Genomic DNA, 115,343 nt, shown 5'->3' with positions numbered 1-115,343 from the left:
CATTCCATTCAAAAGCTCTACTTTTGTCGCCCGAATCAGAGATGATAAAACATGAACAACATTAATCATTTCCCTTGCATACCTTTAACCGTTCCTCCATGGAGGAAATATTGTTCCACCGTGGAGAAAATATCATTCCACCACGAGGGAAATATCGTTCCACCATAGTGGAACGATTAAGGATTAGTTAACATTGGGCTTAATCGTAGCAACGGAAATGATTGGTTTTCACATATTAAAGAAATAAATAAGATGAGTATGGAAAAAATGAGAGACAGTATCGACTTCAAGAACACGGACATCAAGACATTGTTCCGCAAACTATTGCTCCCTACTGTACTGGGGATGATTTTCTCCGCACTATTCGTTATCACCGACGGCATCTTTGTCGGAAAAGGAATCGGCAGTGATGCTTTGGCGGCGGTCAACATTGTGGCACCGCTATGGTTGTTTTCTACGGGTGTGGGACTTATGTTCGGCGTCGGCGCCTCTGTGGTAGCCTCCATTCATCTGTCACACGGAAAGGTCAAGGTGGCACGCATCAATATCACGCAGTCGGTAGTCATATCTTCCTTGTTGCTGATGTGCACCTCCACCCTATTCTGTTCATTTGCCCCGCAGGTGGTAAAGCTGCTCGGAGGGTCCGAACGGCTCACGCCATTGGCTGTGGAATACATGCTTTGGTTTGTGCCTTTCTCTCTGTTCACGGCATTGCTCAATTCGGGTATGTTTTTTCTGAGGCTGGACGGTTCGCCCAACTTCGCCATGATGTGCAATGTGGTGGCTGCCGTTCTGAACATCCTATTGGATTATCTGTTCATCTTCCCCTTTGGCTGGGGAATGTTCGGTGCCGCACTGGCAAGTGCCATAGGTACCACGGTAGGTGCATTGATGATAGTATTCTATCTGATGCGCCGCCGGTGCGCACTGCGCTTTCACCCCATTAAGATGAGCCGGAAAAGCATGCAACTGATGCGCCGCAACATTGGCTATATGTGCCGATTGGGTTCCTCCGCCTTCTTGTGCGAGGTGGCGATTGCCTGCATGATGTTTGTCGGCAACCAGGTGTTCATCCATTATTTGAAGGAAGACGGAGTGGCGGCATTCAGCATTGCCTGCTATTTCTTTCCTATTATATTTATGGTATATAATGCCATTGCGCAGTCGGCGCAGCCGATTATCAGTTATAACTACGGCCTGAACGAGAGCCAACGTGTCCGCCGCGCCTACTTGCTGGCACTGAAAACGGCCATAGGCTGCGGGGTATGTTTTGCCCTGGCCACAATATTCTGCAGCCCTGAAATTGTCGGCATGTTCATAGACCGCAGTTATCCGGCTTATGACATAGCGGTAAAAGGGTTGCCTTTGTATGCCACCGGCTTCGTGTTCTTTGCCGTCAACATCGTATCCATCGGCTATTTCCAGAGTGTGGAGCGTGCCAAGTATGCCACAGTTATCACCCTGCTGCGTGGTTTTATCCTGCTGACAGCCTGCTTTTTCGGACTGCCCCTGCTATTGGGAGACCGGGGAATCTGGCTTGCCACTCCTCTTGCAGAAATGCTGACAACCCTATTTATCCTCGTGATTTACATATCCGGGAAAAAGGAACATAAAGAAAAATCCGTATCTTTAGACAAGATGGGCTGCACCCCAACATAACTTTTTCATGCAAGCATAAAAGTCCTGTCTTCGGTTTACACTATCTTTGCAGCATGGAAACTATGATAAAGAAATTCTGCAAGAAGTATAAACTACCGGAAAACACTTTGCACGAACTTCTGTCACACATGGCAGAAGTTCGTTTCAGCAAGGGAGAACGCATTATCAGCGAAGGGGAAAGGAACAGCAACTTCTATCTTTTGAAGAAAGGCATCTGGCGCGCCTACTACCTGACAGACGGCACGGAAAACTCCCTTTGGTTCGCCGCACCGGGCGACACAGCTTTCTCATCGTGGGGATATGTGGACAGCGAGGTTTCCCTCATCAACATCGAATCAGTGAATGAAAGCATCGCCTATTGTATCAGTAAGCCTGAGCTGGAAGCCCTTTTTTCGCATTCCATAGACATGGCCAACTTCGGCAGAAGAATCTTTGAACGGGAAATTCTGTCGGTAGACAGTTCCACAGTAGCCTACGGCACCCCTCCCACTGCCAAAGAAAGGTACATGACACTGATGGAAGAGAATCCGGAACTGCTGCAGGATGTACCGCTCAAGTATCTGGCTTCTTATCTCTACATCACTCCGCAATCCCTGAGCCGGATACGCGCAGGATTAAAGAAAAAGTAAAAGACCTTTTTATGTCAAGATGCAAAAAAGGCTCTTAGCAGATTATTTCTGTAAGAGCCTTTATTATTTCAACCTATCTTGTCAGTTCTTCACCAACACCATCACCAGGTTATTGTCAGCATCGTACAGCCCGATGCCTCCGCCTGCCAGCTTGCCAAAAGACTGAACGGAATTCAAGGCTTTCAGCACACGGCTTTCCACCTCCATATCAGGGCATGCCATCATGGTACTGATAACTTGCGGGAAAGAGATTGCCGACGGATTTTCATCATCAACCTGGAAAGCGCCGTTAATCAGATTGCAACCCGCATTGCCGTGCAAGCGCTTTTCTGCAATATTAAATTCAATGAACGGCTGCTTCTCCATTCCGTCGGGAATAGCCTCGCCCGCAGCCTCACTAATTATCCACCTTCCTTCCAAATCAGACAACTTGGAAACGGACTCTTTCTTCTGCAACACGACTATGGGACGATTGGAAGCACCGCATAAAGCTATATTTTCCTTTCCCAGCTTCTTATACTTTTTCACTTTGTTCAAAGCCGACAACACATTATTTTCTACAGTCATATCCGGACAAGCCATACGGGTACTTGCCAAAGCGCCAAGGTCAATCGTGCCGGGTTTGGCATTCACGTCAAACGAACCCATCATACGGTTGCAACCACTGTTGCCAAATACTTTTCCAGTCTTTGTGTCAAAACCGATATAGGGAAATTCCTGACCCGGAGCAGGGACTACGGCAGTACCATTCACTTCAATAATATTCCACTCACCGCTGATGGAAGAAAGAGTTGCGGCATTTTTGGTTGATGCACAAGAAGACAAGCCCATCAACACGCTTGCCATGCATAGGGAAACAAATACTTTTTTCATTGTTATTCGTTGTTTAAGTTAATTTATTCAAGGGGCAAATATATAGAAAATAACCCAAATGCAAGTAATTTGTTTAATATTTGAAGCATTTACCTCAAAGTATTTAGCAGGATTTTAATGTTTATCTAAGAATTAACCCTTATATTTGCTCTCCGTATTTTTTATAAACCTAATATAATAATATAGTACAAAGAAATGGGTAAAGTTCTTATTATCGGTGCAGGCGGTGTAGGTACCGTTGTTGCGCACAAAGTGGCTCAAAATCCTGATGTGTTTACAGAAATCATGATAGCCAGCCGCACCAAGTCCAAATGTGACGCTGTTGTCAAGGCAATCGGTAACCCGAACATCAAAACCGCCCAGGTAGATGCCGACAGCGTGGACGAACTGGTAGCACTCTTCAATAGTTTCAAACCCGAAATCGTCATCAACGTAGCCCTCCCCTACCAAGACCTCACCATCATGGAGGCTTGTCTGCAAAGTGGAGTCAACTATCTGGATACCGCCAATTATGAGCCGAAAGATGTTGCCCACTTTGAATACAGTTGGCAATGGGCCTATAAGAAACGCTTCGAAGATGCCGGACTGACCGCCATCCTCGGTTGCGGTTTCGACCCGGGAGTGAGCGGCATCTATACTGCATACGCCGCCAAACATCATTTTGACGAAATACAATATCTGGACATCGTAGACTGCAATGCCGGAAATCATCATAAAGCATTCGCCACCAACTTCAATCCGGAAATCAATATCCGTGAGATTACACAGAACGGCCGCTATTATGAAAACGGAGAATGGGTGACAACCAAGCCGCTGGAAATCCACAAAGACCTGACTTATCCGAACATCGGTCCGCGCGACTCCTACCTGCTTTATCACGAAGAACTGGAGTCTCTGGTGAAGAATTTCCCCACCATCAAGCGTGCACGCTTCTGGATGACGTTTGGACAAGAGTATCTAACCCACCTGCGCGTTATCCAGAACATCGGCATGGCACGCATAGACGAAGTGGAATATAACGGCATGAAGATTGTTCCGCTGCAATTCCTGAAAGCCGTCCTCCCCAACCCGCAAGACCTGGGCGAAAACTACGAAGGCGAAACATCCATCGGTTGCCGCATCCGCGGACTAAAGGATGGCAAAGAGCGTACCTACTATGTATATAACAACTGTAGCCACCAGGAGGCCTACAAGGAAACCGGTATGCAGGGCGTAAGCTATACCACCGGTGTGCCCGCCATGATTGGTGCCATGATGTTCCTCAAGGGATTGTGGAAAAAACCGGGTGTATGGAATGTTGAAGAATTCAATCCGGACCCGTTCATGGAACAGCTCAACAAACAAGGCCTGCCTTGGCATGAGATTATCGACGGAGACTTGGAAGTTTGAAATTAATGATTAAACATTAATCATTATCCACTAATCATTAAACATTAACAAAGTGAATATAGGAGATAAAGCACCCGAAGTATTGGGTATCAACGAAAAAGGTGTAGAAATCCGCTTGAGCGACTATAAGGGAAAGAAGATTGTACTTTACTTCTACCCCAAAGACATGACATCCGGCTGCACGGCACAAGCCTGCAACCTGCGGGATAATTATGCCGACCTGCGCAAAGCCGGTTATGAAGTCATCGGCGTCAGTGTGGACAGCGAAAAGTCACACCAGAAATTTATTGAGAAAAACAATCTGCCTTTTACCCTGATTGCAGACACCGACAAGAAGCTGGTAGAACAATTCGGAGTATGGGGCGAAAAAAGCATGTATGGCCGCAAATATATGGGAACGTTCCGCACAACTTTCATCATTAATGAAGAAGGTATTGTAGAGCGCATCATCACTCCGAAAGAAGTGAAGACCAAAGACCATGCGGCACAAATTTTATAATCATTAAACATTAACAACGTGGCAAAAAAAGACGAACTGAATTTTGAAAATGGCAGCAATCTGGCATCGGGCGAAAAACTGAAAGCCTTGCAGGCTGCCATGGACAAGATAGAAAAGAGCTTTGGTAAAGGCTCTATCATGAAAATGGGCGACGAAAGCGTCGAACAAGTAGAAGTTATTCCCACAGGTTCCATCGGCCTCAATGTGGCTCTTGGCGTGGGAGGATATCCCCGCGGACGTATCATCGAAATTTACGGCCCGGAATCTTCCGGTAAGACAACCCTTGCCATTCATGCCATCGCTGAAGCGCAAAAGGCAGGAGGCATTGCCGCATTCATTGATGCAGAACATGCTTTCGACCGCTTCTATGCAGCAAAACTGGGTGTGGATGTGGACAATCTGCTGATATCACAGCCGGACAATGGCGAACAAGCACTGGAAATCGCAGAGCAACTGATCCGTTCCTCCGCTATTGACATCATTGTAGTGGACTCTGTGGCTGCATTGACCCCGAAAGCTGAAATTGAAGGCGATATGGGTGACAACAAAGTAGGTCTGCAAGCCCGGCTCATGTCACAAGCCTTGCGTAAACTGACGGCAGCTGTCAGCAAAACACGCACCACTTGTATCTTCATCAACCAGTTGCGCGAAAAAATCGGTGTCATGTTCGGCAATCCCGAAACAACTACCGGCGGTAATGCACTGAAGTTCTATGCCTCCGTACGTCTTGACATCCGTGGAAGCCAAGCCATCAAGAACGGCGATGAAGTAATCGGCAAGCAGACCAAAGTGAAAGTTGTGAAGAACAAGGTAGCTCCTCCTTTCCGTAGAGCGGAATTCGACATCATGTTCGGTGAAGGCATCTCCCGTGCAGGCGAAATCATTGACTTGGGTGCAGAGCTTGGCATCATCAAGAAAAGCGGCTCATGGTTCAGCTATAACGAGACGAAAATTGCCCAGGGACGCGACGCCGCCAAGCAGGTAATCCTTGACAATCCGGAACTGGCAGAAGAGCTGGAAGGGCTTATCTTTGCAGAATTGAGAAAAGACAAATAACAAAAAAACTTGCCAATAGAAAAACAAAACATTCTATTGGCAAGTTTCCCTAAAAGGTTACCGCTTCCTATTCCATCTTTTCCAAACGTTCTTCCAAAGCCTCCATGCTTTTTTCAAAACGTTTCCATGTATCGGTATCCATTTGTTCTTTCAGATACTTGTTGTCTTTCAGCTTGGCTACATTTTCCAGCCCTTTCAATGCCAGTTCTTGCGAATGCTTCAATTCTCCAAGCCAATCGCGGTTCTTCAACTTCTCTATCTCCGCCCAGTTTATATCCGGAAGCTGTATATTCACATTGTTCCCATTCCAGCTGGTATTCTGATACATCATGATATTCTGTATATCCTTCAAAGTCATATCACCTTCCAGATAAACAAATTTCAGAGTGGCTGCACCATCTACAATCATAATCAGCTCCTTCACCTTTTCCCCTTTACGGCTCATGTAGAATTCAGAACTGGAGACTGTTCCCTTCTGCTTCATCAGCAATTCATATCTGGAAGACTGCACCAAAGAACGAAGATCCTTACGCATTTCTTTCTTTACATTATTATCCATTGTAGAAAGTACCTGCACAGAGTTCAACTGTCCGGACACTTTCCCAATATAAACATCTTTAGTAAACAAGTTGGGATTCGTTTCTATCATTGCCTTGGATATGTAGACGGATGACACGCCTTTCATATCTCCATACTTGTTGAATAGGTTCTTCTGTGCCTGGCAAAGCAAAGGCAACATCAGCAGTACACCTGCCAAAATCATTTTCATTGTTTTCATATCAGATTATTGTTGAATTTCTTTTCTTACTTCCTGGTTCACCTTCGTTACGTCTATCCGCGTTTCCTCTATCTGTTCAATTCCCTTGTTCAGATTCGCAGACACCTCGATTAAAGTGGCCTGCAATGCCTTATAAGCAGCTTCCGGATCAGAGAAAGTGTCCTGAGGTGTAGGAGGACGCATATCCTCTCCCATGTTCGTAATGCCATAACCTACACCTACAAGAACCAGAATGGTGGCAGCAATACCTCCTATCCAGCGCCAATTACGTTTGGCCTTGTTCCGGTGGAAAAAACGTTGTTCCTCTTCAGCCTTTTCATCAATCATCCGGCTCAGTTTATCCTCCAATCCGGCGGGAACATTATCCACCACTTCCCCGGGAAAAAAGCTGAGAAAGAGTTTCTTGTCCTTCTGCAAGTGCTCGGGCACTTCTTCGGTTCTGAAAGCTTCCTTCAACAACTCTTCTTCCTGCTCGTTGGTATTCCCTTCATAAAATTCGGCGAGCAGCCTTTCAATTTCCTCGACTTTCATAGTTACTCCATTTATTAAATTCCTCACGTATCTTTTTTCTTGCCCGGGACAACAGTACACGGACATTGGTAGCATTCAATCCCGTGACCTGCTCTATCTCTTCATAAGAACATCCCTTGACATCACGCAACGTTACTATTTTCTGCTGTTGCACCGGCAGATGGGCAATGATGTGCCTTACCTGCTGCACTTCATCCCTCACTTCAAAGTTATCTGCTTGAGACATATTATGCACTTCGGCCAACTCCACACTCTGTCTGCTCAAAGTATACTTTCCCGAACGAAGCAAATCAAAGCACATATTTTTCACCAGAGTAACGCTGAATGCTTCCGGATTACTGATAATGGCCAGTCCTTCCCGCTTGTCCCACAACTTCAGATAAGCTTCCTGCACCAAATCTTCAGCATCGGCAGCATTCTCCAACAGCCTATAAGCTATGCAGTACAATTTGCGATGATATGGCAGAAACTCTTTTTTAAAACTTTCAGCGTCCATGGGCTATTTATCAATAGTAGATTCCTGTTTATACCCTTCAGACGTAGGGGGAAAGGATTTTGTTACACGACCAGGAAGAAAAAATGGAAAAAAAATGAAAACACCAATAGCACCAGCCCAAGAGTGCGTTTATTTCAAGACATCAGCAATCCGCTTTTTAAGATTCAATTTTGCAATGTCTTCAGGCTTCAGCTCAAGCTCCACCAACACCTTCGCTGTGGAGAGTCTGTATTCCTGCTCTAACGTATCATAATTTATCTGTTCCTTATGAATGGAATACAACAAAGCAAAATCGTAGTTCAAGGCACGTGAGACATTATACAACGTATCCGTATCAACACTTTTTCTCGTAAGCATATAGTCTACACTTTGAGGCTTAACTTTCAGTCTTCGTGCAAGTTCCGCCTTGGTAACCTGCTGTTCAAGCATCACGTTCTTGATTATCTCTCCGATGTATATATTACTTTTTTCCATTTATATGAAGGTACAAATTAATCATTCATATTATAAGGAACACCAATACCAATTTGTCTGTATGTATCGTTCTTTTTATTCATAATTCGTTTGTTTTATCAAATATTTTATGATACTTTTGCAACATATTCATATAAACAAACAAATAATATCTGCTATCATGAATTTACTGACATGTATTCTCATAGCCATCCCTATCGGCATTATTTTTATTATGCTATGGATATACAATGACTACCGGAAATATAAGAAGAAAAATAAGCTGGCCATTTTGCTGTTTCTCCTATTTCCAACCACTTTATCTGCACAATACGTTGATGCGGGATGCCAAGTATCCTTTAAATGGCTGGAGAACCAAAAAGGGAAATTAGAGTATACAAAAGATGGGGTTACTTATAAGTTTATTCCAAACGACTCCCAATGGGAAATTATAATTCGCAACAACTCTTCAGAAGATATCCGAATAAACTGGGAAAATATGCAATTCATTGTGGACGGAAGAACCTCAGAAGTCAAATACCCCATACTGGCAGAAGCGGAAACTCCCTTTGCAATTATAAAAAGTCAAGCAGAAACAAGCCAAAAGATTGGCGTGACAACTTATACGGCAAATAAAGCAAACTCTCGAATATACAACAAGAAAGAGATTAGGAAAGGGAGGAATTCCTCCATTACCATTATTCTTCCCATATCTATCGGTAAGCACCCTCAATTCTTCACCTCTTTCGACTTTATCATCAAAAAAGTGAACTAACTATGACTTCTCAAGATATAAAAAAACAGCTGAAAGAACCACATTTCTGGAACATTGTATTAACTGGTCAGCACGCCGAACCGAGGACAAAAGCAATGCTGGAAGCAAAAGGTATCATAACTTGGCTTCCACTTGCTCCGGTCCGGCGTCAATGGGGAAGGATATTAAAAGAGATACACACCCCGGTTATCCCGAGATGTGTATTCGTCTATATATCCAATGAGGAAAGAAATACGTTGCAAAAATCCTACCGACTTCTTCAACCAGAAATTATACTTCAAGAACTGCCGGACCTATGCAATCAGAACAAGTAGATATATGCCAACGTGCTCACACTAATCACTATCCACAACAAAGTGCCTTGTATCAAGGGCTTGATACCTACTGCCTTCAGTACATCACGTGACAGAGAGGCACCGATAAAGAACAGAGTGATAGTCAGCGTCTTGCGAGCCAAAGAATTGATTCCCTCCCCAATCATGGCACCCGTTTCGGTAGTGCCCAGCACATAAGTATTGAAAATCATAGCCAGCACAAAGAAGAAGATGAACCAAGGAATACTGATTTTCTGTCCCTTACTCTTAAAGATGAACGAAGTTACCAGAGCCAAAGGAATAATCCATAAGGCACGTGTCAGCTTTATAGTCGTTGCCACCTTCAGGGCCTCCTCGCCATATGCGGCACCTGCTCCCACTACCGAACTCGTATCATGTATGGCAATGGCCGCCCATGTGCCGAACTCATGCTGGCTCATGTTCAAAGCGTGGCCTATCATCGGAAAAACAAACAATGCAATGGCATTCAATATAAAGATGGTGCCCAATGCCACAGACATCTCGCTATCCTTTGCCTTCAATACCGGACCCACAGCCGCAATGGCACTGCCTCCGCAGATAGCCGTACCGGAGCTGATAAGATAAGAAGTGTCACGGTCCACTTTCAGGAACTTACGTCCTATGAGCCAGCCTATGAGCAATGTCCCTACTACAGAAATAATCGTGAACTCCATTCCCTCCTTGCCCGAAGCCAGGGAAGCCTGCAGATTCATTCCAAATCCTAACCCTACAACAGAGTATTGCAATAGATACTTTGAAGTCTTCTTATTGAACTTCGGATGTGCCTGCCCACACAACAATGCAAAGGCCAACCCCAAGAACAACGCCAACGGTGGAGTGACCCACGCCGAATAGGCATGCATACCGGGCACATAATCCAGCAGCAGAAAGAAGGAGAGGACAACCAGAAGAGATACATAAATAAATTTATTATTACTTTGAAGAAAAGGCATATTAATGCTTTTAGCCAAAACTCGATTTGAAGCCATACTGTTTATTTTACTATTATTACTAATGTTTATTCCTTAATTTTCCGGGTGCAAAGGTAGTTCTATTTTAGTACACCCGCCAATCGTTTCTACTTATAGACTATAACTTATTGTTATCGGGACATAAACATATAGTTCATAAAGGCTTGTGACAATCCTCCTTCCTGCCCTTGCAATTGGACAAAGCAGAAGTCGCGAAGCATGGGCATATCCTTTATCTCGACCACGCGGAAAGTGCCTGCCGCCAGTTCCTTGCAGATGGAACGGATAGACACGATTCCCATGCAATCGGAGTTTTCAAGAAAGAGCTTGATGCTTTCGGTACTACCCAGGTACATCAGTACATGGAGTGAGGAAAGCTTGACGCCGTGCTTCTGGAGTGAGCGTTCTATCACGTCCAGCGTACCCGAACCGCGCTCACGGAGCACTAAAGGAATAGCGGGCAAATCCTGGGGAGTAATCTCTTCGGGCAACTGCAAACGGCTTTTGGAATGGACTACCGCTACCAGTTCATCCTCAAGAAAAGTAGTGTACTTCAGATTGGGAAGGCGGAAAACCCCTTCCACCAATCCCAAGTCAATGCGGTGTTCCTGCAAAGCGGCTTCTATTTCCCGGGAGTTTCCATTGAGCAAGGACAAGTTGACCTGCGGAAACTTGCCGATAAAACTGCCTAGCAACGGAGGAAGCACATACTGCGCAATGGTAGTGCTGGCTCCCAACTTGAGTTCTCCAATATATTCGTTATGTAACAAGTGCATTTCATATTCCAGCCGTTTATACTCCTCCAATATTCGTTCGCAATGCTCCAAGAGCAGCCGGCCTGACTCGGTCAAACTGATTTTACTTCCCTGCCGGTCGAAAAGCCTCGTCTGATAAGTGGCCTCCAGCTCCTGGATATGCTTGGTTATAGCCGGCTGACTTACAAACAACTCTTGCGAAGCCTTTGTAAAACTCAAGTTCTTGGCAACAGACTGAAACACTTTTAAACGGAAATCACTCATATACTTCTTATATCTTATAACTCGTCAGACTTGATGCCGAAAGCATGCGCCAAAGAATAAAACACCGGCTCCAGGCGGCAATACACCGGGCTCAGAGGTTCCTCCGTAATGAAGTACACAGCTTTGCCCCGTTCTTCCTCATTCTTGTCTTTGAAGAAACCCGCCAGCTTCTCCTCCACTCCATTACCATATACCTGATGGAAAGGCAACAGCATCAAACACTTCACATCTGCAGAATCAAGTGCCAGGTTCATCAGGTCAAGAAACAACTCTTCGGTCGAGACTAAACCGGAAGAGGTGACGGAAGAAAATGTAAATTCGCCCAGCGGCGTACGGCATGCCTGGTGATTCAGTTTATTCACATCGGATGGTTCACAACACTTCAGCACGTCCGCTGCCGGAGTATGCACCAGCAACACTTCCACCTCATTTTCTTGTTCTCTCAAGCCGGCGTCCAATGCCAGATAGCTCAACCATGCCGGCAGGTCAACATCGGGTAGCTTCCGTCCCAACTTACCTTCCAAAAAGTTCTTTGCACCATATACCACTTCATTCAGAAATGCAACATCTATCAATATCACATTTGCCGGAAACTTTATCTTATCCTCCATTATCTCCTATCTTAATACATAATTATACATAATGCTCCTCTGCAAGCGGAGCTCCGAAAACCTACCACACAGAAAGCACAAAACTTTGAAGCAGTAAAAGTACGACAAATTTATCAATAACTTGTATCATCCCAAGCAATTAATCTATATCTCCGAAGCGGAAAGAGAATATCCTTCCCCCGCAACACGGAAACCTTGGAGCTGGAACACGAAGACTTAGCTACTAAAACATATAGGCCCTCACTACATAAGATGTGCATCTCGTACTACATGAGATGTACACCTCGTACTACATGAGATGCACATCTCATGCATGACATCCTTATTTGCCCTTCTCTTTAACCAATAGAGTTTAATACGAAAAGGAACTTTGCTCCAACTTCTTATCTAAAGAAGTAGAAAGAAACAAAACGACTGATTTACAGACAATTTGTCATTTTACATATTTTATATGCAGACAATTTGTCCGAAATGTGCCAATGGCAAATCTTTTGCGCCTTCCCAAGTGTTATGAAACTGATAAAATAGAAAGGAGAACAAAATATGAACTTTAACAACTTTACCATTAAAGCGCAAGAAGCGGTGCAGGAGGCTGTGAACCTGGTACAAAGCCGTGGACAGCAAGCCATCGAGCCCGTGCATGTGCTTCAAAGCGTGATGAAAGTGGGTGAAAATGTCACCAACTTCATCTTCCAGAAGCTGGGCATGAACGGTCAGCAGATAGCACTTGTACTGGACAAGCAAATTGATTCTCTGCCCAAGGTATCCGGCGGAGAGCCATACCTGAGCCGTGAAACGAACGAAGTGTTCCAGAAGGCCACCCAATATTCCAAGGAAATGGGTGATGAATTCGTCTCCCTGGAACCGGTACTGCTGGCTTTGCTGAATGTGAAAAGCACTGCATCCACCATTCTGAAAGATGCCGGGATGACGGAACGCGAACTGCGGGAAGCCATCAACGAACTGCGAAAAGGAGAAAAAGTAACTTCACAATCCAGCGAAGACACTTACCAGTCATTGGAAAAGTATGCCATCAATCTGAACGAAGCAGCCCGCAGCGGCAAACTGGATCCCGTCATCGGCCGTGACGAAGAGATACGGCGTGTCCTGCAGATTCTGAGTCGGCGTACCAAGAACAACCCGATTCTTATCGGTGAACCGGGTACCGGTAAAACAGCTATCGTAGAGGGACTTGCCCACCGTATCTTGCGTGGAGACGTCCCCGAGAACTTGAAGAACAAACAAGTCTACTCCCTGGATATGGGTGCACTGGTGGCTGGCGCCAAGTACAAAGGCGAATTTGAAGAACGTCTGAAGGCCGTTATCAACGAAGTGAAGAAGTCGGAAGGAGACATTATCCTCTTCATTGATGAAATCCACACCCTGGTGGGTGCCGGCAAGGGCGAAGGTGCCATGGATGCCGCCAACATCTTGAAACCCGCCTTGGCACGCGGTGAACTGAGGAGCATCGGGGCCACTACCCTCGATGAATATCAGAAGTATTTCGAAAAGGACAAAGCGTTGGAGCGCCGCTTCCAGATTGTCATGGTGAACGAACCGGATACACTGAGCACCATCTCCATTCTGCGTGGTCTGAAGGAACGTTATGAGAACCATCACCACGTACGGATTAAGGACGATGCCATCATCGCCGCCGTAGAGTTGAGCAACCGTTACATCACCGACCGTTTCTTGCCGGACAAGGCTATCGACCTGATGGACGAAGCCGCCGCCAAGCTGCGTATGGAGGTCGATTCCGTACCGGAAGAGCTGGACGAGATTTCGCGTAAGATAAAGCAGCTGGAGATTGAACGTGAAGCCATCAAGCGCGAAAACGACAAGCCCAAACTGGAACAAATCGGCAAAGAACTTGCCGAGCTGAAAGAGCAGGAAAACTCGTACAAGGCGAAATGGCAAAGTGAAAAGACCCTTGTCAACAAAATCCAGCAGAATAAGGTGGAAATAGAGAACCTGAAGTTCGAGGCCGACAAGGCTGAACGGGAAGGCGACTATGGCCGGGTGGCCGAAATACGCTACGGCAAACTGCAAGCGCTGAACCAGGAGATTGAAGAAACGCAGCAAAAACTGCACGAGATGCAGGGCGACAAGGCCATGATTAAAGAGGAAGTGGACGCTGAAGACATCGCCGACGTAGTATCCCGCTGGACCGGCATACCGGTAAGCAAGATGCTGCAAAGCGAAAAGGACAAACTGTTGCATCTGGAGGCGGAACTGCACCAGCGGGTTATCGGGCAGGACGAAGCCATCGAGGCCGTATCCGATGCCGTACGACGCAGCCGTGCCGGACTGCAAGACCCGAAACGTCCTATCGGCTCATTCCTTTTCCTGGGAACCACCGGTGTAGGTAAGACGGAATTGGCAAAGGCGCTGGCGGAGTTCCTCTTTGACGACGAGACAATGATGACCCGTATCGACATGAGCGAGTATCAGGAGAAACACAGCGTTTCCCGTCTGGTTGGAGCGCCTCCGGGATATGTGGGCTACGATGAAGGTGGACAACTGACAGAAGCCGTAAGGCGGAAACCGTATTCTGTCGTCCTATTCGACGAAATCGAGAAAGCGCATCCGGACGTATTCAACATCTTGCTGCAAGTGCTGGATGACGGACGTCTGACGGACAACAAAGGGCGTACGGTCAACTTCAAAAATACGATTATCATCATGACCTCCAACATGGGCAGCGGCTATATCCAAAGCCAGATGGAGAAGCTCAACAGTAGCAATAAGGAGCAAATCGTAGAGGAAACCAAAAAGGAAGTGATGAATATGCTGAAAAAGACCATCCGCCCGGAATTCCTGAACCGTATCGACGAAACCATCATGTTCCTGCCACTGACAGAGCCCGAAATCAAGCAAATTGTGGTGCTCCAAATCAAGAGTGTGCAGAAGATGCTTTCCGGTAACGGTGTGGAACTGGTTCTGACAAATGCCGCCATAGACTTCCTTGCCAATGCAGGGTATGACCCTGAATTCGGTGCCCGTCCGGTGAAACGTGCCATACAGCACTATTTGCTGAACGATTTGTCGAAGAAGCTGCTGGCTCAGGAAGTAGACCGCAGCAAGCCTATTACAGTGGATGCCAGTACCACTGACGACGGACTGGTTTTCAGAAATTAAAAGCAATCCGTATCCCCCCAATAAAAGAGGCGATTCCCAATAGTCGGGAATCGCCTCTTTTATTTTGTATTTCAATCCTTCTCCGGTTACTCGGCCTTGCTTTCCTCCTTCGTTTCTCCCGCAGGAGTTTCTTCAAAATCCGTCATACCGCTTGCCACCAGCAAATTATACCAAACAATCAATTTCTTGATGTCGGACGGATATACGCGGTCGCGATCGAAAGTAGGCAATACCTCTGCCAGGTAAGCACGCAAATCGTCGGCAGTAGCTTTCTTCAAATCCATCACTACGGCAGCACCATTTTCCTTTTTCTTCATGGAAAGAAACACTTCCTTCAAAGGAACATCTTCCGTATCTGTATACATGGCGATATCGCCCAAAGAAATAATCTTCTCATTACCATAGGCAGGGAAACGCTTCTTGTCTGCAAGCGACTCTACAATCAACATATTTTTTCCCTGGGAAACAAGCTTATATAATCCCGGTTTACCGGAAATGGACAAAATAGTCTTCAACATAATATATTCTGTTTTGATGATTAGTAGTTATTTTTTCGGGGGGCAAAGATAATGTAAGCCGAAGACAATACAAAATAAGCTTGCTTATTTTTATTGTTAAGGAGATGCCTATTTTTTAAAGATAGTACATTTTTTCAGATAGCGAACCGATTAGTTCTAAAACCTGGGGTATTAATGGAGTTTCGTCGTCATTTACAATGACAAAATCTGCATATTTACGCTTTTCTTCGTCATTCATCTGGCTACGAATACGCTTTTCTATCAATTCGCGCGAGGAAGCATCCCGCCGGACGGCACGTAAAATGCGCACCTCTTCGGGCGCATAGACCATAACAATAGCATCCACTTCACCCGCAAACCCCGCTTCGACCAGAATGGCCGATTCTATACCGACAATGGGAAAAGCGGTGCGGCATTGTGTCCACCGCCTGAAATCCTCCTTTACACGAGGATGCACAATACAGTTGATTTCTTTGGCATGCTCCGGACTACCGAAAAGATAAGACGCCAACAAAGGCTTGTTCAGCGTGCCACCGGCATACACTTCCGCACCAAGCAAAGCTGACAATTCCTCGCGGATCAATGAATCGGATGCCATCAACCTTTTCGTTTCCAAGTCCGAGATATAGACGGGAACACCCAGCACTTCCAACAGCCGGGATACCATACTCTTTCCGCTACCGATACCACCGGTTATACCTATCTTAATCGCCATAATCAGGAGAAACTTGCTCTATCAGAAAATCCACTTGTGCCGGATTGAAGCGTACCTGGCTCACCCCTTTCGGCAGATTCTTAATCTTTACCGTATACTTGTCGGAACCCAGACGGAGCAGTTCCTCATAGGACACGTAAATATGAAAATCATCAGCGTTAATCTGCCTGAAATGACTCAGACCAACCTGAAACGTGACCTGCACCTTGGAAGGGAAAGCGCGCAGCACCTTGTCGGCAGGAAAGTTAACGCCACGCAACGGCACCTCCACTGTCTTTTCCGTATAAATATCCACCGGAAGCATCATCTCAATGGAAGAAGGCACAAACTTCACACCTTTCTGGATACGCAGGGGGACTTGCTGCCTCAAGGTATCCGATATATCTTCCAGCTTCACCGGTTGCGTATAGGCAACAGCAATCGTATCCAGCACGCCTTGCGGCGCATACACCAATACGGAATCGGGACTGAATATCGTATCCGAAAGATAATACTCACGTCCGGCACTCAGCGTGCCGCGCAGCTTCACCGGCACCAGTTTGGAGGCTCCCGTCGAATAGATGTACTCCAATGTATCCGGCTTCATGGAAAGCAGGCGGGTAGAGGCATTCAGCTGGTTCAGCACTTTCTTTTCAAACTGCGAGGGATATATCCTTACTTGATTATCCACGCCCTTATAATCGGCATAATCGAGAATAACGGGATAAAAGCTCTTTCCCAACATATAGTTGAGCAGTACCGTTCCCTTATCCTTTACCTTGATACGGAGTTCTGAAGCAGGTTCAGAGGTAATCACCACATTATTGGGCACTCCCTTCAGCCGCACCGGTATAGAAAAGTCCGCCTCATAGTCGTTGTTCAAGGTCTGCAAGAGCCAGAAGCCACCAGCCACAAAGAAGAAAAACAAAAAAATGAAGAACTCTCTGCTTTTATCGCTAAGCAGAAAGTCCTTCACTTCTCTTGATATCTTCAGATATGTACGTTGTATGTTCCTACGTTCAAACATAGGCTCACATTTCTATTATTTAGATGCCTGACTGCTATTCGCATCAGCAGCTGCAGCAAAAATAGAATTCTTGTCTATACGAATCTTAACGTTGGAAGCGATTTCAAGCACCACATCATTGTCGTTGATTTCCTTGATAACACCATGGATGCCACCGGCTGTGATTACTTTCTGATTCACTTGAAGCGATTTACGGAAGTTTGCGATTTCCTTTTGCTTCTTGTTTTGAGGACGAATCATAAAGAAATACATAATAACGAACATGGCTATCAGCATAATCCACATCATGCTACCACCACCAGCAGGGCCTGCAACAGGAGCTTGCAGGAAGAATACAGTCATTAAGTTCATAAATACTCAGTTTTGGTTTCTATTATTAAACAAAGGTATTAGTTTTTCGTTAACTTACCTTCTTTTTTTAATTGATTAACTATTCCATCCAATGTACCGTTCACGAAGCTGCCACTTTTGGCCGTGCTGTAAACTTTGGCAATATCGACATATTCGTTCAACGAAACACTCACCGGAATGTTCGGGAAACTCAAGATTTCGGCCAAGGCACACTGCATGATAACAACATCCATAAAGGCTACACGGTCCAAGTCCCAATTACGCGTATTCTCGCTGATGAGGTGACGGTAATAGTCGCAGTTCAAGATGGCACGGCGGAACAAACGGCGTGCAAATTCCTGGTCTTCCTCATCCTTGAACTCTGGTAGAAGTTCCTGATTGGCACCATTCTTCTCTTCAAAGCGCTTGATGGTTTTCAGTACGAAAGTATCCACAATCTCCTTGTCGTCATTCCAGTAGAGGCTCTGGTCTTCGAGCACATTGTCCAAGGCTTCGTTGTTGAAGACAAAAGTCTTATACAGCTTTCTCCACAATTCACGGTCGTATTCGTAAGAATTGTCCGAAGAAGCCATATATTCCTTATATATATCTGATTCCACAATTTTCTCATACAATCCCTTGACAAAGTCTTCATCATTGGCCCACGTGCGCTTTTGGTTGGCAATGAATTCCGTCAATTGTTTGTTCACTTCCAACTGGGCTATGAACTTGTTTTCCACAAATTTCATGTTGGGATACAGCTCCTCGGCAGTGGGAGCCAGCTTAGCTTTTGCCGCATCAATACGTTTTTGTGCGTAGTTCGTCAAAGCTATCATCAGCATCAGCAGGTAGTTGTAGAGGTCGTATGCCTTTGAAAGGCTAAAGAACAATTCTTTCTCCGCTGAGTCTAAATTTTTACTGCCATTCTGATAATAAGCATATACAATCTGTATAATCTTAAGACGAATAAGAACTCTGTTGATCATAATTCTAAAGTAAATACTAGTGTTTTAACAAGGCGCAAAAGTAGGCATTTTTAATGAGTTTACATAAATAAATCACATTTTTTAATGCAGATATTGATTATCCGGTCTTTTTCTTTTGACAGTTTAAAAAAAATCGTCAATTTTGAGCCCGATAAAGAGCTAAAAGCTACGAGATACAAGTTTTAAGGTGATAATATCAAAATTGAGACCTATTATAATATGGAAGACTTTAAGAAGAAAAACGCAGCGGACATGAACGACAAGGAGATTGTATTCTCCCAATCCATCAAAGCAGGTAAGCGCATCTACTATTTAGACGTCAAGAAAAACAGAAAAGACGAAATGTTTCTCGCCATCACGGAAAGCAAGAAGATTGTGATGGGCGAAGGAGACGACTCGCAGGTAAGTTTCGAAAAGCACAAAATCTTTCTATACAAAGAGGATTTTGAAAAGTTCATGAACGGACTTCAGCAAGCCATCGGCTTCATCCAGGAACAGCAAGGCTGCTATACAAGACATACCACTGACGAAGAGGCTGAAAGTCCCGAAACGGGAAAAGAAGAACTGCCGAAAGAGGAAAAAGCGTCTTCATTGGAAGGAGAAATCAAGATAGACATTGAATTTTAAGTTATAACCTTTTGATAATTCAAAAAGAAGCTGTACTTTTGCACCGCTTTTTTGCAACATCGTGTGGCAAGCCACATCGTGTGATGGTGAATTAAGCAAAAAATTTACTTAATTTAGAGTAACACAAAATTTTTTAAAATGAAATCAATTGAAGTAAAAGGAACTGCAAGAACTATTGCAGAACGTTCTTCGGAACAAGCAAGAGCTTTGAAAGCTATTCGTAAAAACAACGGTGTACCTTGCGTACTTTATGGTGCAGGTGAAAATGTTCACTTCACTGTACCTGCAGAGGGTCTGCGTAACTTGGTTTACACTCCGCACATCTACGTAGTTGACTTGGTGATTGATGGCAAGAAAGTAAACGCTATCATGAAAGATATCCAATTCCACCCCGTAAAGGATACTATCCTGCACGTTGACTTCTATCAAATCGACGAGGCTAAGCCTATCGTTATGGAAGTTCCGGTACAGATGGAAGGTTTGGCAGAAGGTGTTAAGGCCGGTGGTAAGCTGGTACTCCAGATGCGTAAGCTGAAAGTAAGAGCTTTGTATAACGTAATTCCTGAAAGACTGATTATCAACGTTGCCCACTTGGGACTTGGTAAGACTGTTAAAGTTGGCGAATTGCAATACGAAGGATTGGAATTGCTGAATGCCAAAGAAGCTGTTGTATGCGCCGTTAAGCTGACTCGTGCTGCAAGAGGTGCCGCTGCTGCTGCAGGCAACTAATCGATTCTTTCCAAGAAAGACTAAATATTCGGGAACGCGGATTAACGCAGCCAACGCAGATTTCATACTGATTTCCGCGGAAAGTTGCGATAATCCGCGTTCTTTTTACGGCTCACGAGAGTGTATAATTCACCACAGATTACACAGATTAACACAGAATGAATTTAATGTACCGATAATCAAAGATGTCTATCTGTGCAAATCTGTGTAATCTGTGGTGAATACTAGTTTTAACACCCTCATAAACAGGAAGCACTGACTATGAAATATTTAATTGTAGGATTGGGCAATATCGGCCCCGAATATCACGAAACCCGCCATAACATCGGATTCATGGCAGTAGATGCTCTGGCCAAAGCAGCGGGTGCCACTTTTACCGACGGACGTTATGGTTTCACCACAACACTGTCAGTCAAGGGACGCCAACTGTTACTGCTGAAGCCTTCCACCTTTATGAACCTCAGCGGCAACGCCGTACGCTACTGGATGCAAAAGGAAAACATTCCATTGGAGAATGTGTTGGTAGTGGTAGATGACCTGGCACTGCCTTTCGGCACACTGCGCCTGAAAGGTAAGGGAAGCGATGCGGGACATAACGGCCTTAAGCATATTGCATCAACGCTGGGCACCCAGAATTATGCACGCCTGCGTTTCGGCATCGGCAATGACTTTCCCCGTGGTGGGCAGATTGACTATGTGCTGGGACATTTTACCGATGAAGATTGGAAAACAATGGGCGAGAGATTGGAAACAGCCGGAGAAATCATCAAAAGTTTCTGCCTGGCGGGAATAGATATCACCATGAATCAATATAACAAGAAATGAACGAAGCCAGAATTGACAAATGGATGTGGGCCGTGCGCATCTTCAAGACGCGTACCATAGCCGCCGAAGCCTGCAAAAAAGGGCGCATCAGCATCAACGGCGCACTGGCAAAGGCTGCCCGTACGGTGAAGCCGGGAGATGTCATCCAGGTGCGCAAGCCCCCCGTCACCTATTCCTTCAAAGTACTGCAAACCATCGAAAAGCGTGTCGGCGCAAAGCTTGTTGCCGAAATGATGGAGAATGTAACGACTCCGGAACAGTATGAACTGCTGGAGATGAGCCGTATTAGCGGTTTCGTCAACCGTGCCAAAGGTACCGGAAGACCAACGAAAAAAGACCGCCGGAGTCTGGAAGAATTTACAGAACCGGAATTTCTGGATGATTTCGACTTTGAATTCGATTTTGAGGAAGAGTAAAAATAAGGGAAAGATTATGAGCGAGAGAATAATTAAATGGGGATTCATCGGTTGCGGAGAAGTGACCAAATACAAAAGCGGACCGGCATTCCAGAAAATAGAGAACTCCGAAGTAGTGGCCGTCATGAGCCGAAATGGCGACAAGGCCAAAACCTACGCCAAGGAAAGAGGGATTCCTAAATGGTACGACGATGCCCAGGAGCTGATTGACGACGAAGAGGTGAACGCCGTGTACATTGCCACTCCTCCTTCTTCACATGCTACGTACGCCATCATGTCCATGAAGGCAGGTAAACCGGTCTACATAGAGAAGCCGATGGCTGTTACCTACGAAGAGTGCTGCCGCATCAACCGCATTTCCAAAGAAACGGGTGTTCCATGTTTTGTTGCGTACTACCGCCGCTATCTGCCCTACTTCCTGAAGGTAAAGTCACTGGTAGAGGAGGGACATATTGGCAACATCATCAACATTCAAATCCGCTTCGCCCAGCCTCCCCGCGACCTCGACCATAACAAGGAAAACCTGCCGTGGCGCGTGCAGCCGGACATTGCCGGCGGAGGATACTTCTATGACCTTGCGCCCCACCAGATAGACTTGCTGCAGGAAATCTTCGGATGTATCCTCGAAGCTAGCGGCTACAAGAGCAACCGTGGCAGACTATATCCTGCCGAAGACACCCTAAGCGCATGTTTCCAGTTTGACAGCGGACTAGTAGGCAGCGGCTCCTGGTGTTTCGTCGCCCACGAATCCGCCCGCGAAGACCGTATAGAAATCATTGGAGACAAAGGCATGATTTGTTTCTCCGTATTCACCTATGACCCCATTGCGCTGCACACAGAAAGAGGGCGTGAGGAAATCATTGTCGAAAATCCCACCTACGTCCAGCAACCGCTTATACAGGCAGTGGTAGACCACCTGCTGGGCAAGTCAGTCTGCGGCTGTGACGGTGAAAGCGCCACTCTGACTAACTGGGTAATGGACAAAATACTAAACAAGCTCTGATTAACGACTATGAAGGTGTGCCTAAAAACTATCAAGAAGTAAGATGCTTTTTTGTTTTGTCACACCTCCATGTCGAAACCTTCGCCTTTCTGACTGACTAATTCGTACACATCGGCACTCTCGCCTACAACCCATACCACATCGCCTTCTACAAAAGGTTCATGCGGGTCGGGAGCATGCAGGGTCTCCCCTCCCCGCTCCACACCGGCAATCAGGCAGTGATACTTCTCGCGTATCCCTGCTTCCTTCAGGGTCTTGTTCAGGAAAGGAGACTGCCCGTCCACACAGAACTGGCGTAGAATCATCTCGCTCTTCTCTATCACATCCGTATTCATGGCAGACACCTTATCCATCTCCTTGCCGAAGATGTTCAGTTCCTCGTCCGTGGCAATCACTTGTATCTTGTCCTGCGGGAAAAGGCGGACAGACGCTCCGGGAATATTAATCCGTTTCTTGCCCCGAAGGATGGAGACCACATGGATGCCGTATTTCTTTCCGAAATTCAGCTCCGCCAATGTCCTGCCCACCCATGCCGACTCGCCGGGGATTTCAAAATCCGTCAGGTGCAGGTCGCGCGACAGCAGACGCCCCGCATACTCCGGTTTCTTCTCTCCCATATACTCGGCACGCATGTCGCGGTACCGCAGATTCTGGAAGAATGTCCTCTCTATCATGATGGACTGCTTCTTCAACTGGCGGGAGAGTATCATTAAAGTCACCAGCAACACCGCCACTCCAAATACCAGTCCCACAGACATCTTGAATAAACCGGCTATAACGAACATGACAAACGAAACACCCAGCAGCAGACGCAGTACAATGGTAGCCACCAACGGCGCCCGGTTTCCACGGTTATCTTTCCATAAAGTCACGAACTCCTCCGAATGATTCTTTTTAATCATGATAGCACGCAGAAACGGAGCTATACACAGAATGATGATAAAGGCAGCCAACAAAGAGCCCCATACCCCGGGCAGACTGTCGTGCACGAAAGGCACCAGAAAACGGAACGCCAAAGCTATCACCGCCACGCAAATGATAGAATATACAACCGTAATCCTGACTAGTGCAAATATCAGTTTCTTCCACAGACTTTCATGGTTCATCGTCTGCGAACCTGAAGCATAACGGGTCAAGAACTTTCTCCATTTTTCCGGCAAATGCGTATCCACAAGATTGGAAGCGGGGTCTGCCAAACGAATCATATAAGGAGTGAGGAAAGTGGTGATGACAGACACCGCCACCACAATAGGATATAAGAAATGGCTGGTGACATGCAGCGACACGCCCAGCGAAGCTATGATAAAGGCAAACTCACCGATTTGCGTCAAGCTGAAACCGCACTGCATGGCTGTCTTTAGCGGTTGCCCCGCCAGCAGCACACCCAGCGTCCCGAAAAGGGATTGCCCGAGGATAACCGCTAAAGTAATCACGACAATAGGTCCCGCATACTCCACAATCATGGCTGGGTCTACCATCATGCCGACCGATACGAAGAAGATGGCGCCAAACAAGTCCTTGACCGGCTTCACCAGCCGTTCTATGCTCTCTGCCTCTACCGTTTCGGCAAGAATGGAACCCATGATGAAGGCACCGAAAGCAGCCGAGAACCCCGTATGTGCAGCCATCACCACCATGCCGAAACAGAGTCCGAGAGAGACTATCAGCAAGGTTTCCTCGCTCATCAGCTTCCGGCACCGCTTCAACAATCCGGGGATGAGGTAAATACCCACCACGAACCAAAGTATCAAGAAGAACAGCAGTTTGGCAATGCTCCCCAGCATCTCCGTACCCTCGAAGTTATGGCTGACTGCCATCGTGGAGAGCATCACCATCAATACGATGGCAAGAATATCCTCCAGAATAAGCACACTGAGTACCAGCCCCGTGAACTGTTTCTTGCGCATCCCCAAATCATCAAACGCCTTATAGATAATAGTGGTGGATGACATGGCAATCATACCGCCCAGAAAGATACAGTCCATCCGTTTCCAGCCGAAACCGGTACCTACCGTCACACCCAACAATATCATACAAAAGATGATGGTACACGCAGCAATAATCGCCGCGCCTCCCACCTTCACAATCTTCTTGAAGCTGAATTCCAATCCCAGTGCAAACAGCAGGAAGATAACGCCTATATCCGCCCAGGTCTGTATATTAGCCGTGTCCATCACCGACGGTGTATAGGCCATGTGAGGGCTGGCAAGGAATCCTGCAACTACATATCCTAATACCAGCGGTTGCTTCAACTTCTTAAAAAGCAGGGTCATAATCCCCGCACAAATCAATATCAGAGCTAAATCAGCTATCAAAGGGGCTAAATGTGACATAACACTACTTATCTATTAATCAGAGACATACAACTGCAAAACTCTGCAATACATTTGCAGTAGCTCTGCAATACATCTGCAGTGGCTCTGCAAAAGCCTTGCAGCGTCACTGCAACTGCTTTGCAGCAGCACTGCAAAAGGTATGCAGTAACTTTGCAGCAGTTGTCTGCACGATTCTACAACACTCCTTTCGAGCTTGGCAGTTCAAAGTGATAAATATCCCTCTTCACCGCCATCTTCAGCGCACGTGCCAACGCCTTGAAGATGCCCTCTATCTTATGATGTTCGTTCTGTCCTTCGGCTTTTACATTAAGATTCATCCGGGCAGCATCGCTCAAGGACTTGAAGAAATGCAGGAACATTTCCGTCGGCATATCTCCCACCTTCTCGCGCTTGAACTCGGCATCCCATACCAGCCACGGGCGTCCGCCAAAGTCAAGGCACACTTGGCAAAGACAATCGTCCATAGGAAGGGCATAGCCATAGCGTTCAATGCCCCGCTTGCTTCCTAAGGCCTGATAAAGGCAGTCGCCCAGAGCAAGGGCGGTATCTTCGATGGTGTGATGCTCGTCCACTTCAAGGTCACCTTTCACACGGATGGTGAGGTCCATGCCGCCGTGCTTGCCTATCTGTTCCAACATGTGGTCGAAGAAGCCCAGTCCGGTCGCGATGTCACAATGCCCGTCACCATCCAGATTCAAGGATACGTATATATCTGTCTCCTTGGTAGTGCGACGTACTTCCGCCGTACGCTCACCGGCAAAGAGGAATTCGGCAACCTTATCCCAATCCCTGGTGGCGAGGGCGCAGTAATCTTCAAGTCCGTCACAAGCGGCACCGCCACCTTCGGAAACGGGTTTCAATGACGCCGTGTCATCTTGCAGAAGAATGGCGCGGCAGCCCAGATTCTTTGCCAGTTCCACATCCGTAGGCCGGTCGCCAATGACGAAACTGTGGGACAAATCGTAGTCCGGGTTATCGAGGTATTTGGTAAGCATTCCGGTACGCGGCTTGCGAGTCGGTGCATTGTCGTCGGGCATGCTGCGGTCTATGCAGATGTCGTCGAAGGTGATGCCTTCGCCTTCCAATGTCTTCATCATCAGGTTGTGTGCCGGCCAAAAGGTCTCTTCCGGAAAGGAAGTTGTGCCGAGCCCATCCTGATTGGTCACCATTACAAAATCAAAATCCAGCTTGCTGCGGATGAAGCCAAGATTGCGCATCACTTTCGGATAGAACTCCAGCTTCTCCAGGGAGTCCAGCTGATAATCAATGGGCGGCTCAATGACTAAAGTCCCGTCACGGTCTATAAAAAGTAGTTTCTTCATTTTAAAGGATATTTTTTTGAGGGAATAAAGGGAGTTATCGGGAGTTAGAAGGAGGCAGAAGGAGTTAGAGGAGTTAGAGGCCGGTAGTTTTGCTTGCATAAGCATTACTTGTATAGAACAGCAGTATCGGCCTTTAACTCCCTTTTAATCCCTTTACCCCCCTTTTACTCCCTTTAACTCCTTCTACATATATTCCTTCAGCGCTTCAATCAATTTTTCATTCTCTCCTCTCGTTCCCACCGTCACCCGCAGGCAATTTCCGCAGAGTGACACGGAGTTACGGTTGCGGACAATGATACCCTTGCCTACCAGATAATTGTAAATCTTCACGGCATCCGTCACACGGGCCAGGAAGAAATTGGCATGGGAAGGGAACATCTTCACCGTACATGGCAGTGCGGCGAACTCGGCTTCCAGATTCTCCCGTTCTTCTTTCAAGGTCTTCACCCAACGTTCTATTTCATAATAGCGGTGAAGCATTTCCACTGCCTGCTTCTGTGTCAGCTGGTTCACGTTATAGGGATATTTTATCTTACTGAGGATGCCGATAATCTCCGGTGAGGCAAATGCCATGCCCAGACGGATGGCAGCACATCCCCATGCTTTGGAGAAGGTTTGCAGTACAATGAGATTCGGATACCGATTCAAATTTTCGAGGAAGGAAGGTGCTTCGGAGAAGTCATTGTATGCCTCATCCAGTATCACCAACCCATCAAACTGGCGAATCAGCGTTTCAATCTCGCTACGGAGCAGGTCATTGCCGGTAGGATTGTTGGGAGAGCAGATAAAAATCAGTTTGGTATGCTCATCCGCAGCAGCCAAAAGCTTGTCGGCAGAGAACTGGAAATCCTCATCGAGCAGCACCTTGCGGTACTCCACATCATTAACGTCGGCACAGACTTGATACATGCCGTAGGTAGGGTCGATAGCCACTACATTGTCCACACGGGGTTCACAAAAAGCACGGAACACCAAATCGATAGCTTCGTCACTGCCATTCCCTAAGAAGATGGAATCGGGACTCACCTTTTTAATTTTAGACAATTCTGTCTTTAACTCCCGCTGCATGGGGTCGGGATAACGGTTGTGCGGCATGTTATAAGGATTCTCGTTTGCATCGAGAAAAACGGATGCCGCAGCACCATTATATTCATCACGTGCTGAAGAATAAGGCTTCAGACGCCAGATATTCGGACGGGTAAGTTCTTGTAATGTTTTCACCATGTTATTTATGATTTGACAATTTACGATTAAAATTACTTTAAGCCATCAGCTCTCAATTTTCAACTTTCAATTTCCATTTCCATTTTCCAACTGCCCCAGTCTCACACTCACAGCATTCTTATGCGCATCCAGCTGTTCATTGGCAGCCATCAGCTCGATGGCAGGGCCGATGATATTTAATCCTTCCGGCTTTATCTCCTGAAAAGTTATCTTGCGGATAAAGCTGTCGAGGCTGACACCGCTGTATGCTTTGGCATAGCCGTTTGTCGGCAGGGTATGGTTTGTGCCCGAAGCATAATCTCCCGCACTCTCCGGAGTAAGAGAACCCAGGAATACGGAACCGGCATTCACGATACGTTCTGCCACGGAAAGATAATCCTCGGTTTCTATGATAAGATGTTCGGGAGCATACGCGTTGGTCAATTCAATGGCTTCTGTCATGCTGTCCACTACAATCAGTTTGCTATTGGCAAGAGACTTTTCGGCAATCTCTTTACGTGGCAGTAAGGCCAGTTGGCGTTCCACTTCCACCTTTACAGCTTGTTGCAATTCGACAGAGGTCGTAATTAATATAGCCTGACTGTCCACTCCGTGTTCTGCCTGGCTCAACAAGTCGGCGGCGACAAAAATCGGATTAGCTGTTTCGTCAGCCAAAACTTCTACTTCCGAAGGTCCTGCCGGCATATCTATCGCCACATCACGCAAGCTCACAAGCTGTTTGGCAGCCGTGACATACTGATTTCCCGGACCGAATATCTTGTAAACCTTAGGCACACTTTCCGTTCCGTATGCCATAGCGGCAATGGCTTGTATGCCGCCAGCTTTGAAAATCCGGTTGACACCTGCCACTTTTGCGGCAAACAGCACAGCGGGATGTACCTTTCCGTCACGTCCCGGAGGGGTGCAGAGAACAATCTCCTTGCATCCGGCAATCCTGGCGGGAACGGCCAGCATCAGTACCGTAGAAAACAGCGGAGCCGTTCCTCCGGGGATATACAATCCCACCTTTTCTATGGCAACCGCTTTCTGCCAGCAGGTCACCCCCGGCTGAGTCTGCACTTTCTTGCCCTCAAAGCGTTGTGCGGCGTGGAAAGTCTCGATGTTCTGCTTTGCCAGGCGAATAGCTGCTTTCAAGTCTTCACTCACCAGGTTTTCCGCTTCCTGCTGTTCCTCTTCCGACACTGCCAGCGAGGCCAACACCACTTTATCAAACTTTTCTTCATAATCCAGCACAGCAGGGTCTCCCTCCTCCTTCACACGGTCAATAACACTCCGCACCGTATCAAACAGATTCTCCGTATTCATCACCGGACGTTTCAGAATCTCTTGCCACTGGGATTTATCGGGATTACTAATCAATATCATAATGACATGTTTTTAAAGATTTATGCATAAACCATGATATTATTGGAGGTGTGTCAAAACTCTCTGAAGACTTTCTTTTAGGCGCTGATTACGCGGATTTCACGGATTTATTTTACCGATTCCGCGCTATTTCGCGTAATTCGTACCTAATGTCGTAACATAAAGAAAGCGTTTATATACTTTTGACACATCCTCGAGGCTTTAAATTATCATTTTCTCAATCGGCAGCACCAGAATGCCTTCTGCCCCCAGCGCTTTCAGCTTTCCGATAATCTCCCAGAAACACTTCTCGTCGAGTACCGTATGTACCGAGCACCAGCCTTCTTGTGCCAAAGGCATTACCGTGGGGCTCTTCATGCCCGGAAGTACAGAGACAATCTCATCCAGTTTCTCTTTCGGGGCATTCATCAGCACATATTTCTTATCTTCGGCAGTCTTCACGGCATCCATACGGAACAACAGCTCCCTCAATATCCCTTGCTTTTCCTCGCTCAGGTTCCTGTTACCAATCAGCAGGGCTTCGGACTTCATCACAACCTCCACTTCCTTCAGGCGGTTGCTCACCAGCGTAGAACCGGAACTTACAATATCGAAAATGGCATCTGCCAGACCGATGCCCGGCGCCACTTCTACCGACCCCGTAATGACGTGTATCTCCGCATTCACCCCATTCTCTTTCAAAAAGCCGGAAAGGATACCCGGATAAGATGTCGCAATCTTCTTTCCGTGAAACCACTTCACCCCCGGATACTCAATATCCTTCGGCATGGCAAGAGACAGACGGCATTTGCTGAATCCCAGACGCTTGATTATCTCTGCATCCTCATTCTTCTCAACAAATTCATTCTCACCCACAATTCCTATATCAGCCACTCCGGTAGCCACAGACTGCGGAATGTCGTCATCCCTCAGAAACAACACTTCAAGAGGAAAGTTTGACGACTGCACCAACAACGAGCGCTTCATGGCACTCAACTTTATATCCGATTCTCCCAAAAACGACATGGTCTCGTCATACAGACGACCCTTAGCTTGTACTGCAATTCTTAACATAAGGTTATTTACTATTTTACGATTTACTATTTACTATTTTGAATGAGATGACAGAAAACAAAACGAGGCTTACCAATATTCGGCAAGCCTCGTCTGTTATGTCATCTGTTGTACATATACACTCATACGCCCACCGAGTTATTCGTTAGGATGATGATGGTGATGATGTGCAACGATATTCTTCATATTTTTTGGATTTTAATGCGACAAAAGTAAACTAAAAGTTTGAAACTCCAAAAGATTTATCACAAAAAGTTTATTTTTTCTTTCAAATTCATCTTAGTTCACCACAGATTACACAGATTTGCACAGATTATTTTTATTCCAATCTATGCAAATCTGTGTAATCTGTGGTGAAACAATTAAATCAACGGCAATATTTCCTCCTGCTCTACTTCGCAGCTATGGAAATGCATTTCCGCTTCCGCCTTCTCCTTCGGAAAGGTAAAGTAGGTGCAAGTGGCTTCTGTGCAAAGTTCGCCCATGCTATTATACAGGCGTGCTTCTATGATAGCAATATTCCGCTTCTGCTCGCGAAGCGAAGCCCGCAGCACCACATGCGTGTCGTTGGTCGATATGGATTTGCGGAAGCGGGTTTCCATTTTCGATGTCACCCCGCCGGTCTGCAGCTTGCGGAACACGACCCAGCCGCAGATTTCATCCAGCAATACGGACTGGATGCCTCCATGCAACGTATTCAGCCACCCTTGATACTCCGGACGCGGCTTCCAGATGCTCACCACCTCGTCACCGTCCTCATAAAACTCCATTCTCACACCGGCTTCATTGTCGGGAGAGCAACCGAAACAGTTGTAGCCCTCCATATCTTTCCACGGATTGATAATCTTCTTCATATCGTATTCTTCTTTATCTGGTTTTGATTCATAAAGTCTCTCAATAAGACGTTCAATATTAGTCATTCCGATTGAGAACTACAAATTATTGATGCCTTTTTCAGAGAAAAATTAGCGGGATACTGTTCAAAAACCGGTTATTTTATTTAGCTTTGTATAAATGAGAGAGAACAACAAGATGCAAAGAGGGGCCTTTTTCTGCTTATGGATATTATTTACATTCTCATTGTTTGCGCAAAACAAGGAGAACGGTTCTGTCGCATGCGACAGCATCGTATATAAAAACACCTTCGGAAAAGCATTGAAGAAATTCCTCAACTTCAGCGACTTCGACACTACCTATATCAGTCCCAACCGATACAATTACGCCCTGATGCTCGACCATTTCACCAATTACGAGTATTACTCCGTGGGCAATGACGACCAGCGGCTCCGTTTCTCGCCCAACCCTCACAACAAGATAGGCGCTTACTTCGGATGGCGTTGGATATTCCTGGGATGGGCTGTCGATACGGACTGGCTCTACGGAAAGAAAAGCAAGAAAAAGCGCGGTACGGAGTTTGATCTCAGTCTTTACAGTTCCAAACTGGGAGTCGACATTTTCTATCGCAGCACCGGAAACGACTATAAGATACACAAGGTATCCGGCTTTTCCGACGAGATTCCCTCCAATTATTCCGAAGACTTCAACGGATTGAAAGTAAAGATGAAGGGATTAAATCTGTATTACATTTTCAACAATCGACGTTTCTCCTATCCAGCCGCCTTCAGCCAGTCCACCAACCAGCGCTGCAATGCAGGTTCTTTCATTGCCGGATTCTCCGTATCCACCCACAATCTGAACTTCGACTATACCAAGCTGCCCGAAATCATTCAGGAAACCATGAACCCGGGTATGAAGGTGAAACATATCAAATACACGAACATCAGCCTCAACGCCGGCTATGCCTACAATTGGGTGTTTGCCCGCAACTGCCTCGCATGCCTGTCGTTCAATCCGGCTGTCGCCTACAAGACATCACGCATAGAGAAGACAGAAGAGCGGGAAGCGGACGACTGGTACAAGAATTTCAATATCGACTTCATTCTGCGTGCAGGTGTGGTATACAACAACAGCAAATACTTCGTGGGTACCTCATTCGTAGGACGGACATACGACTACTACAAAAACAGTTTCTCCCTGAACAACGGGTTCGGCACCCTCCAAATATATGCCGGATTCAACTTTTATCTGAAAAAGGAGTACCGGAAGAACAAAAAGTAAAAAAAGGCTTTCAGCCCTCATCTCCCCTCAAAAGCTATAAACACACTCCACCCCTACTATATCCTTCCGCTTATCCTTCTCCCATTGCCTGCAATAGAAGATGTCCGCCTCCCAGCGCTCGGACAAGGGCAACGTAATACCCCCACGATAGCGCATCCGCTTTACTCCGAAGTGCTCTGTCTTATTCAAACCATTATACATCTCGGCCGAAGCATACGGTTCCAGCTTGCACTTCGGAATGTCATAGGCAAACTTCGCACGCGAGCGCAAGCGGAACTCATCTCTATGCCCATCGAACGTATGCTGAAAGCGCTCACGCAAGGACAGTTTCACCCTTTGCACACGGGCAGACAGAGTGCCTTCCAAACGGTAGCGGTGCCGGAACTTCCAGCCATCTGCCCCCCGATTGCGGTAATGCGTCTCATACCCAGCTCCAAGCTTCAGGAAAGGCAACAGCTTATAGCTTCCCCCCACCTTCAGCCCCCACCGGTCTGTCTTTCCCAAATCATCCTTTGTACGCCACTCCAGCCCACCGGAAACAGTAAATGCTGGCTTCAACTTATATTCGAAACCGGCATTCGCCCAAGTGGCAAAATCCTTCTCCTGCGCCCGCAGGGAAAAAGACGAAACAACCCATAGAACTATCGGCAAAACAAGTACTTTCGTGCATGAAGATATATTACTTACCATACGCTTATTCTGTTAAAGTGTCAAAGGTAAGGATAAATTCTGTAACAATTCTGTAATACTACAAATCTTGTCTGCACATTTCCGATTTTTCAATGATACTTAAAAAACAGAAACCGAGATACAAAAAACAACTCAAAGTTGCCATATATGTATGGCATCATATATATTTGTAGCATGAAAAAACACCCTTATAAGCGTTTCATAGATTATTTATTTGGGGTGATTCATTTATGTGAAATCTCTTTCAAATACTCCTCCACCTTTCCGAAGAAGGAGGTCAAATGAGAACCGTCGACAAAAGCATGGTTCACATAGATGGAAAGAGGAAATACCAGACGACCTTCGCGGGATACAGCCTTGCCGGCAGTCATCAACGGATAACTGCAACCGTTGCCTGCTTCGGCAAGTGTATAGGTTATCGAGGTGAAATACATTTTGGGAACCGCACTCAGATGGACCACATCGTAATCGCCTTGCTCGGCAAGAATCTTTTCGGCTCCATAAGGGTCACCGTCCTCGGGCATGTTTGTTATCAAGGCGTAGGCTTCGGCATAGAAACGTTCAAAGTCTTCGTAATAGGGAATGCGCACGGTATAGAATGTTTTCCCAGGAACGGCTATCGGAGAAATGATGTCCACCCGGTCGTGAAAAACAACCCGGCCTTCCTTGTCGGTACGGTAACGGAGTTCATCGACTTCATTGGCCGAACGCACCACAGCATACAGATAATAAAGGAAAAAGGAGCGCTTTGCAGCCCGGGCTGCAGCACTGGCTTCCGTGCAGTCAATCTCTGTGGTGACGGAATACCAGGAATTTACAAAATTGCGGAAAAAGCCGTAGTTATCCCGGCGTTCCCAAGCATCAATGTCTATAATGTGTTTCATACAAAAAGGGGATTTAGTGAAAAAAGGATGCCTTTTTACAAGCATCCTTTTTCCAGTTCTATTTATTTCTCTTTCTTATAATTCTCCAGTCCGGTCTGCAGGAACTCGATATACTTAGGTATATCCTCGTCGTAGGAGTAGGACTTGTTGAGCGGCTTGCCTTCGTTGTCAATCAGCACGTAGAAGGGCTGCGCATTGGCGCCGAACTTGACACGCTGCAGATAGCTCCATTTGTCGCCTACGGTGCGCAGCGTGCGTTCCGTGCCGTTCTCCACAATCTTCACGGGAGAAGGAAGCGGGGTCTTGTTGTCCACGTAGAGCGTGATAAGCACATAGTCGTTGTTGATGATGTCGCTCACCTTCGGGTTGGTCCATACGGCAAGCTCCATCTTACGACAGTTCACGCAGCCGTAGCCGGTGAAGTCGAGCATCACGGGCTTGCCATGCTGGCGGGCATACTCCATACCGAGGTCGTAATCGTCGAACCTGGCATGCACCTCATTATTGTAAAGGTTGAAATCCTGCGTCTGCATGGGCGGCGCAAAGGCACTGACCGCCTTCAACGGCGCTCCCCACAAACCGGGAACCATATACACCGCAAACGCCAGCGAGGCCAACGCCATGAAGAAACGGGGCACGCTGACCTTCGTATCGTCATCATCGTGCGGGAACTTGATTTTGCCCAACAAGTAGAAACCAAGCAGTGCAAAAAGTACAATCCACAAAGCAAGGAACGTTTCACGGTCGAGGATGCGCCAGCCGTAAGCCAAATCGGCCACCGAAAGGAATTTCAGGGCAAAGGCCAGCTCCAGGAAGCCGAGCGTCACCTTGATGATGTTCATCCATCCACCGGACTTGGGCATGGACTTCAGCCAGGACGGGAACAGGGCAAACAGCGTGAAAGGCAATGCCAAAGCTATGGCAAAGCCCAGCATGCCGATGGCGGGAGCCACCACGCTGCCCGTCGTGGAAACCTGCACCAGCAGGAATCCGATAATGGGTCCCGTGCAGGAGAAAGATACCAGCGACAAGGTAAATGCCATCAGGAAGATGCTGAGCAAACCGCTTGTCGCCTCGGCCTTGCTGTCTACAGCCGTACTCCACTTGGAGGGCAACGTTATCTCGAACGCTCCGAAGAAGGAAGCCGCAAACACCACCAGCATCAGGCAGAAAAGGATATTGAATACTGCATTCGTAGAGAGTGCGTTCAGTGCGCTGGCTCCGAAAATCAGCGTAATGGCCAGTCCGAGCGTCACATAAATCACTACGATGGAAGCACCATACGTCCATGCATCACGGATGCCTTTCTTCTTATCCTTGCTACGCTTCAAGAAGAAGCTGACAGTCATCGGGATGATGGGCCATACACAAGGGGTGAAGAGCGCTAACAGTCCGCCGGCAAATCCGGTAATAAAGATATAAATCCAGGACATATCCTCCTGCGAAGTAGTTTCGCCCAAAGATTGCAATTCATTGATGACCGGCTTCCAGAGGTCCACCTTGTCCGTCACATTGATTTCCGTCGGCCCGTCCGCACCGCCAATAGCAGCCACAGAAACCGTATCGGCGGCAGTCTCCTGCTCTGCGGACTGTGTTTCGGCTTTCATTTCAGCCGTAGCGGCAGCAGCTTCTTTGGCAGCCCCTTCTACCTTACCGGAGAATTGGAAAGGCACTTGTGTGGGCGGCAGACAATTTTCATCGTTGCAAGCGCCATACTCCAGATATCCTTCCAGCTGATAGGCACCACCCGTCAATTTTAGCTTCTGCACAAATTGGGCCGTATTTTCAAAATAGCGCACCTTCATTTCGAACAACTTATCGAAAGTAGAGATTTCCTTGCCTACGGGCTTCAGTTTGCCAACCACTTCCGCTCCGAATATTTTCTCCACATTGAAAGTCGCCGAGATAGGCCCTCCATCGCCCAAGTCGGTGGAATAGACATGCCAGCCCTTGTCAATAGCAGCCGTAAAAACGACCTCCGCTTCATCGGCAGCCAAAATCTTCAGTTCGGAATTGAACTTGACGGGGTCTTGTATCTGTGCCTGCACCGCCACAGCGAAGAGCAACAGAACGAAAGGGAACAGTAATTTCTTCATGTTCTCTGATTTAATTTTTAATTTTCAATTATCTCGTAGTCCACGCAGGCACGGCTCTCTTTCACAGCAGCGATAAGCTTGCCGGCAGCTACATGGTCGGGATGGGTAGCATAGTATTTCACGTCATCCAACGTATCGAACTCACTGTAAAGAGCGATGCTCCAAGCCTCGGCAGGATTGATGTTCAATCCGACTTCAATCTTGCGGATAACGGATATTTTAGCCGGAAGCGCTTCGATAGCTGCCTTGAAACTGTTCATCGCAGCCAACTTTTCGTCAGCCGGTGCCTCATCTTTTAACTTAAATAATACAATGTGCTTTACCATAACTTTGCCATTTAAATGATTTATCACTATATTTGTCAGCCTAAGCGGCTGTTTTAACAACTGCAAAAATACTGGTTTTGTTTCAAATATACACTTAAACGGATGTTAATAATAGGAATTGCAGGCGGAACCGGCTCGGGAAAGACCACCGTCGTACGTAAAATTATCGAAAGCCTACCGGCTGGTGAAGTGGTATTGTTGCCACAAGACTCTTACTACAAGGACAGCAGCCATGTGCCCGTGGAAGAACGGCAGAACATCAACTTCGACCATCCCGACGCTTTCGAGTGGAGCCTTCTTTCCAGGCATGTCGCCATGCTGCGCGAAGGAAGAAGCATAGAACAGCCCACCTACTCATACCTGACGTGTACCCGGCAGCCCGAAACCATCCATATCGAGCCCCGGGAAGTCATCATCATAGAAGGTATCCTTGCCTTGTGCGACAAGAAGCTGCGAAGCATGATGGACCTCAAGATATTTGTAGACGCTGACCCCGACGAACGCCTAATTCGTGTAATCCAGCGTGACGTGGTGGAACGCGGACGCACGGCCGAAGCCGTCATGGAGCGCTATACACGCATACTAAAACCCATGCACCAGCAATTCATAGAGCCCTGCAAACGATACGCCGACCTCATTGTGCCGGAAGGCGGAAACAACCAGGTGGCCATTGATATATTGACCATGTACATCAAGAAGCACTTGGGGAGTTAATTTGTAATGGAGAATTGATAATGGAGGATTAAGAACGCACTAAACCCTATGAGATATGAACAGCCTGTTTTCTTTCGCCAGACATAAATCATCCATTATCAATTCTCCCGTCCCAATTATCTTGCTGTTGTTGTTGTGCTGCATCGCAGGATGCCGTGGAGGACATCCTGCCGAAAAAGAAGAAGCGGATGACCTGCAACAGATAAAGGACAGCGGAGAACTGGTCGTATTGACACTGTACAGTTCCACTTCCTACTTCATCTACCGTGGCCAGGACATGGGATTCCAGTATGAGCTGAGCGAACAGTTTGCCAAGAGCCTGGGAGTGAAGCTGAGAATAGAGGTAGCCCGGAATGTGCACGAACTCATAGAGAAGTTGCTGGCAGGCAAGGGAGACCTCATAGCCTACAACCTTCCCATCACCAAGGAATGGAAAGACAGCCTGCTTTATTGCGGCGAAGAGGTCATCACGCACCAAGTCATCGTGCAACGTAACGGCGGACGCACCAAACCACTGAAAGACGTAACGGAACTCATCGGGAAAGATGTATATGTGAAGCCCGGAAAATATTATGAACGGCTGGTCAATCTGGACGAAGAGCTCGGAGGAGGTATCCACATCCATAAAGTGACCAACGACAGTATCAGTGCAGAAGACCTCATCACCCAAGTGGCACAAGGGAAAATCCCCTATACCGTAGCAGACAATGATGTGGCACAGCTTAATACGACCTATTACCCCAACCTGAATATCGGACTCTCCATCAGCTTTGACCAGCGTGCATCGTGGGCAGTCCGGAAAGACTGTCCGCAACTGGCAGCCGCCGCCAACAAATGGCACGAGGAGAATATGACTTCACCTGCCTATACGGCAAGTATGAAACGATATTTTGAAATCGGCAAGGCCATTCCCCACTCTCCTATCCTCTCCCTGCGCGAAGGAAAAATTTCCCATTACGATGATTTGTTCAAGAAATATGCTCCCAAGATAGACTGGGACTGGCGCCTGCTGGCGTCTCTGGCATATACTGAGTCCAACTTCGACTCCACCGCCGTATCCTGGGCCGGTGCCAGGGGGCTGATGCAACTGATGCCTGTCACAGCCAGGGCTATGGGGCTACCCGAAGGAAAGGAACAGAACCCTGAAGAGAGTATAAAGGCTGCCGTGAAATACATAGGCGCCACAGCCAAAAGTTTTTCCAAGATACCCCAGGAAGAACGCATCAACTTTGTGCTGGCATCTTATAATTCCGGTATCGGCCATGTGCTGGATGCCATGGCACTGGCCGAAAAATACGGCAAAAACAAATATGTCTGGCGTGATAATGTAGAAAACTTCATTCTGCTAAAAAGCAATGAGGAATACTTCACCGACCCCGTCTGCAAAAACGGCTATTTCCGTGGCATTGAAACTTATAACTTCGTAAGGGATATTACGTCACGCTTCGAGCAATACAAGAAGAAGATAAAAAAATAGGGATTAAGGATTAATCCCTAATCCTTATTTTCCTTCCTATTTAAAACAGATTCAGTTTGTTCTTTCTCGCTTCTTCCAGGGAAACGGTTGTCACTTGTTTCTCCCGGTTCTTTTCGCACAACTGCCGATACTTCTCATGCAGTTCTTCTTCCAGCTCCTCCTTTGTCTTAGGATTCATCAGCTTGGCTGCTACTGTAGCATTCTGTGAAGCGTCCTTCAGATGGATTACGGGAGCATGATAGACCGGAGCAATTTTCAGAGCTGTGTGAAGCGGTGAAGTCGTGGCACCACCTATCAGCAGAGGAACGTCCAGACCTGCCTTTTCCAGCTCAATGGCTACATGCACCATTTCATCCAGCGAAGGGGTTATCAAGCCACTCAATCCTATCATGTCTACCTTTTCCTCTATGGCATGCTGTACAATGGTTTCGGCAGGCACCATGACGCCAAGGTCTATTATTTCGTAGCCGTTGCATGCCATTACTACCGAGACTATATTCTTGCCAATGTCGTGCACATCACCTTTCACCGTAGCCAGTAGTACCTTCCCGGCAGCAGTCGCACCTTCTTCTTTCTCCGACTCGATTACGGGCTGGAGGATGGCAACCGCCCTCTTCATGGTGCGCGCCGTCTTCACTACTTGCGGCAGGAACATCTTGCCTGCCCCAAACAAGTCGCCGACATGATTCATGCCTGCCATCAACGGACCTTCAATGATGGAAACAGCCTTGGGATACAGCTTCAGCGCTTCGGCAAGGTCTTCTTCCAGATAATCGCCGATACCCTTTGTCAAGGCGTACTTCAACCGCTCTTCCACAGAAGTCTCCTCTCTCCAGGCAAGTTGGGAATGGGCGGCAGCCTGCCGCTCTCCTCCGGAAGTTTTTGCCGCCTCTGCTTCCGCTTTCAAGCGTTCGGCAGTTTCTATCAGGCGCTCAGCAGCATCGGGACGACGGTTCAAGACCACATCCTCTATGCGCTCCAATATATCAGCGGGAATATCGGTGTAAAGAACGGAGGTAGCCGGATTGACGATACCCATATCCATGCCCTCGCGGATGGCATAGTAAAGGAATACGGCATGCATCGCCTCGCGAATGTAATTATTGCCGCGGAAAGAGAAGGAAAGGTTACTCACTCCTCCACTGACATGCGCACCGGGCAGATTCTTGCGTATCCATCCGGTGGCACGGATAAAGTCTACAGCATAATTGTTGTGCTCGTCCATACCGGTTGCCACGGCAAGTACATTCGGGTCGAAAATTATATCATGGGGATTGAAACCTATCTTGTCCACCAAAAGACGGTATGCCCGTTCGCAGACCTCAATCTTACGTTCGTACGTGTCTGCCTGCCCTTTTTCATCAAAAGCCATCACCACGGTCGCCGCACCATATTGCTTGATGGTACGCGCATGCTCCAGGAATTTATCTTCCCCCTCCTTCAAGGAGATGGAGTTGACGATGGACTTGCCTTGCAAGCATTTCAATCCGGCCACAATCACTTCCCACTTAGAGGAGTCTATCATGACGGGAACACGGGCAATCTCCGGTTCCGAAGCTATCAGATGGAGGAAAGTCGTCATCTCTGTCCGGGCATCCAGCAGTCCGTCATCCATATTGATGTCGATGACCTGCGCACCGTCTTCCACCTGCCGGCGAGCGATGCTGAGCGCCTCGTCGTATTTCTTTTCATTAATCAGACGCAGGAATTTGCGCGAACCTGCCACATTGCAGCGTTCACCCACATTCACGAAGTTGTTTTCCGGCTTCACTTCCAGAAGTTCAAGCCCGGAGAGCCAAAGATTTTCCGGTCTGGGAACCGGCTGATGGGGCGTTGCACCGGCAATCAGCGAGGAGTACTCGGCAATGTAGGCATCTGTCGTTCCGCAACAACCACCGATAATATTCACCAATCCCTCATGGATATACTCTTTTACTTCATGTGCCATATCGGCAGGAGTCTGGTCGTATGTGCCCAAACTGTTGGGCAGTCCGGCGTTGGGATAAGCACTGATATAATAAGGTGCACGGACAGCAAGCTGCTCCAGGAAAGGTTTCAGCTGGCGGGCGCCAAAGGAGCAGTTCAACCCAACTGAAAAAATATCGGCATGTTGCACGGAGGCGAGAAAAGCATCCAAAGTTTGTCCCGACAGAGTACGCCCTCCAATATCAGAAACAGTCACAGAGAGCATCAAGGGTACATGAACTCCTACAGTTTCCATCGCCTGCCCGGCGGCAAAAATAGCAGCCTTGGCATTCAGCGTATCAAAAATGGTTTCTATCAGCAAAGCATCCACACCACCTTCGAGCAATGCTTCCATCTGCTCACGGTAGGCATCGGCCAGTTCATCGTAGCTCAAGGCACGAAAGGCCGGATTGTTCACATCGGGACTCATGGAGCAGGTCTTGTTCGTCGGTCCTACGGAGCCTGCCACAAAACGGGGTTTGTCGGGAGTAAGAGAAGTAAACTCATCTGCCACTTTGCGTGCCAGGCGCACTGCGGCAAGATTCATCTCACGCACATAGTCCTGCACATGATAATCGGCCATACTGACGCGGGTGGAACTGAATGTATTTGTTTCGATAATATCTGCACCTGCCGCCAGATACTTGCGGTGAATGTCTTGTATCACATCGGGGCGTGTCAGACAAAGCAAGTCATTGTTACCTTTCATCTGTCCGGGAATCTGCGAGAAGCGTTCACCCCGAAAATCTCCCTCTGTCAAGTTGTATTGCTGTATCATGGTGCCCATTGCACCATCCAAAATAAGGATGCGCTCACGCACCAAACTACCAAGTTTACTCATATTATCTTTTAAACATACGCGCCATATCGCGTTTGTCATCTTTTTCCTTCAGTGATTCGCGCTTATCATATTGCTTCTTACCTTTGGCAAGTGCCACCACAAGTTTGGCCAGCCCTTTTTCATTGATAAACAAGCGCACGGGAACAATGGTGAAACCCGGATCTTTCGTGCCGCGCATCAGTTTTTCAAGTTCCTTCTTATTCAACAAAAGCTTGCGCTCCCTGCGTGCATTGTGGTTGTTGTACGAACCATAGAAGTATTCGGCCACATGCATGTTCTTCACCCACAATTCGCCGTTGGCAAAGTAACAGAACGTATCGACTAAGCTTGCTTTCCCCAACCGGATGGACTTGATTTCTGTGCCCGTAAGCACAATGCCGGCCGTATAGGTGTCCGTCAGTTCGTAATCGAACGTAGCACGCTTATTCTTTATATTTACAGGAGCTTGTTTCATAACATTTATCAGTTTAGCACTACCGTCAGCTTATTGAATATCCATTCAATGGCCACCGGACAAGCTATTAACAAAATAGAAGAAAGAATGGTGAAACGCAAACGGTCTTTTTCCGCTATCTGCATCACCTTTTTGCTTCCTTCCCACACAACATACACGATATAGAATTGGAGCAACAGAGCCATAATGCCGAAATCAGGCAATATGCCGATAACAATCCTCAGCATGAACACCACTACCAGTGCATAACCTGCAAACTGTTGCGCCAAAGGAATATCACTGTCCAGCATAAACATGCGGACACGCAACCCATTGATGAGATAGGCTGCCAAAAAATATCCTCCAAACAAGGATACAGCCACCGCACAGCATTGTGTCATGGCATATTGAAAGCTTTGCGGCCCGTCCCATCCCATCTTCATCAAAGAGCCGATGAAAACGGACAACCCGCATAAACCAATCATAGGATAGACAAAAGCAGTAAATACTTTTCGCCTATCCTCTAAACTAATTTCCTCCCAGGCACGAGCCGGAGAGGAAATCAGTAGTATTGCTATATGAAATAAATCTTTGTAATTCAATATCAATTTATTGATTAGTAGACGCAATTTTGTATTCTACAGTATATTCCGTATAGTTTTCCGGTATTTCTGTATTGCTATTATTTCCACTTTCATGCGACTTAATAACTAATTTAGTAGGAAGATTTCCTGCTTTTTCTTTAAACCTTTCTAAAGCATTTTTTATATCATACCCATACCAATTAGAATAATAAACATCTGTCTTATCATCAGCACCCTTATCATGACGTAGATAGAAAACAAGGTCTGTGGCCCCTGCTTCAATTTCATCCAGTACACAAGCTAAAGCAAATTTATGCATCTTAAACTTATCGTTGTCATTTTGCAGTCTCCAAGCTATAGGAGTTACAAGTATATCCTTGTTATACAAAAATGGCTGAACTGACCCATTTTCCAATTTCAAAGTTATCACCGGTGCTGTTTCCGGCGCATCAACAACCAAGCTTTCTGCTGTCATTGATACGACAGCGTTTGCAAAAGAAATAGGCTGAAAATTCTTCAAAGTGAAGTTGGTAGTTTTAGATTTTTCATTCGTCTCAGGTTCTATGCTCTTTCCTAAGATGATTCCCATTCGAGAATCTGAAATCTTCAAACTCGAATTTGCCTCAAATTGAGTAACAGAAGCCGATGTAGGTTGATAAGTGTTACCCGCAGCATCTTCAAAAGAGAGTAATCCCATATAGTTATTCACTAAAACCATGCCATAAATGTCATCATACTCTCCGTCATCTGAATTCAGACACGAAGTAAACGCAATGCCCATCAACAATGTCAAGGCAACCATCAAGAATTTTAATTGTTTCATCTTTCCTATAAATATTAGAGTTTGCAAATTTAGATAAAAGAATTGAGTAATATAGCACTCTCCTCGTTTTTTCATTGTTTTTAAGATTAAATGAAAGATTAATCTAAATACTGCACGCCCCAATATTTATTTAACATTTATAAACAACCATAATTTAGACAATCACATTATTCTAAAACATATTCTCCTACCAATTTCCCTGTTGTTGGATTATATGTTCTAGCTTCAAAAGAAGAAAAGCAGTCTCCACTCCATTTTCCTTTAACTCTAAACGTTTTAGTATCCCCTATTTTCCTTAATGTAGCAACGTAAGTCAAACTACCTTTGTACATGACTAACACCGCATCAAGTTTTACAGTTTCACCTGGTTGAATCGGGATTTGTCCAGTTCTCGTTTTTGTTACCGTTTTACTATCACTTGTACCATAAGTCCAAGATTTATTTGTCTGCTGCTGTACAGAAACATTTACTCCAAGCGAAGAATCATCTCCTACCACATTAGGTATACCCACGTTCAATCCTCCTGAAATAGTGACACTTACTCCTTCTGTTTTTGAAAAATCAGATTTTTCTGTATAGCTTGTAGATAAAGAATAGTTCCATGTATCAACGCTTAAATGTTCATTTGTATATTCATCATGGTCACAAATCACTTCTGTAGGTTCAAAGCTGTCAACCGTAGTCCGTACATACTCTAAACCAACAAGTTCATATTCACCAACAGGAACTATTTCCCATAAAGCGAGGCTTGAGGAATTATTCGTTTTAAACTTTACAGAGGAAGACGTTGAAGATTCTGATTGCAAATAATAAGAAGACAAACCAGTATTAAAGTTTCCATACATCGTATATATCATACAATTAGCATCAGCCAAACAATTAAAGCTTAAGCCAGGTCCAGCCAAAGGTGAATCAAAAGTTGATTTATTCCAATAACTCAAACGAAGATTATCAGGTATTTCTGAAGATAAATAGTTATTAGGAGTAACAACTCCATATGTATCGGATGTCACTCTATTATTTCCCCCAGCAACAACAATAGTTCTTCCATACTTCAGATACCATCTCTGCCTCAAAGATCCATCATCTTTATCTGTTAAACAAATTTCAGTACCTTTCTCTTTACAAGTAAGATACTTTTGTTTAGAGTTTCCAATATTCAAAATATTCACTGGAATTTCGGCAAGCTCACTTATCGGATCAAAATCCGCACTAGAACCTATCGCCCTTGTCATCACCTGCCCCACACCACTACTTTCCACAAAGTTATCCAATTCCTCTTGCTCACAAGAAAATAGAGCTAACACTCCTACCAACAATAAACTAATCTTTTTCATAAGCATTACATTTTTTAGTTAACAATATATCATAATTCAAAACAGCCATATGCATATGCCCCATTATCTCCTTTAATTTCTATACAATACTCCCCTGATACTCCGAAAGGAAGTTGCAAATATTTCCGAAGGGGAGATAGAATATTCTCGGAAGAAGAATAAATCACAGAACCATTTTGGGAAATGGCAATTTCCACTACCCCGATTCCTTCCATAAAATCCAATTCCACGGAATAATTAGAATCTTCAACGAATACAACAAATGGCACTAATGGTATAACGGAACGGCTTCCATCTTCTTTTCCCGTAGTCAGAATTTCAAAAGGAATATCATTTGAATGCAAAAAGACTTCTTCTTTTCCAGAAGCAATACTTATGTCGACCAAAGGATTAGCATCGACCTTTAATAAAGAAAATAACAACAATACAGATAAGATAATTTTCAGTTTCATAGTCTTTCATTTTTTATTTATACAAAATTAGGGACTATTCAACAATAATTCAGCAATAACTATGCGGACAAAAATAGGGTAGGTAATAAATTATATATCAACACACTACAAAGAAACATATAGGACAAAAAAACGTTTTTTTCTCAATACATCATTATCATTTGCTCTAAAGAATCATTCTTAGTAAGTCCTAAATCTGCTTTTAGTCTTTGTCTGTTTTTATATATGGATTTCATTTCACAATCAAAAACAATCATTAATTGCTTGTTAGAGAATCCCACTTTCAGCAACGCAGCCAACAATAATTCATTTTTTGTTAAATCAAACTCTTGTTTAAGTCGAGTAATAAAATTCGCATGAACCAAATCCAGAAAGTCAAATATATGTTGCCGTTCAGCAATAGTCATATTACTAATAATCAAATTTCCTTGCTTCAATTCCTCTAATACAAACAAGGCGTCAACACTCGAATTCTCACATACTCGCTTATTTTCTGCTATTAAACAAAGGATTTTTCTATTCAGGATTCCTATTTCCTCTTTTTTAGCCTGACGTTCTTGTAAGCTCACATTCTCCAATTCTGCAATTCTACAAGCATATCTATTAATAATTGCATTATTATTTCCAATAATCTCGACATTACGCAACAATTTTGTTCGATACCTTTTCCTAACCAGAAAGAAAGCGATGATGCCCAACCCTAATATGAATACAAATAAAAATAAGTCTGTTTCTCATTTTCCAGCCTTATCTGTTTATTTTCCAAAATAAGCTTATCATTTTCATACTTATTCTGCAAATCCAACAACTGCTTTTGCAGTTCAGCATTACGAGTCACCTCTAATAATGAATCAGACTTCTCTTTATACAAAAACGCTTTCAAATAATTACCATCTTTTTTATGCATATCAGCCAAATAGTAATATGCACCCGAAGACACAAAAATATTAGTTGCATTGATACAAGAAACAAAACAATCTTCAGCTTTTTTCTTTTGACCTACTTCAGAATAAACACGTCCCAAAGACAAACTATAACGATATTTATCATTTAAATTATCACAAACTTCCATTGCATTTGAAAAATACTCTATTGCTTGTGGATATCGTTTTTCATTATTGGCAATAAGTCCTAATAAATGTAGAAAAGATGCCTTCATACCACTAACAGTGTCACTCAACACAAGCCCTTTTTCAGCATACCAACCTGCACTATCATTATGATGTACCGAAAAATAGCCTCTTGCCATATTCCTATAACCATATAAAATACGACGTCTGTCACTCGCCAGTTCATAGTACCTGATAGAATGTTTAAAATTGTCTATAGAATTTTCATACAATCCTTGAACCGAGTTCAAATACCCTATATATTCCCAGACCATCCCTTGTACTTTATAATCCCTAGTTTCTTCCAAGAGACTCGATGCTTCCAGATAAGCCTGCATAGCATCTGAGAAGCGCTCCTTTAACAACATCACTTTTCCATAATAAAAGTAAGCCTTCCCTGCCTTCAATTTATCACCTTCCTGTTTATAATATTCTACCGCTATCATTATCAATGAGTCTGACTGCAAATTATCCAAATAGTTTTTATCCAAAGCCTGCGTTAAAAGCAAAGCATAATCTGCTCTCTGTTGTCCTCTCATACATTCGGGACATTCAATTTGACTCAGAAGCGACAAGGCACTATCAGGAAATAATTCCATACACGCTTCCACACGTCTTAAGACATTATTGTCCTCTTTTTCTTGTACACATGAGATAAACAATACAAGAATCATCAATAAATTAATTCCATTTTTCATCTCGGCATTCATAGCTCGCATATTTTAGCTTTCAGATAGCACATCTCTCCAATACCGAAAGGCAAGAATGGGTATAGGCTAATATGCCTTTCCTCGTTACTCTCTATCACACAATCTTGGCAAACAGCTCCAAATGCTCATCCACATAGCCGGCAACCAAAGCTGTATATTCCTCCTCTTTTTCCAAAAATTCATCTTCCAGTTCATCGAAAGCCTCATATTGCTCGTACATTGCCATAAACTCCTCGTCTGTGCGTTCGCGTTCCAAGTCGTCACGATGGCTATCGTATATTTTCTTGGCAGCATAAACCAACTTACTCAAATCGCCCACTCCCCACAAACGCATCACTTTGGCAAACGGATTGTCGAAAATATAACCGCCATAACCATTTTGAATCAGTTGGCAGAAGCCCCCTTCCATCACTTCATCACGGAATATCTGATAGGCCAACAATGAATGCTGTTCACCGGTAAGCAAAGACATCGTCCCGGCAGTCATTTCTCCGCCTATTTCTTTCTTATAAGCACCGGTGAATACGCCGATGAATGCATCCATCCCTTCACCGGCAGCCTGGCGCAATGCCACATCTGTAACTTCTATCATAGTTTGTATTTTATTTAATGTGCCACAAAGGTAAGACTTTGCAGCCATAGTCAAACACGGACTCCCCTTTATTTTCTTCGCCTTGCCAACCAGTTGGCAGGATTTTGCCTTACCATTGGCAAGACTTTGCCACCGCGTTGGCAAAACTTTGCCATAGGCATGGCAAAAGTTTGCCAAGACGCAAGCAAGGGGTTGGCAAAATTACTTCCTGATTAACAAGCACATACCTTATTGATTCACAAACCCTATCAGAGACGAGAAAAAACAGTCAACTGCAAACTCCACTTTACATTCCGCAGAAATTCAGCTTCTTATTACTTCTTTTTTTAAAAAAAGTCAAATTGAACAGTTGGCAGAAACGGGGAAAACAACTAACTTTGCACCCGACTAATAAAAGTGGACTACGTTTTTTTTAATTATATCACTTAAAAAAAGAGCTAATTATGACTTATTCACACGAAGTGGAACACATGTGTGTTGTGAAGAAAGGTCCTAATCACGGACCGGCTCCTATTCCCGAAGAAGGTAAATGGGTAAAAGCTAAAGAAATTGTTGACATCTCTGGTCTGACACACGGTATTGGCTGGTGTGCTCCTCAGCAAGGTGCATGTAAATTAACCCTCAATGTAAAGGAAGGCGTTATCCAGGAAGCTTTGGTTGAGACTATCGGTTGCTCCGGTATGACTCATTCTGCTGCTATGGCATCAGAAATCCTCCCGGGAAAGACTATCCTCGAAGCATTGAATACTGACCTCGTTTGCGATGCTATCAACACAGCTATGCGCGAACTCTTCCTGCAAATTGTTTACGGTCGTACTCAGTCTGCTTTCTCTGAAGGCGGTTTGATGATTGGAGCTGGCTTGGAAGACTTGGGCAAAGGTCTGCGCAGCCAGGTAGGCACATTATACGGAACGTTGGCTAAGGGTTCTCGTTACTTGGAAATGGCAGAAGGTTACATCAAGACTATCGCTTTGGACAAGAACGACGAAATCTGCGGTTACGAATTTGTTCATCTGGGCAAGTTTATGGATGAAATCAAGAAAGGTACAGACGCCAATGAAGCATTGAAGAAAGTTACCGGTACATACGGCCGCTTCACTGAAGAGCAAGGTGCAGTTAAACACATTGACCCACGTCACGAATAATATAAGGAGGAAAGACATATGATTAGAGAAGTAAAATTTGAAAGCCAAGACCGTCGTATCAAGCAGATTCTTGCTGCATTGAACGCAAACGGTATCAAAGACATCGAAGAAGCCAATGCTATCTGCGAAGCTCATGGTCTCGATCCTTATAAGACTTGTGAAGAAACTCAGCCCATCTGTTTCGAAAATGCAAAATGGGCATACGTTGTAGGTTGCGCCATCGCCATTAAGAAGGGCTGCAAGAACGCTGCTGAAGCTGCTGAAGCTATCGGTATCGGTCTGCAGGCATTTTGTATTCCGGGTTCTGTAGCTGACGACCGCAAGGTTGGTATCGGTCATGGTAACTTGGCAGCCATGTTGCTGCGTGAAGAAACCAAATGTTTCGCTTTCTTGGCAGGTCACGAGTCATTCGCTGCTGCCGAAGGTGCTATCAAGATTGCCGCTAAAGCTGACAAGGTACGTAAAGAACCTCTGCGTTGCATCCTGAACGGTCTCGGCAAGGACGCTGCACAGATTATCTCTCGTATCAACGGCTTTACATACGTTCAGACTCAATTCGATTACTATACAGGTGAACTGAAAGTAGTTCGTGAAATCGCATACAGCGACGGTCCCCGTGCCAAAGTAAAATGCTACGGTGCAGACGATGTTCGCGAAGGTGTGGCTATCATGTGGAAAGAAGGCGTGGATGTATCTATCACTGGTAACTCTACGAATCCGACCCGCTTTCAACACCCGGTTGCAGGTACTTATAAGAAAGAACGCGTATTGGCTGGCAAGCCGTACTTCTCAGTGGCATCCGGTGGTGGTACTGGTCGTACTCTGCACCCGGACAACATGGCTGCCGGACCGGCTTCTTACGGTATGACTGACACCATGGGTCGTATGCACTCAGACGCTCAGTTCGCTGGTTCTTCATCAGTTCCTGCCCACGTAGAAATGATGGGATTCCTGGGTATCGGTAACAACCCGATGGTAGGATGTACAGTGGCTTGTGCGGTTGACGTGGCTCAAGCTTTGAGCAAGTAAGTAGCAAGTAAATAATTACATAGAAAAAGAGGATAGCCTTCATTGGCTATCCTCTTTTTCTATCTACCCACAATCGCCACCTTTATCACCCCCTCCAGCCTATTCTCAAAAATACGGTAGGCTTCGTCAATTTCCTCCAACGAGAAACGATGTGTGATAAGCGGTGTGGTATCTATCTGTCCCGCCGCTATCAGGCGCAGTATCTCGGCACAATCGCACCCATCCACACCACCGGTCTTGAAGACAAGATTCTTGCCATACATCTCCGGCAAGGGCAATAACTGAGGCTGGTCATAAAGCGCCACAATGGTGACAATGGCATTGGGACGGGCACACTCCCATGCCAAGCGGAAAGTATCTTCCGTGCCGGCAACTTCAAGTACGACATCTGCCCCACCATGGTCGCTATGCTTCCTCACAAAGTCTTTGCAGTTTTCCGGCCCAATGACCAGCACCTCCGGATAATGCTCGCGGACAAAACGGATTCTTTCGGCCGACTGCTCGCAGACAATAATGCGACGGGGCTTCTTCAGCATGGAACAAAGCAGGGTACAAATACCCGTCGGCCCGGCACCGATGATGAGTACAGTGTCTTCCTCGGTTATTTCGGAGATACGGGCAGCCCAGAAGCCGGTGGCCAACACATCGCCTACCAAGAGCGCCTGCTCGTCGCTTACCGTATCGGGAATACGGTTCAGTCCCTGGTCGGCATAAGGCACACGTACATATTCCGCCTGGCCGCCATCGATACGGCACCCCAAAGCCCAACCGCCATTAGTGTCGGTACAGTTGTTCACATATCCGTGACGACAAAAGAAACATTTACCACAAAAAGTCTCCACATTCACAGTCACACGGTCGCCGGGCTTTACCGACTCAACTTCGGCACCCACCTGCTCTACGATGCCCACCATTTCGTGTCCTACCGTAATTCCGGGTACGGCGCGCGGTACACTTCCATGCTTTATATGCAAGTCACTGGTGCATATGCTACCCAGTGTCACCCGCACAATAGCATCACGTGCATCTTCCAATACCGGTATCGGTTTCTCAAGCAATCCGAACTTTCCGTGTTCAATATAAGTATATGCCAACATAATATATGCTTTTTTGAGTTATCACTTCTAAACGCGAAGTTGCCAGAAAGCAACAGCCGCTGCGGCCGCCACGTTCAGCGAATCTACACCGTGCGCCATGGGGATACGAACCACATAGTCGGCTCCCGCAATCGCTTCGTGCGAAAGACCATCTCCCTCAGTACCCATCACAATAGCCAACCGGGGCTCGGTCTTCAAAACGGGATTGTCTATGGAAATGGAATTGTCCGTAAGCGCCATGGCCGCCGTGCGGAAACCCAACTCACCGAGCGTATCCAGAGGACCGTCCATCCACGTCCACGGCACAAGAAAAACCGTTCCCATTGAAACCCGGACCGCACGACGGTTCAGAGGATCGCAGGAATTACGCGTCAACAGCACAGCATCCATGCCAAGAGCTGCCGCCGAACGGAAGATGGCCCCAATATTGGTGGTATCCACCACCCCGTCGATAACCACAATACGCCGGGCTCCCCGGCAGACGTCCTCCATACTCTTCGGAACCGGACGGCGCATGGCACAAAGAACACCACGTGTCAAAACGTAGCCAGTCAGCTCGGCAAGCAATTCCCTACCGCTTGTGTAGACGGGTATATCGCCACAACGCTCAATGATTTCAGCAGCATCCCCATAAATGTGCTTGTGCTCACACAAAAGGGCCAAAGGCTCGTAGCCGACATCCAGAGCCACCTTGATAACCTTAGGACTCTCAGCTATAAACAGCCCTTTGTCCGGCTCAAAGCGGTTGCGCAACTGGGCTTCGGTAAGGGTACTGAATATCTCCACACCGGGATGGGTCAAAGATGATATTTCGATAACAGGCATCGGATGATTTACTATTTGACGATTACTATTTACAATTCATGGCAGAAAGCCCTATAACCCCTTTATTGTCTTCATCAGTTGTTCTCCCAGTCCGATGGTGTATCCTTGCGATACAAAGACCACCCGATTGAAAGTATCGGCTATGATGAATATCGGCAGGCTCTCTTTATGCTTCAACTTCATGCTTTCTGCAATCTGCGCAGCGATACCGTCCGTATCTATACCATAAATAATGGTAGAGGGCAAATCGGGGAATGACTCGCGGGCGAACTTGCCGGCTTTGGCCTCATTAGGGAACAGCAACACCATCTTACGCCCCCACTTCTCCAAATCAGCCTTGAATGAAGCGATGTCGCGCAACGCATGATTGGTTGGCTCTTGATTGACACCCAGAATGCCTACGACAAAGTAACCGCGCCCACAAGCCTGCAGCAGACTCTGCTGGGCTGCGGAGCCGGCGTCCGGCAGCGGAGTGAAGAGAGACTCCGAATTAAAGTTCCCGATAACCTGCACCTCATCCTCGCTCTCGCGCATCACCAATTCAATTTCCGTTGTCTTCTCCGGCAGAATATTGAAAAAGGTGGTTTTAGAAAGTACCGCACCGCTGGCAAGGCGTGTACCGGTCACCAAAACATAATCTCCGGCCTCCAGAGCTGTTCCTTCCTTCAGAAGATTGCTCCATGTAGTACCGCCGCCCATATCTGCATCGCCTTCGTCATAGGAAAGCAATTGCAAACTGCCCTGCGGGGTCTGTTTGGAAAGAGTGAAATGAGAATAGTATTTCGGGTTATCCAACGAACGGATAGGCTTATAGGAAGCCACCAACTTTCCCTTCGAAGCAATTCCTTCTGCCATAAAGACCGGCTCTTCCGGATGATGGTTCAAGTCCACATCCATCGCACCATCATCCCCTATCAACTGTACTTTGCCGGTCACTCCGTTGATACGGGCAGGGATTGCCATGCTGCGTGCCATGGAGACGAAGAAAATGTCACGACTATGGGCATCAGCCACACGGGCCTTCCAGACCCCTTCCGGAGAAATGGGAGCCCCTCCCAAATTACAGTCATTGTCTACCCGGATATTTTGGGCCACCCATGCCACCAGTTTCATCGGCTCTGCCTTGTATGCCTCAGCATCTTCCTTTGAGACGGCTTTCTTGAAAAATCCTTTATAGGGGGTCAGTATCTCGTTGCTTACGCGTGGATTGCGCACATATCTGCGGAAATGGTCGGCATTCTTGCACATACGGGATTGCATGTGGTCCATCAGAACTTCCAGTGTAACGTCGCGGAGGTCTTTTGCCGAAATCCGTTGGAGCAGGTCCAGACCTCCTCTTTTGGACTTTTCAGAGCGCAACCGTGCCATGAAGTCGGCAATAACCCGGTGGTTTCCTCTGGAAGCTACCAGAATCCGGGCAACGGCATCCTCGTCGAGCTGGTACTGCCGGGCAAAATAGCGAGCAGTCTCATCTGTCATAAACGTAGCCACATAGGCATTGCGGATAGAATCTTCATGAGCCATGCGGAGGTCGTTCTCAGCACGCTGTTCGGGAGTAACCTCCGGCAACTCCGCATTTTCGGGGGGCGGCACAAGTTCGAAATCCGCCGTATGACCGTCACCGGCAGTCTTGTCCATCTTCACAGCCAACTCATGGTCCTTGCCGAAAGACAGTTTGGCATAGCCGAACTGTCCGTCTTTCGATGCCCATACCAGCATGTCGCCTTTACCGGCTGTCAAAGAAGCCTTTCCCTCCGCATCGGTCCGCTTCCGGGCTACGGTATAAAACTCAGCATAATTGTAGAGTTTGAACTCCACACAAGCATCGGGCACCGGCTTGCCTTGCCCGTCCGTTACCGTAACCGTGGCCTTGGCCGTCGGTGCATAGTTACCGATTACATTGATTTCCGTATAATTGGGAGTGACGGACATCACTTCTTCCACTCCTTCATAACGTCCGAAAACTTTGGTATGCATCAACATGCCGCGGCTGGCCGGAGCATTGAACCAACCAAGGTTGAGTACCGGTTCGGGTTCGCAGGCTCCAAGAAAATACCATTTCCCGTCTGCCCATGCTTCTACCCACGCATGATTGTCGTCGGTATGCGCCCACCGGGGTGTGTAGACCTGACGAGCAGGGATACCCACCGAACGCAAGGCGGCAACCAGCAAGGTAGATTCCTCGCCACAACGCCCGTATGCCGTGCGTACCGTTGCCAAAGGCGAACTGGTACGGGCATCGGAGGGAGTATAGATAGCCTTCTCGTGGCACCAGTGGTTCACCTCCAGAATGGCATCATAGAGGGACAGAGACTTGACACGATTCTTCAGTTCTTCGTAAAACACTACCCGTGCACTGTCCAGATGCTCATTGTTGACCCGCACCGGAAGTACAAAATGACGAAACAAATCCTCAGGAATAACTTTTCCCCAAGGCATCTCATCGGCAGCCTTTTGGGAGGCGCGCACGTTCATCAGATGAAATTCTCCGGAATAATCGGCAATGTCTGCCAAAGGCATATAGGCATAAAGGAACTCCAAAGCTTCGCGTTCGTACGACGTCAAGTCCGTATCAAATATGGCAAACAAATCGCCCTGCGGCAACCTTTCTTTTTTTTGATTGAAGTCTTGCTCCACACGTTGGCGGTAAGAAGTGTCTGTAATGAAAGAACGTTTGCCGCAAGAGGCAAGCAAACATACCAGTCCGAGAAATCCCAGAAGTCGTGCAACTCGTTTCATAACGCAATTATTAAGGTTGAACCACAAAAATAGTGTAAATCGTCCGCAAAAGAAAATTAATTCCCGTTTTACTTACATAATCACTCTACTTCAGATGTATCACCAAAGTCGTGTCTCCGGAAAAAGTGAAGCTGCATTTGTCATAAGACGGCGGACCCATAACGCCTTGAGCATCATTACTGAACCCGTACTTCTCTGTAGGAATGCCGAAAACGGCAGTATCCAGTTTCCCGTTTCCGTTCTCGTCTTGAAACAACGAAATGGCATACGTACCCGTAGGTAACCCCTGGCAAGGAATGGAGAGCGACGTATCTTTCACATCTATCCGGAAGGCGGTCAAGGGTTTCTTCATGAATGTTTCTTCCGAATTGTAGATGGCGACATAGAGATGCCCCTCCACCTTTTCAATGTCACACACTTCAATAGTCAGGTTCTGGGCAAAGAGCAGCTGGGCGGCACTTTGCATTACAAATACTAAAAAAATAATCATTGCTTTCATCTTTGTTTATTTAAAAAGGGTTATTGTCTAAAAATTGGATACATCGTAGGCGGCCTTCTTGCCTAAAGTCACATATACTCCTACATAGAAAAAATGGTCGCTGGAAGCCAGGACAGCCTTGTTATCCACCTTACCGAACTCATTCTTCCGGCAAAGGATATTGCTGGTGGAAGCATGGATGATTACCTTCTTGCTTGCCAGGAAGGTCACACCCAAATCCAGACTGTTATAAGGCTTCACTTCATCGTTCATCAGACCCGGCAGCATGGAGTTATGATAAGGACGTCCGCTACTGAAACGGTCGGTCACGCTGACAATGGAACGCAGGCGAGGCAAGGAATACTTCACCACCCAGGCTGCATTATGCCGTGTAGCATACTGAGGAGTAGTCAGTTCCAGATACTCCCGATATTTACGTTTGGCTATATTATAGGTATAGGATAACTGGTATTCCAGATTCTTGAAGGACGCTCTATCACGGAAGAACAAGTCTATGCCTTTGCTGTGTCCATAACCGTTGGAGGTCAAGAATACAGCTTTCGTATCGGCATCCGTTTCCTCCAATGCCAGACGGTCATAATCCTTATAATAAAGTTCAGCTTTACAGAAACGCCCTTCATAGTCGTACTGAACGCCCAAATTGTACTGCATACATACTTCCGACATCAACTGCGGCCGACGCACCAAACAGTTGTTCTCGGGCAACTGTGTGTATCGCCCTACAATCCCCGACAGCATCATGTTTCCCCAATAATAGTTCGCCGCCAGCCGGGGAGAGAAATTCATCTTACGGTTCGGAGAAGTGTATTCCGTGCGAAAAGAAAACTCCATCTTCAATTGTTCCATCGGATAATAAGCCATCGAAAAGAAACCCGCACCAATGGTAGGCGACATGCGATTGCTGTCATCCGTCCCGCACAACAGATAATGATTCCTGTAATTGCGGATATAGCTCTCTATCCCCATATCCAGGCGGAATACCGATGACAGCCGTTTGGAAACTTTAGCCTTCAGATGCGTCTCTTGCTGACGTTCCAGCCAGTTATCACCCGAAACAACTGCTCCTCCGATTCTCCGGTTATAGTAAGAATAGGCCGCCCCTGCAAACCAACTCCACTCTCCGGAAGTATGCCTGCGAAAGGTTGCATTTACATAGATATTGTCTTCACCCAGCCCGAACAATCTGCGGTTATCCCCTTCGTAAGTGGAAAAGTCCGTCCGGTCGTATTGTGCGTAAACCTTCCATACCACTCTTTCATCAAGAGTATAACGGAACTGGACAGCTCCGGAAAACATCCGGTAAGGCTTCTCGAAATCCCTCCTGCCCGAATAAACCTTGTCATACAAACCCAGGTTCTGATAATTCAAGTCAACAGACAAGGATCCTCTGTCAAAAGTCTTTGTGCCCCCTCCACCAACACCGACAACGGAAGCGTTCACTCCGACTTTATCGACCTTGCTGTAATCTTTTGTTTCCAATGGCAAGACTGCCGAAAGCGCTTCTCCATATTCTTGTGAAGCGCCTCCCGAAGCAAGGTTTACCCCACTGAACATAAATGTAGAGTAACGGCTGCGAGCAGGGGTATTTATTCCGTTCGAAGTATAGGGATTCAGTACATGCATTCCATCAATAAAAGTCTGCGTCTCGTAACTGCCTCCACCACGTACCAGCAATTCACCGGTTTCACCCTGCACTTGCGTACCGGGCAAAGTCTGCAATGCCTTGTATAAATCACCGTTCGCACCGCCCACCGTGACCAGTTCCACCGGATGCATATCGCTCCAACGGCTGTTGGCAGCAGGAGTTCTGGCTCCTTTTACCACTACTTCTTCCAAAGCGACACTGTCTATATTAAAATTCAGACGTACTGTATCGGTCACTGATTTCTGCGCTACGGAAGGCTGTGTATAAAGTAATACACCCAATATCCCAAAGACTGTTTCCCGTTTCATATCTTTACATTCGTTGTGTTTCCTGCCGCAAACATAAAGGAAGGGTATAAGACAAAAAAATATCCGGGACAGACAGCCCGGATATGTGACAACCAACAAACTCTTTGTGACGAACAACGTATTTCTGTGACGAGTGACTAACTCTTTGTTCGGTTTTCAATCAATGCTTTCACCTCTTTGGCGTATGCGCGTGAAACCGGAACATCTTCTTCGCAACCCTCCAGATTCAGCTTATATCCCTGAGAGTTTCCATCTACTTTCACCACCATCCGGATGTTTACAAGAAAGGCCCTATGGCAACGGATAATAAAAGGGCAAGCAGAGACAGCTTCCTCTGCCTGCTTCATGGTGGCACGCAACAATCTCCATGTAATTTTCTTTTCTTTATCCGAATCTGAACGGTAACCTACTTTTACGTAATTCCCCTTTGCCTCTGCATAAAGGAAATCTCCGGCCTTTACTTCCAGCATTTCTTTGGTGCCACCGGCAAACACCAACGCTTCTTCCGAGGAAAACACCTTGTCTTCCAAGCTCGCTATCCCAACTTCCGGGGATATTCTCCTTGAAAGGTGACCGTTCATCTCCATAGCTTCTTTCAGATTGCGGGTCAGTTGCAAATTGCGGTTCCACATCAGAAAAAATATGGTAGGAAAAGGTGCCAGCACCATTACCCAAGACAAAGCCAGAAAGAACAACCGCTTGTCCAACCACATTCCCATCAACCATGATTGATAGGCCCAAATCCCCACTGCTATCAGCAACAACATCAGCAGCAAATTCAACACATGCTTACCCAATGTCCAGTTCTGCTCCTTGTAATAAGCAGGAAATAATGCCGGAAGCAAATAGGTGAAAACTCCCGAAGCACCTGCCGCAATCAATGCAGAACCGGCAACCACCCCAAACACACTTCCCTTTATCCGGGAAATACCGAACGGCTGAAGTATATATAATATCAGAAAAATAATGGCCGAAGGTATCACTACTGCCTTCCAGCGTTGATAAAACGTAGGATAAGGACTCCGCCAAAGTTCCACCAATTTCCCCATAAGTATATAGTCTCTCTTGTTTACATGGTAATATATGCAAAGATAATACATTTACTCAACACATGCTCATACAGATACTATATTATCAATCTGTTTTATCACACGACAAGGATTTCCCACTGCCACACAATTCGCAGGAATAGAACGGGTAACCACACTCCCCGCCCCGATAACGCTGTTCCTCCCGATGGTGACACCAGGCAAAATGACAACCCCTCCACCAATCCATACTCCATCCTCTATTCGTACAGGTAAGGCATACGTACGGCAGATTTCTTGTTCTTCCGGACAGTCCTGCACCATACGTTCATCTACTTTGGTAGAATGGGTTGCCGTATATATCTGTACATTAGAGGCTATTAAGACGTTGCTACCTATGTCAATACGATTGTTGTCCACAAAGGTACAATTCATGTTGACAATTACCTTGTCGCCCATAAAAATATGCTTGCCACATTCACAATGGAAGTCAATATCCACATGCACATTCTTGCCTACATGTCCCAACATCTCACACAACAACTCCCTCCTGCGCTTGCTATCGGCATAATCTGTGGCATTGAATTGTGCCAGGAGACGTTTTGTACGCAAAATCATCTCCACTATTTTCGGATCCCTGCTTCCTATAAAAGGTTCGCCAGCCATGCACTTTTCATATTCTGTTTTCATACGCATCCTGTTTTTGCGGACAAAAATACAAAACTCTAATGTATAGGAATTTATCCTATGTTAAAAAATACCCCTTTGCCCTGATACGACTCAATGATTGTTGTGTAATGCCAAGGAAAGAAGCGATATGTCCCAAAGTCACTCTATGAAAAAGGGCCGGACACTCACTCATTAATTTTTCATAACGCTCATACGCAGACAAGTTGAGGCGAGATATATGAATATCTTGTAAGCGAAGAAAATTTTCCTGTTGTAACACCCTCATCCAATTTGCAATATCTATATCTGACTTATACAACTCATTAAGCGTTTCAATGGAAATAGAATAGACCAGTGTTTCTTCCAATGTTTCCACGTATTCAAAGCCTGCTTTGTTCCTATATAAATCCCACGAGCCACAAGCTACATCACCTTCCATAGAGAACCATGTCGTTATTTCTTTTCCATCGTGCAAGGTGTACGAGCGTGTCATTCCCTTCTCTATGAAGTGGACTTGCCTATCAAATTGTCCTGCACGGATAATAAGTGTTTTGACAGGAAACACTTGCTTTTCAAAACCATGTGCCAATGTCGCCAATGCTTCATCTGAAACCGGATAATAAGCTCTTATTGTTCTGACAATATTCTCCATACTAAAATATCCCTTTTTACAAAGGTATAAAACAAGGAAGAGTTTGCGAAACTTGCGTAACATATTTGTCATATATAGATTGCAAAATCTAGTATTTCTAAAGAAAATAAAGGATGAATGGCTATTTTTTATGTTATAAAACACATTTCTCGCAAACATTTCGTATCTTTGCAACGTTATAAGATAAAAGAAAAGATGTAAAAACCCGCTTTCCGAAACGCGGAGAGCACAAAAAGATGAGAATTATGAAAAAGAATGCAAATGAAATTTTTATGTTACAGTACCAAATCAAACGCTATCAGGCAATGGGTAATGGAACAATGTGTCAAACACTGAACGGTAAACTACAAAAGCTGCTTGCAAAGCAGTCACTCGTAACCATGTAAAAAAACACCTTTAAATACAATGAATAAAGGGCAGGGAACTTTTCAGTTCTCTGCCCTTTTTCTTTTTTATCCATCTATACTAATGGTTAGCACCAACAACAAACTCACTTTGCATCCTTATCTCCCTACCGTCAACCGAAATTCCTTGTAGGGTAATTATATATATTCCGTTCATATCCGAAGTATAAAAGTTGAGTGTACCCATAGCGGAAGTTATCTCCGGATTCCAATAAAGTGTATGCCGAAAATCCGGTAAGCGAGAACCGGCTTGTTTCTCTGAATTGTATGATGGAGCAACAAATGCGATTCTCTTTTGTGGAAACTCATAAGAAAACATCTGTGAATTCTTATCCAAACGTATATCAGGCAATGTTCCCCGATGGGTTATAAACGAAACAATTCCATCATACAACTCCCCGCCAAAAGTATATTTGCCAGTATAACGATGTATATAGTGTATCAAACGGGCATCATAGTTCAGAATGGTTTCATGGTCATCAAACGGAATCCCGTCTAACAACACCAGTGTTTTCATATTACTGAATCTCCTTATATCCGGTTGCAGTATCCGGATGACATCTTTACCTTCCAGCTGACTGATACGTATTCCCTTGACAAATTCCACAAAAACATCCCTCACAGTCCTGAAACGAACATACTCATCCAGATTATAAGTGGAAGCGGGAACAAAATCATAAAGTTGTTGCAATATACTCTTGCTATACGAAGAATCTACCGGCAAAAGAGAATGTAATTGCGCGCTGAAACCACGCTCTATCAAGTCTTCTTTCCGAAATGACACACAGACTTTAGGAAGTTTTTCTGCCAACACCCCGACAAAAGGAGAAATAAGCTCCAATCGGCAGGGACTTTCCTCCTCCGGTAATGCAGTTAATACAATCTCCTGCATATCCGTTATTCCGGTCGTATAAAAAGCATAAATAGCGTCAGCCTTAGGCTGTCCGCCAAAGACACGAATATCCTTGCCCACACATGCCAGACGTGCATTTACATTGTCAGCAGGCGCTCCCATCAGCCTGCCGGTTACAATATGCCCTTCACACTCTGCAGCAAATGACCGTTCCGGAACACTTGTATAGTTCTTCTGCCCGTCGGCTGATATTGGAAACCCCTTCAGCACATAGTCTTTTCGTACTACGGACAAAGTAAGTTCCTTGACATCAGCAGGCAGATTGGGTAATGTCAAGGCTACTTTACTCCGGTTCCCATAGACCGATTTATCTGTCCATAAGTCCGCTCCGGAAAGCTGATTGCCGGAAGCTTGTGAAACGGTAATGGAATCCGTAAAAAGTTCCACATTATCCTCCTCTGTTGTCTGAACAGTATTAAGCAAGGCTATATACTTCTTTGGGAAACAAGCCATAGGATAGTTCCTCATATAACGCGTATATGCCGTCAGTTGGTAAGCTCCGGTATGCATGACTTGCGGAAGTCTGATACGTCCCCATCCATTCCCGTTCTGCAAGTCGATTTTACCTTGTGCGTATACCAGCTTCGTGTCACTTATCTCTACATAAGCTACTTTGCTTAATACGCTTCCACGAGACAAGGAATCCGTCACACAAACTTTTATCCACAAATCTTCTCCAGCCACATAGCAGTCCTTGTCTGTATAAATACGCATATTCTCAACAATTTGAGCGTGTAATCCCAATACAAGAACCCAACCTATAATACAAAATATCACTCTCTTCATATCATTTCAATATTAATTCATTTCATCCGGCCAGAAGGAAGGCTTTTCCAAGCTGGCACCTAAATAGCGTACGTCTGTACAACCTCCGGAAACCCATGCATAACCTACCATCAATGGATAAGCAATAGCATATCCCATCACATATAAATCCATGTACGAATCTGCCCAACCTCTAAATTCTTGGCAATAACCGTCAGGAAACCTATAATATATATCATCGGCAGAAATGAAAATACGATATTTTGCCACATTCATGCTAACTCCCACATAACCAACTACATTTTTGCCTGAATTGTTGCAAATAATATTCGTAGGAAGTTCTGAAGGCTGAGGAATAAACAATCCACCCATTTCTTCATTGATTTTTATTTTCTCCTGATAATATTCGTACTCGCCCCTCGAAATCTTACGCTGTTTCACCAAAGTGCTATAATGATGAAAGACACGGTTATTATCCGCCTTTATAGAATAGAGCCACTTATCCTTCAATTGAGTATCCTTATTTGTTCCTATATTACCTACTATGATTTTAGCCGACTTATCATGACACCATCCCCGTGCATATGGTGTAGCATCAAAATCAACCACCTCATCAGTGGTAGGGTCATAACGGAACTTGGGATTATATACTGCCCTCACTTCCCAATCTTCCTCGTAACTCCAGAAATAACATCCGCCATCTTCACTCCGCATAGAAAAGCGGATAGAGATGTCACCGTATTTTTCCGGTTGCTCGTAGGTAACGTCATTTATTGTTTCTGTCTCCAATGGATATTGAGGCTCCGAAGTATAAATATCCCCTTCATACACAATTTTCAGACTATAGCTGGCATCTTTATTCAAAGAGCCAATTACAACTTGGTATTTTCCATCTCCCAAAGAAGTGCCATTAAAACAAGAACCATCACTTCCTACTACACTGACTTCTGCATCTATCTTGTTATAATCCTGAGGAATTCCTTCTACATTCAAAGGAAAGGAACAGCTCAAGGAAAAAACAACTGTACTATCTGATATGATGTTACCTTCAACTATAAGCACCCTCGTACTACTCTCCGGCAAGTGCGCATTGAATTTATCCACACAACTGCCAATAGTGAGCCACAACAAGCATATCCATGTTACTATATATTTTGCATTATTCATCGCTTTTTCTTATTAAAACAGATTGATTTCAACTGGCCAGAAGGAAGGCTTTTCCAAGCTGGCACCTAAATAGCGTACGTCTGTACAACCTCCAGAAACCCATGCATAACCTTTGAATCCCGTACGTGGGTCCGGGTCCGGATATGCAATGGTATACCCCATCAAGTATAAATCTAAAAATGTATACTCTTCTTTCAGCCCTTTCGCTCCCTGACAATACCCCTCAGGAAGCCTATATTGTATATCATCTGTAGAAATGAAAATGCGATATTCCGCCACATTCAAACTGACACCAACATATCCAATGGCCTGTTTATTTGAGCTTTCACATCTAATGTTCGACGGCAATTCCGAAGGCTGGGGAACAAACAACCCGCCCATCTCCTCATTAAGCTTTATTTTCTCCTGATAATATTCATATTCACCCTTCGAAATCTTACGTTGTTTCACTATAGTACTGTAATAGCAAGAAAAACGAATATCGTCTGCTTCAATGGAATAGAGACACTTATCCTTTACACGATTATCCTTGTTTATTTCCATATTACCTATTATTATCTCGGACGATTCACTATGACACCATCCGCGTGAGTATGGTCTAGCATCATAATCAACGATCTTATCTGTTTCGGGGTCATAAGCACACATAGGATTGTATACGGCCCTCACCTCCCAATCTTCTTCATAACTCCAAGAATAACATGCAGCATCTTTGCTTTGCATAGAGAAACGGATACTGACATCACCATACTCCCCTTGCTGTTCGTAGGTGACATCGTCTATGCTTTCCGTTCCTATCGGATATTGAGGTTCGGAAGTATAGATATCTCCCTCATAGACAATCTTCAAGCTATAGCGGACATCCCTATGCAATGTTCCGACAGCAACCCGGTACTTTCCATTACCCAACGCAACACCCCTAAAACTGGAGCCATCCTCACCGGTTACACAAACTTCAGCATCCACCTTATTGAAATCAGGAGGAACCCCTTCCACATCCAAGGAAAAGGAACGGCTCAAAGAAAACACGACAGCACTATCCGATATTATACTACCTTCAACTATGAGAAGGCCGATACTACTTTCCGGCAAGTGGGCATTGAACTTATCCACACAATTACTAAGGAACAACCATAACGGACATATACATATCACCCAATATACTTTATTCTTCATACCCTTTCAGAATTTAATATTATAAGTAACAAAAGGAATGGGAGCACCGAATATGGACATCTTGTATCCTTGAATCCTACCCTCCTCGGACACAAAATAGACAGAGTACACATTCTTCCTTCCGGTCAGGTTATAGATACCGAAAGAAAGGGAACTGTGGGTCAACAATGTCAGGTGGTGACTGGGTTCAATATTGAACGACAAATCCATACGGAAATAGTCGGGAACACGATAACTGTTACGGTCGGTATAGTAAACCTGCATTTTCTTCAAACCCTGGTCGTAGTATTGCCCGGCAGGAATTGTGGTGGGACGGCCCGTACTGTAATCCATATTGAAAGACATGCTGTAACGGCGGGTAAACTTGTAATTGCCTACAAGCTTGAAGTCATGCGGCTTGTCATACTCGGTCGGATACCATTCTCCACCATTGATGGGACGGGCTATGCGCGGATCATTCTGACGCAAGAAAGTGCGCGAATAAGTATAGCTCATCCACCCGTTCAGTTTTCCAGCCGGTTTTTTCACCTGGAATTCCACGCCGTAAGCATATCCCTCCGTATTGATGACATCCGTCTCCAGATGGTGGTTCATCAGGATTTGGGCGGAACTGCGATAATCCAGATAATCAATCAGCTTTTTGTAATATCCTTCTACAGATAATTCCAGAAGTTGCCCCGGCGTATTATAGTAGGCGCCTGCCGCCACCTGCCAGCCACGTTGAGGCTTGATATTGGGGTCGCTCAGCTTCCAGGTATCTGTAGGAGACATAACGGCAGTATTCGATACCTTATGGATATACTGCCTCATCGTATTGAAACCGGCCTTTACGGAAAAATCATCTGTAAAGGCATAACGTGCCGACACTCTGAATTCCGGTCCGTGATAGGTCTTGATGACCTTTCCATTCCCCGCCGTGATAGAATCCGCCACCGAAGACATGGAGGGCAGTATACCTTCCTGATATGTATAGTAAGTGCACGGTCCCAAAGCATTGAGCATGGAATAGCGTATACCCGCATTGATGGAGAGCCTGGAAGTTATATCCCATTCATCCCCTATATAAACGGCACTTTCCAGTGCTTTATCCTTTTGCAGTTCATCATATCTTACCAGCGAATTAGGCCCCACCGGCTCGTAGGTCCCGGAATTCACATTATACAGCTGGCTCATCAAACCGAAGTTCACCGCATGGCTATTGCCGGCTTGATAAAGAAAGTCCGCTTTTCCAAACCATTGGTTAATGGCAAAAGACAGCCGTGCGGCAGACGCTTCCTCCACCGTTTCATCATTTCGGTAATCGTAGTGGTCATAACCGAAAGAGAAGTTTCCGGTCAGCTTTTCTGCAAAGACAGTCCTCCAGTTTGCCGAGAAATTCATATTGTTGTAGGCATACTTCTCATTGTCATTAAAGGCAAAACGGTCGTGACTATAATAGCCATAGACATTCAGCTTGTTGCGCTCGTTCAGCGTATGCGAGAAGACAGTCCCCAAATCATAGAAACCGGCTTTCCCATCACGATACCCGCTTTTGTTGGGCAATGTCTTCATTATCCAGTCCGAATAGGTCGTACGTCCACTCAGCAGAAGGGAAGTCTTTTCCTTAATGATGGGAATCTCGAGATTCAACTTACTGGTCACAAGCCCGATACCTGCAGAACCAGTAAACTTTTCCTTGTTCGCCTCCTTGCTGGTGATGTTCAGTACGGAAGCGATACGCCCGCCATACTGGCTGGGGATACTGCTCTTATAAAGTTCCGCATCCTTTATCATGTCCGAATTAAAAGCCGTGAAAAAACCGAAAAGATGATTGGGGTTATAAATCGTTCCGTTATTGAAAAGAAGCAGGTTCTGGTCAGCGGCACTCCCACGCACATTGTATCCGCTGGATGCCTCCCCCACTGTCTTGATGCCGGGAAGTGTCTGTATCATCTTCAGCACATCCACCTCACCCATAGCCGTAGGAATGTTTTTCAGCAGGGCAGGCTGCAGCTTCTCCATTCCCAACTGCACACTTTTCACGTTCTGTATACGCCCCGAAACAATAAGCACCTCATCCAGCATATGGTCTTCCTCTTCCAACTCGATATGGACAATGCCTTCACCATAAAGCATAAATTGCCGATGGGTCACTTTGATATTCATCCCACTGATTTCAAGAATATTATAGCCTGCAGGCAGGTCAATGGTAAATTCCCCCTGACGGTTGGTCGTCGTAGCTACCCACGGCTCTCGATGAATGATGTCGATACCATCCAGATTCTGGCCGGTCTTAAAGTCAGAAACTCTTCCGGTCAAAGTTATCATATCTCCGGGGGCAGGCTTGTACTTGTTTCCTATCTCATAGACCTTGTTTTCTGAAGAAGACTTCACAATAGGAATGTATGAAGGCAATAGTTCCTCATCCGTCTCCAACTTTTCCCCCATCAATACCGGTGGCAGCGAGGTAGCCAGAAAAATCTCCGGCAAGACAAATATTCTGTCACCATAAACCGTCACCTTATAGATAGTAGCTGCCAAAGCCTCTCTCAAGTACTCGGCAGTGGGGTTCTTCACCTCTGCCCGCTTCACTTTAAAAGGAACCGTTATCGTTGTATAAACACGGCAAGACGTGCCCTTTTCTACTGCATCCATCAATTCGAATATGGAAATGCTGTCCGTAGCCATCTGTTGCTGTGCAAACATGCCGAAAGGCGACAATAGGAGGAAAAAGGCTACTGTATATTTAAGATTATGTGCTTTCATATTATTTTCCATGAATTAAGGAATCAATATATTCCGTTAACCGGGTCATTGCCCGGACACCGCCATCTTCCTTGAAGTCCAGCCGCTCTTTCCGGCAATAAGCCTTCAACTGCTTCTTGTATGTAGGAAAAAGTTTCAAGAAACCCGAACGGGAAGTTATCACATAATCGGTTCCGCCACTGCGAAGACTGAAATAGCTCTTTTTCTTGAACCGGCTGTAATAAAGATCGTTTTTCTTCACCTGAGACTCCATTGTGGATACGATATACTGTGTCAGGCACATTTGCGGACTATCATATAGCAACGCAGCGAAACAGTCACCCTGCGGTACAAACTTCTGTCCTTCTATGACAAAATAATCCACTTTCCGCATATCTACCTGCAAGGTTATCCGTTTCTCCGGAGTAACCACAATCAGACTCTTTTTATAGGTATCATAACGGAGCTGCAAATCCGAGTAAAGCCATCTGCCATAACAGACAGCCCCCTCGCGAAATTCATCCGTATTCCAATAGGGATGGTTAAGATACTTCTGCTGGTTATAATTTTCCTCTGCCTTACCGGAGTAAAGAGCAGCATAATCTCCTGCCGCTTTTCTGAATTCATCAAAAACGGCTTGTTGTGCACAAACCAAAGATGGAAAACATAGGACGCATAGTAGCGTGTAAAGGTGTGTTTTTCGCATATATGTGAAGTGTTATAGGTGAGGATAATCACAAATATAACATTTCACTTTTAAAAATAAAATTATTATTATATATAATTCAAATAAAAACAAAAAATAGAACCATAATCGGATGCTAAACACAAAGCTAAACATTTAGCATGCAAGCAGAAGCACATTACAATAAGATTAAAGCGCCATTCATCCTCTACCATCAATTATACTTACATATATTTATAAAAAACGATACAGCACAATCGCTCAAGCCGCAACAATATCCTTCCCGAAAGGAGTCAATGCCAGCCCTGCCAGCTTAAAGTGTTGGATACCGAAAGGAATGCCTATAATGGTGATGCACAGCAATAACCCGAATCCCAAGTGCGAAAGGCAAATCCAAATGCCGCCCAAGAATATCCAAAGAATATTCATCAGCACATAGAGGCAACCGTTGGAACGTTCCCCGCTACGAACCTCTTTGCCGAAAGGCCACAAGGCAAGGCTTGCCATTTTCAAGGTCTGCATGCCAAAAGGGATGCCAATAATGGTGAACATCATCAATAAACTTGCAATAAGATACTCCACAGCAGTGATGATACCTCCAAACATCAACCACAAAATATTCATAAAACAGCCCATAGCTTTCCTTTTTTTAATACTGAACACAAATATAGCATTATTTATTTGAATGTTCCGTCTCCCAGTCACTAAATTCAAAACTCAGCTGTTCCCAGACTCCTTTCTCCTCCCCCTCTTCACGGGGGTTGGAAACGGAAAGCCCAATCAAACGGATAGGATGATGTTCATAATCCACTTCCTGCAGCAATTGCTTTGCCAAAGGCAGAATCACGTCAAGGGCAACCAGCTCCTTTGTTTGGGTCATACTGCGGGTAATCTGGCTAAAATCATGAAACTTGATTTTCAGCGTCAGCGTATTCCCGCGGAAATTGGCGTGCTCCAGTCGCCCCACCAGCTCCACTGCCGCATGGTACAGCTCTATAATGACGGATGAACGCTTGCTGATGTCCTTCTCCAACGTATGTTCGCAACCCACAGACTTGCGGATGCGGACAGCCTCTACCGGACGGGTATCGATGCCACGGGCAAAATCATAATAGACTGTCCCCACTTTGCCAAATTCGCGGGTCAGCATCTCCAAAGACTGCATGCGCAGCTGTTCCCCGTTGTGAATCCCCAAGGTGTGCATCTTCTTCGCCGTTACCGGTCCCACTCCCCAGAAACTTTCAATGGGCAGCCGGGCAACAAAGTCCAGTGCCTGGGCAGGATGTATGGTGCAAAGCCCATCCGGCTTGCGGTAGTCCGAGGCTATCTTGGCAAGAAACTTATTATAGGATATGCCGGCGGAAGCCACCAGATTCAACCTCTCCCGCACCTTCCGCTTTATCTCCTTCGCGATGTCTACAGCCAATGGAATGCCCGGTTTATTCTCCGTCACATCCAAAAAAGCCTCGTCCAGCGAAATGGGCTCGATGACATCCGTATATTCATGAAAGATTTCGTGTATCTGGCGGGAAACGGATTTGTAGACTTCCATCCGTCCCGGGATAAAGATAAGTTGGGGGCACAGCTGCTTTGCCTTCAGTGACGACATGGCAGAACGCACCCCGAAACGCCGTGCCTCGTAACTGGCTGCCGCCACCACTCCCCGTTCCTCCGCATGGCCCACGGCAATGGGCTTGCCCCGCAATGCAGGATTATCACGCTGTTCTACGGAGGCGTAGAATGCGTCCATATCGATGTGTATAATTTTTCGTCCAGTCATTCTTCTTTCAACTCCCCGATACAAAGATACACTAATTTTTCTTCATCCGAAGTATCCGCCGATAGACATAAATGAAGGCTGGTATTAAAAAGGCATCTGCAAAAATCCATGCAGTAGGGTCACCAAAACAAACAGCCAGACAACCGAAGGCTGGAACAGCCAGTAGGCTGACCAGTATCCGGGCAATCATCTCCAAGACACCGGAAAGCATGGCAAGATTGGTATATCCCACCCCCTGGATAGTGTATCGCAGGATGCAGAGCAGTCTCCAAACCGGGAAAAAAGAAACGGAAATGTATAGGAACAACTCCGTATTCTTCCATTTCTCTGGATGTTGCCATAAATCTAATACCTCCGAAATTGGGTGTAAAAATAGGGAAAGATAGCGTTTAACTCGCGAATTACCTCTATCAGCTACCGGAAATCTTCGGGATGAACATCTCCGATATTGCCGATACGGAAAGTGTCGGCTTGCGAAATCTTTCCCGGACATTCCGGAAATTTTCACTTTGCAACCAAGTTGCATCTCCTTTCCGCTACCTTTGCTGCAGAAAATAGAAAATAAGAGGAAACAATATGAGTTGCAAATGCTGCTGCACACACGGACATACAGCGATACAAGAAAAAAGAAACAGTCTGCTGAAAGATTATTGGAGAATCATCCTCTCCACCCTATTACTTTTCGGAAGTCTCATCCTGAATGCTACTGACGCCACCTTCTTCAAGGGAGAGTATGTACCTTTTATATGGTACTTGCTTGCCTATCTCTCCGTAGGCCTCCCGGTGATGAGGGAAGCCTGGGAAAGCATCCTGCAAAAGAACGTGTTCAGCGAATTCACCCTTATGTCCATCGCCACCCTCGGCGCCTTCTATATAGGCGAATATCCCGAAGGCGTTGCCGTCATGCTCTTCTACTCCTTGGGAGAGCTCTTTCAGGACAAAGCCGTAGACAAAGCCAAGCGTAACATCAGCGCCCTGCTCGACGTACGTCCCGAAACGGCAACGGTCATCAGAAACGGCAGTACGCTTGTCGAAGCTCCCCAACGTGTGCAGGTAGGCGAAACCATCGAAGTAAAAGCCGGAGAGCGCGTCCCCCTGGACGGAACGATGCTGGACGAAGTTGCCGCCTTCAACACCTCTGCACTGACGGGAGAAAGTGTTCCCCGCAACATCCGCCAGGGCGGGGAAGTGCTTGCCGGAATGATTGCGACCGACAAAGTCGTACGCATCCAAGTCACCAAACCCTTCGAGAAAAGTGCTCTTTCCCGTATATTGGAACTGGTGCAGAATGCCTCCGAGCGCAAAGCGCCGGCAGAACTTTTCATCCGTAAGTTTGCCCGTATCTATACGCCCGCCGTCACCGGACTGGCGGCATTGATTGTACTGCTCCCCTTCCTCTATTCGCTGGCAGATGCACAATTCTCGTTCATCTTCAATGACTGGCTATACAGGGCATTGGTCTTTCTGGTTATCTCCTGCCCGTGCGCCCTCGTCGTAAGCATTCCGTTAGGCTACTTCGGAGGAATCGGCGCCGCCTCCCGCCTGGGTGTCCTCTTCAAAGGTGGCAACTACCTCGATGCCATCACCCAAGTCAACACGGTGGTATTCGACAAGACGGGTACGCTGACCAAAGGCACCTTCGATGTACAATCCTGCCAGGCACAACCGGGAGTTACGGAAGAGAAGTTGATACAGCTTGCCGCCTCGGCAGAGCGAAACAGTACGCACCCCATAGCCAAAGCCATCATAAGCTATGCCAAACAAAGAGATATAGAGCTGATTGCCACAACGGACGTTACGGAGATTGCCGGCCACGGACTGCAAGCCACTATGGATGGAACGCGTGTCCTGGTGGGGAACACCCGCCTGCTGACTAAGTTCGGGATAGAATATCCCGATGAATTGTCATCAATTGTCGATACGATTGTGGCCTGCGCCATCGGAACAAAATATGCCGGTTATCTGTTGCTATCAGACACATTAAAGGAAGATGCCGTCAACGCCGTCAAAGAATTAAAAGCTTTAAATATCAATAATATTCAGATATTATCGGGAGACAAACAAGCCATTGTTACTAACTTTGCAGAAAAGCTAGGCATCACCCAGGCATACGGAAACCTGCTGCCGGACGGAAAGGTGAAGCACATCGAGGCACTCCGCAGCAACCCTGCCAACCGAATAGCCTTTGTGGGCGACGGCATCAATGATGCCCCGGTTCTTGCCCTTAGCCATGTGGGCATCGCCATGGGCGGACTTGGCAGCGATGCCGCCATCGAAACCGCCGATGTAGTGATACAGACAGACCAGCCTTCGAGAGTGGCCACCGCCATTCATGCGGGCAGGCAAACCCACCGGATTGTCTGGCAGAACATCTCGCTGGCTTTCGGAGTGAAGCTGCTTGTCCTCATCCTCGGTGCCGGTGGAATCGCTACACTTTGGGAAGCTGTCTTTGCCGACGTAGGCGTCGCCCTCATTGCGATAGTGAACGCCATACGCATACAAAAACTTATTAAATAGAAAAAATGGAAGAAAAGAAATATTTGGACCTATTGGCCAAAAGGGACATACAGCCCACTGCCATCCGCATCCTGGTATTGCGCACCATGATGCAGGCAGGCCGTTCCGTCTCATTGCTCGACCTTGAAACCATGCTGGATACGGTGGACAAATCCACCATCTTCCGTACCCTTACCCTATTCCTCTCCCATCATCTGATACACAGTATAGATGACGGGACGGGTTCCTTCAAGTATGCCGTGTGCAGCGACAGTTGCTCTTGCGACGTAAGCGACCTGCACACCCATTTCCATTGCGAGAAATGCAACAAAACCTTCTGCTTCACCAACATTCCCACTCCGGTGGTGAAGCTGCCTCAAGGATTTACACTGAACAGCATCAACTATGTACTGAAAGGCATTTGTCCGGACTGTGCAGCAGAAGTCAACCGGGAGGCTTAGTTAAAAAATAAAAATCCATGCAGTCATTCATGTTCTTCTCTATCCTTAAGAAATAACATTGAGACAAACACATGGATACAAAAGCTCTTGTCACTTTATGCCAGAAGGGAAACGGGCAGGCCTTGAGCCTGCTCTACGAAAACTATTCAGAGAAAATGCTGAAAGTATGCCTACGCTATATTCCCGACCCAACGATAGCCCAAGATCTTCTTCACGACGGTTTTGTCATCATATTCACTTCCATTCATTCGCTGCGCAACCCGGAGAAACTGGAATACTGGATGAAAAAGATTATGAGAAACCTGGCACTGCAATACCTCAACCATGCCAATGCCAACCCCACCATCCCATTGACAGATATTCCGGAAGAGGAAGAGCCTGCTGAAAATCCTTTTTGTCCGGATTTCATTTCGTACGATAAGATGCTGGATATAGTGGAGAGCCTTCCGGAGGGCTACTGCAAGGTATTTAAACTGGCAGTACTGGAAGGATTGTCCCACAAAGAAATCGGAGATTTACTGGGTATAGCGCCACACTCCTCTTCCTCCCAATTGTTCCGGGCGAAAATTTTACTTAAAAAGATGCTGGCAGGATACCGTGTATTCATTGTTTTGACAGTATTGCTTCTCTTTCCAACGCTGTATGACTATCTGTACAGAGAGAAAAAGAGTATCAGGGAAAACCGTTTGTCCAAAGTTTCTTCCAGGCAAGCCGGGAGTACGCAACAAACAAAGAAAACCGATACTCCCCGAACCGGCGAACAATGCCATACTAAAGAAAATCTGAACAAAAGGGAACGAATCATCCCTCCCGTTCCAGTTTCCACAGAATGGCCCCTTGCCATACCCACAATGAAAGATAGTATCCACAAATATCCCATACCTTCTCCATTCACCGGACAGACCATCACCAACCGGCAGATGGCTTTCGCCTCCTCCCCTTCCCTGATGCCGCCAACCCGCAAGAAGAAATCCGGAAAATGGAAGTTGATGCTGGCTGGTTCACTCGGACCGCAACTGGCACAGAACTTATATAAGCTGATTGCCACTCCACATACCGACGGCATTTCAAGTGACTTCCCTCAACAAGTCAGCACGTGGGAAGAGTATTATTCTTATCTGCACACCCGCTATCAGCAGGGTACTCTGGGAAAAGATTCCATCGGACTCATGCAGATTGCCCAGAATAACAGCGGCAGGATTGTTGAGAACCAGCAGCATCATGCCCCCATCGTCGTGGGACTCTCTCTCAGCAAGAAATTGAATGAGCGTTGGAGTCTGGAAACCGGATTGCAATATACGCTTCTCAGGTCGGAGTTCACTACCGGCGAAGCATTCCGCATTCAAGACAACCAGAAGCTACATTATATCGGCATTCCTCTCCGGCTTTCCTACCGTTTCTGGCATTACAAACGTTTCTCCGGTTATGCCACGGCAGGCATGCAGGTGGATATCCCCATAAAAGGGACACTCCAAAGCTTCCATGTCACGGACAGTATTCCACACAAGCTCGACAGCCAGCCGGTAAGTGCTCCCTGGCAGTGGTCGGTCAACACAAGTATAGGCATACAATATCGCCTCACACCCCAGGCAGGCATCTATCTGGAGCCGACTGTAAACTATTATATCCCCGACGGCAGCCAACTGCGCACCATCCGAAAGGAACACCCGTTCACATTCACCCTCCCGGTAGGCCTCCGCATTTCCTGGTAAAAAAACGATGCGCCACGCAGTCTTTTACCCGACTGATTATCTATTTATATGGATAATTAAACTCAAGAAGGAACAAAGAACATGCAGAAACGACATACCGACCGGGAAAGCTACTTTGATGAACAGTCACAGACCAGCAAGAACTATTATATCCCCTACATAAAGGAAGTCATCGGACACATCCCCGATAAAGTGCTGGAAGTGGGCTGTGGAGAGGGAGGCAATCTGCTTCCCTTTGCCAAAGCCGGTTGCCGGGTGATGGGCGTAGACATTGATGCCATGCGAATAGAGCAAGCCAGGACCTTCTTCACCCAAAGGCATCAGCAGGGACAGTTCATTGCCACCGACATTTTCCAGCTTGAGGACAAGGCTACGAATTTTCCCCTGATTCTTCTACACGATGTGATAGAGCATATCAGAGACAAAGAACGGTTCCTCTCCGGCCTACAAAAACATTTGTCTGCCGACGGAGCTGTATTTGTAGGATTTCCCGCCTGGCAAATGCCATTCGGAGGCCACCAGCAGATAGCACACAGCCACATTGTTTCACATTTCCCTTTTCTCCACCTCCTTCCCCGCACTTTATACAGATGGATATTAAGACTATGCGGTGAGCAGGAACGCGTAATCACGGAGCTACTGGATATAAAGAGCACCGGATGCACCATCGAACTGTTCAATCGCATCGCCCGGCAAGCCAACTATCAAATCATTGACCGGAGACTGTACCTTATAAACCCACATTATAAAATCAAATTCGGCTTGTCCCCACGAAGGCTCAACGGAGTTATTGCTGCTATCCCGTACATAAGAAACTTCTTTTGTACAAGTTGCTTTTACATATTAAAGAAAGGGACTAAAACTGTTAATCACTACTGATTTCCCAGCTTTAGAATTGATTCCGAACCATCAATTTAAGATTATATATTCAGAAGAAACCATTAAATTTCTGAATAGCCCTGATGAAAGAGGGTGTGTAGAAACCCTCATAAACTAAAAAATCACCCTCGCTGCAGATGGTTGTAGCGAAGGTGATTTCAATAAAAGGGGAACTTGCACTTCCTCCCTTTTAATGTTTTTACATCGTTACTTGGTTCATTACAGCCTCGTCAGGTGTCGTTCCTATTTCATCGGCAAATAATATGTGGGTGATAGACCCTCTCGGGGTCGGAGTTTCGATTTTAATTCTTTGACCTTGGTACATCTCCGGAATATCCACCAGCTTACATCTATGGGCTTCGTTATTGCCAAAACTGACATAATAATCTTCCCCTATTACCAGCTTTACAGGTTTACGTTGAGAGAAATGAGTCGGACAAACAGAGCTATCCACTTTTATATCTATCACAAAACCAAGAGCGGATGTTACCTTAGATAGTATATCAATGCTCACATTATAAGCCCCTTTCTCTATCTTGGCTATATTAACACGATTAACACCACAAAGATTAGCCAATTCCTCTTGGGTCATATTTCTCTTCTTGCGAAGAATGGCTAACCGGTTACCAATCCGTTCACGTTCTTTCAAAATCTTCTCTGTACATTTTCCTTCGTGAATTTTCATAAATCTGTTGCAGAATTTAAAGTGTTGCCCCCACTTCTAATAGTTATTGATTTTTGAACAGACAAAAGTAGATATTAATTTTGAATTGTAGCACATTTACTACAACTGTTTTCTAAATGAATATAAAAGGTAGGGGGAGTAGAAGAAAAGAAAAAGCCCCTGAATTACTGGAATTCAAGGACTTACAAACTTCTTTTTACTATTTCCGTGGAGCTGGAGGGAGGGGATACACACTCCATATCTACTTAAATAACAACTACTTACATATCTGTATATTTGTCTATTTGCCTATTTCTGTCTATTTCTGTCTATTTTCTCTTATATTTTAAAGGTTATTTATTCATTAATATTTGGATTGTTCTTTCTTTCTCAGTTATGATTTTATCCTTTTCTTCTAAAAGGGCTTTCATGTGTTCAAGCTCTTTCTGACATTCACTTAAAGTTATATTTCCTGATACCTTGTTTCCATTACCTTTGACTTGATGACCTATATTAATTCCAGAAGAGTTTATATCTCTATCAAAAAAGAAATCTATTGGTACCTTGAAAAAATCAGCCAGTGCTTCTACATAAGTAACCTTAGGCGCATGAACTCCATTTATAATATCATCAAGTCCTTTCTTAGATATACCTATATGGGTAAATAGGCTTACTTTAGTAAGTCCTCTTTCTTCAAGCAATTTATGTATTTTCAAGCCATTAAACATGTTTTATTGTTTAGATAAAGTATAAATAAGTAATCGTTATCACAAATATAGGATAGAAAACTTGCCTAATAGAATAGTTTTCTACACCTTTGCAGTATAAATATAAGACTAAAAAATATACTAATAATGGAAAAAGGACAAAATCTTAGTAAAATGGTATTTAAAGACCAGTATGATGCGTTGGGCGAACAAGAAAAAAAAGAATTCAAAAAGGCATTTTTGGAAAAGAGTGGTATATCGTATCCTTCTTTTTATGTAAAGCTACGCAACAATACTTTTAAGCCATTAGAGAAAAAATGCTTTAATGAGCTAATGACTCAGTACAGCTCCTTCATTCCCTTCGAAGAATTAACAGGACGATGTTATAGTCAAAACTAATATATCAATCATTTCTAAACGTCATGTTGCAAAACATCGAGTTCTACAACACTCCTGAAGGTGATATTATGATGAAGGAGTTCGGGCAGTCGGCGGTGGTTCTTAAGGACACCGACCGCCCAACTATTGAACACATGCTTGCCATTATCCGGGATCGATACCCCAAGGCACATGCCCGGCTGATGCAACTCTACTCCAGCAGCACGATGAACCGGTGGCATTATGAATTCCGGGTAGTTCATCGTTTCATCCGATGCAATTTCGGAGAGTATGACCAGTACAATCTTGACATTAACAAGGATGGACAGTTTGTATTCGAGGAGGTCAAATGCCCGTTACGGGGTGAATGTGAACATGAAGGGGTGATATGCAGACCGGAGCTTGATACAGCACTGACCGATCGCGAGATGGATGTATTCCGGCTCATTGCCTCTAACTGCCAAACAGATGAAATTGCGGCAGAGCTGCATATCTCGCCTTGTACGGTTAACCGCCATCGGGAGAATATCAAGGCAAAAATCAAGGTTCGTAATGTGGGTGAGATGATTTCCTACTGGCATCGGAATCAAATGAAATAAGCCCACCGTGAGGTGTGCCATCTGTGTTTAATGTGTATTCTATGGCTGTGACGGTCTGCGAAGATAGTCCGGCCCCTCATACTACATTCAAATGGTAGCGGTATACTTAAGATTTGCTGCGACTGGGGTTCGATTCCCCTATATGAGACGACGATTTACTAACTTAATAAACAGAATATATGAATAATAACAAAGGTTTTTCTTCCATTTCCACTCCTGACGGACAGTTCAGGATGTGGATTCCACGTCCGACGGCTTCGGGCAGAGCAATATGCAACTGTGGATTTGCACTCAAGAGTCATCTTCCTTTCGTCGATGCCGTTGATGCGCTGGACTACCTGCAGGTAGACGAAGTTCGGCAGATAGACCAGGACTTTAGTATCCTTGTTATTTCATTTCTCGATGCACCGCATGAGTGCATGCTGAAGATGATAGAAGATATCCCCGAACTTATGGAGCAATACTTGGTAAATACATAAAATCTGAATGCTATGAGATACTTTATAGACAACATCAAGACTTATGCCAATGTCAACAAAAAAGGCAGGGCATTACAGATATACGTGCAACAGTTTGACCGACATCTGATTGCTGACGAATGTTCTCTGGATGCACTGAAGTGTGACATCGAGCACCAGATTAAGGTTATGAATGAGAAATACCTACGCAGCCGTCCGGTTCGACTTGATGTATTTGAGAGCGGTAAGGACGGGCAGTGGACTATTCTTGTGGAGCATGACAGTGACAGTATTGTCTGTATCATATCCTATGAAAAGGTGATGGGCTGTTATGCTTTGGCAGATAAGATAGATGAATTCGCAAAAATAGGACAGTGATGAGTAATGTGATTGTTTTTTTATGGACATCTCTGATTGCATTGGTGGCCGCCTTGATACTATGTGTTTGGGCAATGCGGAAAGCATCCGGACCTTACCGAATTCTCTTTCTCTTTGATATTATCGTCTTGATGATAAATATTGGGATAATAGGATTTGCAATCGGGTGTCTATCTAATATGCGGTAATATGGGAGAAGATATGAAAATGACAGATTTCCCGACATATCCTTGGGAGACCCTTGACGTGTATCAGGACAACAGTTACTGTTACAATATCCGCCCTGGCCAACATGTCGTTGGAGATTTATTCGATGATTCCAGAACGAAGCTGGTATCATACAACAGAAAATCACATGTGCAGATAATCTGCGTATGCGACCCCTACAAGCCGCCTTTCTATGCGCGTGAATGTATGTATGGTGTATATTCGGCGTGGAAAGAAATCGGAGAGGACATCTTTAACCTGGAGCTGATGGGATATTCTACCAAGCAAAAATTTCCACCCCCATGTACATCACACCATTATTTTTAAGATAATATGAACAATGAATCGTTTGAGAGGGCCAAAACCCTCAAGGAAGAGATTGAAAAGTGTGATTCCCTGCTTGATTCAATCCTAAAAAGCAGCAGGGAATGCTGTGTGTATCGCGATGCCGATAGGGGTACTCGTGACCTTGTTGTTATCCCCCTTCCCAAGTATTGTACCCAGTACATTATTGATGGACTTTACGTAAGAAAGTGCCGGATGGAGCAGGAATTTAAAGAGTTATAACAATCTAATAATAAGAATCATGGTAACCAAAACAACATTCAAAAAGAAGTTTCCGGACGTTAAGGTGCAGAAGCTGCAGACCAGCGTCGTATTCAGCCGGCAGAAGGTGGAAGAGACCGTATTGAAGATGTGCGATTCTCTCGATACCGGACTGCTTTATTACAATTATTCCAACAGATGGATAACCGTTTATACCTCCGAGAAAATGAAAAAGGCATTGGACTCGATGAAACCGGGTTCAGAGGTATTTCACGAACATTATGGTGTTTATGGCAAGGTGATGAGCGATAAGCCATTTGTCATTTGTGGAGAATTGTGTATCAGGGTTGACTTCGGGGGAATACCTGAAAGTGGAGCATATAGTTGTGTATGTTTTGTAATGTAATCGAATAAATATGAATATAGAACAATGGATTGGGGAGGGATTAGCTGTGCGCTTGTTTGTGCAATACCTATAGTGGCCATTATCTGCGATACTGTAAAAAAAGTATTTGAGATAAAATATAAAAAAGGAGATGAGAACTAAGTTGATAAAGAAGCATAATCCGTAATCTTTTTTGGATGATTTAAAAAGGGTACGAGAGGTAATGGTTTACGCAGAGTGTACCAACTCCTACTATCAAATCTTAAAAAAAGACTTGCTGAGAGATGCTGAAAGGCAAGCAATCACATACTATATAACGGATACTATATTTATTATAAAAAGAAATGTGATGGTAGTCATTTAACGAGTAACAAATTAAATATGAGCGAATTGACTAAAATGATAAAAGTCCCTCTTTGGGAGCTAAAAGAAATAGCTGATACACTTCGGATGGTAGCAAATGCGCTTGATTCCCCTAAAAGAGAATCATGTTTAGATCGGAACGTAATGCGTTCATGGAATTATGTAGTTGATATGATAAAAGGAAAGATACCCTCTGCACCTGAAAGCATTGACTACTATATAAAAGTTGGACAGGTTCCTAATATAAACGAATAATCAATACAATAAAGAAAGAAACATTATGCGTAAAGAGATAATGTACATGATAGCTTATCCAGATGGTACACTTGTGATGAATACTCAAAAGTACTACCGAAGAGATTGTGTCAGATACTGGCTGGACGGAACTGGTTTAACATGGAAACAGATGTATAAGAAAGGCTTTCGCTGTAAAAAAGTAAAAGTTACATTTGAAATAATTGATTAATAAAAAGAAGGTATGAATAAAATAAAGAACCGTAGGCTTGCGCTACGAGCCTATAAAATCAGAGTAAAACAATACCCTTACGATAAGCCATTGATTGATAGAAACAATCTCGCTTTTGTCCGTAAGGAAAATGACGGGAACCGATGTGATTGTTTCGGGCATTGGCTTAACTATTGGAATACAAGACCTTTTTAATTGACTAATAACAAATCAGTAATGAATAAAAAAGAAATATCAATGAAGAAAGGTCAGAAAGTACGCATTCTGCGTACCAATCAAGTAGCGACAATCGTCGAAGTGGAGTTAATTCGTAAAGGTGGCAAGGTACATCGGTACTGCCATCTGAAGACAGATGAAAAGTCATATTTGTGGTTGGATGCCTCAGAACTGGGGAGTGTGGTGGAGGAAGTGAAGGTCTCGGTAGTTGATGACCGGAACCGGGAGCTGCACTTGGCTATATGCCATGACTACTCCAAGGATAATATGAAGGTGCAGCTTACCGGCAAGAATCCGGATAATCTGAAGGAAGCTTCCGGACTATATGCGAGACTGATGAACTTGTTCATTGGGAGCCTGAAGGAAACGCGGGAACTGTAGGAGCAGATAACGTCCTTGATGATATGGAAAGCCTATTGAAATATAGAATGGAAAATCTTGATTGGATAGACTGTTTCTTGGAGACGCTTGGCGTCGACGCTTTTCTTGAGTTTGAGACGAGGGTATATAGTGCCCTCGACAAGCTCAAGGTCATGCATTACTATGATATCGGGGGCTCGGTCATACCGGAGCAGCAGGAACTATTTATCAAATTCTGTTGCTGCTATATCACCGGGCACTCTGAATACGAATTCAATGAAGACTATACACAGATATGGAGGAAAGAAAGCTATGAACAATGGAAGATGGCAACCCGATGAGGACAGATACGTCCGGGAAAATGTCAATAAGAAGACATTGGAACAAATGGCGGAGCATTTGGGAAGATCCGCATTGGCTGTACAGTTATATATGCACCGGAAGCATATTGTAGTGGGACAGACAGTCAAGCGGAATCTGGTGCAGGAGATTCTCCGACTGAAATTCCGGCATCCGGAAAATTTCATGCCCAACCGTGCCTTCTACCAGGAGGTAGGCATCAACCAGATGCGCTGGTGGGATATTTTCTATGGCCGAAAAAATATAAACCAAGAAGAATATATCGCGTTGTCGAAGTATTTCGGCATAACACTGGAGGAGGCATTCGCAGCGCGTCAACTTTGCATATTTGAAGAACAATGATTGATGACGAATTAAAACAGAGAATAAAGGATGCCAACGAGATTACGGACGTGATCGGCCAATTTGTATCCCTTCACAAGAGAGGTATCAATTATATAGGGATCTGCCCGTTTCATCCAGACCGACATCCGTCGATGACCGTTAGCCCGTCAAGACAGACATACAGGTGTTTCGTCTGCGGCAAGGGAGGGGATGTCATCCAGTTTGTCCAGGATCATGAGAACATGTCATTCAACGAGGCTGTCACCTGGCTGGCTGGCCGTGCGGGAATCTCTCTCCCTGAACGGGTGATGTCCGACGAGGAAACGGCCAGGGTAAAAGAACGTGAAGCGCAGCGTATAGCGATGAAAGGCGCCGCATTCTTTTTCGAGAAGCATCTTCCGGAGGCGCAACTTTATCTGCATGACAGAGGGTTCAGCCTGGATGACAAGGTCCTGAAGGATTTCAGAATTGGATATGCCCCGGCAGGCAACCTGGCTAAAAAGGAGATGCTTGCAGCCGGATTTTCCGAACAGAAGCTGCTTGAAACGGACATCCTGAAGAGAAGCGAGAAGAACTTCACCTTCGACACTTTCAAGGACCGCATCATGTTTCCCTATTTTGATATCAAGGGCAACATAAACGGATATACCGGACGCTGGCTGACCCCGCAGGAAAACACCGGCAAGTACGTCAATACCGGGGACACGCCGTTGTTCAAGAAAGGCACTCACCTTTTCGGTTTGTACCAGGCACGTACTGCCATTGCAAGATATGATTGTGCGTATATAGTCGAAGGCCAGTTCGATGCCATGTCCATGCACAAGTTCGGTGTCTGCAATACCGTTGCCACCAGCGGAACCGCACTGACTCCGGAACAGATACAGCTGCTTGGCCGGTTCACCCATCGCGTGATACTTGTATATGATGCGGATGCAGCCGGGCTGAAAGCGTCACTGGTCAACTGTGAGGCTTTTCTGCGTGCGGGTTTCCAGGTCAGTGCAGTTCCGCTTCCTGAAGGGAAGGATCCTGATAATATTGCCCAGGAGCAGAAACTTGAAACCGGAAAATGGCTTGCAAACCGGGAACAGAATTTCCTTCAATATTTTGCCATCTCCTTACGAGGCAAGAATCCCGGAACCGACCCAAACAGAGAGGAAGAGGCAATGCAACGGCTTTCAACCCTCATATCTGTCATCCCTTCGGAAACGCTTCTTCTCAAGTGCATAGAGATAATGGCCGGGATTTTCGGCTGCAACACGGAAGTCATCCAGCGGAAAGTGAATTCCATCTTGCGGCAGCGGAAGACAGCTTCCATCAAGGAGAAAGATAAGATGGCTCCCGGCATATATGGTATCGATATGATTGCGGAGGCACGTAGCGGGAATGAGCCTTGCATCCTGACATCGAATTATCAGGAGTTCCTCACCTTGTATGGAGATGCCCCCATAGCATACGTCCATGGCATTCCTGGAATGAACGACATACAGCAGTTGCGTCAGGCAAGCCAGATGTTCACCTCTGACAGCGATGGCCTTACCATTGCAAAGGACGGTACGGAATCCGGTTACCTTGCCGGATTATCTGCCATTTTCCGTGCCGGGCTCTCCAATATCACCATAACGGTCGAACGGGATGTCCAGGATGATAATGATGAGAAAGGAAGTGACGACGAGGAAAACATGGATGGGGAGGCAAACGATATCATCGAGACTTTCAGCTTTGTGAAATTCTACGTATTCCTGCACAAATGTTTTTTTAAGACCTATAATGGCGAACGTACTTCCTATATCGAACGTTGTGCTGAAATAATCAGCTACGCGGAAGATTCGGTACGCATCATCAATTTTACCTACTTTCAGAATTGCCTGGGGCTGACCAAGCAAGCCTTGAATGAAATAGTCAGACCTTACCTGGCCAAACGTAAGTCACGCATGCTCATCAATGCACAGCGGACAGACGACGATTATATTGAAGATAATTATGATCCGAACGAACTTCCCCGTTATGTCCAGGACAATCCGGAATATCTGCAGATGTTTCAAGAATTCAATTACTATCCGAAACTCAACAAGCAGGGGGAGCCAGTATGCTATCTCTTCAAGAATGAAAAGTCGGGTTACACTTTGGTGGGTGACTTCTACATGATTCCACTCTTGCATATTTACTCAGATAACGACGAGGAAAACAAGCGTGTCCTTAGAATAAATCGTCGTAAATTCAAAACGCCACTTTATATTGAGGTAAACTCCAAGGTTTTAGCCAAGAAAAGCACTCTTGTAGAAAAATTAGTTATGTTGGAAGCTGTAAATTTCTACAATGGTGAAGAAAAACATTGGGAAAAAATACGCACATATATGAGCAATAATTATATTACTTGTAGAGAAATTATCACATACGGAAACCAGCAGGAAGACGGTTTTTCCCGACGGGAAGACCAGCTGTTTTTTGCATTTGCCAACGGCATCTTCCATGTTGTTGACGGAATACCGAGATTTGATGCGGTAAATGAGCTTGGAGTGGTCACCCACAATGGCAAGAACTATTATCTGCCGGCATTCTCCACCATATATGCCGGTTCCGGCAAGCAGTCCGACAAGTATGAACTTATTTCACAGCTTGTCTATAAGGAAATCCCTATAGACAAACGTTGCACTTTCGACGAATGGGCCTCACTGATGGACCGTGTATATAAAATCAACGACAACGGGAAATGGGCCATTCTCTTTGCCATCATGTGCGCTTTCCGAAGCAATATACACTGCATAGACCGTTTGTTTACAGCGCCATTCTTTATGGGACCGATGTCATCCGGAAAAACACAGATTGCGATATCCATCCGTTCCCTGTTCATTTCTCCCAAGATACCGATTTTCAACCTGAACATCGGTACCGATGCTGCCATGTCCACATTGATGAGCACTTTCCGGGATGTACCGGTTGTCCTTGATGAATACAACAATAAGGATATATCAGATATAAAGTTCCAGGCACTTAAAGGAATAGTATATGATGGCGATGGAAGACAGAAGCGTAAAGGCACATCCGGCAAGGAGATAGAAAACGACAAGGTGTACGCGCCGGTTGTCATTTGCGGCCAGGAAACTCCCCAACGTGATGACAATGCACTCATGTCACGTATTATAGTCTGCGAAGTCCCCAAACCGAAAAACCGGACCAGGGAGGAAGTGGAGCTTTTCAACAAACTCAAGGATATAGAGGATCCGGCCAAAATCGGGTTGTCGAATGTCCTCTTTGAAGTCCTTCAGCTGCGTCCGCTGGTAATGCAGCATTTCCGGGCACTGAAGCAGAAATCCTATGATGAATTGAAGCAGGCGCTGATAAATGCCGGTGAGATTGACCGCCTCATGAAGACTGCATCATTGTTTCTGGCGACATGCAGACTGATTGAGGATTATACAGAATTGAAATTACCGTTCACTTATGAGGAGTTTTTTAAAATAGCCTGCGATAAAATCAAATTCCAGGTGGAACTGATTTCCAAGACGGATAAACTGGCCACATTCTTCAAGGCTATGGATGTGATGATTGATACCAAGGCAATCAGGGAAGGCAGGGACTTCGCCATTGATACACCGGAACGAATCACCATCAAGCTGCCCGGAGGAGAGAAAAAGGAGGTTCCTATTCCTGCAGGAACCCGCGTGTTATTCCTACGCGTCAGTACCATCTATACGCAGTACGCACGTTCTTCTTATAATCAGGAAGACTCAACGCAGTCGACCATCGAGCAGAACCTCCGCTCCCATCCCAGTTACCTGGGCTTTGTCCATGCACGCCGGTTCAATTGGTATGAAGTCGTGGAGGTACCACGCGGCGGTTTCGAGGAAGATACTCCCAATGAAACCGGAATTCCGGTAAAGCTCAACAATGACATGGTGCGTAAAGTTGAGAAGAAGTGTACCAATTCCAGTTGCATAGCTATCAACTACGAAATTTTCAGAGAATTATATAGCATTGATTTGCAACGCGGTTCTGAAGAATCCCGTGTTGACAATAATCCCGACAATGACCCTATCGGGGCAATCGGTGCCCCCCAAGAGCTGGACTTCTGATGTTACATTTTCCTATATCACAAACCAGACATTTATTCCCGGTGGCCGTCCCATCGGGAATAAATGCTTTTTTATATTCCGATTTGCGGACATTTCGTTCGGTTTCATCACCCTGGTATCTTATGATACCCCCCTACTCCATCCCCCAGACCCCCTGGAATAAAAAGACAAGCAATATAGAGGGAGTTTTGAAAAGAAAATATTTCAAAAGAGGCGTCCAACAGTCCAACAGTCCAACAAGAGAAAGGATTTTAAAATGTAACTCTCTGTTGTATAGTAGTATATATTTTCTATTTAATCATATATATATACTACAATGGCGTTGTCTTGTTGGACGCTGTTGGACGTGTTGGATTGCCGTTTTTCAACCATCCAACTGGCTCCGTCCAACAAAAACGGCAAAAAATGCGGCTTGTTGGACGTGTTGGACGTCCTCCAACAGTATTTTCTTTATAGTAAATTTGTATAACTAAATAATAATCAGTAACTTTAATAATGCTGTTGGACTGTAGGACAGTTGGAAGCAAAAATAAACAAAAACGGTTTCAAAAAATTTTTTTAAGGAAATGAGCATGATTACGACGAGTATTTCAATTACACCTTACCTGGCTGAATATCTGCGTGGAAAGTACAACAACGGTGCGGATGAACCTTTCCGTATTCCTGACAATACGGACTTGTACCATGTGATATGGACACTGATGTCGCGGCGTCATCAGAACCAGTCTCCCATAGATGACGGTAATCTGACTATCATACTCCCGGAGAGGCGTATCGGTAAGGATCCGGAAATATACAACTATCTGTCTCCACGGTCGGCCAAAATCATAGAAACGGAAATACGCAGGATGTTCAACCGGGAACTTCATACGGCAATGGACGAGAACGACTTGAACGGGCATGAGTTGAACAATATCGATATCGTTCACAATTTCCTATGTGCGTATTGCATAGACAGCATCAGTGAGGATGCGTTGCTGAAGAACTTCTATCGGTGGCGGGAGAACATCCGCAAGCGGAAAAAACGCCGCGAATATAAAAAGAAGTTAAAAAACGGCTAAAAAATCACCGACCGAACTATGCGTTTTGTCCCAAAATGGCGGACAAAATGTCCTATGTATGGCGAACTTGTTGAATTACAAATAAATATCCTAATATGAAAGAACTTTCCATTCAGATTAAAGTCTATCCGGTGAGTAACATGCGCCAGGATGTCTATCGGTTCATGGCCGATGAGTTTGAGTTTACTCCGGTACCGGAATCTTCAGAGGCGGGCCGCTGTTTCAATTGCAATAAAGATATAAGCATAAGCCTTCCTCCATCCGGAGTGATGAAAGACTTCCTGGCAGGCAGGTTCTGCATTGTCGAGTTCACTGACACCAGGCACCGGAGTTTCCGGATCGGGGACAAAAAAATACCCGCCATTGTCTCGATATCGCCCAATCTGAATTCGGCGACTCTGAAAATTGAATGCAAAATGCTCAGTTCCCCGCTATTGTAGCGTCCTTCACCCCTTTCTGCAGGCTGCCTATCTTCGCTGAAAAGATACGCAATGAACAGAACTTATCTACGCCAGCTTCTTACTTTAAATATACACCGGCTTCTTATCACGGCAGAGGGCTTGTCTTCTGCCATGATAGAGGCTTTTCCATTGGTGTCCACTGACAGTCTGCAGCCGACATCCTTTTTCTTCAATGAAAATCCTCCCACATATAAAGAGACATCGAAAAAGGCCCTTTCACTTCTTCAGCAGGAAATGAAGGCCCGTTCAGAACTCCAGGGTATAACCGTCACCGATGACTTCTCTTCTGACGAACTTCCTGAAGGCAGTATCGCCTATCACCGTATCTGGGGATTCATCACCTCAGATTGTCAGTGGTATTTCTCCTCCAAGCAGTTCGAACGGGACCTGCTTGCGGCAGAAGCCAATCCGGCCATAACCTGCCATTTCCTGCATGTGAACTCTCCGGGAGGGGAAGCATGGTATATGGACAGACTCAGTGAAACGATGCGCTCACTCGGCAAGCCTGTCATGACATTGGTGGAGCAGTGCAACTGTTCGGCCAGCTATTATATAACCTGCCATTCCAGTTTCATTGCCGCACTCACGGCCTATGATACCATCGGCTGCATAGGAACCATGATTTCCACTTGTAACTATGACGGATGGTTCGAAAAGATGGGTCTCAAACTCATCCAGGCCAAAGCCACGAAATCAGACCTGAAGAATAAAAAGACGGATGACTTGCTCAGAGGGAAACCGGAACAGTACATCAAAGAAGAACTGGATCCACCCAATGAACAGTTCCTTGCCGCCGTTCTTGCATCCAGACCGCAACTGGGCAACCTGCCGGAAGACGATCCGGTATTCCGTGGTGAAACGTTCGATACTCCGCATGCCATCGATAAAGGGCTGGTTGACGCCTCCATGACTTTTCCCGAAGCTGTGGCTAAGGCTGTAGAACTCGGTCGCAGCTATATGGAGATTGAGAATATAAAAAGAAGTGCTCTCAACTATTTATAACTTAACTTTTGTTTATCATGAATTTAAAGGAAAGAATTCAGACCGTCCTGCAGAAACTGAATCTGCTGGACAAAGCGAAAGCCAATCAACTGACCCAGGAAGAATGGGGACAGATAGTCAACTCCTATAATCAGGAGTATCAGTCTATCCTTCAGGATGACTTGGCTGCGGACCAGGCGGCGCAACGGCAAACGGTTGCCGTCACCCAGGAACAGATTGACCAGGTACAGTCCATTCTTGGAAGTATCGTCAATCCGGTACAAACCAATTCAACAGCCACGGAAGAGGGAAACGGCGGGAATGGACCGGTGCAGACCATTTCACAGCCAGCCAACGGTGAAGGTCTGGTGCAACTGGCCACTGCTGTGCAGAGCCTGGTTGACAATATGAACAACCGCGCGGAGGATGATATCCCTTCCCAGACAGTGACAGCCGCTTCCATCATGTTCACGGGACCGGCAGACCGTTCCCGGTATCTTTTCGGTATTGAAAATCCGATGTTCTCCATGTCCGAACGTTGGAACAAAATTGCTGCCAATCCGGCCTCCGCTTCTTCTTACGGTCCATGGGAAGAAGATAATGAAGGAGCCGCTTTCCGTCGCCAGGCCGTTACTTTCTCCCGTTCACTGCAGCAACGTTACGATTATCTGCACAAAAACGGCATGCTTGACGCCAAACGTCTGGCAGTCGGAGAATTCAGTACGAACTACGAAGGGGTGGATACAGCCGGTGTGGGCAACCAGTATGTGGTCCTGCGCCAGGACGCTTTGATTGCCCGTGTACTCGCAGTCCGCGACCTCACGCAGTATTTTCCCGTCCGCTATGGGATTCAGGACCATGACCTCGTGTTCAATGCCTTCTTCTCCGAAGTTTCCCAAGCTTACCAGCAGGGTGAAATCTGGAAGGGTGACATGAAGCTTGAGAACGAGATGGGTCATGTGGATGATGCGATGATTAAGCTCAAGTTCGGTCCGATGAAAGAACTGGAGCGCATGTACATCGCTTATCTGAACAAGGAAGGCTCCGATCCTATCAAGTGGAACATGATCGAGTTCTGCATCCTGAACTCATTGGAAACTGCGCAGGTGGAGCAGAACAAACGCCGTATGCGGGGTATCTATGTCAAGCCGGAAACGGGTGTCGCAGGCAGTTACCTGAACGCATCGACCGGAATCATATACACACTGGTCCGCTACATGCATGAGTTTAAGATTCTTCCCCATGACGATGAGTCCTATCGCAGCTACACGGCTTCCAACATGTTGGATTCCGTTCAGGAGTTTGTCGGCGATGTGGTGGCATCCTGCACAGAAGACATGGATCTTGACCGCCACGTCCTCTATCTGAATAAGACCCATCTTCCCTGGTGGATTAAGAATGTCCGCGCCAAATATGGAAAGGACATTGACTTTTCCGGTCCGGACAGTTACCGCAATGTGGTACCTGACACAAATATGCGTATCATCTGGTTGCCTTACCTCGGTCAGCTTCCCCTCATGTTCATGGATGTTCCGGGCAACCTCCAGTTCCTGGAATTCGTACCGGGCGAGATGCTCTCTATCAAGGTGAAAGAGGACATGGAACTGGTAAAGGCATGGTCCACCTGGAAAGAAGGTACCGCCGCTTCGTTCACCGGCCGCCGTTTTGACAGCCTGGAAAAGCTGAAGGCCAACAATTACGAATGGCAACAGATCTTCATGAACAAACCTGCCGTTGATATGGCAGCAGACGCGACCACTGTCGATGCTTCAAAGGGATTCTGGCAGATAACAGCGGCCAACACTGCCGCCAAAGCCATTACGGACATTACGGGAGCCAAAGCCGGTGTAGCCTACATCATTGAATGTGGCAGCACAGAGAATGCCACTACCATCGCCAAGTCGGACAAGTTCGCCGATATTACGGAAGCTTATACTCCTACCAAAGAGGGTGACTATATCATGGTAATCCTGAACAGCAAGGGGAACTTCCTGGAACTGGAACGTCAGGTAGGCGGTGTACGCAAAGTGAACGCTGCACTCCAGCCCAACATTCCTGGAGTCAGATAATTGGTTGTCTATAAGAACAGATTGTTTTCAGGTAGCGCGGGGCGGGTCCACTTAAGCCCGCTCCGTGTTTTTTATAACTTAAAAATTAAAATTTTATGAAAGCAAAAAGAATTTCAAATCCTTTCCGTAAAGGGAACCAGGCCGCCCGTAAGATGCAGGTCCGGTTTTTCCTTTCGCTGATGGTGCTTCTGGCACTCGTGTTTATTCTTGACATGGTCATGTCTCCCGGTTCTGTGCTGGGAATTTACGGATTTTCCGGTACCACACTGGCCGCCATGATGGTCATCGGTGACGTGGACGATGTATCCGACCGTAAGACGCATGGCTCAAACATCGCCTATAAGATTTATTTGGTGGATATCGACCAGGTAAATTCCGATGTGCCCTTTCCGCTTCCTAACCAGCAACGAGAGATAAGCACCATCCCGATGAAAGCCGGACAATACATGAAGTACTTTGCGGCTCACGATATTCCCACCTACACTTCAACCGGCGAGAAGGGTGACATTACCACCAGCGGTACCAACACTTTTGTTGCCGTCATGGGCGGCATGCGTGACCAGCTGCTCGATTTCATTGAACAGCATGCCGGAGGCAAGTTCATCATCCTTTTCAAGGAAGTGGGCGATGCGCAGTGGTACATCCTCGGCAACTATGACCGTCCGATGGTACTCTCCTCCTTCGAGTCCAAAAATGACAAGGACGGGCGTTATGTAACCTATACCTTCACACGTACAAGCATTGACCAGTACTACAAGTATACGGGCGATATTGTCCGTGCTCCGGCAGCTGCTCACACGGCTGGCGCAACGGCACTTGCCATTAAATCCACCAACAACCGTTATACCATCCCCGATGGCAGTGAAGGCACATACGCCATTTCCACTGTCAGCGGATTGACAGCCAATGATAAGGGACGTTACATCACACTTGAGGGTACCGGTACCGACAAGGCGGCCACCATTGCCGACGGCAACAGCTTTGTGCTTGAGGATGGAGCTACCTGGACAGCCAAAGCGGGTTCTTCCATCACCTTCATGGTGCTTGATACCTCTACACTTGTCGAGGTATCCGGCAGCCGTGTGCAGACAGCTTAGTAAAAAACACCTCTTACAAGTCAGCAGAATTCCCTTATAGGCAGCGTGTTGGCTTGTAAGACTTAAATCTGTATGTTATGTATAGTTTCAAAGAAAAGAAGACACATTTCGTGGCTCTCCGGAATCCGGATGTGGCACAATATGACCTTGAGTTACTGGCTAAAGAAGTTCCTGGATTTCCGCAGCTTGCCACATTCTCACGCAATCCCAAACGTTATGCCGATGATATCCTTTATGCACTGTTAGATTGTGCTACACGTGAGAAGATACGTGAGTATCGCCGGGCTATGATCGCAAAAGAGGCAGAAGATGCCGGAGAAAAGAAAACAGAAGCCCCTGCTGCGGAAAAACCGGCCGAAAAAAAACAGCAAATGCCCAAAGGGGAAACAACACATGCTGAAGGAACCGGTCCACATGACGACATTGAAAAGCCTGAAACAGCTCCGGTAGACAACTCGGCAGAAGAGTTGAAACAAGCGCTTGAGGAAGCGGAAGCCCGTGCTGAAGAAGCCGAACAGCGTGCCGATGAAGCGGAGGAAGCCAGGGATGAAGCGGAAGCCCGTGCCCAGGAGACTGAGCAGGCGCTGGAAGAAGAGAAAAAAAAAGAGCCGGCCAAAGAAACTCCGGAAAAGTCCAAAAACAAGAGGAATACCCGCAAATCGACTGGGACAACCTCTTCGACCCGCAAGTCCAAATAGCCACACTCATCTACAACGACCGTGTGGTCACTTGGAAACAGATGAAGCAGCTCGACGAAAGTCTGGAAAGAAAACCGCAGAAGCGTGACATCATGGACATGGTGGAACTGCGTATCCGTAATCTCCAGGCATTCGATGAGCTGCAATCGTTCAACGACACTGGGAAGTTCCTCTACATTCATCCGCTCATAGCCCACCAGTCAGAGAGAGCACAACTGGAGAAGCTGCTGCAGACGGACCCGCAGGAGTTCCTGCGCCTGCATAAGAATGTGACGGACAATATCCGCAGATACGAGTGTTACCTGAAACGCGCTGACAGGCAAAACAAGCGCACCCAAGACAAGGAGAATCTTCGACGTCACCGTGAACGGGAATCACTGTTCAAAGCAATATTGCAAAAATTCAATTCGAAGTAAAATGGAAAAGCTGATAGAAGTATTTAATTTGGGTGGTTTGCCTACTGCCCCGCTGGATTCGTTCTTGGAGCTTCAGGAGGACTTCAAGAAGTCTGATCCTGACAAATTATCGAAACTGCAGATGCTTATCATCACCCGTGGTTTCAAGTATGCGTTCAAAGCCTGGCAGGATCCGGACGGAAAGCTCTGGATTATCGATGCCCATCAGAGACGGAAGGCACTGCTTGCATTGCGCAAGTCCGGGTTTACAATACCGGAAATACCTTATGAACCCATTTTTGCGGCAGACAAGAAGGAAGCGGTAGAGGAAATCGCAGCCTATAATTCCGAGTTTGCCACCAGGAATCCGGATACCCTGCTGTTCAAAAAATATAATATAGATTCTGACACCCTGCAGCGCTTCAACCTGGGTTATGAGGTCAAGACCACTGATTTCGGGCAGGTTTCCCCCCTTTTTGCCCAAGAACATGAGTCGGAAAATGTGCAGGAAGATGCCATTGATTTTAATGTTCCTGCATCTGAAGATACTGTAATTGCCAGACCCGGCGATATATGGTTGCTCGGTAACCATCGTCTGATGTGTGGCGATTGCCGTTCCAAATCGGACATCACGGCGTTGATGAACGGGCAGCATGCGGACTTGTGCGTCACAGACCCACCGTACAACGTGAACTATGAAGGCGGTACAGAGGAGGAACTCACCATCCAGAACGATTCCATGGAAAACGACTTGTTCGCCACCTTTCTCAGGCAGGTGTTCTCTGTCATGTTCGCCGTACTCAAGCCGGGAGGATCCTACTATATATTCCATGCAGACAGTGAAGGCGAGAATTTCCGGGCTTCTCTCAGGAAAGTGGGATTCAAGATTGCACAATGCTGCATCTGGGTAAAGAATACTATGGTGATGGGACGCCAGGATTATCAATGGCAGCATGAACCTTGTCTCTATGGCTGGAAACCGGGTGCCGGACATCAATGGAATTCCGACCGTAAGCAGACTACTGTCTGGAATTTCGACAAGCCGCAGCGCAATGCCATACATCCGACAATGAAGCCCATAGCCCTTATGGCATATCCAATATCCAACTCCAGCACTCCCGGTCAGATAGTCCTCGACATCTTCTCCGGATCCGGTTCTACACTCATGGCATGCCAGCAGATAGACCGTATCTGTCATGCTATGGAGATAGACCCGAAATATGTTACAGCCACCATTCACCGGTACCGCGCCATGTTCTCTGAGCAGCCCGTCCAGTTAATCCGGAATGGAGAAATTCTTTCTGTTACAGATACCCAATCCTTGTTGAAATGAAAAAGGAACTCACTCTAACTTCAGACACTGATAAAGCCGTCCTGATAGGCGATGAATATGTATCCCAAGTGCGTACTTTCGGTGCTTTGGGATACACTCCCCACCGTATATGTACGCTTCTCGGCCTGCGTGGAAAGGAAAGGACGGCACTGACAGTCCGCTTGTTGATGCCCGGAGATGTATATTACGACGCCTACCGTAACGGTTGTGCCCTGGGAGAATACAATATCGATGCCGAACTTGCCAAGAAAGCCGAGACCGGTGATGTGTCGGCCATTGAGACCTTGGAAACACGTAAGCAGGAACGGACAGTCAAAGACTTAAGAAACCAACTCTTTGGAATATGACCAGACTCGACACCCTTGATAAGATACATCCGGACTTGATATCCGCATTCCTCACCACCGGGAAGTGTGATGGCATTCCTGCCGATGTGCAGTTATTCCTCAAGCAGCTGCAATGGGCGGCGGAGATTTACGAATACGAGCGTAACATCACCCGTGCCGCCAAGCAGCTGCGCCAGCGCATCAATGCCCAGCAGCAGATTAATGTGGATGAACGTACATGTAAGGCACGCATTTATGCGGCCATCAATTACTTCAATATCGACAACAATGTGTCCATCAAGGTGTGGGAGTCCAACTATGCCGACAAGTACGAGGATCTTGCCAAACTATGTGCGGCTGCCGGTGACTACAAAACCCAGGGCAAGTGCTATGCCGCCGCCCTGGAGTGCCGTCGTCGTGCTGCCGAGATTGCCGAAGCCGACCGTAATCTGGGGATCGTCTTCCTGATATCTCCCGAACTTACTCCGGAAGACCTGGGATACAGCAAGGCCTCCCTGAAGGAGATTGCCTCCAAGCACAATAAAGGCTTCTATCTGAACCTGATAGAGAACCTTCCCATCGAGAAGGCCGAGAAGAAGCGCCTGCTGCGCGATGCGGATATTGAGGAAGCTGAATACGAAGAACTTAATGAAGAGTGAGATGGAAACAGATATTGAAATCACTTCCCGGTTTGAGGAATACTACATGAACCAGATGCAGATACTGGTCAATGTCATTGATGCCAACAACATATTTGCCGAGGTGGCACGTGCGGGTGGTAAGACGGAAGGTATCACCGGCCCTCGCATCATCCGTGTGGCCAATGACATGCCAGGCGAGCTGTCGTTCCTGGTACATAAGACCTACGTTGCCTTGATGACGAACGTATGGCCCAACCTTCAGGCTTATTTCTCCAGAGAAGTCACCGTAGGTGGGAAGGTGCGCTCCATGCTGGAGTATGGCATCGATTATGTGGTGGGCGAAAATAAGCTCCCTTCTCATTTCCGCAAGCCCCGATATCCCATATCCTACCCCAAACACAGTGTCGTTTTCCGGGATGGCCATCACATCCAGTTGGTAAGTTCGGATCAGCCGGAGTCCGTTGCCGGACGCTCTGCCGTCCACGCCATCATTGAAGAGATGAAACACAACAAAGGGGAGAAATTGAAAACCCGCTTGTTCCCTTCCCTCCGTGGTGCCAGTGCCGAAATACGCCGGTCACCTTATTACCAAGGTATCACGGGCGTATCCGATACCGCGCGTGTGGATCTCGGTGAAGATGACTGGTTCGAGGAGTATGAAAAGAACATGGATACGAAACTGATGGAGGAAATATCTACAGTCGCGCTTCATGTGAATGCAGCTATCTATCATAAATACAAGCTTATAAACTCACAACGGGAAACGACTAACCCCGTTACCCTTGAGCGTATCCGTCTTGAAATCATCAAGCAGGATCGCATCATATCCTTATGGCAGCCCCGCCTGGCAGACATGCGCCGTAACGCCACGTTGTACGTCCGTGCCAGTTCCTTCTGCAACAAGGATATTCTCGGTCCGAAGTTCTTCAAGACGCAGCTTGAGACCTTGGATATGGACGAATTCCTCACTTCCATCTGCGCTATCCGCCATAAGGAGGTTATCAACAAGTTCTTCGCCAACTACAACAAGGAGAAACATCAGTATGCAGACAGCTATATTTATGAATCCATTCTACGACTTGACCTGCGGGAACATTTTCTACTCACAGCCCGCTATTTGAAGCACTACAACAAGCGTGACGAGCTACTGGTAGGATATGACCCCGGCCACTTTTCCAGCCTTGTTGTCGGGCAGGAAAAGGAATACGGCCGTCAGCTCCGTATTATAAAGGAACTCTATTGCTGTTACCCGGATGAACAGCCCGAACTCGCCCGTCAGTTCTATGAGTTTTTCGGTGCTGATTCCCTGAATAAGCGTATCATTCTCTACCCTGACCGTGCCGGGAACAAACGCCGCGAGGAACTGGAGCAAATTACCACCGACAGCCGTGTCCTGAAACGTGAGTTGGAAAGTTATGGCTTTGAGGTGGAACTGATGAACGAAGGGCAGGCCACCGTATATCATTGGCAACAGTTCAAGTTGTTGCTTCTTATGTTTGGAGGCCGGAGCAATGCCTTGCCGGAAATTTTGATAGACGAAAACGAATGCAAGAACCTTTGCAGTGCCATTATGCTGTCACCGTTGAAAAAAACGGAAGGCCGCATCGAGCTGGACAAATCGTCGGAAAAGAAAGTGCCTCTCAAGAACCAGGCCGGACTGACAACGCAGCTTCCCAGTGCCCTGATTTATCTTCTTTTCGGGCGTTATGGAAACAAAGTGTTGAGTGAATTATCGTCCATGCCGGACAATTTACCTGATAATCTGGCTATATAACAGCTGTTTTTCACTATAAAATAGTCAGTAAAGATACAATAATGGTATCGTTTGACATTAAAACAAACGCCTTTCATTTAGAAACCAGACTTTTATGTTTTTAAAAAAGGAAAGCGTTTTCTTCGTGAGGCGCTGTTCAGCACGCACCGCTGAGTTTTGGAGTTGCAAGGCATTCTTCGAGGTTCCTCGGAAATATGACGGAGGGTGCTTCCCGTCCTTTTTCCCGCAGTAGAAACCTGCTACTTTCGGGCATGGAAATGACAATGACCGGTATTCAAGCGATGCAATGGGCCAAGGAGATATCAAAACTGCCTGACGGCTGCTTTACCATTGCCTTCTTCCCGTGTTCCAGGCATAAGGGGGAGGCATCAGCCACATTGACAGTTAAAGAAGGATGCAGATGGCGTACTCAACTGCCTGAAGAAAGATTCAGTATAGATAGTGATAACTTCTTTCTGTTTACAGACGCAGACGGGGAACCCAAGATGTGCTACCGTATTCTCATCAGGTACATGGGCTTTCCTCAAGATGGTTTCAAACTTCATAAAATAGATTGGTTATGAGTAAAGGCAATCTCAAAATGGTAGGCAACTTCGGTTGCTATCTTGACGATGACAATGTAATATCCTTCCAGATTGGAGACAGGCCAATGGCTTCAGTCCTGGAACCGGACCCGATGTTCCCCCTGAGTGGAGGAAGTCTTCCGGATACACAGTGGCAGAGCATCCAGGGATTCCAGGTGTGCAGCCGTGGCTTCAACAACATGAAATGCGAGGAAGTCGCGTCCGACATAAAGAAGAACCGGCTTCTGCCGAGACTGATTGCCAAGCAGGTCAGCATGCTGTATGGTCATGGGCTTGCCGTGTACAAGCCGGCAATCGTGGACGGGAAACTTCAGAAACAGTGGGTTGACTGTCCGGAAATCATGGACTGGCTCAACAGTTGGGAACAGCGCGGTCTTGAATCGGGTTATAAGGAAGTGGCCAAATCAATCATCAAGAACTACTACTATTTCAGGGACTGTTTCGTAAAGTGGCGCTTCACAAAGGGAAAAGCAAGAGGGACGATGCCCGTTGCCGGCCTTGAATCCATGGAGAACAGACATTGCCGGCTGGCCACCACCAAGAAGGATGTGGCGACAGATGTTGTCTACTACCGGGATTTCCGCTACATTGCCGTAGGGCGTTGGGGGTATGGCACCTCCACTTTCCGCATCTATCCGAAGTTTTCTTTTTCGGAGCTTGCCAATTACAGATTCGCGGCCATTTCCCATCACCGGGAAAAATCCGTGGATGAGTTCTACGGTGTGAACGAAACCCATGCCGGTACCAGGTCCTACATCAAGGGTTCCAACGATACGGCTGATTATATCAACTCCTTTTTACGTAATTCGCTTGCCGCCAAGATACACATTGTCATCCCCAATGCCTGGCTTGAGTCCAAGAGGATCCAGATAACCAAACTCTGCGACGAGAATAAACGGCGCAAGAAGAACAATGAGGAAGAACTGATGTACAATGGCATCGTGATTGGTTCGGAATTCAAGGAATCCACCCTGATAAAGTATCTGCAGTCTGAACTGCGCAAGATCTCCCGCTATCTGTCCGGTGCAGACAACCAGGGTAAGGCATATGCGACAATCAGCTTCAAGAACAGCCAGGGCGAAGAGGAACGCTGGAAGATAGAGACGGTTGATTTGAAATACAAGGAATATATCGATGCCTTGATATCCTATGACAAACGTGCCGATGAGGTGCTGCTGTCAAGCGTGGGACTTGACTCCTCCATATCCAGTGTCAGCAAGGACGGGGTCATATCCAAATCAGGAGCCGATGCGTATTACAACTATCTGATATACATAATGTCACTGACATCGGAAGACGAAATCTGCTCCGAACCGTTCAATATGGCCGTACAGATAAACTTTCCCCATTTGTACAGCCAGGGGTACCGTCTTGGATTCTATCGCGAAGTCCCGGCACGCCAGGAAGATGTTTCACCTCAAAACAGACTAAATCAGCAACAGTCATGAGAATATTGGAAGAACTGTTTACCACCATTTCGGAATTCCGGAAGTATGCTCCCTATGCAGAGAGCAATGTCACTTTCGACCAGCTCAATTCGTCTGCCATTTCTGCAAAAAAGCAGATGGTTATCATCCTTACCAAAGATGTCTACACCGATCTGACGGCAGACGAGGGCGAACTGAAGGAGGCCCTGCGTCTTGCGATGGCCAATCTTACCATGGCCAAACAGCTCATTTTTGATGTTGTATCCAAGCGTAAGGATGATGTCGATATATACAAGCATGAGCAGGAAAGCATGCGCAGGTCGTATATCGAGAACTATTATAATGCCATGGATACTGTCATCCAGTTGCTTGACAACAGTCAAACTGTACCTTCCTGGAAGGAAACGAGATACAAGAAGATGCTTGATGTTCTTAAAATAAAGAGTACGGAGGAGTTCGACATGCTGTATACGATAGACATGTCCTATCTGTTCTTTTTCCGGACCATACCAATCCAGAGCGAAGCGCTGGATGACGGGATATCGGCCTATTTTGAGCGGGCAGAGAAAAAGGAAGAGGTACTGCGTCTGCTCAAACGGTGCCTCGCCAAACAAACCATAGCCATTGCCCTGCGGCGTTTTGATATTCTCGATTTTCCAAGTACGATTCGCAATTTATTTGAAGACTCAAAAGTTATGCGATATGGTACTCAAGAGCAAGAACGTTTACTTGCTCTGTCAGACGCTCTGCTTGAAGAGGTGAAGCGGGAACTGGCCAATATAGATCTGCTTTTGTCAACGGACAGTTCCGGCTCTGTAGATACGAACACATCCTTTAACCGTCCGGACGACATAATAATGCTGATGCCATGTTGACAATAGATTTTATAGCAAAAGGAATGCAATACAGCATCCCCAATTCCTGGGATGGATTAACTCCTTATCACTTCCAAGCGCTCATGCGTGATATACAAAGTTTTGCGGAGGGAAAAATATCCGTCGGCATGGTTCGTGTGAATTATGTTTGCCGGATTATGGGATGGAGTCTTCAAAAAATAAGGAACACGGATGGATGGGCAAATGTGGCCTGGCTTGCAGAGCAGGTGACATTTCCGTTCACGATTGTCTATCCGGATAATGATGCAGCACTCCAGGAACTGGATTCTGAAACATACAGACTCTGTAAGAAGATACCACCACACCGGTTGCATGGAATAACCATATCCAGGTATCTGGACAGACTGGACTACAAATATGCAGTCGACTCATGTTTCTGCAAACAACTGGTTCCGGCGATACATCTTGAGGATGAAACTTTTTTTGCCTATAATATAGAAACCATGTTCAACCGTCTTACTTGCTCGCTTACGGCACTCCAGTTCATTGAGGCACGTGGTCTCCTTGGATGTCCGAAAGAGCAGCTTCCGTTATTGGCCGCTATCCTTTACTATCCGGACCGGTATTCATCTGCCGGAGCGCATAAGTTGGCACAGAAGTTCACTGGGCTGCCGATGGATGAGCTTATTCCCATAGCCTTCAATTTTCAGGCCTTCATCAATTATCTGTTTACCAAAACTGAGTTCAAGTTGCTTACAGAACTTGAGGAGACCAAAGTTTCTGCCATTTCCACGGGTGCACTTGAGTCTCTGTACAACTTGAGTTCAGACGGGTTTGGGGATATTGAAACCATCGAACACATGAATGTCATCCAGTATTTGACCATCCTCCGGAAAAAAATTATTGACACGGTGCGCAGCCTGCATGCGGCCAAAATGGATAAAGCGGATATTGCGAGAGAAACCAGACTTCCAATTCACATAATAAATGAAATCCTATGATACTTGATTTGCTCAGATATTTTGCCCGTTTTCCCAAAAAGGAAGGGGTTGTCTCCATGTTCGCCAACGGCTCAAGTGACTTTATCCAATATGCGGAACTGCTTGGGTATGTCAAGAAACTCCCGGAACCGATAATGCCCGAACTTGAGAATCTTGTTTTCGGGCAGTCATACGATTACGTAAAGAAGCGCGTCGATAATATTACCGGCAACTATCTGTTCGTGGATTTCGGAGAATTCACATCAAGCCGTGACACACACAACTCCATTCTTGACAGCCAGAAACTTGCCGCCACCATAGCCATGAAAGTTTCGGATTCCGCAGACATGGTTGAGACGGCCATTGCTTCTGAAATAACATTGTCTCTCCTTGCGGAACTCAGAAAAAGGCTTATTTTTGATTCACGGTCTGAGGATTTGCCATGGCTTGATAAGATATCGGAGAATCATGACATTATCCCTTTTGTCTCATCCGAATTCAAATCCATAGGTTGGACACTCATGTTCAGTTCTGCCGCGACCGACTTGTTCAATGCTAAACCTTCCCTTAATGAGTAGCTGATACTGTTGTGCCAATCATTAAATAATTCAGAAACTTTTTGTTCATGTTGTTTATTTCCATCCTGGTCGTGGGCTGTCGAAGTTCGCGACCAGGAGCTACTCATGATTACTCTTTTCCGTCATCCCTACCACGAGAAATAATCATTCTTTTACTCAAGCTAAACAAAGCTAATACACTGATAATAAACAAGATATTACTACGTTATGCGCGTTAATAGTGTTACCTTAGCTGTACGAAAAATAAAGGATAAAACATTATGAACGAACAAGTTACAAACATTCTTAACCAGAGCATAACAAAGACGGCAAAGATACAGCAGCTCCTTCTTTTAGGTCTGACCCGCCGCCAGGTAGCCGATTTGGTAACAAACGGAAATTACGGTTTCGTGCAGAACGTATATAAGAAAATGCTGGAAGCCGGAAGATTCGGCCAGCAACCGGCCATCGCAGCCTGCCCCGAATTGGACTATACTTTCAACAGACGTTTCGGCATCGAGATAGAGGCATATAACTGCGAAAAGGGAGTTCTTGCCCGTGAACTTCGTGAGGCCGGAATTGCAGTTGCAGTGGAAGGTTACAACCATAACACCCGCGACCATTGGAAGCTGGTTACAGACAGAAGTCTTAGAGGGAACGATACTTTCGAGCTGGTAAGCCCGATACTTGAAGGGGAAGCCGGATTGCAGGAACTTCAGAAGGTATGCTGGGTGCTCGATTATTGCAATGTGAAGGTGAACGACAGCTGCGGCCTTCATATACACATGGACGCTGCAGACTTTACCATTGAAACCTGGCGCAACCTTGCAATAACTTACCGCCGCCTCGAACCGGTAATCGACTCCTTTATGCCGGGTACCCGCCGGAACAACAGATATTGCAAATGCCTTACCGGAATTTCAGAACGCAGTATAACGGAGGCAGAGAACATCATGCAGCTACGTTCAGCCTTTGGAAACGACCGCTACCACAAATTGAACCTTGAGGCTTACGCACGCCACCGCACAGTTGAATTTCGCCAGCATTCGGGTACCACCAATTTCACAAAGATGGAAAATTGGATACGGTTTGCCGCCAACATGATTACCTTTGCAAAATACGGCATGGTGAATTCGGGATGCCCGCTTTCAAATATCCCCTTTCTGACAGCCGACCAAAAAGTATTTTTCAAATTGAGAACCAAAAAATTAGCATAATATGATGACAACTTACACTTTGCAGGATGGCGGTATAATTGCCGCCTCCTGCCCTGCAGACTTTGTAACCAAACTCCGTGAAAGCAGCCGTTTCGACAGTGAATGTACCGACCAGGAATATATGTACCATTTCGCCGACCGTTTCCATGACCAGACGGGGCATGTAGTCCGAGCTGATACCCCGGAGCATTTTTTTGAGGATTTGCTTTCCAACGGGTATATAAGCAGTAACCATAATGTTAAATAATTCCCAAAAAGGGAAGATTTTAAAGAAAAAACTTCTCTGTTTGGGAATTTATATGTACCTTTGTAACAAATAAAAGAAACATGAATATAACGGGTTCTGAAAAATTAGAAAAGTTCTGTAGAAAGCATAACGATGCGCAATCTGCCTTGGAAAAATGGGTGGACGAAGTAACAAAGGCATCCTGGAAAAACCATAATGATTTGAAAAACGACTATTTGTCTGCAGATTATGTAGGAAATAACCGTTATGTATTCAATATCAGAGGCAACAAATATCGTCTCATCGTTTTAGTCGTATTTTTTGCCGGTAATGTTGACATCCGTTTTGTCGGCACTCACGCTGATTATGATTCTATTGATGAGAAAAAAATAAAAACTATATAGGAGGTACGTGTTATGAAAATAAAGACTGATAAAGAATTCCGTGCTTATCAAGCGGAAATGGAAGCCATCACTGTTAAAGGTACAGACTTGGGAGATATGGAATTGCTGAGTGAAGAAGAAAAGGAAAGATATATCGTGCTTTCTCAAGCTATCAGTGAATGGGAAGCTGCATATCATCCTCTGCCTGGGAGGGTATCAACCTTGATTACTGATGCCATCCGTAAAAAAATGGAGACAGAGAATATAAAGCAGAAAGAGACAGCCAGGCGTCTCGGTATCTCAGAGTCAAGGGTCAGCGATATACTCAATGGTCGTCGTCCTCTTAATCTCAATATTGTAAAACGGTTACGGGACAATTTCGGTATTCCGGCAGATTTTATATTAGACAATATTTGAGTTGGAATTTCCTATCATAAATAAAGGCTTCCTGTTAATGGAGGCCTTTTTCATTGAACAAAAATACATTTTCTGCACATGAGAATTTTGACATGTGCAGAAATGGGGTATATTTGCACTTATAACTTAATATTCATACTGTATGAAAAAGGCACTTTTATTATTTGTGCTGATGAGCTTGACCTTATTCACTCATGCACAAGAGAACAATTACGAAGAACTAAAATTTTTCAAAGTGATTCAATCCGAAAATAATGCAGACAAAAATAGCCTATACGCTGCACTACGTAGTTTTATGGCTATTTATTATGCTAATTCCCAAAATGTTATTCAAATGGATGATAAAGACGCAGGAATTCTTATAGGGAAAGCTACATCTGTATTCGATTCTCCCAGTATGATGCTTTCTGCGTATGAAGGATGGTTAGACTATAATTTAAAGTTGCAAGCACGTGATGGACGGGTAAGAGTAGAAGTTTCTCATTTTTTTCATCATAACAAACCAGGAAATCAGAAAAAAGCACAATTAGGAGTTCTTACTAAGGCAGATAAATATACTGATAAAGGTATGCAAAAGAAGTATCACAATAAAGTATGGTTAATGCTGAAAGAACAAGCGGCTAAAATCAGTTCTGATATTTTTGTTAATGTTGAAAAGGTTATAAAAGAAGGAGCCACTATTCAAAGCGAAGATGATAATTGGTAAGTTACTTATATAGGGTAATACAAGTATTTATATATTTAAGAGCTGACGAAATATTGCAATATTTCGTCAGCTCTCTTTTTTGTTTCAAAAAAAAATCCCATATTTGCAGTGCCAAATAAAACGATAGTATCATCTATCCCGTTGCGTCCGGTAGACGCTCAATACGAAATTGGGCTTTTTTTATGTCCATCGATTTGCTTAAACATTAAGTATTTAGCAAATTCATATACGAAACTTACGGCTGTCTTTTCCATTTTCGGACCCTTCGGGAATACGAATCGTTTTGTTTGGCGACTTTAACGGGAAAATGACAGCCGTTCGTGTATTCGAGAACTTGCCATTAATGCCAAACAAAACGATTCGTATATGAAAAATCAAATTTCCGGCACTCTCAACGTGCCTACCTCCGGTGTCCCTGCCGTGGGCGAATCCGTTAACGCTCTTACCGAGCAAGTCAATAACCTCCAGCGCCGTTACTACCGTGCTTTGGCTCCCGACTGCGAAGTCAAGACCGAAGCAGACCACTGGTACTTCCGCGCCATCCTATGGGCATGTGCCGGGATGGTGTTCCCACCATTGGTTGTGGTCACTGCATTGTGCGTTTATAAGGCAAAGAAGTGCCAGAAAGGAGGTGCCAAATGAACCGTATCAAGTCTATAACACAAAAAGACATTTATGTTCAAGCCAAACGTCTTTGCACAGGAACTGAAACAAGTGAGTATAAATATTGCCTTGCTTATTATGGCAACTTTGTGATGTGTGACATCTCTGCGGAGGATGCCCGTGAAATCATTTCCTGCCTGCAGCATGCGCTTGATGTTAATGAGAAAGGAGGACAAAATGAAAAATAAAGAGCAAGAACAGAAAATTACCGATATCAGTATCCATATAGCATCCTTGTCCGCATCGTTCAAACCAGCTCCAGATGCACGCCATGCCACCCACTGGTTCACTACGGATGAAGTCTACGACGCCATTCGCCGTATTGATCCTGGAGCGCAAATTAGTAAGGAGCAGGTTCATCAAGCCATGCTTGATGCCGGTTATAAATACCAGAACCGTCCTGGTTCATCAGGGCTGGACTTCCGGTGGATGCTCCAAGCGAAAAACTAAATACTACTGTCATATAGGGGGTAATTGTTCGTGATGAATAGTTACCCCTTCGTTTTATGTCCTTTCCGTACCCCCTCCCCTATTCTATCTTCGCTGGAAATAACAGTGAATATGATTACAGACCAGCTTGTCAGAGAACGTTTTGTCCATGATATAATGTCTCAAGGCATCAACCTTATTTATGAGACACAAGAAAAAGTTGTGCGTAGATATCTCAACTCACAGTCCGGTGACCTGGTGGCACATCTGCAGAAACGTCCGTTCACTACCCAGGAATCAGACACGAAACAAGCCTATTATCTGCGTATATTCCCATATCTCCGCTTCCTTGACATCCATTACCGCCGTGGAGCCAGTGACCGTATTTCCCGTCATATTCACCGTAATCTTGCTCTTTATAACCGGGTGGTCTGGGGAGTGCTGTATCATGAGACATTCCCGGAAATAAAGTACGGTTTCACGGAAGAAGTTCGTACCAATATTCGCAAGGAACTGGAGCAGGCACTTCAATACGAAAATACTTCAAATTGGTAACATTATGGCAAAAAAGCATTTATCCGAAGACGAAATCAAACTCATAATCTCAGGTGACAGTTCCAAGCTTCAGGAAGAGCTGCATACACTGACCAAGGAAACCAAGGCTTTGAAAAAGGAAGAGGCCGAACGCCGCAAGGCTATGGTGGAGCTCGAAGCCCAAGGCAAAAAGAACACGAAAGACTATCAGAACCTTGCGAAAGAGTGCAAAGACTATACTGCCAAAATTTCCAAAAACAATGAGAAAATAAGTCTGCTGACCCGTAACTTGAAAGTCAACGATCTCACCATGAGACAGCTCAAGAAAGAAGCTAAGGAGCTTTCCGCTGCTTTGGATGATATGACTGAATCTGCGAATCCGGAAGAATATGCCAAGCTCAATACCCGTCTCAGAGAAGTCCGTGCCCGTATGAGCGAGTTACGCAGCGCAGGTAACAACATGAACAATGAGTTCGGCAACAGCGTGAATTGGATGTCCAAGTTAAAAATGGCAGCCAAGGCTTTCATTGCCGTTAAGGTTGTCGGATGGCTTAAGGATGTCCATAACCAGGCATACGAGACACGCAAGGAATTCGCCAAATACGAGGCGGTCCTTCGGAATACTTTCCAGTCGCAGAAGAAGGCCAATGATGCCATGAAGATGCTTCAGCAATTGGCAGCAGACACCCCATCGTCCTTGCAGGAATGGACTGAAGCATATATCAAGTTGATTAATCGTGGAGTCAAGCCTACCAGCCAGGAGCTTGTCAACATGGGAGACCTTGCCGCTTCCCAAGGAAAGTCCGTCGATCAGCTCATTGAGGCTATACTTGATGCGATGGCCGGGGAGAACGAACGTCTGAAGGAGTTCGGTATCAAGGCTTCCAAATCCGGGGAGACTACAAAGTTCTCTTTCCGAGGAGTGACTACCGAAGTGCGCAATTCTGAGGATGCCATCAAGGATTATCTTCTTTCTCTCGGTCGTGTCGACGGCATTGCCGGTTCCATGGCCGTGCAGATGCAGGAACTTGAAGGAATCCAGTCCAACCTTGGAGACACAATGGATGCCTTTTTCAATAAAGTGGGGAAAAAGCTGGAGCCGTTCTGGAAATCCATGTTGAAGTATGCCAATGGATTCTTCACTAAACTTGGGGAAATGTTCGCCACTTATACGGAAACTTACGAGAACCATTTCGACAAGATGGTGCAGCTTGAGAGCGCATTGCCGGGACTGTTGAACCGATACGAGGAACTGACCGGCAAGTCCTCCCGTTCCGCTGAGGAACAGAAAGAGTTGGCCAGTGTCATAGCCCAGATAAGGAACATGGTACCTGGCGCAGCGACAGCATTCGACCAGTACGGGAATGCCATCGAAATTTCAGGCGAAAAGGTGGAGGAATTCCTTAAGAAACAAAGGGCGCTGCTAAAGTTTGAGAATCAGAAAGCCATCCGGGAAACAACAGAGCAATTGGAAGAATACCGCCAGGCATATAAGAATCTGTTGGAACAGCAGAAACAAGGTGGAAGGACTGTTTTCCAGAGCAACGGCATGTTTGCGGCACCAACAGCATACATCAATACTGAAGCTCTCCCACAGATAGAGCAGGATATAAAAAAGTATGGTGACCTCATTCTGGGTGCCGAAGAGAAATTGAAACAACTGAACGGCCAGACTATTGAAGAAACCGTCAAGAACCAGCAGAAGCTTGCAGAAGCACGCCAGAACTTCAACAAGATGGAGAAGGTTCAGTTGCAAGCCTGGATAAAGAACAACAAGGACGCAGCCGGTGAGTATGTAGAAATAGCCCAGGAAATATACAACAAACGTTTCCCGGCAGAGGACTCTGACGCGACCAGGAAGAAGGCTGAAAAGGCTGCCAAAGAAGCAAAGTCGGCTGCAGAAAAAGAGCAGAAAGCAAAAGTCTCTACGGAGCAGGAAGCCGCCAAGTCTCTTGAAGCATTAAGGGAGGAAGAACTGCAATCCCAACAGAAATGGTATAATGAATCGTTTGCCGCTCTTTCAGCTTTTCTGGCATCAGGAAAAATGAGTAAGGAACAACATGAAATGCTGGTACTCGAACTTGAAAAATCGTATGCGGAAAATAGGCTCATCATAGAACAGTCTTATTATGAGGACGCCATATCCATGGCCATTTCCAATGCAGAAACCAAGGAAAATCTCGTCCGGAAGTCCAATCAACGTGTCATTGATGCGGAGAAGGCGGCGAATGCCAAGCGTGCTTCACTGCAGGAAAAGCTGAATACACTTGTCAAGGACTTCAAATCAGAGTTCAAGGTTACTACAGTTGATGAAGACTATGCCGCGCAACTCAAGGTTCTTGAGGCATCCTACCAGGCGCGTAAGGAAATGGCTGAGAAAAACAATCTTGATACGACAGAATTGGACAGTGCCTACCTTAGAGCTAAGGAACAACTTGAATCCGGACATCAACAACGCATCCAGTCCATCCGTGACCAGTATGGCTTGTCTACACAGCAGGAACGGTTCAATGCGGAACTGGAACAGCTCAGGCTCGCACGTGAACAGCAATTTCTGACTGAAGAACAATATGAGCAAGCCGTCCAGAACCTCAAACGGGACAGTTATAAAAAGCAGTTTGACTATTATTCCAGTCTGTTTTCCGGGGCCATTCAAGCATTGCAGCAAGCGGAAATGGACCAGGTCGATGCAAAATATGATGCGGAAATTGAGGCAGCCCAAGGTAATACGGAAGAAGTGGAACGTCTGGAAAACGAAAAGGCCCAGAGAAAGCTTGATATACAGAAAAAATATGCGGACGTGAATTTTGCAATCAAGGCATCACAAATCATCGCAGATACAGCTGTATCAATCATGAAAGCATATGCTGATTTGGGACCGATTGCGGGTTCCATCGCAGCAGCCCTTATGGGTGTGACCGGAGCCGCACAATTGGCCAGTGCCAAAGCTGAACGGGATAAAATCAAAAATATGACTCTTTCCGGCAGTAATTCCAGCAGTTCCGGTACCGGTGCGCGTATTGCCACCGGCCGTCAGTCCGGAGGCAAGATTGATGTCCGGCGTGCCCAGGATGGGAAACTCTTTCCTGATGCGGATTATGACCCGGATGCACGGGGATTCATAGACCGTCCTACTGTCATTGTAGGTGAAGGCCCTTTCGGGCAATCCAAAGAATGGGTGGCCAGCAATGCTGCAGTAAGCAATCCCACTGTTGCACCAATCCTGGATATACTGGATAAGTCCCAGCAGGCCGGTACCATCCGTACGCTTGACCTTAACCAGGCAATCCGCGCACGAATGGCCGGGTATTCATCCGGCGGGTCCATAGATACCCCGAAGGCTACGGCTCCGGTACCACCAAACGCACCAGGGAACTCACTGCCCCCAAGACTGATGGAACGCCTGGCCAATGCAATCATCCGCATTGATGAAGAGGGTATCCCTGCATCCGTCACTCTCTCAGAACTTGAACGCAAGCAGGAATTGCGGAACCGTTCGCGTAACATAGCAAAAAAATAGTATCATATTATGAAAATAGTACATATCCCCACCGGCGAGGCCTACCAGCTTTCTCCCGACACATGCCTTGAAGTGGAACGGACGAATCTCTTCTTCAATGAGTACGGTGAGCAGACACTGCCGGTCACATTACCGGACACACCTCTGAACCGTCGTCTGACGGGGAATCCCGAACAGCTGGCGAACATTGAGCGTCCGTCTACCGATATCGAATGTACCATTACCGACGGGGAATACTTCTGCACCTGCCGCCAGGCCGTATTGGGAGCCCGTCGGAACGAAGGTATCACAACCACCTTCTACATGAATGAGGGAAGTTTCCTGAGCCGCCTCCAGCGTACCCCTTTAACTGATGTGTTCGGTTCGGAAACAGTCCCCGGAGTACAGACTGTCGAGCAGGGTATTGCCTGGTGCTGGAGCTTGCGGACAAACACGGACCCGAACTTTTCCATTTTCCCCGCTATCGTGGAGATGGACGGTGAACGACGGGTACTCAATGCGATGGCAGAAATGGAGGCTGACGGTACGCCATTGAACAATGGGCGTACCGTGACCGGACTGTACAATGCCTGGTCACGTACAGAGCAGGTGGACGGGCGCACCATCAGTCTTACCCCCGGATACTACATCACTCCCTTTATCCGATGCACATACGTTTTACGCCGTGTTTTTGCATATTTCGGATATGAACTGCTGGAGGGTTTCTTTGATAAGACTCCCCCATTCAACGGGATGGTATTCATCAACACCACCATGGACACTCTGGTCAACGGGGATATTCTTCTGGCGCACCTGGTGCCCGACTGCCTCTGTTCGGACCTTATAGACCTTTTCCGCAAGAAGTTCTGTTGTGAGTTTATACCCGATGAAGCCGCGCGGACCGTAGCTGTCCGTTTCTTCAATGAATTGCTGGATGAAAAGCCGCAGGTTGACCTTACATTCTTTATGGACGGACACCCGTCTGTCGAGTATGCCACAAGACGCCAACTGAAGCTCTCTTCAGCCACTTCACTGACCGACTGTAACTCTTTCGACAGTCTGAAGGAATTGAAGGAAAAGTATCCCACCGCCTATTGTAATGCGAGTAACGGCTGTTACTATCGGGATGGACATGCCGTGGGAGATTATTCCGAACTGTTGAGCGAGGGGAATATCCCTTATTTTGCAGATGACGGACTGGAAGAATATGAGGTTACTGTACCTGATTGCCAGCCTTGTCCTGCCACGGCAACCTTCCATACCGAATACGGCACTGACCGTAATGGCAATGCCTATACAGCCTTTACCCTGGAAAGGAGTGCTCTGTATGCCGGAGAAGCAAGGGCACTCAACAGTACCATCGTCATCAGTAACGGTTCCATTGAAGAGGAGGAAAGCGGAGAAGGCGCTACCGAAGGGAACAAGACTGACCGGCACGACCAGAAGCCGGTACTGGCATTCGTGCAGCCCGGTACGGGACCAATGAAAGACGTGTCTGTCGGCACTGTCACCGTGAAGGATTCCTATTCTTTATTGTACAATGCACCCGGTGGAATATACGAAGTTTTTTGGCGGCAGTTCGACCTGCTGCTCCGTCATTCGTTGAATAACGTAAGTGCCCAGTTCCTTCTGCCCTCTACCCTGAAGAGTACGCTCCGTGTACATAGCCCCGTACTGTTTGAAGGAGTGAAGTGCTTCCCAAACAAGGTCGGTTTTACTCTTGGAGGTGGGAACCGTCCTGCTGAATGCACCCTTCTTACTACCAATCTTCAACGTCCGGCTTGCCTGCCGCCAATAATAGATATGGATCGTCCGGAATATTATTGGGAACAGATTGGGACTTCCAGTCCGGTGGATGAGGAGCATTGGAAAGCCGCCGGTTTCACTCCACAGACAACCGTGAAATGTCCCAGCATTTTTCCTCCGGCACCAACGGCCTCACAAGTGGTGCAAGGAGGTACATGGTACGAGCGTGAAGTTTGGTACAGTTACTACCGTTCGGGGCGTGTGGACGGAACCGGCGGCCAATGGTTTTACCGGCATGCGTTCTTTGCCCTGAAGCCATGCAGGTAAGGAAAGCTGATTGTCCTTTCATACCGGTCATGTGTGGCATAAATTTGCGTATAAAATCAAAAATAGAAATCAAGCATGTCTATCCAGCAACAACCAGATGTACTTTCGCTCTCGATGAACTTAAAACCGATCATCGTACAGTCTACAGCTGAGACCGTAACCTTCACTCTGAAGAAAAACGGTGAAGTGCTACTTTCACAAAGCTACCAGACGGATAAGAACGGCCAAGTGCAGATAGATCTACGCCAGATGGTGCATGAATCACTGCAAACTATTGTTTCAGATGTTGGCATTGTTTATACACAGGCAGATCTTGTTGCCGATTTTTCTGCTCTAATTGACATGGACACCGTCAATTTCCGGGTAGTGCGTGGTGGAGTGGATCGCCTGGCAGACTCAGCCACAAATTTTCTGACACAGAATTTTCTTACCTGGCAACCGAATGTTAAACCGGTTACGTATTATTCTCCGGAGTTCCTAACCTACTATGCTGTGGTTGCCGGTACAGTCAAACTTCGCGCTTACTTTACGGACGAGTCTGGAACTGTTAAATCTCAGACAGATTATACTGTTACAGAGTTGATGCCAGGTATAGCTTATACAATGCCTTTACAATACTCTGTCGTTGCGGGATGGCTGGGGCATAAATTACCTGCATATTATGATGTATGGGTCGAGAATACCTCCGGCCAGCGTCTTACATATATACAGCGTTACTATGCTGAGGATATGCGCTCCGAGCAGGAACAATGGGTACTGTTCGAGAATTCGTTGGGCGGCATAGATACCTTTCGGGCTTACGGTGTCACTACTCTTAATGGGGAGCACACTCATAATATAGCGGAAACTGATGAATGTTTCCAAGAGTATCGTGTGGATACCGAAAGGAAATTTCAAAAGAATACCGGATACTTAAATGATAATGAACGCAAATGGTTGCTTGATTTTTTCCCATCCCAGAACAAATATCTGTATGCAGGTAATTATTTGCGGCAGATAGTCGTAATGGAAAGTAATGTCAGCTTTACGGATCGTGACATACCGAGTAATTATACATTCACATTTAAGTATGCGGATGCCCGTCCTCTATTAAATCTTCCCAGAACTGATCTTCCGGCAGATATTCTTAACATCACTGTTCCCGAAGTCGGTTCTTTTACGGTGCCCCCTCGGCTTGCTGAATTTTCCCGCTTACCACTTTCCGAGGGGGCCTTATTTCCCATACAAAATCCATATTCAGAGGAATGGTCAACTACTAATGTAGCTGCAATTGGGTATTACCTCGCAGACTTTTTATCTCGCATCTTTGGTTCTGGCGGCGGTGTCGGTCATAAACACCGTAACTATGATTTGCTTGAATTGCTTTCATATATTGAAGGTTATCTGCTGGTAAATGGCCAAAAGATAAAAGCTGGTTATGCGGACAAAGCTGGTTCTGTTGAGGGAATGGAGGATATGTTCCTTCACAAAGACCGAGCTGACGGCACTCCTTTCCCCATAACCTTCGGAGATTGGGTCAAGTTCGGCGAGTTCATCACCGGTATTTCCGGAGGGTGCATCGACAAGAATGGCATTCTCGAGATGGAGGAAGGCATATTCCGCAAACGTCTGTTTGTTCCGGAGATTGCCTATAACCGTGTGACCTATTTCAAAGGACGTATGTGTGCCTCTCCCGGAGGTGGATGTACGGTCAAGGAATGGACGGACAACGGTGACGGCAGCTATACGATTACACCCGATTTGACGGATGCCGACGGGCTGAGCCAGTTTGTCGATGACATTCTGACTACTTACTTCGTCACCAAGAACGCCGAAGGCAAGCTGCAGGGTTTCGAGGAGATGAAGTTCCGGGTGACTTCCGCAGACTATACAGCCAAGACATTCGTCATGACACCCAAGCCGGGTACTGACTGGAAGCCGGGTGATGCGATGGTATTGGCGCAGACGGGTAACTTTACGGATGAGGATAGACAGACGTACATCCTTATCGATACGGTGGGCGGCAACAACTGCATCACTTTCTTTGACCACGCCAATACATGGGATGTCGAGCCGGCACAAGAGATGTCGTGGATTGGCAAGAAGAAAGGCCGTACCGTACATGGCATTCCGGCCGACAACTACTCGGCTGTTTTTCGCCACGTCATCATGTCCGGCAAGATATTCCAGGTGGATGACATCACCGGCGAGGCTTTCCGGGTACCGCTATTTAAAGGTACGTGGAAAAAGGGTGAGAAGTATGCCTATTATGATGAGGTGACGCATAACGGCAGCTCATGGATATGTGTCAATGAGAAAGGCACGTCTACAGAACCGGCAGACGGCAATGCCGACTGGCTGAAATATGCGGCCAAGGGAGAAAGCGGCAAGGGTATCAAGTCTACCGATGTGGAATACGCGATATCGGTGTCTAATGTCATTGCCCCGGTGGACGGTTGGCAGACTACCTCCCCTGAATGGGAAGCCGGCAAGTATATCTGGTCGCGGACGAAGATTGTCTATTCTGATGGCGAAGTCAAGTACACTCAAGCGGCTTGTATCAGTGGTGGGCAGGGAGCCGACGGCAAGGGCATCAAGTCCATTACCGAAGAATACTACCTTTCCTCTTCATCGGCCACCACAACCGGAGGCGAGTGGCAGACAGACTCTCCGGCGTGGAAAAACGGCTGGTATATCTGGACCCGGACAAGGATAGCCTTTACTGATGGTACAAGTACCACAACGAACGCCATCTGTGTGACTGGCAGCAAGGGTGCAGACGGTACAAGCATTACCAATTGCGGTGAATGGGAAACCGGAAAGCATATACCTTACATGGGTATTACCAAGATGGCCGGACGTGTGTTTTTATGTGTCGCTCCTGATGGTACCGACAATCCTCCGATGTGGACTCAGACGACCAATGAGGGGCGCCGTATCCTGCAGACCCAGAACGGCGGCAAGTCCTACGGTTATACCATTACCGGGGACTTGAATACCGCTGAGTATGAGCTGCTGGTGGAGAACGGCCAGGACGGGCGTGACGGTAGGGATTATGAATGGATTTTTAAGCATACTGCGGAAAATATCGCTCCGGCAACCCCTGCCACATCACAGGTGGATGACTATGTGCCGTCCGGCTGGCATGATGACCCGATTGGGGTGAGCGAGAGCCTGCCATACGAGTGGGCTTGCTGCCGAACTAAGAAGGACGGTGTATGGAGCGCGTTCAGTCCGGCCGCCATCTGGGCCAAATGGGGCTTTGACGGTGAGTCGGCCATTGTAGCCGATTTCGACAATGAGATGGAGAGTGTGGCGTTGACATACGAGGGAAAGACTGTTTCGCAATCCGTGCTCAATACAACCGTCGGCATGTGGTATGGTACGAAGAAGCTACAGCTCAAGTCCATCTCATGCGTGACGCCTGCCGGTGTCACGGAAAGCTACAATGTCAATACGGGTGTGATAGCGTTTACCGTGGCTTCCGGCATTTCGATGCCTGCACGCTCAGAGGTCAGGATAACCGTTACGGCTACGGTACAGGATACGGATATAAGCCGTGAGCTGGTGTTCACCATTGCCGGTGTACGTGCCGGTAATCCGGGCAGTGATGCGATACTCTATAGGCTGGTGCCTTCCGTATCTTCAGTAAGCAAGCGGAAGGATGGTACCTACAGTGTGGCAAGCGTGTCATGCACACGCACCAAGTCTGTAGGCGGTACCACTTCCATCACGACTGACGGTGTGCTGAAATACAGTAAGGACGGTGGTTCGGAGGTCGAGATACAGAACGGCACGGCCATTTCCCCGAAGAACTTCACGACGCAGCTGCAGTTCGTGTTCTACGTGGGTGGGCAGGTCGTGGACCGGGAAACTATACCCATGGTTGTGGACGGCAACGACGGTAATCCAGGAAAACCTGGCGGTGACGGCGAATCCGTCAAGGCTGGCGGTGAGTGGCGCACGGCTAATACTCCATACAAAAAGCTCACCATCTGTACGATGGGGAGTCGCTCCTGGCTCTCAAAGGTTGACACTTCGAATCCACCTCTATGGACTCAGACAACTCATGACGGGAGGCGAATCACTCAGACCCAGAACGGCGGCAAGTCCTACGGTTATATTATTACCGAAGAAGTGAACACCGACGAATGGGAACAACTGACATCAGACGGCGGCATGGTCTATCTCATCAGTACATGCAGCAATATACGGGTGAGCAATGCCGGTTCGCTTGTTCCTTCAGCTTTCCGCGTCTATGCCAAGCGGACGCTTGGTAGCGCCACATTGACTTATCCGGACGGATATCTGACCGCACGGGGGTACAGCAACGGGATATGGAGCGCCATCGCAGGGCCTTCGAGGGCTTCCGAGATTACGGTCAACGCTTCTGCAGGGTATTCAACGTTTTCAGTCCGCTGTTACCAGAGCCAGGCGGACGCTTCGGCATGGAATGACAGTTTCATTGCGGAGATGTCCGTGGGTGTCAGCTATGACGGTTCAAGCGGACGGGATGCCAGTGAGCCGCGTCCGAGAGGTTTTTTCGCCAAGGGCAACACATATGTCTGGAATGAAGATTACCATGACATCGTACTGGCCACATTCAACAATCGCACCATTCCGTTTCGGGTACGGGCTTACGGTACGTCGGTCACTGTCGCACCCACCTCGATAGACGGTGATGCGAATTGGGAGGCGGCACAGCAGTTTATGTTTGTAGCTATGGATATGGCTTTAGCGAGAAAAATACGTGCTGATGAAATCCTTGTGGATGATTTGGTGGTACAGAACGTATTGGCAAGGGATAAGAATGGAAATGTCACTTGTAGCATTGATGGTGAGACTGGAGAAGTCAATGTTCAAGGAAAAATTACAGCGACAGCGGCATTCATAAAGATACATGGGTTTAGTTCCAATGAAGGCTACTTTTACCTGAACCCCAATTTTGGTTCGGATTTTGGCAATGGGCGTCCCAGTAGAATAGGCCAAAGTGAATACATGCTTCCCAGCTCTGCCCAATGTGTGGGTATGAAAATATCCTTGATCATATATAATAATTCTTCAGGGAGCACATATGGCTATGTGTCAGTTGTGACATCGGACGGATTTAATGATATGGAGTTGGTTGACGGTCAATACCATTATTGCAATAAAGCTCATATCACAGAGCCTGGTGTTTATGAATTCATATCATTGGGAGGAGTCTGGATTTCAACCAATAAAAATGGCATTTCGTATTCGTATGCTGATTTGGGTGACCATGATTACGAAAACCCGGTTAATTAACAAACTAATATAAATGGAAAGATGTATGAGAGTTTTTTATGAAAGCAAGACAGTTATCTTGATGTGAGAACTCTTTTTGAGTTCTTCAGATATTATGGAAAAATTTGATTTATAATTTACAAAACGAGACTAAAAACAAAATGTTAAATCGGGTAATATTTCCAGGTGGAAATTATGCCCATTAAATGTGTGAGATTATGGCAGAGAAGCAGGATATTAGGGAAGACCAAATGACGGAAATGACGAATCCTCAGAAAATTCGGTGTTTGGATTCAGAAGGAAATAGCGGACTTATACTATTATCCACGTTATTATTGAAAACGATGAGGAATGTAGGATATTTATCAAGCAATGATTTGAAAAATGTTGGAACAAGTTGCGGATATGCTATATCTACCGAAGACGGCTCAGGAATTAATGGCCTATTCCTATCAATTGAAGCAATGGGATATTATTTCCAAATTAAAGTCTCATATACTGGAGACTCTTTGAAATTTAGAGTATATAATAAAGAAAGCGATATTTGGATTAATTGGCGCTCTATATCTTTTACTTAATAAAACTTTGGGAATTGCATAACCTTTATGCTGTTGTATCTCTTGCCCCTTAAA

At 46.1% G+C, this 115,343-nt stretch carries 113 protein-coding genes and 2 pseudogenes; 64 read left to right on the top strand and 51 right to left on the bottom strand.

All coding sequences use genetic code 11. The features are described from left to right. The first annotated feature begins 258 nt into the window (after positions 1–258). Together DXD78_RS16650 and DXD78_RS16645 are read left to right on the top strand one after the other, a co-directional pair. Positions 259–1,659, top strand: a complete 1,401-nt coding sequence (locus DXD78_RS16650) for an MATE family efflux transporter (protein WP_034529672.1) — start codon at positions 259–261, stop codon at positions 1,657–1,659. A 53-nt stretch (positions 1,660–1,712) separates the two neighbouring features. Continuing rightward, positions 1,713–2,288, top strand: coding sequence for a Crp/Fnr family transcriptional regulator (locus DXD78_RS16645; RefSeq protein ID WP_009038131.1), 576 nt, complete (start codon positions 1,713–1,715; stop codon positions 2,286–2,288). 81 nt (positions 2,289–2,369) lie between these two features. On the opposite strand, the gene DXD78_RS16640 is transcribed toward DXD78_RS16645, so the two are convergent. Further along, positions 2,370–3,161 carry an META domain-containing protein gene (locus DXD78_RS16640; protein ID WP_009038130.1) on the bottom strand — a complete coding sequence of 264 codons (792 nt, stop codon included), beginning with the start codon at positions 3,159–3,161 and terminating at the stop codon, positions 2,370–2,372. Between the two features lie 195 nt (positions 3,162–3,356). Between DXD78_RS16640 and DXD78_RS16635 the strand changes: the two genes are divergently transcribed. From DXD78_RS16635 to recA, 3 genes are read left to right on the top strand one after another with little or no spacing between them, the layout of a single operon-like run. Further along, a complete protein-coding gene (locus DXD78_RS16635) occupies positions 3,357–4,550 on the top strand; it encodes a saccharopine dehydrogenase family protein (RefSeq protein WP_005831761.1) in 1,194 nt (397 codons plus the stop codon). 52 nt (positions 4,551–4,602) lie between these two features. Beyond that, on the top strand, positions 4,603–5,049 hold the full coding sequence (bcp, locus tag DXD78_RS16630) for a thioredoxin-dependent thiol peroxidase (RefSeq protein WP_005831763.1): 447 nt from the start codon (positions 4,603–4,605) through the stop codon (positions 5,047–5,049). Between the two features lie 18 nt (positions 5,050–5,067). Next, complete coding sequence (gene recA / locus DXD78_RS16625; protein WP_005831765.1) at positions 5,068–6,105, top strand: recombinase RecA; 1,038 nt, start codon at positions 5,068–5,070, stop codon at positions 6,103–6,105. A 67-nt stretch (positions 6,106–6,172) separates the two neighbouring features. Here the strand turns inward: recA and DXD78_RS16620 are convergent, their stop codons facing one another. The 4 genes from DXD78_RS16620 to DXD78_RS16605 form a co-directional block, all read right to left on the bottom strand. Continuing rightward, positions 6,173–6,883, bottom strand: a complete 711-nt coding sequence (locus DXD78_RS16620) for a DUF4252 domain-containing protein (RefSeq protein WP_005832692.1) — start codon at positions 6,881–6,883, stop codon at positions 6,173–6,175. Positions 6,884–6,889: 6 nt separating this feature from the next. Next, positions 6,890–7,414 (bottom strand): hypothetical protein, encoded by a 525-nt coding sequence (locus DXD78_RS16615; protein WP_005832693.1) that lies wholly within the window; start codon positions 7,412–7,414, stop codon positions 6,890–6,892. After that, a complete protein-coding gene (locus DXD78_RS16610) occupies positions 7,395–7,910 on the bottom strand; it encodes an RNA polymerase sigma factor (RefSeq protein ID WP_009038129.1) in 516 nt (171 codons plus the stop codon). The genes DXD78_RS16615 and DXD78_RS16610 overlap by 20 nt, the downstream gene beginning before the upstream one ends. A gap of 129 nt (positions 7,911–8,039) precedes the next feature. Next, positions 8,040–8,384: a helix-turn-helix domain-containing protein gene (locus tag DXD78_RS16605; protein ID WP_005832695.1), complete on the bottom strand. Its 345-nt coding sequence runs from the start codon at positions 8,382–8,384 to the stop codon at positions 8,040–8,042. A 160-nt stretch (positions 8,385–8,544) separates the two neighbouring features. Between DXD78_RS16605 and DXD78_RS16600 the strand changes: the two genes are divergently transcribed. Together DXD78_RS16600 and DXD78_RS21505 are read left to right on the top strand one after the other, a co-directional pair. Beyond that, positions 8,545–9,138, top strand: coding sequence for a hypothetical protein (locus DXD78_RS16600; protein WP_009038128.1), 594 nt, complete (start codon positions 8,545–8,547; stop codon positions 9,136–9,138). A gap of 2 nt (positions 9,139–9,140) precedes the next feature. Then, a complete protein-coding gene (locus DXD78_RS21505; protein WP_009038127.1) occupies positions 9,141–9,452 on the top strand; it encodes a transcription termination/antitermination NusG family protein in 312 nt (103 codons plus the stop codon). On the opposite strand, the gene DXD78_RS16590 is transcribed toward DXD78_RS21505, so the two are convergent. From DXD78_RS16590 to DXD78_RS16580, 3 genes are all read right to left on the bottom strand, one after another. Next, positions 9,440–10,462 carry a YeiH family protein gene (locus tag DXD78_RS16590; RefSeq protein ID WP_009038126.1) on the bottom strand — a complete coding sequence of 341 codons (1,023 nt, stop codon included), beginning with the start codon at positions 10,460–10,462 and terminating at the stop codon, positions 9,440–9,442. The two genes, DXD78_RS21505 and DXD78_RS16590, sit on opposite strands and share 13 nt — an antisense overlap. Positions 10,463–10,575: 113 nt before the next feature. Further along, a complete protein-coding gene (locus DXD78_RS16585; protein ID WP_009038125.1) occupies positions 10,576–11,463 on the bottom strand; it encodes a LysR family transcriptional regulator in 888 nt (295 codons plus the stop codon). Positions 11,464–11,477: 14 nt separating this feature from the next. Beyond that, the gene (locus DXD78_RS16580; protein WP_005831783.1) at positions 11,478–12,074 is read right to left on the bottom strand and encodes a DUF6621 family protein; all 597 of its coding nucleotides are present in this window, start codon (positions 12,072–12,074) and stop codon (positions 11,478–11,480) included. Between the two features lie 543 nt (positions 12,075–12,617). On the opposite strand from DXD78_RS16580, the gene clpB reads away from it, so the two are divergent. Further along, positions 12,618–15,212: an ATP-dependent chaperone ClpB gene (clpB, locus tag DXD78_RS16575; protein WP_009038124.1), complete on the top strand. Its 2,595-nt coding sequence runs from the start codon at positions 12,618–12,620 to the stop codon at positions 15,210–15,212. An 86-nt stretch (positions 15,213–15,298) separates the two neighbouring features. Here the strand turns inward: clpB and DXD78_RS16570 are convergent, their stop codons facing one another. The 5 genes from DXD78_RS16570 to nusB form a co-directional block, all read right to left on the bottom strand. Continuing rightward, complete coding sequence (locus DXD78_RS16570) at positions 15,299–15,730, bottom strand: DUF5606 domain-containing protein (protein WP_009038123.1); 432 nt, start codon at positions 15,728–15,730, stop codon at positions 15,299–15,301. A 115-nt stretch (positions 15,731–15,845) separates the two neighbouring features. Beyond that, a complete protein-coding gene (gene coaE, locus DXD78_RS16565; protein ID WP_034529571.1) occupies positions 15,846–16,445 on the bottom strand; it encodes a dephospho-CoA kinase in 600 nt (199 codons plus the stop codon). Beyond that, on the bottom strand, positions 16,435–17,451 hold the full coding sequence (locus DXD78_RS16560) for a YbbR-like domain-containing protein (RefSeq protein ID WP_005831792.1): 1,017 nt from the start codon (positions 17,449–17,451) through the stop codon (positions 16,435–16,437). Before DXD78_RS16560 ends, coaE begins: the two co-directional genes overlap by 11 nt. A 15-nt stretch (positions 17,452–17,466) precedes the next feature. Beyond that, positions 17,467–17,802 (bottom strand): preprotein translocase subunit YajC, encoded by a 336-nt coding sequence (gene yajC / locus DXD78_RS16555; RefSeq protein ID WP_009038121.1) that lies wholly within the window; start codon positions 17,800–17,802, stop codon positions 17,467–17,469. Positions 17,803–17,840: 38 nt separating this feature from the next. Beyond that, complete coding sequence (gene nusB, locus DXD78_RS16550) at positions 17,841–18,767, bottom strand: transcription antitermination factor NusB (protein WP_005831796.1); 927 nt, start codon at positions 18,765–18,767, stop codon at positions 17,841–17,843. A 219-nt stretch (positions 18,768–18,986) separates the two neighbouring features. Between nusB and DXD78_RS16545 the strand changes: the two genes are divergently transcribed. From DXD78_RS16545 to DXD78_RS16525, 5 genes are all read left to right on the top strand, one after another. Continuing rightward, positions 18,987–19,394 carry a PUR family DNA/RNA-binding protein gene (locus DXD78_RS16545; protein WP_005831798.1) on the top strand — a complete coding sequence of 136 codons (408 nt, stop codon included), beginning with the start codon at positions 18,987–18,989 and terminating at the stop codon, positions 19,392–19,394. Between the two features lie 138 nt (positions 19,395–19,532). Continuing rightward, entirely contained in the window at positions 19,533–20,123 is a 591-nt protein-coding gene (locus DXD78_RS16540) for a 50S ribosomal protein L25/general stress protein Ctc (RefSeq protein WP_005831799.1), read from the top strand. A gap of 261 nt (positions 20,124–20,384) precedes the next feature. Then, a complete protein-coding gene (gene pth / locus DXD78_RS16535; protein ID WP_005831801.1) occupies positions 20,385–20,948 on the top strand; it encodes an aminoacyl-tRNA hydrolase in 564 nt (187 codons plus the stop codon). Further along, positions 20,945–21,364, top strand: coding sequence for an RNA-binding S4 domain-containing protein (locus DXD78_RS16530; protein ID WP_009038120.1), 420 nt, complete (start codon positions 20,945–20,947; stop codon positions 21,362–21,364). Before pth ends, DXD78_RS16530 begins: the two co-directional genes overlap by 4 nt. A 16-nt stretch (positions 21,365–21,380) precedes the next feature. Continuing rightward, positions 21,381–22,367 (top strand): Gfo/Idh/MocA family protein, encoded by a 987-nt coding sequence (locus DXD78_RS16525; RefSeq protein ID WP_009038119.1) that lies wholly within the window; start codon positions 21,381–21,383, stop codon positions 22,365–22,367. A 59-nt stretch (positions 22,368–22,426) separates the two neighbouring features. Here DXD78_RS16525 and DXD78_RS16520 read toward each other — a convergent pair whose 3' ends face one another. The 6 genes from DXD78_RS16520 to DXD78_RS16495 all read right to left on the bottom strand — a co-directional run bounded on the left by DXD78_RS16520 (position 22,427) and on the right by DXD78_RS16495 (position 30,521). After that, positions 22,427–24,700, bottom strand: a complete 2,274-nt coding sequence (locus DXD78_RS16520) for a cation:proton antiporter (protein ID WP_009038118.1) — start codon at positions 24,698–24,700, stop codon at positions 22,427–22,429. 176 nt (positions 24,701–24,876) lie between these two features. Continuing rightward, positions 24,877–26,025 carry a bifunctional histidinol-phosphatase/imidazoleglycerol-phosphate dehydratase HisB gene (gene hisB, locus DXD78_RS16515; protein WP_009038117.1) on the bottom strand — a complete coding sequence of 383 codons (1,149 nt, stop codon included), beginning with the start codon at positions 26,023–26,025 and terminating at the stop codon, positions 24,877–24,879. Between the two features lie 183 nt (positions 26,026–26,208). After that, a complete protein-coding gene (hisC, locus tag DXD78_RS16510) occupies positions 26,209–27,249 on the bottom strand; it encodes a histidinol-phosphate transaminase (RefSeq protein ID WP_008665401.1) in 1,041 nt (346 codons plus the stop codon). Positions 27,250–27,315: 66 nt separating this feature from the next. Then, the gene (gene hisD / locus DXD78_RS16505; protein ID WP_009038116.1) at positions 27,316–28,614 is read right to left on the bottom strand and encodes a histidinol dehydrogenase; all 1,299 of its coding nucleotides are present in this window, start codon (positions 28,612–28,614) and stop codon (positions 27,316–27,318) included. 201 nt (positions 28,615–28,815) lie between these two features. Next, positions 28,816–29,667 carry an ATP phosphoribosyltransferase gene (gene hisG / locus DXD78_RS16500; protein WP_008665397.1) on the bottom strand — a complete coding sequence of 284 codons (852 nt, stop codon included), beginning with the start codon at positions 29,665–29,667 and terminating at the stop codon, positions 28,816–28,818. Between the two features lie 362 nt (positions 29,668–30,029). Then, positions 30,030–30,521: a PaaI family thioesterase gene (locus DXD78_RS16495; protein ID WP_005832726.1), complete on the bottom strand. Its 492-nt coding sequence runs from the start codon at positions 30,519–30,521 to the stop codon at positions 30,030–30,032. Between the two features lie 160 nt (positions 30,522–30,681). Here DXD78_RS16495 and DXD78_RS16490 point away from each other — a divergent pair, with 160 nt between their 5' ends. After that, positions 30,682–31,785: a DUF4421 domain-containing protein gene (locus DXD78_RS16490; RefSeq protein ID WP_005831819.1), complete on the top strand. Its 1,104-nt coding sequence runs from the start codon at positions 30,682–30,684 to the stop codon at positions 31,783–31,785. A gap of 27 nt (positions 31,786–31,812) precedes the next feature. Here the strand turns inward: DXD78_RS16490 and DXD78_RS16485 are convergent, their stop codons facing one another. From DXD78_RS16485 to DXD78_RS16470, 4 genes are all read right to left on the bottom strand, one after another. Next, entirely contained in the window at positions 31,813–32,475 is a 663-nt protein-coding gene (locus DXD78_RS16485; protein WP_005831821.1) for a DUF2490 domain-containing protein, read from the bottom strand. A gap of 224 nt (positions 32,476–32,699) precedes the next feature. Further along, positions 32,700–33,359 (bottom strand): CatA-like O-acetyltransferase, encoded by a 660-nt coding sequence (locus DXD78_RS16480; RefSeq protein WP_034529567.1) that lies wholly within the window; start codon positions 33,357–33,359, stop codon positions 32,700–32,702. Between the two features lie 62 nt (positions 33,360–33,421). Further along, on the bottom strand, positions 33,422–35,455 hold the full coding sequence (locus DXD78_RS16475; protein WP_009038114.1) for a cytochrome c biogenesis protein CcdA: 2,034 nt from the start codon (positions 35,453–35,455) through the stop codon (positions 33,422–33,424). A 17-nt stretch (positions 35,456–35,472) separates the two neighbouring features. Continuing rightward, positions 35,473–35,781, bottom strand: a complete 309-nt coding sequence (locus DXD78_RS16470) for a Dabb family protein (RefSeq protein ID WP_008665385.1) — start codon at positions 35,779–35,781, stop codon at positions 35,473–35,475. A 102-nt stretch (positions 35,782–35,883) separates the two neighbouring features. Here DXD78_RS16470 and udk point away from each other — a divergent pair, with 102 nt between their 5' ends. Both udk and DXD78_RS16460 read left to right on the top strand, forming a co-directional pair. Beyond that, positions 35,884–36,495, top strand: coding sequence for a uridine kinase (gene udk / locus DXD78_RS16465; RefSeq protein WP_005831829.1), 612 nt, complete (start codon positions 35,884–35,886; stop codon positions 36,493–36,495). Positions 36,496–36,550: 55 nt separating this feature from the next. Beyond that, a complete protein-coding gene (locus tag DXD78_RS16460) occupies positions 36,551–37,972 on the top strand; it encodes a transglycosylase SLT domain-containing protein (protein ID WP_172679925.1) in 1,422 nt (473 codons plus the stop codon). A 40-nt stretch (positions 37,973–38,012) separates the two neighbouring features. Here DXD78_RS16460 and metH read toward each other — a convergent pair whose 3' ends face one another. From metH to DXD78_RS16420, 9 genes are all read right to left on the bottom strand, one after another. Next, positions 38,013–40,778 (bottom strand): methionine synthase, encoded by a 2,766-nt coding sequence (gene metH, locus DXD78_RS16455; protein ID WP_009038110.1) that lies wholly within the window; start codon positions 40,776–40,778, stop codon positions 38,013–38,015. Between the two features lies 1 nt (position 40,779). Then, positions 40,780–41,232 (bottom strand): SsrA-binding protein, encoded by a 453-nt coding sequence (gene smpB / locus DXD78_RS16450; RefSeq protein ID WP_005831836.1) that lies wholly within the window; start codon positions 41,230–41,232, stop codon positions 40,780–40,782. 8 nt (positions 41,233–41,240) lie between these two features. Then, positions 41,241–41,813, bottom strand: coding sequence for a Yip1 family protein (locus tag DXD78_RS16445; RefSeq protein WP_005832772.1), 573 nt, complete (start codon positions 41,811–41,813; stop codon positions 41,241–41,243). Between the two features lie 7 nt (positions 41,814–41,820). Then, entirely contained in the window at positions 41,821–42,693 is an 873-nt protein-coding gene (locus DXD78_RS16440; protein WP_005831838.1) for a hypothetical protein, read from the bottom strand. A gap of 92 nt (positions 42,694–42,785) precedes the next feature. After that, on the bottom strand, positions 42,786–43,955 hold the full coding sequence (locus DXD78_RS16435; protein WP_225982668.1) for a hypothetical protein: 1,170 nt from the start codon (positions 43,953–43,955) through the stop codon (positions 42,786–42,788). Between the two features lie 29 nt (positions 43,956–43,984). Then, entirely contained in the window at positions 43,985–44,407 is a 423-nt protein-coding gene (locus DXD78_RS16430; protein ID WP_008665376.1) for a DUF3244 domain-containing protein, read from the bottom strand. A 143-nt stretch (positions 44,408–44,550) separates the two neighbouring features. Continuing rightward, positions 44,551–45,054: a hypothetical protein gene (locus DXD78_RS21385; protein WP_227740920.1), complete on the bottom strand. Its 504-nt coding sequence runs from the start codon at positions 45,052–45,054 to the stop codon at positions 44,551–44,553. A gap of 53 nt (positions 45,055–45,107) precedes the next feature. After that, positions 45,108–46,226 carry a lipopolysaccharide assembly protein LapB gene (locus tag DXD78_RS16425; protein WP_227740922.1) on the bottom strand — a complete coding sequence of 373 codons (1,119 nt, stop codon included), beginning with the start codon at positions 46,224–46,226 and terminating at the stop codon, positions 45,108–45,110. 94 nt (positions 46,227–46,320) lie between these two features. Beyond that, positions 46,321–46,818, bottom strand: coding sequence for a DMP19 family protein (locus DXD78_RS16420; RefSeq protein WP_008665373.1), 498 nt, complete (start codon positions 46,816–46,818; stop codon positions 46,321–46,323). 443 nt (positions 46,819–47,261) lie between these two features. Between DXD78_RS16420 and DXD78_RS16415 the strand changes: the two genes are divergently transcribed. Next, positions 47,262–47,963: an iron-sulfur cluster assembly scaffold protein gene (locus tag DXD78_RS16415; RefSeq protein ID WP_005831848.1), complete on the top strand. Its 702-nt coding sequence runs from the start codon at positions 47,262–47,264 to the stop codon at positions 47,961–47,963. A gap of 18 nt (positions 47,964–47,981) precedes the next feature. Continuing rightward, positions 47,982–48,992: a GGGtGRT protein gene (locus DXD78_RS16410; protein WP_005831851.1), complete on the top strand. Its 1,011-nt coding sequence runs from the start codon at positions 47,982–47,984 to the stop codon at positions 48,990–48,992. Between the two features lie 59 nt (positions 48,993–49,051). Here DXD78_RS16410 and DXD78_RS16405 read toward each other — a convergent pair whose 3' ends face one another. From DXD78_RS16405 to DXD78_RS16370, 8 genes are all read right to left on the bottom strand, one after another. Continuing rightward, the gene (locus tag DXD78_RS16405; RefSeq protein WP_005832802.1) at positions 49,052–50,089 is read right to left on the bottom strand and encodes an alcohol dehydrogenase; all 1,038 of its coding nucleotides are present in this window, start codon (positions 50,087–50,089) and stop codon (positions 49,052–49,054) included. Positions 50,090–50,116: 27 nt separating this feature from the next. Further along, positions 50,117–50,914, bottom strand: a complete 798-nt coding sequence (locus DXD78_RS16400) for an RNA methyltransferase (RefSeq protein WP_005832804.1) — start codon at positions 50,912–50,914, stop codon at positions 50,117–50,119. A 51-nt stretch (positions 50,915–50,965) separates the two neighbouring features. Continuing rightward, positions 50,966–53,653, bottom strand: a complete 2,688-nt coding sequence (locus tag DXD78_RS16395; protein WP_009038104.1) for a transglutaminase domain-containing protein — start codon at positions 53,651–53,653, stop codon at positions 50,966–50,968. 85 nt (positions 53,654–53,738) lie between these two features. After that, positions 53,739–54,152, bottom strand: coding sequence for a DUF2141 domain-containing protein (locus DXD78_RS16390; protein WP_005832808.1), 414 nt, complete (start codon positions 54,150–54,152; stop codon positions 53,739–53,741). A gap of 27 nt (positions 54,153–54,179) precedes the next feature. After that, a complete protein-coding gene (locus DXD78_RS16385; protein WP_009038103.1) occupies positions 54,180–56,105 on the bottom strand; it encodes a TonB-dependent siderophore receptor in 1,926 nt (641 codons plus the stop codon). Positions 56,106–56,242: 137 nt separating this feature from the next. Next, a complete protein-coding gene (locus DXD78_RS16380; RefSeq protein ID WP_008665300.1) occupies positions 56,243–57,154 on the bottom strand; it encodes a LytTR family DNA-binding domain-containing protein in 912 nt (303 codons plus the stop codon). 66 nt (positions 57,155–57,220) lie between these two features. Continuing rightward, a complete protein-coding gene (locus DXD78_RS16375) occupies positions 57,221–57,823 on the bottom strand; it encodes a sugar O-acetyltransferase (protein ID WP_005832814.1) in 603 nt (200 codons plus the stop codon). Between the two features lie 55 nt (positions 57,824–57,878). Continuing rightward, a complete protein-coding gene (locus DXD78_RS16370) occupies positions 57,879–58,454 on the bottom strand; it encodes a Crp/Fnr family transcriptional regulator (RefSeq protein ID WP_009038102.1) in 576 nt (191 codons plus the stop codon). 245 nt (positions 58,455–58,699) lie between these two features. On the opposite strand from DXD78_RS16370, the gene DXD78_RS21220 reads away from it, so the two are divergent. Further along, the gene (locus tag DXD78_RS21220; protein WP_005832819.1) at positions 58,700–58,840 is read left to right on the top strand and encodes a hypothetical protein; all 141 of its coding nucleotides are present in this window, start codon (positions 58,700–58,702) and stop codon (positions 58,838–58,840) included. Between the two features lie 79 nt (positions 58,841–58,919). Here the strand turns inward: DXD78_RS21220 and DXD78_RS16365 are convergent, their stop codons facing one another. From DXD78_RS16365 to DXD78_RS16325, 9 genes and pseudogenes are all read right to left on the bottom strand, one after another. After that, positions 58,920–60,485, bottom strand: coding sequence for a hypothetical protein (locus DXD78_RS16365; RefSeq protein ID WP_227212788.1), 1,566 nt, complete (start codon positions 60,483–60,485; stop codon positions 58,920–58,922). An 84-nt stretch (positions 60,486–60,569) separates the two neighbouring features. Beyond that, complete coding sequence (locus tag DXD78_RS16360) at positions 60,570–61,703, bottom strand: DUF4249 domain-containing protein (protein WP_009038101.1); 1,134 nt, start codon at positions 61,701–61,703, stop codon at positions 60,570–60,572. A 12-nt stretch (positions 61,704–61,715) separates the two neighbouring features. Beyond that, the gene (locus DXD78_RS16355) at positions 61,716–62,879 is read right to left on the bottom strand and encodes a DUF4249 domain-containing protein (RefSeq protein ID WP_005832823.1); all 1,164 of its coding nucleotides are present in this window, start codon (positions 62,877–62,879) and stop codon (positions 61,716–61,718) included. Between the two features lie 6 nt (positions 62,880–62,885). Further along, on the bottom strand, positions 62,886–65,624 hold the full coding sequence (locus DXD78_RS16350; RefSeq protein ID WP_034529665.1) for a TonB-dependent receptor domain-containing protein: 2,739 nt from the start codon (positions 65,622–65,624) through the stop codon (positions 62,886–62,888). A 1-nt stretch (position 65,625) separates the two neighbouring features. Beyond that, entirely contained in the window at positions 65,626–66,309 is a 684-nt protein-coding gene (locus DXD78_RS16345; protein WP_005832827.1) for a hypothetical protein, read from the bottom strand. 240 nt (positions 66,310–66,549) lie between these two features. Next, positions 66,550–66,924, bottom strand: coding sequence for a YccF domain-containing protein (locus DXD78_RS16340; protein WP_005832831.1), 375 nt, complete (start codon positions 66,922–66,924; stop codon positions 66,550–66,552). Between the two features lie 37 nt (positions 66,925–66,961). Continuing rightward, entirely contained in the window at positions 66,962–68,068 is a 1,107-nt protein-coding gene (dinB, locus tag DXD78_RS16335; RefSeq protein WP_009038099.1) for a DNA polymerase IV, read from the bottom strand. A gap of 31 nt (positions 68,069–68,099) precedes the next feature. Further along, positions 68,100–68,387 (bottom strand): annotated as a pseudogene (locus DXD78_RS16330) (2-aminoethylphosphonate--pyruvate aminotransferase); the annotation flags it as partial. Between the two features lie 95 nt (positions 68,388–68,482). Next, positions 68,483–68,557, bottom strand: a pseudogene (locus DXD78_RS16325) (2-aminoethylphosphonate:pyruvate aminotransferase); the annotation flags it as partial. Between the two features lie 87 nt (positions 68,558–68,644). On the opposite strand from DXD78_RS16325, the gene DXD78_RS16320 reads away from it, so the two are divergent. The 4 genes from DXD78_RS16320 (at position 68,645) to DXD78_RS16305 (ending at position 73,616) form a co-directional block, all read left to right on the top strand. Then, positions 68,645–70,585: a heavy metal translocating P-type ATPase gene (locus DXD78_RS16320; RefSeq protein WP_009038098.1), complete on the top strand. Its 1,941-nt coding sequence runs from the start codon at positions 68,645–68,647 to the stop codon at positions 70,583–70,585. 5 nt (positions 70,586–70,590) lie between these two features. After that, positions 70,591–71,025 carry a Fur family transcriptional regulator gene (locus DXD78_RS16315; protein WP_005831909.1) on the top strand — a complete coding sequence of 145 codons (435 nt, stop codon included), beginning with the start codon at positions 70,591–70,593 and terminating at the stop codon, positions 71,023–71,025. Positions 71,026–71,096: 71 nt separating this feature from the next. Continuing rightward, on the top strand, positions 71,097–72,737 hold the full coding sequence (locus tag DXD78_RS16310) for a sigma-70 family RNA polymerase sigma factor (protein ID WP_009038097.1): 1,641 nt from the start codon (positions 71,097–71,099) through the stop codon (positions 72,735–72,737). Positions 72,738–72,818: 81 nt separating this feature from the next. After that, complete coding sequence (locus tag DXD78_RS16305) at positions 72,819–73,616, top strand: bifunctional 2-polyprenyl-6-hydroxyphenol methylase/3-demethylubiquinol 3-O-methyltransferase UbiG (protein WP_009038096.1); 798 nt, start codon at positions 72,819–72,821, stop codon at positions 73,614–73,616. Between the two features lie 199 nt (positions 73,617–73,815). On the opposite strand, the gene DXD78_RS16300 is transcribed toward DXD78_RS16305, so the two are convergent. Further along, positions 73,816–74,301, bottom strand: coding sequence for a helix-turn-helix domain-containing protein (locus tag DXD78_RS16300; RefSeq protein ID WP_005831917.1), 486 nt, complete (start codon positions 74,299–74,301; stop codon positions 73,816–73,818). Positions 74,302–74,633: 332 nt separating this feature from the next. Next, entirely contained in the window at positions 74,634–75,008 is a 375-nt protein-coding gene (locus tag DXD78_RS16295) for a helix-turn-helix transcriptional regulator (RefSeq protein WP_117652854.1), read from the bottom strand. A gap of 126 nt (positions 75,009–75,134) precedes the next feature. Here DXD78_RS16295 and DXD78_RS16290 point away from each other — a divergent pair, with 126 nt between their 5' ends. The 41 genes from DXD78_RS16290 (at position 75,135) to DXD78_RS16080 (ending at position 115,289) form a co-directional block, all read left to right on the top strand. Next, positions 75,135–75,386: a hypothetical protein gene (locus tag DXD78_RS16290; protein ID WP_117652853.1), complete on the top strand. Its 252-nt coding sequence runs from the start codon at positions 75,135–75,137 to the stop codon at positions 75,384–75,386. A gap of 23 nt (positions 75,387–75,409) precedes the next feature. After that, a complete protein-coding gene (locus tag DXD78_RS16285) occupies positions 75,410–75,964 on the top strand; it encodes a response regulator transcription factor (protein WP_117652852.1) in 555 nt (184 codons plus the stop codon). Positions 75,965–76,143: 179 nt separating this feature from the next. Then, positions 76,144–76,443: a hypothetical protein gene (locus DXD78_RS16280; protein ID WP_117652851.1), complete on the top strand. Its 300-nt coding sequence runs from the start codon at positions 76,144–76,146 to the stop codon at positions 76,441–76,443. Between the two features lie 12 nt (positions 76,444–76,455). Continuing rightward, a complete protein-coding gene (locus DXD78_RS16275) occupies positions 76,456–76,800 on the top strand; it encodes a hypothetical protein (RefSeq protein ID WP_117652850.1) in 345 nt (114 codons plus the stop codon). 201 nt (positions 76,801–77,001) lie between these two features. Beyond that, the gene (locus DXD78_RS16265) at positions 77,002–77,334 is read left to right on the top strand and encodes a hypothetical protein (RefSeq protein ID WP_133303572.1); all 333 of its coding nucleotides are present in this window, start codon (positions 77,002–77,004) and stop codon (positions 77,332–77,334) included. 6 nt (positions 77,335–77,340) lie between these two features. Next, positions 77,341–77,574: a hypothetical protein gene (locus DXD78_RS16260; RefSeq protein WP_117652847.1), complete on the top strand. Its 234-nt coding sequence runs from the start codon at positions 77,341–77,343 to the stop codon at positions 77,572–77,574. A 19-nt stretch (positions 77,575–77,593) separates the two neighbouring features. Further along, positions 77,594–77,959: a hypothetical protein gene (locus DXD78_RS16255; RefSeq protein WP_117652846.1), complete on the top strand. Its 366-nt coding sequence runs from the start codon at positions 77,594–77,596 to the stop codon at positions 77,957–77,959. Positions 77,960–78,319: 360 nt separating this feature from the next. After that, the gene (locus tag DXD78_RS16250; RefSeq protein ID WP_117652845.1) at positions 78,320–78,556 is read left to right on the top strand and encodes a hypothetical protein; all 237 of its coding nucleotides are present in this window, start codon (positions 78,320–78,322) and stop codon (positions 78,554–78,556) included. Positions 78,557–79,004: 448 nt separating this feature from the next. After that, on the top strand, positions 79,005–79,364 hold the full coding sequence (locus DXD78_RS16240; protein WP_117652844.1) for a hypothetical protein: 360 nt from the start codon (positions 79,005–79,007) through the stop codon (positions 79,362–79,364). A gap of 47 nt (positions 79,365–79,411) precedes the next feature. Further along, positions 79,412–79,684 carry a hypothetical protein gene (locus tag DXD78_RS16235; protein ID WP_117652843.1) on the top strand — a complete coding sequence of 91 codons (273 nt, stop codon included), beginning with the start codon at positions 79,412–79,414 and terminating at the stop codon, positions 79,682–79,684. Further along, positions 79,620–80,045 carry an XRE family transcriptional regulator gene (locus DXD78_RS16230; RefSeq protein WP_233534024.1) on the top strand — a complete coding sequence of 142 codons (426 nt, stop codon included), beginning with the start codon at positions 79,620–79,622 and terminating at the stop codon, positions 80,043–80,045. Before DXD78_RS16235 ends, DXD78_RS16230 begins: the two co-directional genes overlap by 65 nt. Beyond that, positions 80,042–84,100 carry a DNA primase gene (dnaG, locus tag DXD78_RS16225; RefSeq protein ID WP_117652842.1) on the top strand — a complete coding sequence of 1,353 codons (4,059 nt, stop codon included), beginning with the start codon at positions 80,042–80,044 and terminating at the stop codon, positions 84,098–84,100. The genes DXD78_RS16230 and dnaG overlap by 4 nt, the downstream gene beginning before the upstream one ends. Positions 84,101–84,672: 572 nt before the next feature. Next, the gene (locus DXD78_RS16220) at positions 84,673–85,161 is read left to right on the top strand and encodes a hypothetical protein (protein ID WP_117652857.1); all 489 of its coding nucleotides are present in this window, start codon (positions 84,673–84,675) and stop codon (positions 85,159–85,161) included. A 95-nt stretch (positions 85,162–85,256) separates the two neighbouring features. Next, on the top strand, positions 85,257–85,601 hold the full coding sequence (locus DXD78_RS16215; protein ID WP_117652841.1) for a hypothetical protein: 345 nt from the start codon (positions 85,257–85,259) through the stop codon (positions 85,599–85,601). A 51-nt stretch (positions 85,602–85,652) separates the two neighbouring features. Next, a complete protein-coding gene (locus DXD78_RS16210) occupies positions 85,653–86,624 on the top strand; it encodes a S49 family peptidase (protein ID WP_117652840.1) in 972 nt (323 codons plus the stop codon). Positions 86,625–86,641: 17 nt separating this feature from the next. Continuing rightward, the gene (locus tag DXD78_RS16205; RefSeq protein ID WP_117652856.1) at positions 86,642–88,672 is read left to right on the top strand and encodes a hypothetical protein; all 2,031 of its coding nucleotides are present in this window, start codon (positions 86,642–86,644) and stop codon (positions 88,670–88,672) included. A 95-nt stretch (positions 88,673–88,767) separates the two neighbouring features. Beyond that, positions 88,768–89,769, top strand: a complete 1,002-nt coding sequence (locus tag DXD78_RS16200) for a hypothetical protein (RefSeq protein ID WP_117652839.1) — start codon at positions 88,768–88,770, stop codon at positions 89,767–89,769. Between the two features lie 77 nt (positions 89,770–89,846). Beyond that, entirely contained in the window at positions 89,847–90,467 is a 621-nt protein-coding gene (locus DXD78_RS16195) for a hypothetical protein (RefSeq protein ID WP_117652838.1), read from the top strand. Positions 90,468–90,508: 41 nt separating this feature from the next. Beyond that, complete coding sequence (locus DXD78_RS16190) at positions 90,509–90,883, top strand: hypothetical protein (protein WP_044467552.1); 375 nt, start codon at positions 90,509–90,511, stop codon at positions 90,881–90,883. 1 nt (position 90,884) lies between these two features. Next, positions 90,885–92,195, top strand: coding sequence for a site-specific DNA-methyltransferase (locus DXD78_RS16185; protein ID WP_117652837.1), 1,311 nt, complete (start codon positions 90,885–90,887; stop codon positions 92,193–92,195). Further along, positions 92,192–92,542, top strand: a complete 351-nt coding sequence (locus DXD78_RS16180) for a hypothetical protein (protein WP_117652836.1) — start codon at positions 92,192–92,194, stop codon at positions 92,540–92,542. Before DXD78_RS16185 ends, DXD78_RS16180 begins: the two co-directional genes overlap by 4 nt. Beyond that, entirely contained in the window at positions 92,539–93,180 is a 642-nt protein-coding gene (locus DXD78_RS16175; protein ID WP_044467555.1) for a hypothetical protein, read from the top strand. Before DXD78_RS16180 ends, DXD78_RS16175 begins: the two co-directional genes overlap by 4 nt. Position 93,181: 1 nt before the next feature. After that, entirely contained in the window at positions 93,182–94,936 is a 1,755-nt protein-coding gene (locus tag DXD78_RS16170; protein WP_117652855.1) for a hypothetical protein, read from the top strand. A 251-nt stretch (positions 94,937–95,187) separates the two neighbouring features. After that, positions 95,188–95,499, top strand: coding sequence for a hypothetical protein (locus tag DXD78_RS16165; RefSeq protein WP_044467557.1), 312 nt, complete (start codon positions 95,188–95,190; stop codon positions 95,497–95,499). Then, positions 95,496–96,968 (top strand): hypothetical protein, encoded by a 1,473-nt coding sequence (locus DXD78_RS16160; protein WP_117652835.1) that lies wholly within the window; start codon positions 95,496–95,498, stop codon positions 96,966–96,968. The genes DXD78_RS16165 and DXD78_RS16160 overlap by 4 nt, the downstream gene beginning before the upstream one ends. Next, positions 96,965–97,822, top strand: a complete 858-nt coding sequence (locus DXD78_RS16155) for a hypothetical protein (RefSeq protein WP_117652834.1) — start codon at positions 96,965–96,967, stop codon at positions 97,820–97,822. Before DXD78_RS16160 ends, DXD78_RS16155 begins: the two co-directional genes overlap by 4 nt. Further along, a complete protein-coding gene (locus DXD78_RS16150) occupies positions 97,816–98,784 on the top strand; it encodes a hypothetical protein (protein WP_117652833.1) in 969 nt (322 codons plus the stop codon). Before DXD78_RS16155 ends, DXD78_RS16150 begins: the two co-directional genes overlap by 7 nt. After that, positions 98,781–99,341, top strand: a complete 561-nt coding sequence (locus tag DXD78_RS16145) for a hypothetical protein (RefSeq protein WP_117652832.1) — start codon at positions 98,781–98,783, stop codon at positions 99,339–99,341. Before DXD78_RS16150 ends, DXD78_RS16145 begins: the two co-directional genes overlap by 4 nt. Before the next feature lie 260 nt (positions 99,342–99,601). Continuing rightward, positions 99,602–100,537: an amidoligase family protein gene (locus tag DXD78_RS16140; protein ID WP_117652831.1), complete on the top strand. Its 936-nt coding sequence runs from the start codon at positions 99,602–99,604 to the stop codon at positions 100,535–100,537. Between the two features lies 1 nt (position 100,538). Beyond that, positions 100,539–100,784, top strand: coding sequence for a hypothetical protein (locus tag DXD78_RS16135; RefSeq protein ID WP_117652830.1), 246 nt, complete (start codon positions 100,539–100,541; stop codon positions 100,782–100,784). Between the two features lie 80 nt (positions 100,785–100,864). Then, positions 100,865–101,167, top strand: coding sequence for a type II toxin-antitoxin system HigB family toxin (locus tag DXD78_RS16130; RefSeq protein WP_117652829.1), 303 nt, complete (start codon positions 100,865–100,867; stop codon positions 101,165–101,167). Positions 101,168–101,179: 12 nt separating this feature from the next. Beyond that, positions 101,180–101,563 (top strand): type II toxin-antitoxin system HigA family antitoxin, encoded by a 384-nt coding sequence (locus tag DXD78_RS16125; protein WP_117652828.1) that lies wholly within the window; start codon positions 101,180–101,182, stop codon positions 101,561–101,563. A gap of 142 nt (positions 101,564–101,705) precedes the next feature. Beyond that, on the top strand, positions 101,706–102,269 hold the full coding sequence (locus DXD78_RS16120; RefSeq protein ID WP_117652827.1) for a DUF4468 domain-containing protein: 564 nt from the start codon (positions 101,706–101,708) through the stop codon (positions 102,267–102,269). A gap of 366 nt (positions 102,270–102,635) precedes the next feature. Then, the gene (locus DXD78_RS16115; RefSeq protein ID WP_117652826.1) at positions 102,636–102,911 is read left to right on the top strand and encodes a hypothetical protein; all 276 of its coding nucleotides are present in this window, start codon (positions 102,636–102,638) and stop codon (positions 102,909–102,911) included. After that, the gene (locus DXD78_RS16110) at positions 102,908–103,120 is read left to right on the top strand and encodes a hypothetical protein (RefSeq protein WP_117652825.1); all 213 of its coding nucleotides are present in this window, start codon (positions 102,908–102,910) and stop codon (positions 103,118–103,120) included. The genes DXD78_RS16115 and DXD78_RS16110 overlap by 4 nt, the downstream gene beginning before the upstream one ends. Further along, complete coding sequence (locus tag DXD78_RS16105; protein ID WP_117652824.1) at positions 103,110–103,382, top strand: 5-formyltetrahydrofolate cyclo-ligase; 273 nt, start codon at positions 103,110–103,112, stop codon at positions 103,380–103,382. The genes DXD78_RS16110 and DXD78_RS16105 overlap by 11 nt, the downstream gene beginning before the upstream one ends. Positions 103,383–103,493: 111 nt before the next feature. After that, positions 103,494–103,916: a hypothetical protein gene (locus tag DXD78_RS16100; protein WP_117652823.1), complete on the top strand. Its 423-nt coding sequence runs from the start codon at positions 103,494–103,496 to the stop codon at positions 103,914–103,916. Between the two features lie 4 nt (positions 103,917–103,920). After that, positions 103,921–107,415: a hypothetical protein gene (locus DXD78_RS16095; RefSeq protein ID WP_117652822.1), complete on the top strand. Its 3,495-nt coding sequence runs from the start codon at positions 103,921–103,923 to the stop codon at positions 107,413–107,415. Between the two features lie 9 nt (positions 107,416–107,424). Next, the gene (locus DXD78_RS16090) at positions 107,425–109,467 is read left to right on the top strand and encodes a hypothetical protein (RefSeq protein ID WP_117652821.1); all 2,043 of its coding nucleotides are present in this window, start codon (positions 107,425–107,427) and stop codon (positions 109,465–109,467) included. A gap of 114 nt (positions 109,468–109,581) precedes the next feature. Beyond that, positions 109,582–114,732 (top strand): hypothetical protein, encoded by a 5,151-nt coding sequence (locus tag DXD78_RS16085; protein WP_233534023.1) that lies wholly within the window; start codon positions 109,582–109,584, stop codon positions 114,730–114,732. 197 nt (positions 114,733–114,929) lie between these two features. After that, positions 114,930–115,289, top strand: coding sequence for a hypothetical protein (locus DXD78_RS16080; protein WP_118358110.1), 360 nt, complete (start codon positions 114,930–114,932; stop codon positions 115,287–115,289). Positions 115,290–115,343: the final 54 nt, after the last annotated feature.

Source organism: Bacteroides sp. D20 (assembly GCF_003436255.1).
Lineage (GTDB): Bacteria > Bacteroidota > Bacteroidia > Bacteroidales > Bacteroidaceae > Bacteroides > Bacteroides uniformis.
Note: the sequence above shows the minus strand (reverse complement) of the source record. Positions and strands in the feature narration are given on the sequence as shown.

What these genes read in the sequence shown, in the direction of transcription:
- DXD78_RS16650 (WP_034529672.1), top strand. Translation starts at nt 259, where the DNA reads ATGGAAAAAATGAGAGACAGTATCGACTTCAAGAACACGGACATCAAG.
- DXD78_RS16645 (WP_009038131.1), top strand. Translation starts at nt 1,713, where the DNA reads ATGGAAACTATGATAAAGAAATTCTGCAAGAAGTATAAACTACCGGAA.
- DXD78_RS16640 (WP_009038130.1), bottom strand. Translation starts at nt 3,161, where the DNA reads ATGAAAAAAGTATTTGTTTCCCTATGCATGGCAAGCGTGTTGATGGGC.
- DXD78_RS16635 (WP_005831761.1), top strand. Translation starts at nt 3,357, where the DNA reads ATGGGTAAAGTTCTTATTATCGGTGCAGGCGGTGTAGGTACCGTTGTT.
- DXD78_RS16620 (WP_005832692.1), bottom strand. Translation starts at nt 6,883, where the DNA reads ATGAAAACAATGAAAATGATTTTGGCAGGTGTACTGCTGATGTTGCCT.
- DXD78_RS16615 (WP_005832693.1), bottom strand. Translation starts at nt 7,414, where the DNA reads ATGAAAGTCGAGGAAATTGAAAGGCTGCTCGCCGAATTTTATGAAGGG.
- DXD78_RS16610 (WP_009038129.1), bottom strand. Translation starts at nt 7,910, where the DNA reads ATGGACGCTGAAAGTTTTAAAAAAGAGTTTCTGCCATATCATCGCAAA.
- DXD78_RS16605 (WP_005832695.1), bottom strand. Translation starts at nt 8,384, where the DNA reads ATGGAAAAAAGTAATATATACATCGGAGAGATAATCAAGAACGTGATG.
- DXD78_RS16600 (WP_009038128.1), top strand. Translation starts at nt 8,545, where the DNA reads ATGAATTTACTGACATGTATTCTCATAGCCATCCCTATCGGCATTATT.
- DXD78_RS21505 (WP_009038127.1), top strand. Translation starts at nt 9,141, where the DNA reads ATGACTTCTCAAGATATAAAAAAACAGCTGAAAGAACCACATTTCTGG.
- DXD78_RS16590 (WP_009038126.1), bottom strand. Translation starts at nt 10,462, where the DNA reads ATGGCTTCAAATCGAGTTTTGGCTAAAAGCATTAATATGCCTTTTCTT.
- DXD78_RS16585 (WP_009038125.1), bottom strand. Translation starts at nt 11,463, where the DNA reads ATGAGTGATTTCCGTTTAAAAGTGTTTCAGTCTGTTGCCAAGAACTTG.
- DXD78_RS16580 (WP_005831783.1), bottom strand. Translation starts at nt 12,074, where the DNA reads ATGGAGGATAAGATAAAGTTTCCGGCAAATGTGATATTGATAGATGTT.
- clpB (WP_009038124.1), top strand. Translation starts at nt 12,618, where the DNA reads ATGAACTTTAACAACTTTACCATTAAAGCGCAAGAAGCGGTGCAGGAG.
- DXD78_RS16570 (WP_009038123.1), bottom strand. Translation starts at nt 15,730, where the DNA reads ATGTTGAAGACTATTTTGTCCATTTCCGGTAAACCGGGATTATATAAG.
- coaE (WP_034529571.1), bottom strand. Translation starts at nt 16,445, where the DNA reads ATGGCGATTAAGATAGGTATAACCGGTGGTATCGGTAGCGGAAAGAGT.
- DXD78_RS16560 (WP_005831792.1), bottom strand. Translation starts at nt 17,451, where the DNA reads ATGTTTGAACGTAGGAACATACAACGTACATATCTGAAGATATCAAGA.
- yajC (WP_009038121.1), bottom strand. Translation starts at nt 17,802, where the DNA reads ATGAACTTAATGACTGTATTCTTCCTGCAAGCTCCTGTTGCAGGCCCT.
- nusB (WP_005831796.1), bottom strand. Translation starts at nt 18,767, where the DNA reads ATGATCAACAGAGTTCTTATTCGTCTTAAGATTATACAGATTGTATAT.
- DXD78_RS16545 (WP_005831798.1), top strand. Translation starts at nt 18,987, where the DNA reads ATGGAAGACTTTAAGAAGAAAAACGCAGCGGACATGAACGACAAGGAG.
- DXD78_RS16540 (WP_005831799.1), top strand. Translation starts at nt 19,533, where the DNA reads ATGAAATCAATTGAAGTAAAAGGAACTGCAAGAACTATTGCAGAACGT.
- pth (WP_005831801.1), top strand. Translation starts at nt 20,385, where the DNA reads ATGAAATATTTAATTGTAGGATTGGGCAATATCGGCCCCGAATATCAC.
- DXD78_RS16530 (WP_009038120.1), top strand. Translation starts at nt 20,945, where the DNA reads ATGAACGAAGCCAGAATTGACAAATGGATGTGGGCCGTGCGCATCTTC.
- DXD78_RS16525 (WP_009038119.1), top strand. Translation starts at nt 21,381, where the DNA reads ATGAGCGAGAGAATAATTAAATGGGGATTCATCGGTTGCGGAGAAGTG.
- DXD78_RS16520 (WP_009038118.1), bottom strand. Translation starts at nt 24,700, where the DNA reads ATGTCACATTTAGCCCCTTTGATAGCTGATTTAGCTCTGATATTGATT.
- hisB (WP_009038117.1), bottom strand. Translation starts at nt 26,025, where the DNA reads ATGAAGAAACTACTTTTTATAGACCGTGACGGGACTTTAGTCATTGAG.
- hisC (WP_008665401.1), bottom strand. Translation starts at nt 27,249, where the DNA reads ATGGTGAAAACATTACAAGAACTTACCCGTCCGAATATCTGGCGTCTG.
- hisD (WP_009038116.1), bottom strand. Translation starts at nt 28,614, where the DNA reads ATGATATTGATTAGTAATCCCGATAAATCCCAGTGGCAAGAGATTCTG.
- hisG (WP_008665397.1), bottom strand. Translation starts at nt 29,667, where the DNA reads ATGTTAAGAATTGCAGTACAAGCTAAGGGTCGTCTGTATGACGAGACC.
- DXD78_RS16495 (WP_005832726.1), bottom strand. Translation starts at nt 30,521, where the DNA reads ATGAAGAAGATTATCAATCCGTGGAAAGATATGGAGGGCTACAACTGT.
- DXD78_RS16490 (WP_005831819.1), top strand. Translation starts at nt 30,682, where the DNA reads ATGAGAGAGAACAACAAGATGCAAAGAGGGGCCTTTTTCTGCTTATGG.
- DXD78_RS16485 (WP_005831821.1), bottom strand. Translation starts at nt 32,475, where the DNA reads ATGGTAAGTAATATATCTTCATGCACGAAAGTACTTGTTTTGCCGATA.
- DXD78_RS16480 (WP_034529567.1), bottom strand. Translation starts at nt 33,359, where the DNA reads ATGAAACACATTATAGACATTGATGCTTGGGAACGCCGGGATAACTAC.
- DXD78_RS16475 (WP_009038114.1), bottom strand. Translation starts at nt 35,455, where the DNA reads ATGAAGAAATTACTGTTCCCTTTCGTTCTGTTGCTCTTCGCTGTGGCG.
- DXD78_RS16470 (WP_008665385.1), bottom strand. Translation starts at nt 35,781, where the DNA reads ATGGTAAAGCACATTGTATTATTTAAGTTAAAAGATGAGGCACCGGCT.
- udk (WP_005831829.1), top strand. Translation starts at nt 35,884, where the DNA reads ATGTTAATAATAGGAATTGCAGGCGGAACCGGCTCGGGAAAGACCACC.
- DXD78_RS16460 (WP_172679925.1), top strand. Translation starts at nt 36,551, where the DNA reads ATGAACAGCCTGTTTTCTTTCGCCAGACATAAATCATCCATTATCAAT.
- metH (WP_009038110.1), bottom strand. Translation starts at nt 40,778, where the DNA reads ATGAGTAAACTTGGTAGTTTGGTGCGTGAGCGCATCCTTATTTTGGAT.
- smpB (WP_005831836.1), bottom strand. Translation starts at nt 41,232, where the DNA reads ATGAAACAAGCTCCTGTAAATATAAAGAATAAGCGTGCTACGTTCGAT.
- DXD78_RS16440 (WP_005831838.1), bottom strand. Translation starts at nt 42,693, where the DNA reads ATGAAAAAACGAGGAGAGTGCTATATTACTCAATTCTTTTATCTAAAT.
- DXD78_RS16435 (WP_225982668.1), bottom strand. Translation starts at nt 43,955, where the DNA reads ATGAAAAAGATTAGTTTATTGTTGGTAGGAGTGTTAGCTCTATTTTCT.
- DXD78_RS16430 (WP_008665376.1), bottom strand. Translation starts at nt 44,407, where the DNA reads ATGAAACTGAAAATTATCTTATCTGTATTGTTGTTATTTTCTTTATTA.
- DXD78_RS16425 (WP_227740922.1), bottom strand. Translation starts at nt 46,226, where the DNA reads ATGAATGCCGAGATGAAAAATGGAATTAATTTATTGATGATTCTTGTA.
- DXD78_RS16420 (WP_008665373.1), bottom strand. Translation starts at nt 46,818, where the DNA reads ATGATAGAAGTTACAGATGTGGCATTGCGCCAGGCTGCCGGTGAAGGG.
- DXD78_RS16415 (WP_005831848.1), top strand. Translation starts at nt 47,262, where the DNA reads ATGACTTATTCACACGAAGTGGAACACATGTGTGTTGTGAAGAAAGGT.
- DXD78_RS16410 (WP_005831851.1), top strand. Translation starts at nt 47,982, where the DNA reads ATGATTAGAGAAGTAAAATTTGAAAGCCAAGACCGTCGTATCAAGCAG.
- DXD78_RS16405 (WP_005832802.1), bottom strand. Translation starts at nt 50,089, where the DNA reads ATGTTGGCATATACTTATATTGAACACGGAAAGTTCGGATTGCTTGAG.
- DXD78_RS16400 (WP_005832804.1), bottom strand. Translation starts at nt 50,914, where the DNA reads ATGCCTGTTATCGAAATATCATCTTTGACCCATCCCGGTGTGGAGATA.
- DXD78_RS16395 (WP_009038104.1), bottom strand. Translation starts at nt 53,653, where the DNA reads ATGAAACGAGTTGCACGACTTCTGGGATTTCTCGGACTGGTATGTTTG.
- DXD78_RS16390 (WP_005832808.1), bottom strand. Translation starts at nt 54,152, where the DNA reads ATGAAAGCAATGATTATTTTTTTAGTATTTGTAATGCAAAGTGCCGCC.
- DXD78_RS16385 (WP_009038103.1), bottom strand. Translation starts at nt 56,105, where the DNA reads ATGAAACGGGAAACAGTCTTTGGGATATTGGGTGTATTACTTTATACA.
- DXD78_RS16380 (WP_008665300.1), bottom strand. Translation starts at nt 57,154, where the DNA reads ATGGGGAAATTGGTGGAACTTTGGCGGAGTCCTTATCCTACGTTTTAT.
- DXD78_RS16375 (WP_005832814.1), bottom strand. Translation starts at nt 57,823, where the DNA reads ATGAAAACAGAATATGAAAAGTGCATGGCTGGCGAACCTTTTATAGGA.
- DXD78_RS16370 (WP_009038102.1), bottom strand. Translation starts at nt 58,454, where the DNA reads ATGGAGAATATTGTCAGAACAATAAGAGCTTATTATCCGGTTTCAGAT.
- DXD78_RS21220 (WP_005832819.1), top strand. Translation starts at nt 58,700, where the DNA reads ATGAAAAAGAATGCAAATGAAATTTTTATGTTACAGTACCAAATCAAA.
- DXD78_RS16365 (WP_227212788.1), bottom strand. Translation starts at nt 60,485, where the DNA reads ATGCGTATTTATACAGACAAGGACTGCTATGTGGCTGGAGAAGATTTG.
- DXD78_RS16360 (WP_009038101.1), bottom strand. Translation starts at nt 61,703, where the DNA reads ATGAATAATGCAAAATATATAGTAACATGGATATGCTTGTTGTGGCTC.
- DXD78_RS16355 (WP_005832823.1), bottom strand. Translation starts at nt 62,879, where the DNA reads ATGAAGAATAAAGTATATTGGGTGATATGTATATGTCCGTTATGGTTG.
- DXD78_RS16350 (WP_034529665.1), bottom strand. Translation starts at nt 65,624, where the DNA reads ATGAAAGCACATAATCTTAAATATACAGTAGCCTTTTTCCTCCTATTG.
- DXD78_RS16345 (WP_005832827.1), bottom strand. Translation starts at nt 66,309, where the DNA reads ATGCGAAAAACACACCTTTACACGCTACTATGCGTCCTATGTTTTCCA.
- DXD78_RS16340 (WP_005832831.1), bottom strand. Translation starts at nt 66,924, where the DNA reads ATGGGCTGTTTTATGAATATTTTGTGGTTGATGTTTGGAGGTATCATC.
- dinB (WP_009038099.1), bottom strand. Translation starts at nt 68,068, where the DNA reads ATGACTGGACGAAAAATTATACACATCGATATGGACGCATTCTACGCC.
- DXD78_RS16320 (WP_009038098.1), top strand. Translation starts at nt 68,645, where the DNA reads ATGAGTTGCAAATGCTGCTGCACACACGGACATACAGCGATACAAGAA.
- DXD78_RS16315 (WP_005831909.1), top strand. Translation starts at nt 70,591, where the DNA reads ATGGAAGAAAAGAAATATTTGGACCTATTGGCCAAAAGGGACATACAG.
- DXD78_RS16310 (WP_009038097.1), top strand. Translation starts at nt 71,097, where the DNA reads ATGGATACAAAAGCTCTTGTCACTTTATGCCAGAAGGGAAACGGGCAG.
- DXD78_RS16305 (WP_009038096.1), top strand. Translation starts at nt 72,819, where the DNA reads ATGCAGAAACGACATACCGACCGGGAAAGCTACTTTGATGAACAGTCA.
- DXD78_RS16300 (WP_005831917.1), bottom strand. Translation starts at nt 74,301, where the DNA reads ATGAAAATTCACGAAGGAAAATGTACAGAGAAGATTTTGAAAGAACGT.
- DXD78_RS16295 (WP_117652854.1), bottom strand. Translation starts at nt 75,008, where the DNA reads ATGTTTAATGGCTTGAAAATACATAAATTGCTTGAAGAAAGAGGACTT.
- DXD78_RS16290 (WP_117652853.1), top strand. Translation starts at nt 75,135, where the DNA reads ATGGAAAAAGGACAAAATCTTAGTAAAATGGTATTTAAAGACCAGTAT.
- DXD78_RS16285 (WP_117652852.1), top strand. Translation starts at nt 75,410, where the DNA reads ATGTTGCAAAACATCGAGTTCTACAACACTCCTGAAGGTGATATTATG.
- DXD78_RS16280 (WP_117652851.1), top strand. Translation starts at nt 76,144, where the DNA reads ATGAATAATAACAAAGGTTTTTCTTCCATTTCCACTCCTGACGGACAG.
- DXD78_RS16275 (WP_117652850.1), top strand. Translation starts at nt 76,456, where the DNA reads ATGAGATACTTTATAGACAACATCAAGACTTATGCCAATGTCAACAAA.
- DXD78_RS16265 (WP_133303572.1), top strand. Translation starts at nt 77,002, where the DNA reads ATGAAAATGACAGATTTCCCGACATATCCTTGGGAGACCCTTGACGTG.
- DXD78_RS16260 (WP_117652847.1), top strand. Translation starts at nt 77,341, where the DNA reads ATGAACAATGAATCGTTTGAGAGGGCCAAAACCCTCAAGGAAGAGATT.
- DXD78_RS16255 (WP_117652846.1), top strand. Translation starts at nt 77,594, where the DNA reads ATGGTAACCAAAACAACATTCAAAAAGAAGTTTCCGGACGTTAAGGTG.
- DXD78_RS16250 (WP_117652845.1), top strand. Translation starts at nt 78,320, where the DNA reads ATGAGCGAATTGACTAAAATGATAAAAGTCCCTCTTTGGGAGCTAAAA.
- DXD78_RS16240 (WP_117652844.1), top strand. Translation starts at nt 79,005, where the DNA reads ATGAAGAAAGGTCAGAAAGTACGCATTCTGCGTACCAATCAAGTAGCG.
- DXD78_RS16235 (WP_117652843.1), top strand. Translation starts at nt 79,412, where the DNA reads ATGGAAAATCTTGATTGGATAGACTGTTTCTTGGAGACGCTTGGCGTC.
- DXD78_RS16230 (WP_233534024.1), top strand. Translation starts at nt 79,620, where the DNA reads ATGAAGACTATACACAGATATGGAGGAAAGAAAGCTATGAACAATGGA.
- dnaG (WP_117652842.1), top strand. Translation starts at nt 80,042, where the DNA reads ATGATTGATGACGAATTAAAACAGAGAATAAAGGATGCCAACGAGATT.
- DXD78_RS16220 (WP_117652857.1), top strand. Translation starts at nt 84,673, where the DNA reads ATGATTACGACGAGTATTTCAATTACACCTTACCTGGCTGAATATCTG.
- DXD78_RS16215 (WP_117652841.1), top strand. Translation starts at nt 85,257, where the DNA reads ATGAAAGAACTTTCCATTCAGATTAAAGTCTATCCGGTGAGTAACATG.
- DXD78_RS16210 (WP_117652840.1), top strand. Translation starts at nt 85,653, where the DNA reads ATGAACAGAACTTATCTACGCCAGCTTCTTACTTTAAATATACACCGG.
- DXD78_RS16205 (WP_117652856.1), top strand. Translation starts at nt 86,642, where the DNA reads ATGAATTTAAAGGAAAGAATTCAGACCGTCCTGCAGAAACTGAATCTG.
- DXD78_RS16200 (WP_117652839.1), top strand. Translation starts at nt 88,768, where the DNA reads ATGAAAGCAAAAAGAATTTCAAATCCTTTCCGTAAAGGGAACCAGGCC.
- DXD78_RS16195 (WP_117652838.1), top strand. Translation starts at nt 89,847, where the DNA reads ATGTATAGTTTCAAAGAAAAGAAGACACATTTCGTGGCTCTCCGGAAT.
- DXD78_RS16190 (WP_044467552.1), top strand. Translation starts at nt 90,509, where the DNA reads ATGAAGCAGCTCGACGAAAGTCTGGAAAGAAAACCGCAGAAGCGTGAC.
- DXD78_RS16185 (WP_117652837.1), top strand. Translation starts at nt 90,885, where the DNA reads ATGGAAAAGCTGATAGAAGTATTTAATTTGGGTGGTTTGCCTACTGCC.
- DXD78_RS16180 (WP_117652836.1), top strand. Translation starts at nt 92,192, where the DNA reads ATGAAAAAGGAACTCACTCTAACTTCAGACACTGATAAAGCCGTCCTG.
- DXD78_RS16175 (WP_044467555.1), top strand. Translation starts at nt 92,539, where the DNA reads ATGACCAGACTCGACACCCTTGATAAGATACATCCGGACTTGATATCC.
- DXD78_RS16170 (WP_117652855.1), top strand. Translation starts at nt 93,182, where the DNA reads ATGGAAACAGATATTGAAATCACTTCCCGGTTTGAGGAATACTACATG.
- DXD78_RS16165 (WP_044467557.1), top strand. Translation starts at nt 95,188, where the DNA reads ATGGAAATGACAATGACCGGTATTCAAGCGATGCAATGGGCCAAGGAG.
- DXD78_RS16160 (WP_117652835.1), top strand. Translation starts at nt 95,496, where the DNA reads ATGAGTAAAGGCAATCTCAAAATGGTAGGCAACTTCGGTTGCTATCTT.
- DXD78_RS16155 (WP_117652834.1), top strand. Translation starts at nt 96,965, where the DNA reads ATGAGAATATTGGAAGAACTGTTTACCACCATTTCGGAATTCCGGAAG.
- DXD78_RS16150 (WP_117652833.1), top strand. Translation starts at nt 97,816, where the DNA reads ATGTTGACAATAGATTTTATAGCAAAAGGAATGCAATACAGCATCCCC.
- DXD78_RS16145 (WP_117652832.1), top strand. Translation starts at nt 98,781, where the DNA reads ATGATACTTGATTTGCTCAGATATTTTGCCCGTTTTCCCAAAAAGGAA.
- DXD78_RS16140 (WP_117652831.1), top strand. Translation starts at nt 99,602, where the DNA reads ATGAACGAACAAGTTACAAACATTCTTAACCAGAGCATAACAAAGACG.
- DXD78_RS16135 (WP_117652830.1), top strand. Translation starts at nt 100,539, where the DNA reads ATGATGACAACTTACACTTTGCAGGATGGCGGTATAATTGCCGCCTCC.
- DXD78_RS16130 (WP_117652829.1), top strand. Translation starts at nt 100,865, where the DNA reads ATGAATATAACGGGTTCTGAAAAATTAGAAAAGTTCTGTAGAAAGCAT.
- DXD78_RS16125 (WP_117652828.1), top strand. Translation starts at nt 101,180, where the DNA reads ATGAAAATAAAGACTGATAAAGAATTCCGTGCTTATCAAGCGGAAATG.
- DXD78_RS16120 (WP_117652827.1), top strand. Translation starts at nt 101,706, where the DNA reads ATGAAAAAGGCACTTTTATTATTTGTGCTGATGAGCTTGACCTTATTC.
- DXD78_RS16115 (WP_117652826.1), top strand. Translation starts at nt 102,636, where the DNA reads ATGAAAAATCAAATTTCCGGCACTCTCAACGTGCCTACCTCCGGTGTC.
- DXD78_RS16110 (WP_117652825.1), top strand. Translation starts at nt 102,908, where the DNA reads ATGAACCGTATCAAGTCTATAACACAAAAAGACATTTATGTTCAAGCC.
- DXD78_RS16105 (WP_117652824.1), top strand. Translation starts at nt 103,110, where the DNA reads ATGAAAAATAAAGAGCAAGAACAGAAAATTACCGATATCAGTATCCAT.
- DXD78_RS16100 (WP_117652823.1), top strand. Translation starts at nt 103,494, where the DNA reads ATGATTACAGACCAGCTTGTCAGAGAACGTTTTGTCCATGATATAATG.
- DXD78_RS16095 (WP_117652822.1), top strand. Translation starts at nt 103,921, where the DNA reads ATGGCAAAAAAGCATTTATCCGAAGACGAAATCAAACTCATAATCTCA.
- DXD78_RS16090 (WP_117652821.1), top strand. Translation starts at nt 107,425, where the DNA reads ATGAAAATAGTACATATCCCCACCGGCGAGGCCTACCAGCTTTCTCCC.
- DXD78_RS16085 (WP_233534023.1), top strand. Translation starts at nt 109,582, where the DNA reads ATGAACTTAAAACCGATCATCGTACAGTCTACAGCTGAGACCGTAACC.
- DXD78_RS16080 (WP_118358110.1), top strand. Translation starts at nt 114,930, where the DNA reads ATGGCAGAGAAGCAGGATATTAGGGAAGACCAAATGACGGAAATGACG.